The organism is Aeromonas sp. FDAARGOS 1406 (genome assembly GCF_019048565.1).
In the GTDB taxonomy this organism is placed as follows: domain Bacteria; phylum Pseudomonadota; class Gammaproteobacteria; order Enterobacterales; family Aeromonadaceae; genus Aeromonas; species Aeromonas caviae.
This window is the reverse complement of record NZ_CP077378.1, coordinates 1,538,752-1,651,005: the sequence shown is the minus strand read 5'-3', so window position 1 is coordinate 1,651,005 and position 112,254 is coordinate 1,538,752. Positions and strand designations below refer to the sequence as shown.

Genomic DNA, 112,254 nt, shown 5'->3' with positions numbered 1-112,254 from the left:
GCGCTCACGGGAGGTGATAGGGGCCCTGGCTCCCCAGCTGGACATGGCGGTGGAGGTGGCCCTGCTCGACGATCTGGAGATGGAATACGCTGCGGCGCCGATGCCCCTGGACGGTGCCCGGCGACTGCTCGAACAGCTGCCGCCGACGCACTGGGCGCTGGTGACCTCCGCAAGCCGGAGGGTGGCAGAGCACCGGCTGCTGCACGCCGGATTGCCGCTGCCCCGTCTCCTGGTGTGCGCCGGGGATGTGGTACGGGGCAAGCCGGATCCCGAGCCTTATTTGCTGGCTGCCAGCCGGTTGGGACTGGCTCCGGCCGATTGCCTGGTGTTCGAGGATGCGCCAGCGGGCATCGCCAGCGCCCTGCAGGCGGGTTGCCAGGTGGTGCAGATGGGGGGAACAAGGCGGTATGACGACAGGCTCAAGGGCTGGCTGCGGGACTGGCGCGGGATCGAGATCGAGGTGGCATCGGACGGGCTCCATCTTCATCTGCCCGCCCCGCAGCCGGCAGAGGCCGGATGATGACGACAAGAGCCACGCCATTCAGGTGCCGCAAGATTGCCCGACGCTGGGGGAAGCCTGCTCAGGCGAGTAGCGTTCCACCCGGTTGCGGCCATTGTGCTTGGCCAGATAGAGCGCCTGATCGGCGCGAGAGAGCAGCTCGTCCAGATTGAAGGGGCCCTCTCTCTGGGAGGCGATACCGATGCTGACCGTGATGCAGACGGCGGGCTCGGCTCCATTTTCTTCCCCTGGCTGCGCGACGATTTTTCGCAGCCGCTCGGCCACCGCCATGGCCTGCTCCTCGCTGAGGCCGGGCAAGATGGCCACGAATTCCTCTCCCCCCAGGCGACAGAAGAGGTCCCCGGTCGAAGCTGGTCGCGCACTCGGGCCGCGAAGCCGCTCAACTGGTTGTCCCCCTCTTCGTGACCGTGACGATCATTGATGCGTTTGAAATGATCGATGTCCAGCATGCAGATCGCCACAGGGTAGCGCTGCACCGTGAGGTGCTGGAGCAGTTCATTGGCGGCCGACCAGAAGCCGGCCCGGTTCAGCGCACCGGTCAGGTGATCGTGGTGGGCCAGGTGTTTCATCTCCCGCAGCAGGCTGTTGCGGGCCGCCATGATGCTGGCGGCGGTCAGGGGGGTGAGAGCGATCAGCATGACCCCTATCCGGACGGAGAACATCCAGTACTGGGTCTGGACATCGTGATTGATGACGAGGTGGCCGTTTGAGAGGGCGATCAGGATCAGGGTGCTGTAACCCAGGGTCAGCAGGCTGGTGGCGAAGACGGAGTAGGTGACGGCGCACCAGAGCAGTGCCGGTACCGGGAAGGCGATGGATCCCGGCCCCTCGATGAGCAGGGTGAGCAGCAGGGAGGCCACCAGGCTCAGCAGCGGCATCAATCCGGTCCAGGAGAACTCGGTGCGGTAGAGGAGGGTACGCCAGGGGGGCACGCTGTCATGGGGAGGCAGTGTCAGGAGCACCGGCAGTATGGTCATGTAGTTCACCAGCTCGCTGGCAAACCAGAAGCCCAGCCCGTAGAGCGGGGGGCCCAGAGACAGGATGGGATTGATGATGGCGCCGACCACGCCGGCGGCGAGGGAGGCGGCCAGGGTGTTTCGCAGCAGGAGCACGAGGGAGGTGGGGCGCCTGAGGAGCTTGTCGGCAGGCGCGAGCCGATGCATCAGCAGATACCCGACGCCGATGCCGGCCAGGTTGCCGCAGGTCAGCAGGATGGTTTTGAACAGGGGCTCGCCGGTGAAGAGGGCGGCGAGAAAAAAGCCCAGTATGCCGCCGGCCCAGCCCGCCGGGGTGGCCAGGCGTGGATAGCGCACCATGCAGCCGAGCAGGACCGCATTGGCAGGCCAGAAGGCCGCCAGCAGGTTGGGGGGGCGGGTGAAGATGCCGATTAGCGAGAACAGCAGTACCAGGGCGGCGACACACAACAGAGCGGACAAGGGCGTCAATGTGCATGAGGTACGTTGGCGTGCGATGTCCCCCATGGGGACCTCCTGACAAGAGAGGGTTTGCTCAGAGTATGGCTGGCACGTGACAAGGGTGAACGTGTGAGAGAAGAAAACGCCCCCTGGTGGAGGGGGCGTGAAGGCTTACTTGAAGACCCGGAAACGCACCTCGTCGTCGATGAAGGTCTTGTCGCCGGCAGGTTGCTCTATGCTGCCAAAAGGCATCTGGGCACGGAGCAGCCAGCTGGCGGGCAGGTCCCACTCCTTGCGCACCGCATCGTCGATGAGCGGGTTGTAGTGTTGCAGGGAGGCGCCGATGCCCTCCTGGGCCAGGGTGGTCCAGACCGCGAACTGGGCGATCCCGGTGGCATGTTCGGACCAGATGGGGAAGTTGTCGGCATAGAGAGCGAATTTCTGCTGAAGATCCTCGATGACGGCGGTGTCTTCGAAGAAGAGCACGGTGCCAGCCCCGGCGCGGAAGCTGTCGTTGATCTTGGCTTCACTCTGGGGATAGGCCTCCGGCGGCACTATCTTCTTGAGCTCCGCCTTGACGATGTCCCACAGCTTGTGGTGCTGCTCGCCGAACAGGATGACGGCGCGGGAACTCTGGGAGTTGAACGAAGAGGGGCTGTGCTTGACGGCATCCTTGATGAGGGCGGTCAGCTGGGCCTCGGAGTGGGTCACCCGGTTGCCCAGGGCATAGATGGTACGACGTGCTTTGATCTGTTCGATAAACGGACTGCTCATAACATCTCCTTGGTTGATGAATCATCACCGCCAGCGTTGCCGACAAAGGTCATCTGGCTCCGATTTCTCGAGTCATCGACTATAACACCTTGCGGGCAATAAACCGTCAACGACGAGTAATGACTGTTTCTACTTTTTATGGATATTCACATGACGGATGTGAATATGGCCGCGAGACACCTTGATATCTTTTTTATCATTAGCAGTGGATGTTAATGACTTCAATCAATATCTTTTGCAGATTTTTAATCTATAAAATTCATAAAATATGACATTTTATAGAGGGTGGCATGACGGCGGCGCTGATCAAGGAACGCTATTACATACTGACTCCGCTGTCGCTTCTCCTGGGAGGGCTGGTGCTGATCGCCACCCTGTTGCTGGCGGCAGCCAGCTACCTGAGCAGTATCGACAAGACGGTGGCGGGTTACGGTCACATGCTGGCTGCCCTCGACGCCACCCTGTTCCAGGACATGGCGCAGGACAACCGCCGCCAGCTTGGCGTGCTGGAGGCGTCCTTGGACAAGCAGGCCATCGCTGCCGGGGCATCGGCCATCAATCCCATCTGGCCCATTGCCCATCAGTTCAAGTACGACGCCCACTTCCTCTATTTCTACAATGCGCGCACCCATCGGCTCGACGGCTATCCCGACTGGCAGCAACCGGAGGGCTACCGGGCACAGGCGCGGCCCTGGTACCAGACCCTGTCCGGCGAGGGTGATGATCTCGTCTGGTTCGGTCCCTACCCGGAGTTCGATTCGGCCCGGCAGGTACTGACTCTCATCAAGCGGGTCAAGGATGATGAGGGGCAACTGCTTGGGCTGCTGATGGTGGACATGTCGTTCAGCGCCTTGCAGGGGGCGTTGCACCGGGCAGTGGGTGAGGATCCGGTGGCCCTCTACATCACCGAGCGCAAGGGCGGCAAGCTGGTGGTGGGGCACAATTTGTCGCTGTTGCCGCCCCGTCTCGAGCGGGAGACGCAGGCGGCTGGGCTGGACGGGTTCTGGGAAGGACGCCATCTGCAACACGCTCTGGAGGGGATGGAGTGGGATCTCAACGTCTATCTTCCCCCCTCCCATTTTCATGAAAACCTGCAAGACACCCTGCTGATGGTGGTGCTGCCCGCCCTGGCATTGCTCTGCATCTGGCTGTGCAGCCTGTGGTTTCTGGTGCGGATCTTTCGTCAGGAGCAGGCGCTGGTGCAGGGCTCGCTCAGCGGCCTCATCCGGGATGAGGCGAGAAAGGAGATCCAGCGGCGTCAGCGAACCTGGTTCGTGCACGGCAGCCTGGGAGAGATAGAACAGGTGCGAGACAGCCTGCTGCAAGGGCAGGATGCCCTGCTCCACGACCCTCTCACCGGCATCCTGAACCGGCGAGCCTTCGATCAGCAGCGGGCGGGGCTGGAGCAGGCGGGGAGGCCCTACTGGCTGGTGCTGTTCGATGTGGACAACTTCAAGCGCGTCAACGACAGCTGGGGACACGGTGTGGGGGATGCGGTGCTGTTTCGGGTAGCCACCATCATGGCGAGAATCCTGGGGGATGAGCAGGTCTACCGCATCGGGGGCGATGAATTTGCGGCCTTGCTGCCCTGGGAGCAGGCGGAGGTGGAATGTCGCCTGACCCACCTGCTCGGTCGGGTGAAGGCCCTGAAATGGCGGGAGTTCGCCGACGCCATCACCCTGAGCGCCGGCGGCGCGCGCTATCCGGATGATGCCCTGACGCTGCTCGAGCGGGCGGATGCCTGCCTGTACGAGAGCAAGCACCAGGGGCGGGATTGCTGGCATCTGGCGGCGTCGTCGCCCGTTGACGGGGAGGTTGTGACAGTATCTGTCTGACGGTGATCGCTGCAAAAAAGGACCTTTGGGCCTAGAAAAGGGTCATGACGGGGATGATTTCTCGTGTGACCTTTTTTTTTGATGTGGTTTCAGGTGGTTAGCCTGCTTTCTTGCATCGTGTCGCGAACCGGAGACAGGGAGGGCTGGCCGTGAGGTGCCCCTTGCGGCAGTGGCGCAGGTCAGGGGGCTTTGTATAGTGCAGGGAAAAATAATCAATCATCAGGTTTGACAGGAGTACCCCATGAAAATGAAACCGTTTGGCATGAGCGCACTGGCGCTGCTGGGGGCGTTGCTGTTGGGCACAGGACAGGTGCAGGCATCCGAGACCCTCAACACCATTCTCGGCGGCGGAGCCGGCGGGGTGGCGGGCACCATGATCGGCAAGGAGCTGGGTGGCGACACCGGCGCCCTGGTGGGGGCCGCCCTGGGGGGCGCGGCCGGTGGTGCGGCCACGGCCAATAGGGGCAACAAGAACGAAGCTGCGCTCGGCGGCGCCGTCGGTGCCCTGGGCGGGGCTGCCATCGGCAAGAGCGTCGGTGGCAGCACGGGCCAGCTGATCGGCGCCGGTATCGGTGGTGCCGGTGGCTCCGCCATCGGAGCCAGGACCGGGGATGGTCACGAGAGCCGCGGCGATCGCTATTACGATGACAGGCGCTATCACAAGCACCACAAGAAACACAAAAAGCACCGCAAGCACAGATGGCATGACGACTGATGCCGCGGCAAGCTGACCGACAAAAAGGGGCCCTTGGCCCCTTTTTTGATCCCGCTGCCGGCCCGTGAGGGGCGGCGAGCGGCCTCTTACACCAGCCGGTGCTGGCGCCTGCCAAGGGAGAAGGCGTTGATGTTGTCGATGAGCTGATCCGCGAGGCGCTGCATCGACTCTTCGCTGGCCCAGGCCACGTGGGGAGTCAGGATGAAATTGGGGTAACGCAGGGCCTGCATCAGGGGGTGATCCGGAGGCGGCGGCTCGACACTCGCCACATCGAAACCGGCGCCCCCCAGACGGCCGTTGCCGAGGGCTTCGAGCAGCGCCTGCTCGTCCACCAGGCCGCCACGGCCCACGTTGATGAGCAGGGCGCCCGGTTTCATCAGGGCCAGCTCCCGCTCCCCGATGAGATGGCGGGTGTAGGGGGTGAGCGGGCAGTGCAGGCTGATCACATCCGAACTTTGCAACAGGGCATCCAGGGGCAGTCTGTCGTCATCCCCCGGGGAGCCGACCTGGCTCTGGGCATAGTAGACCTCCATCCCGATGGCGCTGGCCCGCTGTCCCAGTGCCTGTCCCAGGGTTCCCTTGCCGATGATCCCGAGGCGCTTGCCATGCAGATCCGTGATGGGGTGGTCGAAGAAGCAGAACTGGCCGCTTTGTTGCCAGCGCCCCTCCAGCAGGGACTGGCGCCAGGCGAACAGGTTGCGCGACAGGGCGAGCATCAGGGCCATGGCGTGCTCGGGGACGGAAGGGCCCGAGTAGTTGCGGATATTGCACACGGCGACATTGGCGGCGCGGCACGCCTCCAGATCCAGGTTGTCGCTGCCGGTGGCGGCCAGAGCGATCAGGCGCAGTTCGGGCAGCTGGGCCAGTTCATCGGCCCCGATGCGCACCTTGTTGATGATGGCGATGCTGGCGCACTTGAGCCGCTCCACCACCTGATCCGGCGCCGTGGTCGGGTAGCTTTGCCAGTGATGGGGAAAATCGGGGCGGCGCAGATTGATGCCGGTGTCCAGGGTGTCGCTGTCGAGAAACACGATTTGCTGCATGAAGCCTCCTGCCATTGGTTCGGACATGATGCCAAACATGGAGGGCGGCTGACCAGCGCGGTGGCATCGGGTCAAGTCCGATGGGGAAGGCAAAAGGCGGGTGGCTGTGCCTCGGAGGGACTCAGATCCAGCCCAGGTGCGTCAGCCAGCCCTGGATGCGCCCCGGCGTCTCCTCCAGATCCATCAGGGCATAGGGGCGGTAGTTGAGCTTGTGGCTGCGGCGGCTCTCGCTTCTGCGGGCTTCGGCCGCCAGCAGGGGCCAGCGTCCTCCCTCCTCCTGATAGAGATCCAGGGTTGGGATGCTGCCCTGGGCTATCTGCTTGGCGAGGGTCTGGTTGCTCAGCTGGTTGGGGAAGAAGCCGTCGAGCAGCACCAGGGCATCGGGGGCGGGCAACTGTTCGCTGGCGATGAGGTTGGCGGCCCAGGCGGCGCTGGTACCCTGGGCCAGCAGCAGCTTGAAGCCCCCCTCCTGCAGCTTGGCATCCCCCAGCTTGCTGATGCGGGAGGCAAACTGCTTGCGAAAATCGTCGATGACCTGCTGTTTCTTCTCGGCGGCGGGGTCGAGCTCGGTCTGCTGCGGCGAGGGGAGCAGCAGCAGGGTATCGAAACCGAGGCGCCCCAGCTCCCGGGTCAGTTGCCACAGCTGGCCGCTGCGCTGCCAGTCGGGCAGCAGGATGACCAGACCCACGTAGTTGTCGCTGTCGTGCTTGGCAAACAGTACCTGTTGCTTGTCCACCCTGGTGCTGTCGGGTATTTCCTGCCAGTCGCTGCTCTGCCAGTAGTCGGGAGGAACCAGGGGGGCTGGATCCGGGGCGGCGCCTGACGGTGCCTGCCCGGCGCCGTGGGCGGCAAAAGCAAGCAGGGTCAGCAGCAGATAGGGGCGAAATGTCATGGGGGATCCTCCAGCACTCCCTCATAGCGGCCTCGCCGGGGGTTTCTTTAGGGCAAGGGGGCACATCGGCATCGGCGGTGGCGAAGAGGGTCTGACCGGCGGGCCGGACACGGGGCCGGGATTGTTCCAAATGGCAAAGCATTCCCGGTTTTGATTGTTCCATCCTGTGACCCATACATGGTTCAGTAAGGGCAGGCAGACAGGGGGCCGGGGCATGTCGCCACTGGCCGCAGGCGGAGAATTCTCCCCCCTGTCTCGTCAGAACGAGAGGTTCACCCTCACTTTCCATCGACAGGGAGCGTTATCGCCATGAGCACCTTGGTTCACTTGCCCATCCTCGACCTGAGGCAGCTGGATGCCTCGCCCGACGCTCGGGCCGATTTTCTGGCATCGTTGCGCGATGCCGCGAGAGAGACGGGATTTTTCTACCTGACCGGCCACGGCATCGATCCCGAGCTGCAACAGGAAGTGCAGCAGCTGTCGCGGGCCTTCTTTGCGCTGCCTCTGGCGGCCAAGCAGCAGGTCGCCATGATCCACTCTCCCCATTTTCGTGGCTACAACCGATCGGGGGCGGAGCTGACCCGGGGTCAACCCGACTGGCGAGAGCAGTTTGATATCGGTGCCGATCGCCCTGCCTTGCCGCGCGCGGCGGGCGACCCGCCCTGGTGGCGGTTGCAGGGGCCGAATCAGTGGCCGGAGGCGCTGCCGACACTGCAACCCGTGCTGACGCGCTGGCGTGGGCAGATGACCCGCATGTCCCGTACCCTGCTCGGGGCTTTTGCCGAGGCGCTCGCACTGTCGCCAGATGCCTTCGATGCCCTGCACGGAGAGCGTCCGAACGAACATATCAAGCTGATCCGCTATCCCGGTGAGCGGGGCGCCACCCAGGGGGTCGGTCCCCACAAGGATTCGGGCTTCCTGAGCTTCCTGCTGCAGGATGACCAGCCCGGCCTGCAGGTGGAGGTGGCGCCGGATCACTGGATCGACGCGCTCCCGCTCCCCGGCACCTTCGTGGTCAACATCGGTGAGCTGCTGGAGCTCGCCAGCAACGGCTACCTGCGTGCGACCGTGCACCGGGTGGTGCCGTCGGCGCCGGGGCAGGAGCGTCTCTCCATCGCCTTCTTCCTGGGGGCCCAGCTCGACGCTGTGGTGCCCGTCTATCCGCTGCCCGAGGCACTGGCCCGTGAAGCCAGGGGGCCTGCCACCGACCCGCACAATCCGCTGCTGCGGGAGGTGGGCTGGAACTACCTCAAGGGGCGGCTGCGTTCCCACCCTGACGTGGCATTGCGCCACCATGCCGATCTGTTGCCGGCGCCCCGGGCGCTGGCGGTCGGCGAAACCACCCATTGATTGCATGGCAAGGAGCACAAGATGAACAAGCACGGACTGTTTTCCCTGAGCGGCCTGGTATTGGCCCTCGGACTCTCTCTCTCCGCCCAGGCAGCCCAGGCGCTGCGGGTTGCCGCGGATCCACTGCCCCATGCGGATATCCTCGGCGAGGTGAAACGCCAGGACCCTTCGCTGGATCTGCAGGTGATCGAGCTCAGCGGCGGCATCAATGCCAATGCCCTGTTGGTGGCGGGTGATGTGGATGCCAACTACTTCCAGCACGTCCCTTACCTGCGGGATCAGGAGAAGGCGCTCGGCACCGAGCTGGTGGTGGCCGCGACCGTACACGTGGAGCCTCTTGGCATCTATTCGAAGAAGTTCAAGCACCTGAGGGAGGTACCGGAAAAGGCGGTGATCGCCCTGCCCAACAATGTCACCAACCTGAGCCGGGCCCTCTATCTGTTGCAGCACGAGGGGCTCATCACCCTCAAGGCCGGCCATGAAGATCCGGCGCGGGATCTGGCGACGGTGCACGACATCGCCACCAACCCCAAGGCGCTCAAGATCCTGGAGATCGAGGCGCCGCAGCTGCCGCGCTCCCTCGACGACGTGGATCTGGCGGTGATCAATGGCAACTATGCCCTGGAGGCGGGGCTGGAGCCTGCTCGCGATGCCCTGGGGCTGGAGAGCGCCCAGAACAATCCCTACGCCAACATCCTGGTGACCACCCCGGCGCTCAAGGATGATCCGCGGATCCGCCAGTTGGCGCGGGATCTGGAGTCCAGGGCGATCGCCGACTTCATTCGCAAGAGCTACAAGGGGTCGGTGATCCCGGTGGCCGGGCGGCAGTCATGATAGTGCTGGAGGGGCTCGGCAAGCAGTACCCGGGGCACGGGCAACCCGCTCTGGAGGGGGTGTCGCTCGAGATTCCGGATGGGGCCATCTACGGCATTCTCGGGCGCAGCGGCGCGGGCAAGAGCACGCTCATTCGTTGCCTCAATTTGCTGGAGCGGCCAAGCCGGGGCCGCATCCTGTTCGATGGCCGCGACATCACGGCCCTGGAGGGGGCGGCCTTGCGCCGCCACCGTCAGGGGACCGGCATGATTTTCCAGCACTTCAATCTGCTGCACGCCCGCAGCGTGGAGGAGAACGTGGCGGTCCCGCTGGAAATCGCCGGTGTGGCGCGCCGGGAGCGGGCTGCCCGGGTCAGCGAGCTGCTGGAACTGGTGGGGCTTGGCGAGTACCGTCGCGCCTTTCCCTCCCAGTTGTCGGGGGGGCAGAAGCAGCGAGTGGGCATCGCCCGCGCCCTGGCCGCCAATCCGCGCCACTTGCTCTGTGACGAGGCGACCAGTGCCCTGGATCTGGAGACCACGGAGTCGGTGCTGGCGCTGCTTGCCGACATCAACCGCCGCCTCGGGATCACCATAGTGCTCATCACCCACGAGCTGGAGGTGGTCAGGGCCATCTGCGATCACGCGGCATTGCTTGAACGGGGTCAGCTGGTGGAAAGCGGCGCTCTGGGCACCCTGCTGGCCAACCCCGACTCCCGTGTGCGGCAGGCCCTGTTGCCGGATCCCGAGATCCTGCGGCGTTTCATGGCGCGTCACGGAGTCACAGAGGAGGTGCGTTTATGCAGAGTCGCCTGAGTGTCGATGCCTTGCTCGAACTGATGTATCAGGGGTCGCTCGAAACGCTCTACATGGTGGGAGTGGCAGCCGTGTTCACCCTGTTGCTGGGGCTGCCGACCGGGGTGCTGCTGGTGGTGACCCGTCCCGGGGGCGTGCTGCCCTTGCCCCGTCTCAACATGGTGCTGGGGATCGGTATCAACATCGGGCGGTCGCTCCCCTTCGTGGTGCTCCTGATCGCCCTGATCCCCCTGACCCGGCTGGTGGTCGGCACCTCACTGGGCAGCACCGCCGCCATCGTCCCCATCACCCTGGGGGCCTTCCCCTTCTTTGCCCGGGTGGTGGAGAGCGCCCTCGATGAGGTGGACAAGGGGCGCGTCGAAGCCGTGCTCGCCATGGGGGGCAGCGGCTGGCACGTGGTCGTCAAGGCGCTGCTGCCCGAGGCCTTGCCGGCGCTGCTGGCCGGACTCACCCTGACGGTGGTGATGCTCATTGGCTTCTCCTCCATGGCAGGGGTGGTCGGTGGTGGCGGGCTCGGGGATCTGGCGATCCGCTACGGCTACCAGCGCTTTGATGACAAGGTGATGGCAGGGACCGTGGTCATGTTGCTGCTGCTGGTGCAACTGGTACAGGGGGTGGGGGACAGGCTGGTGCGGGCACTGGCCCATCGCCGCTAGGGGCACGGCTTCTCATCAGGCCGGCCGTGAGGTGCCAGCCAATAAAAAAGCGAGCCTTGGCTCGCTTTTTTTGCAATCACATCAAGGGGTCAACTTAGTTGACGCGACGCTTGAATTCACCGGTACGGGTGTCGATTTCGATCTTGTCACCGATCTCCACGAAGGCGGCAACGGCCAGCTCGTAGGAGGTGCCCTTCAGGCGGGCAGGCTTGGTCACTTTACCGGAGGTGTCGCCACGGGCGGCCGGCTCGGTGTACTCGACTTCACGCACGATGGTGGTCGGCAGTTCTACGGAGATGGCTTTCTCGTTGTAGAAAGTCACTTCGCAGAGGTCTTCCATGCCGTCTACCAGGTAGTTCAGGGCATCACCCAGGTTGTCTTTCTCGACGTCGTACTGGTTGTACTCGGTGTCCATGAAGACATACAGCGGGTCGGAGTAGTAGGAGTAGGTGCACTCTTTACGCTCCAGCTGAACGACTTCCAGCTTGTCGTCGGCCTTGAAGACGGTCTCGGTGGCGCTGCCGTTCAGCAGACCCTTCAGCTTCATCTTGACCACGGCGGAGTTACGGCCGGATTTGTTGAATTCAGCCTTCTGGACCACCATCGGCTCGGTGCCGATCATGACTACGTTACCAGCGCGGATTTCCTGTGCGGTTTTCATGTAAAAAATTCCTGTTCGTGAAACGGACGGATAAAAACTGCCAGATTATATACGGCTTTCTAAAAATTTCACCAACCTCGTGACGAGATCCCCGTCCGCCAGCAGCCTCTGTGGCCAGGAGCGCCCATGTTGCTGCCATTTGGCCGCGTATTGCGGCCATTGTGCCCAGAGTTCACCGGTGTGTTCCCCCCGGTTGAGGGCATGGTTGAAGCGACGCAGCCACTGACCGGCCGGCGCTGGCAAGGGGGAGAGGTAGTGGTCGAGAAAACCGTCCAGCTTGACCATGTGGGCATCCTCTTCCTGCTGGTAGATGTGCCAGAGGAAGGGGCGCCCCGCCCACTGGGCCCGCACGAAGGAGTCCTCCCCGCGCACCAGGTTGAGATCGCAGCTCCACAGCAGGCGATCGTAGCCCCTCTGATCGGTCATCGGCAGCAGCTTGATGGTGAGGTTGCCCGCCTGGAGCAGATCTCCGGCCCGGGCACCGGGAATGGCCTCTGCCAGCCCTGCGCCGATGAGCACGTCGTCGAGGGAGCGCCCCAGCGGCAGCAGCAGGGTGACGGGGGTGACGCTCTGGCGCCAGCCCTCGGCCAGGCTCCTGAGCGCCTCGCTCTCGTAGGTAAAGAGGCTGACCCGCAGCTCGTCTTCTCGTTGGGGTGGCAGGCCGAGGCTGGCCCAGTAGGCGGCCAGTCCCGCAACATCCTGTTGCCAGCGCTCGCGCTCGACGATGAGGCCTCGCTCGCACAAGAGGCCGCCCGTTTTCTGCGTGAAACCCGGGAAGAAGAAGTACTTGTCGAGGCGCTGGCTGCCGACCTGCTGGGGCGAGGCGAGGCCATGGCAATCCTCGACCCAGCTCTCGGCCGAGAGGTATTCGAGGTTGATCCAGCAGGGGGGCGTGGTCTGCTCGGCCATGCGTTCGATAAAGGGGGCGGGCAGCTCGCAGGCAAACGCCTCGATGACCACCCTGGCCGGGGTCATGTCGGCGGGGAGGCGCTCGTGCCAGTGCTGGACATAGATGCCATCGACCCACTGACCGTCCTGTGCGGGGTCGAGCGCCGGGCAGATGCGGGCGAAGCTAACCAGATCGTCCACCCAGAGCCGCACCTGCACCTCACTCTTCTGCGCCGGGAGCGCGCCTTCCTGTTTGAGCTGGCGGGCGAGTCGCCAGGTGACGCCGATGTCACCGAAGTTGTCGACGACGCAGCAGAAGATGTCCCAGTCGAAGGGGGGGAGAGGGCTTGTCATGGCGCGGGATCCCAGATGCAAAAAAACCGGTGCGCAGGGTAGCACACCGGTTGGTCGGCTTCTAACCGTCAGCGCGTGACGGGGTCTGTGGCAGGTTACTCCTTGCCGTAGACGTTGTTCTCCTGCTCGCGCACCCGGATGAAGGTGGTGCGTTTGGTGAGCTCTTTCAGCTGGCTGGCACCCACATAGGTGCAGGTGGAGCGAACCCCGCCCAGGATGTCGCGCACCGTGTTCTCCACCGGACCGCGGTAGGGCAGCAGCACGGTTTTGCCTTCGGAGGCGCGATACTCGGCGACACCGCCGGCGTGCTTGTCCATGGCGCTGGCCGAGCTCATGCCGTAGAACTTCATGAAGGGCTCGCCATCGACCTCGACGACTTCGCCGCCGCACTCTTCGTGAGCGGCCAGCATGCCCCCCAGCATCACGAAGTCGGCGCCGCCGCCAAATGCCTTGGCCACATCCCCCGGGCAGGTGCAGCCGCCGTCACCGACGATCTGGCCGCCCAGGCCGTGGGCCGCATCGGCACACTCGATGATGGCGGAGAGCTGCGGGTAGCCGACCCCGGTCTTGACCCGGGTGGTGCAGACCGAGCCCGGGCCTATGCCCACCTTGACGATGTCGGCGCCGGAGAGGATGAGCTCCTCCACCATCTCGCCGGTCACCACGTTGCCCGCCAGGATGACGTGGTTCGGGCAGGCCTCGCGGATCTTGCGCAAAAACTCGACGAAGTGCTGGGAGTAGCCGTTGGCCACGTCCACGCAGATGAAGCGCAGGGCGCTGGACATCGCGAGGATCTGGCGTGTCTTGGTGAAGTCCTCCTCCGAGGTGCCGGTAGAGACCATCACATGGCCCAGCAGGGCCGGGTCGGTCTCATTGACGAAGGTTTGCCACTGCGCAAGGCTGTAGTGCTTGTGCACCGCCGTCATCATCTCGAAGCTGGCCAGGGTACGCGCCATGGCGAAGCTGCCGACGGTATCCATGTTGGCGGCGATGACGGGCACGCCCTGCCATCGGGTCTGGGTGTGCTTGAAGGTGAACTGGCGGGTCAGGCTGACTTGGGAACGGCTCTTGAGAGTAGAGCGCTTGGGGCGAAACAGGACATCCTTGAAACCGAGCTTCAAGTCTTCTTCGATACGCATTGCGAATTCCTTATTGAGCCTTGTGTGAGAGCTCACTTTGCAGTGGCAACTTTTCGGCAGGCGCAAAAAAACCGGTGGTTTTCAGGCCCTCCGGTTTACAGCAGTGTAGGCAAAAATCCCGTCAGAACAAGACTGATAATTCACGCACCGCTGTGGTAGCCTTTGGCGTCACAACCTGAGGATGGCCGCCAGCGTCATCCAGCACCCTGTTCTCCCCTCGTTTTCCTGCTGCATTCCCCACTCACGCGCCGTGCCCGGCATGGATTGTCGCCTGTTGGCACCGCGTCCAGAGCCCGTTCCCCTGCGCGCCAGAATCCGGTTGACCCGGCAGTTGGCTGTGATACATCTGGGCGCAAGACTGACAAGGCGAGAGAGCAAGATGGGCAAGAGAATGGTGGCGGCGGCCATGATGTGGGCGCTGTGCGGCAGCGCGATGGCGGCCCAGACCAGCTATGGCTGGATCGAGAAGGGGGTGCTGATGCCCTACGGGGTGGCGGTCAAGATGAAGCTCGATACCGGTGCCCTCACTTCGTCGCTGGATGCCCGCGACCTGAAGCATTTCAAGAAGGATGGCAAGCCCTGGGTGCGCTTCAACCTGGTGCTGACCGATGCCAATACCGACAAGGTGGTGCGCCGGAGCGTGGAGCGACCGGTGGAGCGCAGCGTGACGGTGCGCGGGGCGGGCGGCATGGAGCAGCGCCCGACGGTGACCATGTCCGTCTGCGTCGGGGACCAGGTCTACAAGGAGTGGTTCACCCTGCGGGATCGCAGCAAGATGATCTACCCGGTGCTGCTGGGGCGCCGTCTGCTGGCGGAGCTGGGACCGGTGGATTCGAGCCGGACCTTCACGGTACAGCCCACCTGCGACTAGGGTGGTGGTGCCATGAAAAACGGGGGCGTGGCCCCCGTTTTTCATGGCGTGCGCAAAGGCTGACCCGTCATGCCTGGCGCGAGGCGGGCAGCAGCACGCTCACTTCGAGCCCCCCTTCAGGCCGATTGTGAATGTCGAGATCCGCCCCGTGAAGCTGGGCGATGCGCGAGACGATGGCCATGCCAAGGCCCACGCCATCCCCCTGCTGGGGATTGACCCGGAAGAAGCGCTCGCACAACCGGGAGAGGGTGGCGGTGGGGATGCCGGGGCCGTTGTCCCGCACATCCACCCGGATCCGGTTGCCCACCTGGCTCACCACCACGGCGACCTCGCCGCCCACCTGGGTGTAGCGCAGCGCATTGTCGATGAGGTTGCCGAACATCAGCTCCAGCAACATCGCCTGTCCCATTACCTGCACCTGTTCGGCGCCCTCCAGGGACAGCTGCTGATCCTTTTTCAGGGCGATGGGGGCCAGGGTCGCCAGGGTGCCCTGCAACAAGGGGAACAAGGGAAGGGCGGTGAGGGCCGGGCTCTGCTGGTTGTCGATGCGGGCCTGGGTCAGCAACTGGCGGATAAGCCGGTCGCTGCGATCGAGGGCCAAGAGCATCTTTCGCAGGGCCTGCTCCCGGCTCTGATCATCCTCGGCCGTCATGGCGTTCTCGCTGTGGATGCGCAGTACCGCGAGGGGCGTGCGCAGCTCGTGGGCGGCCTCGTTGGTGAACTGTTTCTCCCGATCCAGAGTGTCAGCGAGGGCGTGCATCAGCCGGTTGATCTCCCCCACCAGCGGCGTCAGCTCCTCGGCCTTGATGGCGAGATTGAGGGGGCTCAGGTTGGCGGGATGACGCTCGCCGATGGCTTGCGCCAGCTGGTGCAGCGGTGACAGCCCCCGGGTGATCAGCCACCACAGCAGACCGAGCAGGAAGGGCAGGGTGATGAAGAGGGGCAGCATGGTGAGGGTGGCCATCTTGCTGGCCAGCTCGCTGCGTTCGTCATCCCGCTCCGCCACGATGAGCCAGGTCTGTTCACCTTCGTTGTAGAGGGTAAAGGTGCGCCACTCGTGATGATCCTTGGTCTCGCTGTTGAAGCCCCGCTCCAGGGTGGTCAACGGTTGGGCCGGGGCATTGGGCGAGCGCAGCAGCACGGCGCCCTGCTCGCTCAGCAACTGGAAGTAGAGGTTGTGCTCGAATTCATGGCCATAGGGGGTGAACTCGTTGTCCTGGCCGAACTGGAAGAAGCCGCCCTTCTCGATGTGGGGCGTCTCGGGGACGGCCTGCACCCACTCCTGGTACACGGTGCCGTTGCGCGGCAGCTCGCCGCTCTGCTTGAGATAGCGGCTGAGCAACTGGTTGGTGATGCGGGCGGACTGGGCGAGACGGGCATCAAACAGCTCTTCCATTTCGTGGTTGGCCTGCAGGTAGCCGATAAGGCCGCTGATGGCGAGGCTGAGGCTGACCAGGGCCAGGATGCCGGAGAGCAGGAAACGGCGGATGGAACGGACACGGCTCATGGAGCGGAGGCTCCTCTTGCGCCCTGGACGTCGAGCTGGGGCACGATGTAACCGACACCGCGAATGTTGCGGATGAGCTCGGGGAAGAATTTCTTGCGCAGATGGTGAATGTGCACCTCCACCGCGTTGCTCTCTGCCCCCTCGTCCCAGCCGTAGAGGCTCTGTTGCAGTTGATCCCGGCTCAATACCCGGCCGCTCTGGGTGATGAGCTCCTGCAACAGCTTGTACTCATGGGGGGTGAGCTTGACCGGCTCGCCCCGATAGGTGACCTGTTGTGACGCGGGGAAGAGCTGCAGCTCCCCGTACTCCAGCACCGCCTGGGCCTGCCCCTTGCTGCGCCGCACCAGGGCGCGCAGCCGGGCGTTGAGCTCCTGCAGGGCGAAGGGTTTGACCATGTAGTCGTCGGAGCCTGCATCCAGCCCCAGTACCCGGTCGTCCAGGGCATCACGGGCGGTCAGGATGAGCACGGGCAGGGTCTGCCCTTCCCGGCGCAACTTGCGCAGCAGGCTGATGCCGTCGATGTCCGGCAGGTTGAGATCCAGGACAAGGGCGGCAAACTCCTCGCTCTTGAGCGCCGAGAGGGCCGGCATCCCCTGCTGGAGCCAGTCCACCGTGTAGCCGCTGCTGCGCAGGGCATCCACCATGCCGTCTCCCAGCATCACATCATCTTCCACCAACAGGATCCGCATTGTTCTCTCCCTCAAACGACACTGCCCACCAGTATGCAAGCTGGTGGGCAGAGTTGAAATAGCACACTGTGCTGCTTGTGTTTACAGCTTGGCGAGACGCTCGCGAATTTCCATTCTGCGGCCCTCGTCCGCCACCTCGCGGCCAGGGCGGGCCGGGGCGGCCAGGGCCTTGTCCAGATAGACCTTCGCCTGTGCCTTGTCACCCTGATTCAGCAGGAAGTCGCCGTAGAAGAAGTTGGGGTCGATGCCGGTGGGATTGATGGCCAGCGCCTGCTTGAGCAGCTTCTCCGCCTTCTCGTCGTCACCAAAGCCCACCGGCCAGCCCGGCACCTGGTAGTAGAGGGAGCCCAGGCTGGTGTAGGCCGAGCCTTCCAGCGCCTTGGGATCCTGCTTGATGGCGATCTCGAGCTTGGCCTTGGCCTCCTTCACCAGACCAAGGGCGCCGAGGCCGCCCTTGGCCCCCGCCCAGGTGCTCTTGACGATGGCGGACCAGATCAGCAGATCGGTGCGAAATGCCTCCTTGGCGCTCGCCTCATCGGCCTTGGCACTCAGGCTCTCCAGGCAGCTCTCCTTGGATTTTCCGGTCTGCTGGTACTGGCAGTGGGCCCACTCCTGCTGAATGGTGGGCAGGGCATCGGCGGCCTGGGCCAGACCGCTTGCCAGCAGGCCTCCCAGGGCGAGCAACAGGGGGCCGTGACCAAATCGGGGACGGAAAGTGGCGTGCTTCATCTCAATGTTCCTTCTCGTTTGTCGCACAGGCGGGATCGCTCCTGTGATCGGGGGCTGGGGAGGCGGTGCGGCGGGCGTGGCGCTCGATGATCGGGCGCTGCTTGGCCAGGGCCATGTCCACCAAGGCGGGCAGCAGGCCGTTGAGCCGCACAAAGAGCTTTTCCGGCCAGCCGAGCCAGCGGCGGCGCGTCTCGTTGCACAGGGCGATGACGGCCTCCTCGGCCACGTCCTGTGGGCTGTCGGTCCGGGTGCCGAGCTCGGCATTCATGGCATAGGCCGCCTCGGAATTGAGGTGGGTGCGGGTGGCGCGAGGGGCAAAGTGCAGCACCTTGATGCCGGTTCCCTCCAGCTCCCGCCCCAGGGACTCGCTGAAGCCGCGCATGGCGAACTTGCTGGCGCAATAGACGCTGTAGCCGGCAAAACCGATGGCCCCGAGGCTGGAGCCGATGTTCATGATGATGGCGGGCTTGCGCAGCCGGGGCAGCAGGGCCCGGGTTAGCTGGATGGGCGCCTCGACGTTGAGCAGCAACTGGCGTGTCACCTGCTCGCTGCTCTGATCTTCCAGCCAGGCGAACTGGTTGCAACCCGCACTGTTGATGAGCACGTCCAACCCCTCGTCCAGGGCCGGATGTTGCAGCAGCTGCGCCCGCTCATGGGGAGAGCCGAGATCGGCCGTCACCGTCTGGTGGCGATCCGGATGAGGCAGCTCCCGGCGCAGGCGCTCCAGGGCGCTGGCCCGACGACCGTGCAGCAGCAGATGGGCACCCTGGGCCGCCAGTTCATGGGCCAGGGCTTCACCAATGCCGCCACTGGCGCCAGTCAACAGTATGCGTTTGCCTTCAAGCTTCATTGGCATGATCCCGTGAGCTGATAGAGCATGTCGCCATAGAGGCGGTAGACCACCTTGGCGGCGTGAATGATGGCGGCCTGATCGGCAGCATCTTCCACCCGGTTCATCAGGGATTCGAAGAACTTGAGGTGCTCCTGGTCCAGGGCCCCGTGGGAGCTCAGGTAGCTCATGGCCTGGGGCGGCAGACCCAGACCGCTCTTGAGCTGGTCGGCGACGGTCAGGGCGATGGCGACGCTGGTGCCTTCCAGCACCTGCACCATGCCGAAGAACCCCATGGGGTTGCCGCGCTGGATCTGGTCGTAGAGGAAGGCCACCATCAACTCGATGGGCAGGCCCGGCTGGCCGTGGCGCACCGCCTCGGCATCACCGCCGCAGGCACGGATGTCGTTCAGGATCCACTCCTGATGGCCGTACTCCTCGTCGATGTACTCCCTGATGGCGCCACGCACCCATTCGTACTCCTGCCCCAGCTTGCCGCCGGTGGCCATCAGGAGCGGCACCGTGTGGCGCACGTGGTAGTAGGCCTGTGCCAGGAAGGCGAGGTAGGTGTCACGGCTGATGTCGCCGCGGCGGCAGGCCTCGATGATGGGGGCGTTGAACAGGCGTTCGCGCTCGCAGGCGGTGGCTTGTTGCAGGGTCTGGTAGAAGCTCATGAGGTCTCTCCTGTGAGGCATTGGCTGATCTGCCGGGAAAAATGGTGATAAATCTCGTTGCGACGGGGGCGCCCGTTGGCCGTCAGCAGGCCGGGGAGCTGATCCAGGGCGACCGGCAACCAGTGATGGATGCGGGCGTAATCGGGCAACTGCTGGTTGAGCCGGGCAATCTGCTCTGGCAATTGGGACTGGCTGCCCGGCAGCGGTTGGATAAGGGCCACGTTGGCGGGCTGACCGTCACCGAAGATGACGATGCGGGCGATGGCCGGGCAGAGCTGGGCCTGGGCTTCCACCCACTCCGGGGAGAAGTTGCGGCCAAAGGCGGTGATCTGCACGTTCTTCTTGCGCCCCGTGATATGGAGATAGCCCTCCTCGTCGATCCGACCCAGATCCCCTGTGGCGATCTGGCTGCCCGTCTCGCCCTCTTCCCCCAGGTAGCCCAGCATGGCGCTGCCGCTGACCATGACTTCGCCGTCTGCGGCGATCGTCACCTGGCAGTGGGGCAGGGGCAGGCCGACGCTGCCGGGACGATCCCCGTGGGGGCCGTTCAGGGCGACCACGGAGCCGCATTCTGAGAGACCGTATCCCTCGTAGACCGGCAGCCCCGCCGCACGGGCGTGAGCGATGAGTTCGGGGGCGACCTTGCCGCCGCCCACGGCGACGAAGCGCAGGGTGCCGAGCTGTGTTGCCAGGGCAGGGGTATTGAGGCACAGGGCCAGCAGCAGGCGCAGCAACTCGGGGACCAACACCAGGCTGTGGCTGGGCCAGCGCAGCAGTGCCTGGGCCAGGGCCGCAGGATCCAGCTTGCTGGAGCCCGAGAAGCCGAGTTCCCCCAGGGAGGGGATGCGGCTGCAGGCGCCGGTCAGCAGCGGTACATACAAGCCGGTCAGGTTCTCCAGCAAGGTGGTGAGGGGCAGCAGGGTCAGGTGTTTCTCAACCCGGGCAGGGGCCACCCGCAGGGCAAGGGACTCGCAGACCGAGGTCATCTGCTCCAGCGACAGGCAGACGCCCTTGGGTTGCCCCGTGGTGCCCGAGGTATAGGTGATCTTGGCGGTGCCTGCAGGCAACTCGGGGAGGCGTGCCGGGATGCGGCGCCACAGGGGCACGGCCTGCTCATCGGGCCTGCCTGCCATGAGCACGAGGGGTGAGGCGGCTTGCCACCCCTGGTGCTCCGGGCCGACCAGGGCGTCTGCTCCGCTGCTTTCCAGCAGCCACGTCTGCTGCGCCGGACTGAAGAAGTGGGGAACCGGGATGACCACGATGCCGGCCCAGGTGCAGGCGAGATCGATCAGCGCCCAGGGCAGGCCGTTGTCGAGTTGCAGGGCCAGGCGGCGGATGCCGGCCCCTTGCAGCACTCCTGCCAGTTGCTGGATCTGCTGCCACAGGCTCTGGTAATCCAGCTCACCCTGGCTGCCTAGCAGCGCAGGCTGGTGCGGGGTCTGGCTGGCATGGTGGGCGATGGTGTCGAACAGCGTCATTGCGCGCACCTCCTGTCGATGTCGGCATGGTTAAAAAGGCGGGGCATGGGCCCCAGCAGGTTGAGCAGCAGGCTGCTCTGTGCGAGTACCTCGCGCCCCTGGTTGATGTCGCCTGCCATCACCTTGGGCTGGCAGCGGTAGTATTCGCCCCAGGCGCTGGCATCCTCTCCCACCTGATGGGCCTGGGCGGGGGCCAGCTCCACCGGGTTGAGACGCAGGCGGGTAAAGCTGTTGCGCAGCTTGGCGGTGCCGGTGAACACCACGTAGTCCAGGGCGTTGTCACACAGCAGACGGCACAGCGCGGCAAACATCAGGCGGGCGTGACCCGGTTCGCTGCAGGCAAGATTGCCCACTTCGATGATGCGGTGGCGGGCCGGACGGACCCCGAGACGGGTCTCGATGGCGGCCTCGACAGGCTGCTCCAGATATTGCTCCAGATAGAGCGGTTGCTCGTGCTCGCCATGGCAGGCCTGGTTAAGGCCGCAGGCACCGACCAGCACGCCATCTGCCCGGTAGAGCCCGAGCTGGCAGGGCAGAAAATGGGGAATGCGGGCGTTGAACTCGAGGGTATAGGCGGCCTGGATATAGGTTTGCAGCGCCATGACCTGCTGCGGGGATTCGGCCAGGATCAGCCGGTAGGGGGCTTGGATCTCGATGGTCATGGTTGGCTCCTTCTCTTGCGATGGGATGAGAGTAAAAGGGCAAACTTAAGAAACCCTTAAGGCGCAAAAAAAGACGAAAAAAACTGGCGGGGGGTGAACGAGGGTCGATGGGGGCTCCAGACAAAACAGTTGCCAGCAGCGGGCGTGGCAGGCAATCTGCCCCGCTGTCGCCACCCGAGGAGCTGCCATGTCATCCCCTGTTCACTGTCCCCTGTGTCTCTCCCCTCGGCACCATGCCCTGCCGGTGGCGGGCAAGGGCTATTACCGCTGCCTGGCGTGCGAGCTGGTCTGGATGGACGAGGCGGACCACCTGGACGAGGGGGCCGAGAAGGCGGTCTATGACGGGCACGACAACCGGGTGGACGATCCCCGCTACCGGGCCTTTCTGATGCGTGCCTTTGGCGAGGTGCTGGCCCGGGTGTTGCCTCCTGCCAGCGGCCTCGATTTTGGCTGCGGCCCCGGGCCTGCCCTCATCGCCATGGGGCGGGAAGCGGGCTTCGAGATGGCGGGCTACGACAAGTTCTATGCCGACGACCCAGAGTGCCTGACAAGGCAATACGACTTCATCACCAGCACCGAGGTGATAGAGCACATCGCCACCCCCCGCGCCGTGCTGGACACGCTCTGGGGCTGCCTCAAGCCCGGCGGGGTGCTGGTGTTGCAGACCCAGCGGGTGCTGGGGGACGAGCGCTTCAAGACCTGGCGCTATCGCCACGATCCCACCCACATCGTCTTCTTCGCCGAGGCCTCGTTCCGTGCCCTGGCGGTCCGCTGGCAGGCAGAGGTCGAGTTTCCTCATGCGGATGTGGCGGTGTTCACCAAACCCTGAGCCGGGCGTTTTCATTTGGCCATGAGTTGGGCATGCTGGTGGCCTGATACCCAGGAACGGATGCCCCTATCTCCATGTCGATCCCCCACCTCTCATTGCAAGACGCTCGCCACCTGCAACTGGCGGCCCAGGGGCTGCTGACCCCGCGCCGCGCCAGAGCAACCCCCGCCGACCTGCTCGCCTGCATTCGCCGCATGGCGTTGCTGCAGATAGACACCATCTCCGTGGTGGCCCGCAGCCCCTATCTGGTGCTGTTCAGCCGTCTCGGCCACTACGATCCGCGCTGGCTGGAACAACTGCTGGCCGATGGTGACCTCTTCGAATACTGGGCTCATGAGGCCTGTTTCGTCCCCCGGGAAGATTACCGGCTGCTGCGCCATCGCATGCTGGATCCCGCCGCCATGGGCTGGAAGTTCTCCGCCCAGTGGCTCAAGACCCACGGCGGCGAGATAGCGCAGATAGTCGAGCGCATACGCCAGGATGGCCCGGTGCGGGCGGCAGACTTCGAGCGCAAGGGGGACAAGGGCAACGGCTGGTGGGACTGGAAGCCCGAAAAGCGCCATCTGGAGGTGCTGTTTACCGCAGGTCAGCTGATGGTGCGCGAACGGCGCAATTTCCAGCGGGTCTACGATCTCGCCGAGCGGGTCATGCCGGAGTGGAATGACGAGCGGGATCTGCCGAGTCCTGATCTCGCCCGGCGGGACATGGTGCGAGCCAGTTGCCGGGCGCTGGGGCTGGTCAAGACCGGCTGGGTGGCGGATTACTATCGCCTTAAACGGGGGAAATACGACGCCCTGCTCCACCAGCTGGCGGACGAGGGGGAGCTGTTGCCGGTTCGAGTGGAGGGGTGGCAGCACGGAGCCTTCGTTCACGCCTCCCTGGCCGATGAACTGGTCCGGGCCCAGGCGGGCTCCCTCAAGGCGAGCCACACCGCCGTGCTCTCGCCCTTTGACCCGCTGGTGTGGGATCGCAAGCGGGCCAGCGAGTTGTTTGGCTTTGACTATCGCATCGAGTGCTATACCCCGGCCCCCAAGCGCCAGTACGGTTATTTCGTGCTGCCGTTGCTGCATCGCGGCAAGCTGGTGGGCAGGATGGACGCCAAGGCCCATCGCAAGGAGGGGGTGTTTGAGGTCAAGAGCCTCTATCTGGAAGACGGGGTCAGGGTGACCCGGACCCTGGCCCAGGATCTGGGCAAGGCCATCCAGAAGCTGGCGGAGTGGCACCAGACCCCGCTGCTGCGTTATGGCAACGTTCCTGCTCCCTTGCTGGCCCTGTGGCAGGAGATATCGTCGCCTCTGTAGTCAAACTTACGGGGATTAATAAGCACTTGTTCAAGTGTTGGTACGCTAATTGGTTAGCGTACAACGACAAGCTCAAATCGTGAGAGATATTAGGATGGTGACAGGACAACGACTTAATACCGCACTTTGTGGGCTTTCAGCAGAGTTCGGTTACTACCCAGAGTTTTGTGATATTGAGACCGATAGATTCTCAATCAGAACACTTCCCGAACATGAACGCATTGTGGCGCTCGTATCAGGGGACCCGAATGTCCTCAAAGGTTGGATCTATCCGGGGGCGCAGCAATATAGAGAATTCATGAGCGGACATGTTCGTTCAATGCCTTATAACGTTCGTGTTTTTGGGCTTCCCAAAACCCATGTTCTGACGCTTCCAGAGCGCAGAAACAGAGAGGAACTCGATTTTGTTGTGTGGTGCTTATCCTTTTTCACCGGTATGAGACTAACTACAACAGAGGCTGGCTTTCTCGATGCAACCCCCATCCAGCCGGGAAAGCTCGTTGATTTTATCCTGAGTCGCAGCACTATCGCCGATGTCATCGAATTGGCGCTGGACTATCTGGAATCGGAGCGTGGTGATGCTCGTGCGCCTAAGCGGGTGACTGCTGTCATCCATGCCTTGTTTTTGGCGCAGTATCCACAGAATCTCTCTTTTGAGCGATTTCAGTACCTGTACATGGCACTGGATGCTTGTTTCAGGCTAGTTGAAGTCAAAGAAGCGAAAAAACTCCAGATTTCTCATGCTGGACGTGTTCAATGGATGTGTGAAAAATTTGGTATGCCACTACCTGATTGGGCTAAGAACAGCAAAACAGAGCCCTCATCGCTATCGGTCGCCCGTAATGACACTTTCCACGAAGCCATATTCTTTGATGGGCCGTTGGGATTTGCTAGTTACGACGGTAACCTGCGCTCAGCAGAACAGGAAAACACCCTACTGCAAATGGAAGCATTGGTTTGTCGGTTACTGGTGGCCATTCTTGGTAAGCCTGGCGTCGGTTATGTTAAGACCTCCGTTAATACCATAGAGATTCACGCACTGGAACTACGTGGATGAAGGCCAGAATTAAACCGCAAATAAAAAAACCGGGCACTGGGCCCGGTTTGTCATGCAGTCAGGATGTGCTTACTGGAGCACCAGCACCATCAGCAGGCCGACGGTGATGGCGGACACCAGGAAGGCGAAGCCATAGAACACATAGTGGTGCAGCTTGGTGGTGTGGATCCCCAGATCATGCAGGCCGTGGTAAATGCGGTGCATGCCGTGCCAGACGGGCAGGGCGATGATCACCAGCAGGATGCAGGCACCCCACCAGGAGCTGGCGAATGCCAGCACGCGCTCGTAGCTCATGGTCTCCACGTCCATGATGCCCATGGGCACCAGCAGACCTGTGATGAGGACAATGACCGGCAGCAGCATGGCAACCACCATGCCACCCGCACCAAACAGACCCCAGTAAATTGGCTCGTCAGAACGTCTCATATTTTTTCCTCAAATCATGATTGAGTGATCGTGGCCAACGTTTCTGAGTGAGAGCCCGGTACCAAACAGACACCAATAACCGGGTTCGTCAGAACGTCTTATGGTTTTCTCCTCAGGCCACGATGATCAGGACAAGCAGGGATACCGCCGCCAGCGCCACATACTGGGCGATGACGATCGGCTTCTCCGGCACCAGGTCTTCGCCACGGAAGATGCGCATGGCTTTCGGTGCCAGTGCGAACCAGGTCTTGGCGTGGAACAGGCAGGCTGCCAGGGCGATGACGTGGAACAGGATGGCAATGGGGCTTTGCAGGGATTCCAGCCAGCCGTTGAATGCCTCCTGACCCTGTACCAGGCGCAGCAGACCCCACATCAGCACGACGGCGTAGATGGAGACGAAGATGCTGGTGCCTTCGCGGATCATGTAACCGGTGTAGAAGGCATTCTTCAGCCACCAGTCTTTTTTCATCTCGCGCACGTAAGGCTTACGTTTGCTCTCAGTGTTGTTCATGGTCTCACTCCTGGTCTCAATCCGGCTTGAACATGGCGATCATGTAGTCCTTGGCGCTCTCGACCTTGCCAAGCTGGATGGCGGCGGCCGGATCCACGCCCTTCGGGCACACTTCGGAGCAGTAGCCCACGAAGGTACAGCCCCAGACGCCCTCGTCCTGGCTGATGATCTTCATCCGCTCCCTGGATGCGCTATCGCGGTTGTCGGCGTTGTAGCGATAGGCCAGCGCCAGTGCTGCCGGACCGGTGAACTTCTTGTTGATGCCATATTGCGGGCAGGCCGCGTAGCACAGACCGCAGTTGATGCACATGGAGAACTGGTGATACTTCGCCATGTCAGCCGGGGTCTGGGTGTACTCGCCATCGCACAGGCTGCGCGGCTCGGACGGGATGATGTAGGGCTTGATGCTCTCCAGCTTCTCGATGAAGTCAGACATGTCGACCACCAAATCGCGCTCGATGGGGAAGTTGTTGAGCGGCTCGATAGTCATCTTGCCCGGCAGGTAGTCGCGCAGGAAGGTCTTGCAACCGAGTTTCGGAATGCCGTTGACCATCATGCCGCAGGAGCCGCAGATCGCCATCCGGCAGGACCAGCGGAAGCTCAAGGTAGAGTCCAGATGATCCTTGATGTATTGCAGCGCATCCAGCAGGGACATCTCTTTGAGGTAGGGCACCTGGAAGGTCTGCATCCAGGGCTCGTTATCCTGCTCGGGACGGTAGCGCAGGATTTCAATTTCGATCATCTCAGCCATTCTTCTTAGCCTCGTCTTGTTTCTCACCCTCGGAACCGTACACGCGCTTGGCCGGTTGGGATTTAGTGATCTTCACATCGGAATAGTCGATGGTCGGGGCCCCTTCGTCGTTGTAGAAGGAGAGAGTGTGCTTGAGGAAGTTGACGTCATCGCGCTCCTCGTAACCGTCCAGACGCTGGTGGGAACCGCGGGACTCTTTGCGGTTGATGGCGGAGTGCGCCATGGCTTCCGCCACGTCCAGCATGTAGCCCAGCTCGATGGCGTACAGCAGGTCGGTGTTGAAGACCGAGGACTTGTCGTTGATCTTGATCTTCTTGTAACGGGCTTTCAGCTCGTTGATCTTGTCGATGGTGCCCTGCATCAGCTCTTCGGTACGGTAGATACCGACACCGGCTTCCATGGACATGCCCAGTTCGTTGCGGATATCCGCCGGGTTTTCGGTGCCGTCGATGTCCAGCAGGGAGAGGTGCTGCTTGATGAGCGCCTCGGCCTTGGCGACCAGCGCCTGGGTGTTGCCGTGTTGCTGGGTGGCGGCAAACTCGGCTGCCTGCTCACCGGCCACCTTGCCGAAGACCACGATCTCGGACAGGGAGTTGGAACCCAGACGGTTGGCGCCGTGCAGACCGACGGAGGCACATTCGCCAGCGGCATAGAGACCGGCCAGACGAGTGGCGCACTTGCCGTCGGTTTCGATGCCACCCATGGTGTAGTGGGCGGTCGGACGTACCGGAATCGGCTCTTTCACCGGATCCACACCCACGTAGGCCTTGGCCAGTTCGCAGATGAAGGGCAGACGCTCTTTCAGGTACTTCTCTCCAAGGTGGCGCAGGTCGAGGTGAACCACGTCGCCCATGGGGCCCTGGATCACGCGGCCTTTTTGCTGCTCCTGCCAGAAGGCCTGGGAGAGACGGTCGCGCGGACCCAGCTCCATGTGCTTGTTCTTCGGCTGGCCGACCGGGGTTTCTGGGCCCAGACCGTAATCTTGCAGGTAGCGATAGCCATCCTTGTTGAGCAGGATGCCACCCTCACCACGACAACCTTCGGTCATCAGGATGCCGGTGCCCGGCAGACCGGTCGGGTGATACTGGACGAACTCCATGTCCCGCAGTGGGACGCCGTGGCGGTAGGCCAGGGCCATGCCGTCACCGGTGACGATGCCGCCGTTGGTGTTGTAGCGATAGACACGACCTGCGCCGCCGGTGGCCAGCACCACGGACTTGGCCTGGATGAAGCGGGTGATGCCGTTCTGGATGTCAAAGGTGACGACACCCTGGACGCGGCCATCTTCCACGATGAGATCCAGACAGAAGTGCTCGTCGAAGCGCTTGATGGTCGGGTACTTGATGGAGGTCTGGAACAGGGTGTGCAGGATGTGGAAGCCGGACTTGTCGGCGGCGAACCAGGTGCGGGGGATCTTCATCCCGCCGAAACGGCGAACGTTGGCCTTGCCGTCCGGTTTGCGGCTCCAGGGGCAACCCCAGTGCTCCAGCTGGATCATCTCGTTGGTGGCGTTGTTGACGAAGTACTCGACCACGTCCTGCTCACACAACCAGTCACCACCGGAGACGGTGTCGTTGAAGTGGTTTTCCAGGGAGTCGTCATCACGAACGACGCCTGCGGCGCCACCTTCGGCGGCCACGGTGTGGCTGCGCATCGGATAGACCTTGGAAATCAGGGCGATTTCCAGCTCCGGGTGGGCTTCTGCAATGGCGATTGCGGCACGCAGGCCACCGCCACCGGCACCGATGATGGCAACATCGGTCTTGATAATATCCACATCTGCCTCCTTAGGGATAGATTTGCTGGGCACGATTTTGCTCTATGAAAAAAATTCAGGCTTGATGCAAGTCAAACTGCTTTGTTTTAGTGCTTGGCAACGGTGATTTTTATTACAACCACCCCATTCCTTGGATGAAAATGCCGTCATTATCGCCATCCATCAGTGATCTGGATCAGCCGTACTCGCTACTCTGGTGATTTTAACTCCAAGATTATACGTAGTTTTCTTTCAAAAAAATGAGAAATGCCTCTCTTTTTGGGTATTACCCATAAAGTTTTTAAGTTTTTTATCAAAACAGTTTAATGATAACTATTATCACGATGACATATCGAGGTTAGGCATCAAAAAAGTAATGCGAATATAGCCATGACAGACTGGGCCCGTCTCCCACACATGGGCAAAAGGAGATGTCGATCACAGGGTTGAGGGTCTCGAAAGGGGATTATAACCGTTGAAACAAAAAGGGTTTATAAAAAAGGGGCCTGAACGGCCCCTTTCTTCCCATGGTTGATCAGATGCGGAACATGCCGACCTGATTATTCAATTCACCTGAAATATTTTTAAGCTGGGCCGACAGATTGCGGGAGCTGTCCGCATCCACTGCCAGCTCGTCCGAGACATCCTTGACCGCCTGGATGTTGCGGCTCACCTCGTCGGTGACGGCACGCTGTTCCTCGGCGGCGCTGGAGATCTGGGTCGCCATGTCGGAGATCTGGTTGATGGAGGTGGTGATCTGCTCCAGTGCCTGGGTCGCATCGTTGGCATCTTCCACGCTGTTCTGGGCCAGCAGCTGACCCTCGTGCATGGTACTGACGGCGCCCTGGGTGTTGCGCTGCAGGGTCTCTATCATGCTGCGGATCTCGACGGTGGAGCTGTGGGTGCGCTGGGAAAGCACCCGCACCTCGTCGGCCACCACGGCAAAGCCGCGTCCCTGCTCGCCAGCCCGGGCGGCCTCGATGGCGGCGTTGAGCGCCAGCAGGTTGGTCTGCTCGGCGATGCCCTGGATGGTGGAGAGGATGGTGTTGATCTCCTGGGCGTTCTTCTCCAGTTCCTGAATGATGCCGGAGGCCTGCTTGACCTGGGTAGCGAGATCCGTGATGGAGCGCTGGTTGCGGGCAATCACCTGCTTGCCGTGCTCGCAACTGCTGGAGGAGCTGCGGGCCGCTTCCGCGGTCTGCTCGGCGTTGCTGGCCACTTCGACGGCGGTGGCGGACATCTCGTGCACTGCGGTCGCAATCTGGGAGATCTCGTTTTGCTGGCGGGCCAGCCCCTGGTTGGATTTCTCCGCCATGTCGTGGGAAGACCTGGCCTGCTGGTTGAGCTGGGTGGAGGAGTTGGAGATGTCCTGCACCATGACGTGGATGCGCTCGATGAAGGTGTTGACGTGCTTGGCGACGGTACCGACCTCGTCTTCACGCTCGATCTTGATGCGACGGGTGAGATCGCCGTTGCCGCGGGAGAGATCGGCAATCGCCTCGCCCAGGGTTTTCAGCGGCGCCAGGGAGCCGTTGATGGCGACATAGGAGAAGCCCGCCACGATGAGGATGGTCAGCAATCCCTGGATGAGGGCGGAGGTGACCATGCGGGAGACGGACTGGTAGGCGACCGCTTCGTCCACCACGATGCCGAAATACCAGTTGGTGTTGGGGATCTCGGTGAGGTCGAATACGCTTGCCTTGCCGCTGATATCCATCTCGGAGATGGTGTTGTCATGGGCCAGCTCGTTGACCTTGGCTGCCGTCAGCTCCGGGGAGATGGCGGTGGCGGGTTTGAGGGTCAGATCCTTGTCCGGGTGGGCGATGATGGTGCCGTTGCTGTCCACCAGAATGGCATAGGTGCCTTCCGAGTTCATGGCGAGCACGTCTTTCACCAGACCGTCGATGGAGACGTCACCGGCGATGACGCCGTCGGTGTTGCCACGACTGAAGGGCTCGGCGATGGTGATGATGAGCTGGCCGGTGGTGATGTCGGCATAAGGGGCCGTGATGGCGAGCTTGCCGGCGGCCATGGCGTCTTTGTACCAGGGGCGCTGGCGCGGATCATAGCCGGCCGGCAGATCGGTCGGCTTGCTCTGGATCATCCGGCCATCCTTGGTGCCCACATAGACGAGATCGAAGTTGCCCGCATTCATGGACTGGGCCAGGTGGCTGAGGGGCTCGTCTTCCTTGGCGAAGGCTTCCTTGGTGGCGGTGACGAGATTGATGCGGGCGTCGAGCCAGCGGGAGATCCCCTTGACGTTGGCGACCGAGCTGTCGTCGATGAAGCTCCAGATCAGCCGCTGGGTTTCACTGCGCAACTGGGAGGTGTTGTACCAGACCTGCAGGCCGGTGATGACCAGAATGATGGCCCCGATGGAGAGGACCAGCTTGTTCTTGATGGATAGGTTCATGTTTACATCCTTGTGAGCGTCAGTCAGAGATCCATGGTGTTTGTTATTGTTATGAGCCAACTCTGTATCGGCTGGCTATGGACTTTATGTATCCCGGTGCACCGCATTTTTTCAATTCTTTTCACCTCCTTGTGGCCTGCCAGGCCGCGCCGATACTCAGCTGAATCGATCTGGCCGGTTGGTGAAGATGCCATCGACACCCATGCTGGCGAGGGCGCTCCCATCACTCACTTCGTCGACCGTGTAGACCAGGATCTTGAGCCCCCGGCGATGGGCATCCGCCACCAGGGTCTCTTCGACGAAATCCACGTCGCAGTTCAGTGACCAGGCCCCCAGCGTCTCGGCGAAGGCGGCGCCGTCGAGGGGCAGGCTGGCCGTGAGGGCGCCGATCCTGATTTCCGGTCGCAGTCCCTTGAAGCGTAACAGCTCGGGATGATGAAAGGAGGAAACGATCCAGTGCGCCTGGGTAAAGCCAAGCTCGGCCTCGGCCCGCCTGGTCAGGGCGGCCACCGGCTCGGCGGTGTGGGCGCCCTTTAGCTCGATGTGCAGTTCGCAGCGCCCCGCCACCAGTGCCATCACCTGCCACAGGGTCGGGATCCGCTCCCCGTCCCCCGCATCCAGGCTCGCCAGGTACTCCCGGGATTGCCCGGTCAGCACACCCTGGCCGTTGGTGCAGCGCTCCAGCCGCCGGTCGTGGAAGACCCAGAGCTCTCCGTCGGCCCACTGCACGTCCAGCTCGATGGCTTTGGCACCCAGATCCAGCGCCAGGCTCATCGCCTTGAGGGTATTCTCCGGGGCCAGGCCGCTGGCACCGCGATGGGCAATGATCTGCATGATGGCTCCTGTTGTCGTCTTTGGGGGCTTCATCCCCGGCTCATCCGGATGTCGATCTGCTGATGTGGCAGATGCATGCCGACCTGGCCGAGTTTCTCCAGGATCAGGGAATGTACCTCGTGCGTAATGGGCATCCGGTGATCCATGTTGTTGACGTAGAGCCGGATCTCGTAGATGAGGGCCGAGTCGGTGAACTCGATGAGGAACACCTCCGGGGCGGGCGTATCCAGCACCAGGGTGGACTCGCGCACGCTCTGCTCCAGCAGTTGCTGTACCTGCTTGGGATTCTGGGTCAGGCCGATGCGAATGCGCAAGCGGACCCGGGTGATGGCATCGGACAGGGACCAGTTGATGAACTGCTCGGTGATGAAGGCCTTGTTGGGGACGATGATCTCCTTCCTGTCCCAGTCCACTATGGTGGTGGCGCGGGTCTTGATCTTGGTGACGGTGCCGGTGAGATCACGGATGGTGACGGTGTCACCCAGGCGGATCGGTTTTTCGAACAGGATGATGAGGCCGGAGACGAAGTTGGCGAAGATCTCCTGCAAGCCGAAGCCCAGCCCCACAGAGAGTGCTGCCACCAGCCACTGGGTCTTGGACCAGTCGATGCCGAGCATGGAGAAGCCGGTGAGGGCGCCAATCAGCAGCACCAGGTACTTGCTCACCGTGGTGAGGGCGAAGCCGGTGCCGGGGGAGAGGCTCAGGTGCTGGAGCAGGGTGAGCTCCATCAACCCTGGCAGGTTGCGGGCGGTGACCACCGTCAGGATAAACGCGAAGACGGTCAGCATCAGATCCTGCAGGGTGATGGCGGAGAGCTGCTCGATGCCGGCCACCTTGCTGCTCACCTGCCACACCTCGATGCTGCTGAGGAAGCTGAATGCCGAGTTGAGATCCGACCATTGCACCACCACCAGCATGGTGAAGCCCAGCATCAGCAGGGTGCGCACCAGGCCGAGGGACTGAGCGCTGATGGTATCCAGATCCAGCTCGGGCTCCTCCACCACATCGGGGATCTCGGAGCTGAGATCGTCCTCTTCCCGCTCCCGCTGCGCCAGGATCTCGGCCCGCTTCTGCTTGGCGCGATCGAAGGCGAGTCGGCGGCGCTGGATCAGCATCCAGCGGTGGGCCAGATAGTAGACGAGCAGGCAGCCGAGCCCCGCCAGAAGGCTCAGCTCCAGCTGGCGCAGCAGGGTGCGGGAGGTGTAGAAGTAGCCGAACAGGGCGCCCAGCACCGCCAGCAGCGGGGCCAGCATCAGGCTGTTCCAGATGAAGTGGTGCAGCAGATGGGGCTTGGTCATGTCTGCCTGACCCCAGGTGAGGGGCAGTTTTTCCCGGTTGAGGCGGGCAAAGAAGAGCAGCAGCCAGAGGGCCCCGATGATGAAGGCGAGGCGCCCCAGGGAGTCGTAGAAGGCGTGTTCCTGATAGCTGCTCGCCATGCCCTGTACGAAGAAGCTCGGGATCAGCACCAGCAGCAGGGTACGAAACTGTCCCCACACTCGCTGCACCCGCTCCTTCTGCCAGCGGAAGTGGAGGATGAGGATCCCCTTCTCCAGAGTGAGGTGGCGCGCCACCAGCAGGGCCAGCAGCAGGAACCAGATTTCACCCAGGCCCCGGGCCACCGCCACCGCGAAGGGATATTGCCAGGCGCCGTCCAGCAGGCCGTGCACCATGAGCACCATGGCGGGCAGCGGCAGGGCGGCGAGCACGGAGCGCACCAGCAACCGGCTGGTGAGGCTGAACTTGTCCTGGGTTACCTTGCCGATGCGCGGGGCAATGTACTGGCTGTATTGAATGAGGTGGTGGGCCAGTTTCAGCCAGCACCAGGCCAGCCCCAGCAGCCCGAGGCCAGCCAGGGTCAGGCTCAGGGGGTTGTTCTCGGCGATGGCCCTGGGCAGTTGCAGCCAGTTGGCCGGGTTGAAGGCAAGGCCGAGGGCGGCCGGGACGCCGAGCAGCACCGCCGGGCTCAGGGGGCGCACGTCCGGCATCCAGAACAGATGGCTGGCGCTGAGTTCGCGGATCTCGTCGATCTTGCTGTTCTGGCGGCTGTAGAGCAGCTTGAGGCGGGTCTGCTCCTGAATGAGGGTGTCGGAGGCATCGTTGAGCCGGGTCAGCAGTTGCCGCCTTGCCTTGAGCAGGTTGTCCAGCACGGCGCGCTGGGCCCTGTCCAGGGTGATGCCGTCTCCACTGAGCAGGCTGTTGCGCAGCTGGACCGGATCCTTCAGGGCATCCTGCTCGGTCTCGTACTGGTATTTGGCCATGCGCGCCTTGACGATGGCTGACTCCAGCCGCTCCAGCGGGAAGTAGGCGGGCAGATCGGCCAGCTTGCTGCGCAGGTTCTCGCCGTAGGCGTTGCTTATCTGCAACCACTCCAGCTGTTCGCGCACCGAATTGACCAGCTCGTTGAGCCCGGAGAGGGAGGTGTCCACCCCCCGTTGCTCGTCCTGCACCCGTTCAATCTGGTCCTCGAGGGCCCCCAGTTGCAGGGAGAGGGCCTGGTTTTGCTGCTGTTGCTCCTGCAAGAGGGGTAGGTCAGAGGTGAGCTGGCGGCGCAGGCGTTCGCTCTCGGCCAGGGCCTGCTCGGTCTTGTCCCGGCGCAGCTGGTTCTGCTGGGCAAGCAGACTGGTCTGCCACTCATCCTCGTCGGTGATGGCGAGGTTGAGCTCCTGCAGCTTGAGCTTGCCCAGATCGTTGCGCTGCTGGGCGGAGAGCTGCTCCAGCTCCAGCATCTGGATCCGGTCGGAGAGGCTCTGCTCCTTGAGTCGGGTGGCCAGTTGCTGGGCCTCCTGCAACCTGTCCGACTCGTTGCTGAAGCTCAGGCGATCGAGCAGGGAGCGGGTCTGGAGCAACTGCTTGCGCAACTCGTCGACCCGCAGGTGATACTCCTGGCCCGTGCTCTCAAGCTGGTTGAGGCTGTCGGTCACCGCCTGACGCTCCTTGCGCAGGTTGAGCTGGCGGTTGCTGCTCAGGCTGATGGCCTGGCGCAGGGCATCCTCCTTGAGGGAGGAGAGGGACGGGCGGGACTGGGGCTGATAGTTGTGCAGCCCCTCCTTGAGACGGGCGGACTCCTTGGGGTAGTCGATGAGGATCTGCTGGTAGGCCTTGCCCTGTTCCCGGTAGCGCTGGGCATCCCGGGCATATTGCAGGGCCTGCTGGTAGCTCTCCCGCAGTTGCTGGTTTTCCGGGGTATCCGTCTTGGGGATGCTTTGCAGCAGCTCCTCTACCTGAGTGATGGCATCATCAGCCTGGACAGCGGAGAAGGGGAACAGGCTGAGACAGAGCATCAGACAGAGCAGGCGTTGCAACATGGCGCACGTTTCCGTTCAGGAGAAGTCGCCCTAGCCTAAAGCAGGGGCCGGGGCGGGTAAAGCCCTCAAGATGAATGATCCACGGCACAAATAACGGGTGATCCGGGTCTTGTTTGGCTATTATTCTGGCCGTTCCCCTTCATTGAGCAATTTATGTCCTCCGTCGATCTGGGCACGGCCCCCCTTTCCCGCCTCTTCTTGCGTTACGTCACCCCCACGGTGGCCGCCATGCTGGTCACCGGCATCTATGTCACCATAGACGGCATCTTCGTCGGCCATATCCTGGGCCAGGACGGGCTGGCCGGCATGATGCTGGCGTACCCCATCTGCGCCGTGCTCTACGCGGTGGGGGCCCTGATCGGCATGGGATCCTCGTCGCTGGCCTCCTTCTATCTGGGCAAGGGGGAGCAGGCCAGGGCGCGCCACATCGTCGGCAATGCCCTGGTGATGGTGCTCATCGCCTCCGCGCTGCTTGCCTTCATTGGCATTCGTTACGGCGAGGCCATGCTTGTCTGGATGGGGGCGCAGGGGGTCATCTTCGACGCAGGCTTTGCCTATCTGCAGTGGTACGCCTGGCTCGGGGTGTTTGCGGTGCTCTCCATGGCCTTTACCGCCCTGCTGCGCAACGACGGGCGACCCGGCCTCACCACCTGGATCCTGGTGGGGGGCGGCGTGCTCAACGTGCTGCTCGACTACCTGCTGATGGCGGTGATCCCCTGGGGGCTGGCGGGGGCCGCCATCGCGACCATGCTCTCCCAGGCGGTCACAGGGGGCCTGTGCCTGTGGCACTTCTTCACCCCCCGCAGCCAGTTGCGCATTCGCTGGGATACCCTGGTGCCCGACTGGCGGCTGATGGGGGAGACATTGCGACTCGGGGTGTCGAGTTTTCTGATGTACCTCTACCTCTCGGTGGTGCTGGCGCTGCACAACAAGGCGCTGCTCTCGGTGGGCACTTCGCTGCACGTGGCCGCCTATGGTGTCATCAGCTACAGCGAGGCCTTCTTCTATCTCATCTTCGAGGGGATCGCCATGGGCATCCAGCCTATCGCCAGCTTCAATGCCGGGGCGGGCAACTGGGCACGGGTGCTGCGGGTGCGCAACCTGGCATTGGGAGTGACCATGGCGGTGGCACTGTGCGGGATGATCCCGCTGTATCTGTGGCCAGAGGCAGTGGTTTATCTGTTTGCGGGGGACAATGCTTCCCTGTTGCCGGTGGCGACCCTCGGTATCTGGCTCTACTTCTGGGGGCTGCCCATGGAAGGCTTGCTGCTGGTGGGGGCCACCTATTTCCAGGCCATCAACCGGGCCCGCATCGCTTCCCTGCTCACCGGCGGCAAGCTGGTGCTGATCGGCGGTTTCCTGTGGGGCTTCTCCTCCCTGTGGGGAGTGGCCGGTGTCTGGCTGGCGCTGCCCACTTGCAGCACTCTGCTGGCCCTGGTGATGTGGCGGGCGATGAGCAGGGAGGGGCGCCAGCACAGCGCTGCCTGAGATGTGGTCATGCGTCCATGAAAAAGGCAGCCAAGGCTGCCTTTTTCATTTTGAGTGCCCCTGCCTGTGGGCGGCAGGTTGCCGGCCTCAGGGCTTGAAGGCGCCGATAAAGATGGCGGGGTCGACGCGGGCGTCGTTGAGGCTGACGTTCCAGTGCATGTGGGGACCGGTGGCGCGGCCGGTGGCGCCGACCCGGCCGACGATGCCACCGCGGGGCAGGCTCTGGCCCAGCTTCACGTCCACCTTCGACATGTGACAGAACATGCTGATGAGGCCCTGGCCGTGGTCGACGAACACCGTATTGCCGTTGAAGAAGTAGTTGCCGATGAGGATGACCTTGCCAGCGGCTGGTGCCTTGATGGGAGTGCCAGCTCCGACCGCGAAGTCGAGGCCGGAGTGGGGGTTGCGCTCCTCGCCGTTGAAGAAGCGGCGCAGCCCGAAGGGACTGGAGAGCGGGCCCTGGACCGGCTTGTCAAACAGCAGGTTGCTCGGCTGAGCCGGACTGAAGGTCTGGTAGGCGCGGGTCTGTTCGGCAAGCTCCCGGTTGATGCGGGTCATGTCTTCGGCCAGCGGATTGACCTGGCGGCTGTTCTTGAGCTTGATGTGCTGCTCACGGTAGTGCTTGGTGCCGACCGTGAAACTCAAGGTGCGGCCATCGCTGGTGGTCACCTGATGGGGGCCGGGCGCGCTCTTGAGCGGGATGCCGACGATGGCAATCCACGTCTTCCCGTCTTCCTGTACGACCAGCACAGGCTTGTCCTGATAGCGCACTGCGGGCGCCTTGGCCCCGCTTCCCAGTGGTACCACGGCCACGCCCCCCGGCACCGGGTGGTTGAGCAGGCGGCTGATAAACCCCGGTTCGGCGTGAAGCGCAGGGCTGCCGAGCAGCAGGAGAAGAAAGAAGAGGCGGCGCATGATGGCTCCATCGGATCAGGGGGAAAGCAAGAGGGGGGAGATGATGCCACATTCTGGCAGTGCTGTCCGTCAACCGTGGCCGATAAACTCGTCGGCTGCGGCCCAGAAGGACGCAACGGACACGCCATTGCAGCGAGGTGAATGCTCTGGTTGCGGGTGCCCGCTTTCCCTTCGACCTTGCCAGCCTGATCAGGGGGCCGCTGCGCTACCGCTTCTCGGGGGGGCTCGCGAGCGACAACCGCTTCATCACCACCAGCCTGGCCGGTGTCGGGGTGGGCATGGTCGAGCAGGGGGCCCTGACCCCTATTCCATTCGATACCGCCATCGCGGTACCCTACTCGGCGGCGACCCAGGCCACCGACTGCAAGATGAGGCTCTACCCGACCCGGCTGCCGGGCCAGGTAGTACGCACCGGCCCCTACACCGGCACCATCATGGTCACGGTGAGCGTGCCCTGAGGAGACGCCGCTTCGCCCCTATTTTTCGACGAGGTCAATGATGAACAGTGACAGGGCCCTGCGCCACGAACCCAAACGCCATGGCATAGGACAGGGCTGGATCTGGATCCGCACCGGATTCGACATCTTCAACAAGGGGATGGGTGCCAGCGTGGCCATGATAGTGCTCTGGTTTGTGGTGGGCATCGTGCTGGATCAACTGCCGGCGGGGGGCTTGATCTCCCAGTTGCTCTACATGGTGTGGGGGGCTGGCTGGGTGGCGGTGGCGCGGCGAGGTCACCAAGGCGAGGCGCTGCAATTTGGCGACTTCTTTGCCGGTTTCCGCCATCGGTTGACCCCCTTGATGCTGGGGGGCCTGATGGTGCTCGGCCTCATCATGGGGATCCTGATGATCTGTGTGTTCCTGCTGCACCAGTGGGGACTTACCGGCCTGTTGTCCGCGGATCCGGGCTCCCTGGCGCTGACCCCGGATCAGGCACGGGGCTTCCTCGTCTGCGCCCTGGTGGGATTGGCACTGTTCGTTCCCGTGCTGATGGCCATCACCTTCGCCCCCGCCCTTATCCTCTTCCATCAGGTCGGGGTCTGGCAGGCAGCCATGCTCAGCTTCAAGGGATGTCTGCGCAACATGTGGCCCTTCCTCTGGTGGGGGCTGCTCGGGGCCGTGCTGATCTTCTTTGGCGCACTCCTGATGCTGGTGGGCCTGCTGGTGGTGCTGCCTGCCATCAACTACTCCATCTATGCCGCCTATCACGACATCTATCTGGAGGATCAGGAGGCCGAGGAGGGAGAGACCCCGGTCAAGGCATTCGGTTTCGAAGCCTGACCGGGCACAGGATGGAGCAAAGAGGGGCCGCGAGGCCCCTTTTTTGTGCGGCTCGCAGGGATCAGAGAGAGGGAGGGGCTTCCTGCCACAGGGGATCGTCCGCCATCCGCTCCACGAGAAAGTCGAGGAAGCTGCGCAGCAGGGGGGACATCTGTTTGCGGGTGCCATAAACGGCATAGACGCCGAGGCGCTTGGGCTGCCACGGGGTGAGCAGGGGGACCAGGGCGCCGCTTGCCAGATGGGGCTGAACCGAGTAGGCGGGTTGCAGGCTGATCCCCGCCCCGTCCAGGGTGGCGGCCAGCAGCAGGTTGGAGATGTTGGCGCTGAGGTTGCCGCTCACCGGGACGGATTCGGGACCATCGGGCCCCAGAAACTCCCACAGGCTCTTGCCGAAATAGGTGTAGGTGAGGCAGTTGTGCAGTGCCAGATCCTGCACCTGCTGCGGCGGAGCATGGCGGGCCAGGTAGGCTGGGCTGGCGCACACCACCGAGTGGCAGGTGCCGAGCCTGCGGGCCACCAGGTTGGGATCGAGGTCGTTGGTGATGCGCAGGGCGAGATCGATTCGCTCCTCCACCAGATTGACCGTCCGGTCCAGCAGCAGGATGTCGATCGCCGTGCCGGGGTAACGGGCCAGGTAGTCGTTCGCCGCCCCGACCAGCAGGGCTTCGGAGAGAGAGTAGCTGCAGGTGATGCGCAGTTGCCCCTTGGGGGCCTCGTCATGGCGGATGGCCAGGTGTTCCATCTCTTCCCCCAGGGCCAGCATGGCTCTGGCCCGGTTCAGCGCCTCTTCTCCCGGCCCGGTCAGGCTCAGCCGGCGGGTGGTGCGGTGCAGCAATCTGGCCCCCATCCAGCGTTCCAGCTCGGCCAGGTAGCGCGACACCATGGCGCGGGACATCTCCAGTTTCTCCCCGGCGCCGCTCAGGCTGCCCTGTTCCACCACGCAGACGAAGACCCGCAATGCGGTCAGCCTATCCATCTTGTGCCCCTATATGATCGATTTATGCAACAGTGATGCGCCTATTATGCGGTATTTGTATCGATGGTGATGCAATAAACTGCGCTCATTCCATTAATCCACACCGATGAGCGTTATCTGATGAACAACACACTGCGTACCCTGACCCTGACCCTGACCAGCCTCCTGATGACGGGCTCCGCCCTGGCGGCCCCCCTGACCGTGACCGTCTACAACCCCGGCGAGAAGGCGATCTTCCCCGTCTCCTCCTCACTGGTAACCGGTGACAAAGAGGCCATCCTGATCGATGCCTAGTTCGATGTGCAACATGGTCAGGCGCTGGTGGACATGATCAAGAAGAGCGGCAAGAAGCTGACCACTGTCTATATCAGTGCCGGTGACCCCGACTTCTACTTCGGTCTGGAACCCGTCATGGCTGCGTTCCCGGATGTCAAAGTGCTGGCCGACCAGCATGTGGTCGACCATATCAAGCAGACCAAGGATGCCAAGCTGAGCTACTGGGGCCCGATCCTGGGCAAGGATGCACCCAAGAGCCTGACCGTGCCGCAAGTGATGACGGCCAGCCACCTGACCCTGGATGGCGAGAAGATTGAAATCAAAGAGATGAACACCCCGAATGCCTACCTCTGGGCCCCTTCCATCAAGACGGCCTTTGGTGGTGTACCGGTCTACAGCGGCGTGCACGTCTGGATGGCGGACAGCCAGTCCAAGGCCGCTCGCAGCAACTGGGTCAAGGCGCTGAACAACCTGCTGGCCCTGAAACCCGAGCGTGTGGTGCCGGGTCACTTCCTGGGAACTGCGCCCAAGGGTACCGAAGCCGTGACCTTCACCCGTGACTACGTGCAGCGTTTTGAGCAGGAGCTGGCCAAGACCAAGCACTCCGGCCAGCTGATTGAAGCGCTGAAGAAGGCTTACCCCTCCCTGCCGGTCGACGATGGCCTGGCCATCGGTGCCAAGGTCAATACCGGCGAGATGAAGTGGTAACTCCCTGACGCCTACTTCCCTGTGTTTTTTACCGGGCCCGAGGGCCCGGTTTTTTATCCAGCCTTGAAGCGAGAATGATGATGAACGAAGCGCAAACAACCCTCCATTATGTCTATGACCCCCTCTGTGGCTGGTGCTATGGCGCCGCCCCCCTGCTGAAAGCCGCTGCCGAGATCCCGGGCCTTCGCATCGAACTGCATGGGGGTGGCCTCTGGATGGGCGCCAGGCGCCAGGCCATGGGACAGCCCCTGCGGGACTATGTGCGCCCCCATGACGAGCGCATCCACGCCCTCACCGGACAGCGCTTTGGTGAGCGCTACTTCAACGAGCTCCTGCTCAACGAGTCACTGCTCCTTGACTCCGAGCCGCCCATACGCGCAGTGCTGGCGGTGAGCGAGCTTGGCGGCGACGGCCTTGCCTTGTTGCACCGCATCCAGGAAACCCACTACCGGGATGGGGAATGGGTCGGTTCCCCGACACGGCTGGCGGCGCTCGCGCGGGAGCAGGGGCTGACACCGGAGGCATTCGCCCTGGCCTTTGGTCGGGTCGATCTTGTGGGCCATCTGGCCACAAGCCAGGCGTGGCTGCGCCGGCTCGGCGGGCAGGGGTTCCCGACCCTGGGATTGATGCAAGGGGAGCGCGTCGTTGCGCTGCCTGTCTCCTCCTATCTGGGAGAGCCATCGGCGTTCGCGGATCACATTGCCTCCCTGATGGGGTGAGTTTCTCGCCCATCGCCTGTGGCTTGTCAAAGGAGAGGGAGAGGGCAGACCCGTCTGCGCGCCTCCCTTGTCCCCCGCACCGTTCTTGTGCATGCTATCGGCCTCATTGAACGGCAGGATGCAGTACCTATGAACCTTCGCGATCTCGAATATCTGGTAGCGCTGGAAGAGGAGAAACACTTTCGCAAGGCGGCGGAGCGCTGCTTTGTCAGCCAGCCGACCCTGAGTGGGCAGTTGCGCAAGCTGGAAGATGAACTGGGGGTGATCCTCATCGAGCGCACTTCCCGCAAGGTGCTGTTCACGCCCGCCGGCGATGCCATGGCCCGTCAGGCGCGCAAGGTGCTCAAGGAGGCGCGAGAGCTCAAGAGCATAGGCCAGCACTTCGCCGAGCCCATGTCCGGCGAGATCCACATCGGTTTCATTCCCACCGTGGGCCCCTATCTGCTGCCCCACATCATCCAGGATCTGCGTGAACACTTCCCCAAGCTGGAGTTCTACCTCTACGAAGATCAGACCCAGGTGCTGCTCAAGCGGCTGGAGGAGGGGGAGCTGGATTGCCTCGTGCTGGCGGAGCTGGAAGGGATGGAGGGGTTTGGCGCCATCCCCCTCTATCAGGAGCCCATGTGGCTGGCCGTGCCCCAGCATCACCCGGAGGCGAGCGCCAAGGCGGTGCCCCTGCACAATCTCAAGGGCAAGAAATTGCTGATGCTGGCCGACGGTCACTGCCTGCGGGATCAGGCGATGGGTTTCTGTTTTGCCGCGGGCATCGGTGAGGATCAGCGCTTCAAGGGCACCAGTCTGGAGACCTTGCGCAACATGGTCGCCGCCGGCAGCGGCATGACGCTGGTACCCAGGCTCGCCGTGCCCGCCAACCCGGAGGAGGGGGGCGTCAGCTATCGCCCGGTGATCAACCCCGTGCCGGGGCGCACCATCTCCCTGCTCTATCGTCACTACTCGGTTCGTCGCCCCTGCTTCAATGAGCTGGCGGCCCGCATCTCGAGTCTGATGAAAGCCCTGCTGGGCTGACGCAGCCCGCTCGTCATCCCGAAACAAAAACCGGCGCCTGGGCGCTAATGCCGATCAGTTAAGGATCCATTGACCGATCCTCAGGCTGTGTAAGAATCCGAAACTCCTTGTTGGGTTTCGGATTTTTTTATGCGTATCGACCAAGCTCTCGACTTCATTCACGCCTGTCCTCCCGGAAAGTTTGAGTCCCTGTCTGACCTGCTGTCACCTGAACTGGTGCAGGCTTGCTTGGCCGAGACGGGCTCCGTCTCCTTGCGCCGACGGCGCATGCCCATGGAGCGGGTGCTATGGGCCATTATCGGGATGTCCTTGTTTCGTCATGTCCCTATGGCCCAGCTGGCCAACCAGCTCGATATCCTGTTACCCGGCGACCGGCCGTTTGTCGTCCCCAGCGCCTTCATCCAGGCGCGCCAAAAACTGGCTGACCAAGCCGTTCGACAGGTGTTCCAGCAGACCGCCACACTCTGGCATCAGCTGTGTCAGCACCCCACCTGGGCCGGCTTGCAGCTGCTGGCCGTGGACGGGGTGGTCTGGCGCACGCCCGATACTCCGGACAATGCCGGCGCCTTTGCCAAGTCGAAAACCGTCCAGGGGGAGACGCAATATCCCCAGGTCCGCATGTTGTGTCAGATGGAGCTGACCAGTCATCTGCTGACCCAGACAGTGATGGACTCCTGTGCGGTAAACGAGATGGTGTTGGCAGAGCAACTGATTGAAAAAACACCCGATAATAGCCTGACCCTGTTCGATAAGGGCTTCTACTCACTGGGGTTACTCCATGCCTGGCAACGCCAGGGCGTAGCGCGTCACTGGCTTATTCCGCTGAAAAAGGGGGCTCAATACGAGGTCATCCGCAAGCTGGGGCGGCAGGATGTGCTGGTACGCCTCAGAGCCAGTCCGCAGGCCAAGAAGAAGTGGAGCGAGTTGCCGGAGCAGTTCGAAGCCCGGCTGCTGACCCGGACGGTAAACGGCAAGGAGCGGCAGGTGCTGACCTCGCTCACCGACCCGCTGCGCTTCCCGGCCAGCGAGTTGATGGAGCTATACCAGAATCGCTGGGAAATCGAGCTGGGCTATCGGGAGATGAAACATAGCCTGCAACAGCACCGGCTGACGCTGCGCAGCAAGAAACCCGATGGAGTAAGGCAGGAGCTATGGGGCTTGGTATTGGCCTATAACCTACTGAGATATCAGATGGTTAGGATGGCGGCGAGCTTAAAGGGCTATACGGCCAGCCAGTTGAGCTTTCACATGGCATCGGTGTATCTGCTGCATGAACTCAGTTGCCTGCCGTTTGTGTCACCGGGCATGGTTCCAGGGCGTGTCGCTGAGTTGGACAAACAGGCAGAGCAGTTCAAGTTACCCGCCCGCCGAGAACGAAGTTACCCAAGGTGCATCAAAGCCAAACCACAGAAGTATGCGACGAGAAAACCTAGTAAAAACAATGCCAGTCAGGCTTAACTGACTGGCATTAGCGCCTGGGCGCCGGTTTTTGTTGTTTCCAGGGGGACCTAGAAGATGTCGTCGGTGGAGACGGGACCGTCTGTGGTCGCATCGTCACCGCCATACACCTGGTTGCCATCGGAGATCTGGCTCGCGTAGCGGGTGGGCTCTGTGCCCTCTTTGAAGAACTCCTCCGTGGTACTGCCATCGGCGCGATTGGTCAGCAGACCGGTTTCACGATCGATGCGGACCTGCATGATCCCTTCGGGGACCGGCATCTTGCGTTCGGGCACCTGGTGCAGAGCCGTCTTCATGAAGTCAATCCAGATGGGCTGGGCGGCGCCGCCGCCAAACTCGGCCCGGCCCAGACCGCGCTGGTGGTTGTCAAAACCGATCCAGGAGGTGGCCACCAGATTCGGGGTATAGCCGGAGAACCAGGCATCCCGGGATTCGTTGGTGGTCCCCGTCTTGCCCGAGATGTCGTGACGCTTGAGGTCACGGGCTGCCCGCCAGCCGGTACCACGCCAGCCATTGCCACCCCAGATGGCGGTGGTCAGGGTGTCGGTGATGAGGAAGGCGCTCTGGGCACTGATGGTCTGCGGTGCCATGTTGTTGGGCACGACAGGATCGATGGGGCACTGGGCCTTCCAGTCTGCCGTGGTATTGGCATAGGCATCCGCGCTGTCGAGACCGGCGGCGGCCAGCACGCCGCAGTCGCGGCAGGCGGCGGCCGGGTTGGCCTCGAACAGGGGGGTGCCGAAGCTATCGGTCACTTCGGTGATGAAGTAGGGGGTGACCTGGAAGCCGCCATTGGCCAGCACCGAGTAGCCGCGCACCACTTCCAGCGGGGTGAACTCCGCCGCACCCAGCGCCAGGGATTCGTTGGCGGAAATGTGATCACGGGCGAAGCCGAAGCGGGTCAGGCCGTCGATATAGGTATCCAGCCCGATGGCGCGCATCAGGCGGACCGACATCACGTTCTTGGACTTGGCAAGGCCGAGGCGCAATGTGGTCGGCCCTTCATAGATGGCGGGCGAGTTCTTGGGCTGCCACATGGGGCCCTTGGCAGGATCCCACTGGTTGATCGGTGCATCGTTGATGAGGGACGCCAGGGTATAGCCCTGCTCCAGCGCGGTGGCATAGAGGAAAGGCTTGATGTTGGAGCCGACCTGACGACGGGCCTGATCGACCCGGTTGAACTTGGAGAGCTCGAAGCTGAAGCCGCCGACCAGGGCCTCGATGGCGCCGTCTTGCGGGTTCATGGCCACCAGGGCGGCGTTGACGTCGGGGATCTGGGAGAGCAGCAACTCTTCCCCTTTCTCCCTGACCCAGATCTGGGCGCCGACTTTGAGTACATCCCGCGCCGATTTCGGGGCAAAGCCCTGGCGATCGTCGGTGATGAAGGCACGCGCCCACTTGATGCCATTCCAGCCCAGTTCGGCCTGTTTGCCATTCTTGAGCACCAGGGTGGCGCTCTTGTCGCCGAGCTGGGTGACCACGGCGGCCATCAGGGGCTGATAGGTCGGCTGCTTGGCCAGATGGGCCATGATCTGCTCGTAGTCCCAGGCCGTTTCACCGGCTTTCCACAGCAAGGCGGTCGGGCCACGGTAGCCGTGGCGGGTGTCGTAGTCGAAGACACCATCCAGCAGCGCCTGATGGGCGGCGCGTTGACGCTTGGCGGTGACGGTGGTGTAGACGTGCAGCCCCATGGTGTAGGCATCTTCACCAAACTGCTCCACCATCTTCTGGCGCACCATCTCGCTCAGATAGGGGGCGTTCAGCGTGGTCTCGGCACCATGAAAACGGGCCTTGACCGGCATCTTGGAGGCTTCGTCATACTGGGCCTGGGTGATTTTGCCGGTTTCCAGCATGCGACCCAGTACCACGTTGCGGCGGGCGAAGGCGCGCTCCGGGGAACGGATCGGGTTCAGCATGGAGGGTGCCTTGGGGAGACCCGCGATGATGGCGATCTCGTCCAGGGTCAGATCCTTGACCTCCTTGCCGAAGTAAACCTGGGCGGCCGCGCCGACCCCGAATGCCCGGTAGCCGAGGGGGATCTTGTTGAGATAGAGGGTGAGGATCTCGTCCTTGGAGAGGTTCTGCTCGATGCGCCAGGCGAGGAACACTTCCTTGATCTTGCGTACCAGGGTCTTCTCGTTGCTCAGGAAGAAGTTGCGGGCCACCTGCTGGGTAATGGTACTGGCGCCCTGGCGCGCCTGGCCGGAGACGGCCCAGACGGTGGCGGCACGGATGATGCCGATGGGATCTATGCCCGGGTGCTCATAGAAGCGGGCATCTTCGGTGGCGAGTACGGCATCGATCATGGACTGGGGAATTTCGTCCAGCCGCAGGGGGATGCGACGAATTTCGCCAAACTGGGAGATCAATTCCCCGTCCCGGCTGTAGACCTTCATGGGGGTAGCCAGTTTGACATCGCGCAGGGCGCTGACGTCCGGCAACTGGGGCTTGATGTAGAAGTAGATGCCGATGAGGCTGGCAACGCCCAGCACAGCACCCAGCATCATGACAATAAACAGGCGAACGAGCCATTTCAGCATGGAAGAACTACCAATCGTCTTAAAATTAGCCAACGGGCGCAGAGTATAGCCTTTTTACCCTCGCGGATTCGAGGTTTTCCTGTCCGCAAACAGGCGACCCCGAGAAGAGGCGGGAGGGTAGCACTCCAGGGCACAATTACCAAGGGGGCCGCAATCAAGGCCGAAAGGAGAGGGGCGTCAACTTTTGACACAAACTTTATGACATTGATAGATAGAGCATTATATTGAGTTAAGCCGTCACATCATGACGCGCTGTCCTACAATAAGTCCGAAAACCCAATAACGCATGGATGTGTATATGTTTGGGCTATTAAGTAAGGGATCCCTCGTCTCCATGGCGGGCATTGATTTTGGCAGTCAAACCATCAAGGCCGTCACCATCAGCGGACGTCCCGGCAAGGTGCACCTCGGTTCGGTTGCCGAGATCCCCATGCCAAGAGGAACGCTGGTCGACTATCAACTTCAGGACATTGAACGGGTCAGTCAGTCCCTCAAGTCGCTCAAGCGGCTCGTGCAGGGGGATTGCCAGAACGTGGCCACGGCCGTGACCGGTTCCAACGTCATCACCAAGATCATTCAGGTCGATACCAACATCAACGAGAGCGAGCTGGAGAACCAGGTTCACCTGGAGGCTGAGCAGCTCATCCCCTTTCCCCTCGATGAAGTGAGCCTGGATTTTGAAATCCTCGGCATGGCGGGCGAGAACGGGCGTCAGGAGGTCCTGCTCAGTGCCGCGCGGACCGAGAGCGTCAGTGGCCGGGTCAGTGCCCTGACGGAGGCAGGCATGACGACCATGGTGGTGGATGTGGGGGCCCATGCGCTCGGACGCGCCGTGCTGGCCTGCCTGCCCGACCTGCAAACCTCGGAGAAACCGGTTGGCATCGTCGACATCGGTGCCAGCGCCCTGACTTTCGCCGCTCTGCTACGGGGCCAGGTCATCTATTCCCGGTTGCAGAATTTTGGTGGTGATCAATACAGCCAGGCATTGGCCTCTTTTTACAGCATGAGTATGGAAGAAGCGGAACTGGCCAAGATCCAGGGCTCCCTGCCCGCGGATCATGAGGTGGATGTCCTGTTGCCTCACCTCAGCACCCTGGTGTTGCAGATACGGCGCAACGTGCAGCTGTTTTGCAGCTCTTCGGGGAACAAGGAGCTCTCCAGGCTGGTGCTGACCGGAGGGGGGAGCCTGCTGCCGGGGCTGGCCGGACAAATCGGCAGCGAGCTCAACTGCGAGGTGCTGCATCCCGATCCCTTTGCACTCTTTGGCAAGCCGCAGGGAGAGGGGGGGCTGACTCATGGGGCCAAGTACATGACGGCGCTCGGGCTGGCACTGAGGAGCTTCACACCATGTCAAATATAAACCTTCTGCCCTGGCGGCAGGCTCGGGCGCAGCGTCAGAAGAAACAATTCGGTATCCTGTTCGGTCTGTTCCTGGCGGGGACGGCAGCCATCGCCTTTGCCGTAGACTGGCTGGTGCAGCAGCAGATCGGTTACCAGCAGCAGCGCAATCAGCGGTTGCAGCAGGAGATGGCAACCCTGGACACCCAGCTTGGGGAGATCAGGCTTCTCAAGGAGCGGCGCAAGGAGTTGATTGACCGCATGCAACTCATCGAGCAGTTGCAGATGCGCCGCAACATCCCTGTGCGTCTGTTCAATCAGCTGCCGGTGCTGGTCCCCAACGGGGTGTATCTTGATAGCCTTGCTCTGCAAAACAACAAGATAGACGTGAAGGGAAAGACCGAAGCCTATGGCAGGGTTGCCAGCATGATGCGCCGAATCGACGGTTCCGGCTGGCTGACACAATCCCAGCTCAGCACCATTTTCACGGCCGAGGTGGCCCCCATCGCCCTGAGCCAGTTCTCCATGATGTTCCAGATTGCCACGGCGCTACCCAACGTGGCTAAGGGGCAAAAATGAACCTGCAACAACTCAACGACCTGGATCTCAATGACATTGCCCGCTGGCCGCCGATCGCCAAGGGCATCTTTGTCTTCTTCTGCTGTGCTCTGCTTGGCGGGGCACTCTATTACTACGTGATTGCCAATTCCCTGGTGGCCCTGGGTCGTGAAGCCGCAAAAGAGACTGAGCTCAAGGGACAATTCGAGAGCAAGGCCATGCTGGCCGCGAACCTGGAAGCATACAGAAAGCAGATGGTCCAGCTGGAACATCTGGTCGACACCCAGCTCAAGCAGCTGCCCAACACCCACGAAGTCGCCGGTTTGCTGGATGACATCAGCTTCATTGCCACCGACAACGGTTTGACATTGAACAGGATCAACTGGGAGCCAGAGGTGAAACACGAGTTCTCCACCGAGCTGCCCATGCGCATCGAGGTCGTGGGCACCTATCACGAACTTGGCAAGTTCACGGCGGACATGGCTGCCCTGCCCCGCATCGTGATCCTGGATTCTTTCCAGCTCAGCCAGGGGAAGGGGGGTGAGCTGATGGGTATGTCCATGCAGGCCAAGACCTACAAGTACAACGGCAAAACCGTGGAGAAAAAGCCATGAGCATGAGAGCGGGCGTACTTCTCTTGTCGGCGCTGCTGTTGACGGCCTGTGGGGGACAGGAGGACATGGATGAGTATGTCAAACAGACCAAGGCCAGAAAGCCGGTACCGATCGAACCTTTGCCGGAGATAAAGCCCTTCTCGCCCATGGTCTATCAACGCAGCGATCAGCGCAGTCCGTTCATTGCACCCCAGCCGGAAACCAGTTCCAGGCTGGACGCCAAGGCCAAGCCGGACTGTGCCCAGATAGTGGCCAATCGGGAAAAGGAGGTGCTGGAACGCTACTCGCTTGCCAGCCTGAGCATGAAAGGCTCCATCGGCAAGCAGGGGCAGTTGTGGGCATTGATCAAAACCCCGGACGGGCAAGCCGTGCGCGTCGGGCTCAATCAGCACATGGGGCTGGATCAGGGCAGGGTCATCAAGATAACGAACACGCATGTTGACTTGATGGAGACGGTACCGGATGGCAAAGGATGCTGGGTCACCCGAGAAACCCAGCTGGCCATGGCCAATCTCGACGCAAAACTATGATCAGGGATGAGCAGAGATGAGAACAACAATAAGAAGGATGACCGGTGTGGCGCTGCTGTGGCTGGGCGGATGCACTCAGGTGTGGGCAGTACCCGCGTTGCAGGAGGTCAAGGTGAATCCCCTGCTGGCCGATCAACTCCTGCTGGAGCTCAGCTTCAGCGAACCGGTCAGCGGTTTTACGGACAGGTTGACCTATGAACCCAATCAGCTTCTGCTGCACGTACCCGGGGCCATCGGTGCCCTGACGGTCAATCCCCTGCCCATCAAGCAGCAAGGGGTGAACAACCTCCTGGTGGAGGGGAAGGGGCAGGGGCTCGACATCAAGATCGCCCTCGATCAGCTCACCCCCTATCAGGTCCATCAGCAGGGCAATAAATTGCTGGTGGCGCTGGGAGACAAGGCAGGGCAGCCGGTCGCTTCCTCGGCGGCGCCTGTTGCAGCCAGCCAGTCTGCGCTCGTCAGAAGCCAGCCGGTGACTCAGTCTGCATTGATTGACACCCAGCGAGTTGCCCAGAACCAGTCCCAGTATCAGGCTCAGCCGGCTATGGCTTCTACGCCTACTGTGGCTCCTTCGCCCGTTGCCCCCGGCAAGCCGGTGTTGTCCGTGTCTCAGGCAAACATGGGGGGCGCCTACTTCAACTCGGTCAAGGGCGTGGATTTTCGCCGTGGCAAGGAGGGGCATGGGGAGTTCCTCGTGACGCTGGACAACAGTTCGGCGGCGGTGGATGTCAGCAGCCGTGGTCAGAAAGTGCTGGCCAAGTTCCACGGTACCCGGGTACCTGATGATCAGCTCAACCTCATCAATGTGCAGGACTTTGCTACCCCGGTCTCCCAGGTGGAGGTGTTCCGTCAGGGCAATGACACCCTGTTCGAGCTCTCGGTGAACGGCCAGTTTGACTACCGTTACGATCAGGCCGACAAGATGTTCATCATCGAGGTGAAAAAACGGGTGGCCACCACGGCGGCGAAGCAGTATCAAGGCAAACCCATCTCATTGAACTTCCAGGACATTCCTGTTCGTACCGTGTTGCAGATCATCGCCGATTTCAACAATCTGAACCTGGTGACCACGGACTCGGTTTCCGGCAACATCACGCTGCGTCTCGATGGCGTGCCCTGGGAGCAGGCGCTGGACATCATCCTCAAGGTCAGAGGGTTGGACAAACGGCTGGACAACAACATCCTGCTGGTGGCACCGGCGGACGAGATTGCCGCTCGCGAGAAACAGCAGATGGAGAGCCGCAACCAGGTAGCGGATCTCGCTCCCCTCTACACCGAGTATCTGCAGATCAACTATGCCAAGGCATCGGAAGTGGCGGCCCTGCTCTCCTCCGAGAGCACCAAGCTGCTCTCCCCCAGAGGGGCGGTCAGCGTGGATGAACGTACCAACGTGCTGGTGGTCAAGGACACGGCGGATGTCATCAGCAACGTCAAGCGGATGCTGGATATCCTCGATATCCCGGTGAAGCAGGTGGTGATCGAGGCGCGCATGGTGACCATTGATGATGGTTTCGATGAGGCACTGGGGGTGCGCTGGGGTGTGACCAAGACAGACGGTCATGGCAACGGCACCTCGGGCACCATAGAGGGTAATGATGGCGCCGGAAACAATGATGGCAGTTCCACCATCACTCGCCCCAACGTAGAAGACAGACTCAACGTCAACCTGCCGGTGACCAACGCGGCCGGCACCCTGGCATTCCAGGTTGCCCGTCTTGCCAATGGCACCCTGCTGGATCTTGAGCTCTCGGCTCTGGAAAAGGAGAGCAAGGCCGAGATCATCGCCAGTCCGCGTGTCACCACGGCCAACCAGAAGCCGGCCCTGATCGAGCAGGGGACCGAGATCCCCTATGTGGAGTCCTCTTCGAGCGGGGCGACCTCGGTCACCTTCAAGAAGGCGGTGCTGAGCCTCAAGGTCACACCGCAGATCACCCCGGACAACAGGGTGATCCTGGACTTGACCGTGACTCAGGATACCAAGGGTGAAACCGTGCCGACCGGGACCGGGGATGCGGTGTCCATCAACGCCCAGTCCATCACCACCCAGGTGTTGGTCAACAACGGTGAAACTCTGGTGCTTGGCGGCATCTATCAACAGACCATCAAGAGCGATGTCAGCAAGGTGCCGCTGCTGGGGGATATCCCCGGGTTGGGCTATCTGTTCAAGAAAACCACCAGTGAAAACAAGAAGCGTGAACTGCTGATCTTCGTGACCCCGAGGATAGTGACCGACGCCCTCTGAAAACTTTACTTGTGAGAGTAAAACACATATAACCTTACGCCCCGATGAGGCTGGGGCGTAAGGGCTGCGGTTGCCAGTCCTGGTTTCTACTGAGATAATCCCCCTCCTGATCCAACGCAAGATAAGGTTCATAGGTACCCCGGTCGAGTGTTTACCGGGGCCATACAGTTTGTAATTACTAACGAAAAGACATGGCTGAGAAACGCAATATTTTCCTGATAGGTCCCATGGGTGCGGGCAAGAGCACCATAGGTAGACATCTGGCAGAACAACTGCACATGGAGTTTTTCGACTCAGATCATGAGATTGAGCGCCGCAGTGGTGCCGATATCGGTTGGGTGTTCGATGTTGAAGGCGAAGAAGGCTTCCGGATCCGCGAAGAGAAGGTGATCGGTGAGCTCGCCGAACAGCAGGGGATCGTGCTGGCAACGGGTGGCGGTGCCATCAAGAGCCGTGAAACCCGCAACAAACTCTCCGCACGCGGCATCGTGGTCTACCTCGAAACCACCATTGAAAAGCAATTGGCGCGAACCCAGAGAGACAAGCGTCGTCCCTTGCTGCAAACCGAAGAGCCGCCCCGTGAAGTGCTTGAGCGTCTTGCGCAAGAGCGCAACGCCCTGTACGAAGAGGTTGCCGATTTTGTCATCCAGACGGATGACCAGAGTGCCAAAGTTGTCGCTAATCAAATCGTCAAGTTGATTGGTATGTAATTCATTAGAGGACGTCCATGGAAAGGTTGAAGGTCGAACTGGGTAAACGCAGCTACCCGATAGAGATAGCTGCCGGTCTGCTGCAACGCCCCGAGGTACTGGCGCAGACGATCAAGGGCAAGCGGGTCATGATAGTGACCAATACCGTGGTCGCGCCCCTGTATCTTGAACAGATCATTCAGTTGCTGTCCGGTTTTCAGGTGGAACACCTGATCCTGCCCGATGGCGAGGCCTACAAAACCCTGGCGACCTTCGAGCGGATCATGTCTGCTCTGCTGGAAACCAGCCATGGTCGTGATACCACTCTGATCGCTCTGGGGGGCGGTGTGATAGGTGATGTTGTCGGCTTTGCTGCGGCAAGCTACCAACGAGGCATTCCGTTTATTCAGGTGCCTACCACGCTGCTCTCCCAGGTTGACTCTTCCGTCGGCGGCAAGACCGCCGTCAACCATCCTCTCGGCAAGAACATGGTGGGTGCCTTCTATCAGCCCAAGCATGTGATCATCGATACCGACTGCCTCAAGACCCTGCCTGCCCGGGAATTTGCCGCCGGCATGGCCGAGGTGATCAAATACGGCATCATCTGGGATGCCGCCTTCTTCTCCTGGCTTGAAACCAACATGACTCGCCTGCAGCGCCTCGACGGTGATGCACTCTCCTATGCCATTCGCCGCTGCTGCGAGATCAAGGCCGATGTGGTCGGTCAGGACGAGACCGAGCACGGCGTGCGCGCCTTGCTGAACCTGGGACATACCTTCGGCCATGCCATCGAGGCGGAGAAGGGTTATGGCAACTGGCTGCACGGTGAAGCCGTGGCGGCGGGAACCATGCTGGCGGCCGAGACGGCCCTGGCCCGTGGCGACATGACGGTGCAAGAGGTGGCACGAGTCCGCGATCTGCTGTTGGCCGCCGATTTGCCGGTCAAGGCACCGTCCGATATGGATTTTGCCGCCTTCATTCGCCATATGCGCCGTGACAAGAAGGTGCTGGAAGGCAAGCTGAGGCTGGTGCTGCCGATCGGGATCGGACAGGCCCAGGTCGTGGCCGATGTGACAGACGAGCAATTGATGGCGGTGATCGAGTCTGGTCGTGACCACTAATAAATTGCTCAAGCTGCCTTCTCAGCGGCAGTTGGTTGACCGGCTGCTGCACCTGATCGAGTTCAACCACCCTTTTGTTTTTCTCTCCGGCAAGCCAGGCAGTGGCCGTGGCACACTGTGCGAGTCGCTGCTTGCCCAACTGCCCGATGCGGTGCGGGTGGCCAGCCTCATCGGCAGCCCGTCCATGAAGATGGCGGATGTGCGCCAGTTGCTGTTGCAGCAGGTGGTGGCACGTCCCCTGTTCAACGCGCAGGATGCCCTGGCGGACAGCTTCTTTCGCATGGTGGGTGACAAGCCTGCCAGACTGCTGCTCATCATCGAACGTGCCGATACCTTGCCTGCCGAGCTGGTGGGGGAGTTGTGGGCGCTCTGTCGTCACAACGATACCCTGGCATCTCCTCATAAACTGGCCATCCTGCTCTCGGGTGATGACGCCTGGTGTCGCAACCAGAAGGCGCTCCTCAAGGGACGAGCCATGCCAGCCCTCGAGCTGGAAGTCGCGCCACTGAGCGCTCCTGAGCAACGTATCTTCTTGTATGAGAAGGCCAAAGAGCTCAAGATCCCGACAGCCCTCTTGCCCAAGCCGAAAGTGGAAGAGATCCTGAATGGGGCGGGCGGACATCCGTCAGCCATCATGCAGTTACTGGAGGATACCATGACCGACAGAAGGCCCAAGAAACGTCAGGCCGAGTTGCCCGTCAAGAAGATAGCGATCGTGCTTGCCCTGTTGGCGGGCGGGTTGCTGGCCCTGAGCTATCTGCCCCTGTTCGACAGTGCAGGCCAGGACCCCGCCCAGGCACCGTCCCAGGGGACGGCGTTGCCCGATCCCGTCTCAAGCGATCCTGTGAACGTCGGTGCGGCGAGCGGGGCTTTGGGTACTCAGGCGAACAGTGGCGCCGCTGCCATCCCGTCAGGGAATCAGGTTGCCCGCGATTGGCAGTCCGATGCCAAGCCCTTGCCCAAGAAGGTCGAAAGCGAGACGGTCACCACGGAGTCAACCAACTATGAGGGGCGCCGGGTCGTCATCTCCGACGAAGTGGTCGAGAAATTGATGAACCAGCCGAACGTCAGCGGCGCCTTGCCCACGGCCGTGGTGGATGAGCTGGTGGGGAGCGGTTCCCGTGCGGTCCCGACCGGAACGACGGCCCAGGTCAAGAATCCGGCCCCGAGCAGTGTCCCGGCCCGGACAGAGGCTCAACCGGCCAGTGGCGCGCAGACAGCGCCGGTCGCGGCCCCAGCGGCCAAGGTGGCGTTGACGCCGGTGGCGACTCTCAACAAGAAGCCGAAGAATCACTACAGCATCCAGTTGATGGGGGCGAGCAACACCAAGGCGGTAGACAGCTTTGTGGCCGAGCATGGCTTGGCGGGCAAGGTGTGGGTCTACAAGACCCGTTTCCGTGGCAGTCCCTGGTATGTAGTGGTGCAGGGAGACTACGCCAGCAGTGCCCAGGCCAAGGCGGCCATTCGCAAGCTGTCACCTGCCTTGCTCAAGGGACAACCCTGGCCCAAGTCATTCGCCCAGATACAAAAAGAATTGAAGCAATAGCCAGCCACCCGAAGAAGGGGGTAGAATCACCCCCCTTTTTTGGGCATAGCCTTGTCAACACCGGACTTCCATGAAAAAAACACGCGCGTTTTTAAAATGGGCCGGGGGAAAATACTCCCTGGTCGAAGAGATCGCCGAGCGTTTGCCGGCCGGGCGTGTGTTGCTGGAGCCCTTCGTCGGGGCGGGATCCGTGTTTCTCAACACGGATTACGACGCCTATGTGCTCAACGACATCAATCCGGATCTCATTGGCCTCTACAACCACCTCAAGCAGCAGCCGGACAGCTTCATCAGCGAGGCCCGCAAGCTGTTCGTGGCCGAGCACAACCACAAGACCGCCTATTATCGGCTCCGTACCCAGTTCAACCAGACCGCGGCCGGTTTTGAACGGGCTCAGTTGTTCCTGTTTTTGAATCGCCATGGTTTCAACGGCTTGTGCCGTTACAACAAGAAGGGGGGGTTCAACGTTCCCTTCGGTTCCTACAAGAAACCCTACTTCCCGGAGAAAGAGCTGTGGGCCTTTGCCGAGAAGGCGCAGAAGGCGACGTTCATCTGCGAAAGCTATGCCGACGCCATGGCCCGTGCAGAGGAAGACTGGGTGATCTACTGCGATCCGCCCTATGCCCCCCTCTCCACCACGGCGAGTTTCACCACCTATTCGGCGGGCGGTTTCACCCTGGACGATCAGGCGCTGCTGGCCAGGCTGGCTCGCCACACCGCCGCCCATAAAGGGGTGCCCGTGCTCATCAGCAACCATGACATCGAGTTGACCCGCGAGCTCTATCGTGGCGCCCGGCTCGACGAAATCCTGGTCAAGCGTACCATCAGCCGCAACGGCGGTAGTCGCAACAAGGTGGCTGAGCTGCTGGCGCTCTATCCGCCCGGCATCGAGCCCGAACAGGGCTATTATCCCGGTGAGGCGGAGCTGGTTGCCGTCGGCTGAGTGAACAACGGTCCCTGAGGGGGCCGTTGTCATTTCTGATGCTGCCTCTGGCATTCCGTGAGCCGCGCCTGGCATCGTTTGCCGGCGATGGTGCTGGAGCGGCGTGTTCTGTAGATGCGGGTCGTTTTCATCGCCCTTTTGCGATAAAATTGCGCCGTTTTTTCTGCCACGCTGCCAATGGATGACGCTGATGAAAGACTTTCTGATTGCCCCCTCTATCCTCTCCGCCGACTTTGCCCGTCTGGGTGAGGATGTGGCCAAGGTGCTGGCCGCCGGGGCCGACGTGGTCCATTTCGATGTGATGGACAACCATTATGTCCCCAACCTGACCATCGGCCCCATGGTCTGTCAGGCGCTGCGCGATTACGGCATCGAAGCGCTCATCGACGTGCACCTGATGGTCAAGCCGGTGGATCGCATCGTGCCTGATTTTGCCAAGGCCGGTGCCAGCCTGATCACCTTCCACCCGGAAGCCTCCGATCACGTGGATCGCACCCTGGGCCTCATCAAGGAGCAGGGTTGCCAGGCCGGTCTGGTGCTGAACCCCGCGACCCCGCTCAGCTGCCTGGAGTACGTGATGGACAAGCTGGACGTGATCCTGCTGATGTCGGTCAACCCGGGCTTTGGCGGTCAGAGCTTCATCCCCGGCACCCTCGACAAGCTGCGCCAGGTGCGCCGCCTGATCGACGAGAGCGGCCGCGATATTCGCCTGGAAATCGATGGCGGCGTCAAGGTCGACAACATTCGCGAGATTGCCGAGGCGGGTGCCGACATGTTCGTGGCGGGCTCTGCCATCTTCGGCAAGCCGGATTACAAGGCGGTGATCGACCAGATGCGCGCGGAGCTTGCCCATGTCCGTCGCTGATCGCCCCTTTGACCTGGTGCTGTTCGATCTGGATGGCACCCTGATTGACAGCGCCCCGCAACTGGCGCTGGCGGTCAACCGTACCCTGGCGGAGCTGGGGTTGGCCGAGGCCGACGAGTCCGTGGTGCGTACCTGGGTCGGCAACGGCGCCGACAAGCTGATCCAGCGGGCTCTCGATTACCGCGACGCCCCGGAGCAGTTTGCCAAGGCCCGCCCCCTGTTCGACCGTCACTATCAGGCCTGTCTGCTGGAAGGCCTGGCCATGTATGACGGAGTGGCCCGGAGCCTGCGCCGTCTGCAGGGGCTGGGTTACCAGCAGGCCGTGGTGACCAACAAACCGAGTCACTTCGTGCAGCCCATTCTGGAGGCCCTCGGCATCAGCGACTGTTTCGCACTCTGGCTCGGGGGCAACTGCGTACCCGTCAAGAAGCCAAGCCCGGAGCCGCTGTTGCACGCCTGCCACGAGCTGGGTGTCAGCCCGTCCCGCACCCTGATGGTGGGGGATTCCGAAAATGACGTACTGGCCGCCCAGGCCGCCGGCATGAAGGTGGTGGGGCTCACCTATGGCTACAACTATGGCCGCCCTATCGCAGACTCGCGCCCCGACTGGGTTTGCGAGCAGTTTGCCGAACTCGACGCCCTGCTGGTCTGATCCAGACCGGGCTGGCGGATAACAAGGATTACTACTCTGATGACTAAACCAATCGTATTGAGCGGTGCCCAACCCTCGGGCCAGCTGACCATCGGCAACTACATGGGGGCCCTGCGTCAGTGGGTCAGCATGCAGGATGATTTCGACTGCCTCTATTGCATCGTCGATCTGCACGCCATCACCACTCGCCAGGATCCGGCCGCCTTGCGCAAGGCGTGCCTCGACGCAGCCGCCCTCTATCTGGCGGTGGGCATCGACCCGGCCAAGAGCACCGTCTTCATCCAGTCCCACGTGCCCCAGCACGCCGAGCTCGGCTGGATCCTGAACTGCTACACCCAGATGGGCGAGCTGTCGCGCATGACCCAGTTCAAGGACAAGTCCGCTCGTTTCGAGAACAACGTCAACGTCGGCCTGTTCGGTTATCCGGTGCTGATGGCGGCCGACATTCTGCTTTATCAGGCCAATCAGGTGCCGGTTGGCAATGACCAGAAGCAGCATCTGGAGCTGACCCGCGACATCTGCACCCGCTTCAACAACCTCTATGGCGAAGTCTTCACCCTGCCGGAACCCTTCATTCCGACCGAAGGGGCCCGGGTGATGAGCCTGCAGGACCCGACCAAGAAGATGTCCAAGTCCGACGACAACGAGGCCAACTTCATCGGCTTGCTGGAAGATCCCAAGCAGATCGTCAAGAAGATCAAGCGGGCGATGACCGACTCCGACGAGCCGGCCGTGGTGCGTTTCGATCCCGAAAACAAGCCGGGGGTCTCCAATCTGCTGACCCTGATGTCCGGTGTGACCGGCCGCTCCATCCCGGAGCTGGAGCAACACTTCGAAGGCAAGATGTACGGCCACCTCAAGAGTGAAACGGCCGATGCCGTGGTCGCCTTGCTGGAACCCATCCAGGCGCGCTTCCGCGAGCTGCGTCAGGATGAGGCCCATCTGCAGGCCATTTTGGCGGCTGGCGCACAAAAGGCGCGTGAAAGGGCTGAAAAAACCCTGATCAGCGTATATGATGTCGTCGGCTTCGTTCCTCGAGCCTGACATACTGGGAAGGTGTAGTAGAAGAGAGCTGGGTGGATGCCTGGCTTTCTTTGTTTTACACCTTCCGGTTTGTCGCAACCTCCCCCAATGTCAAACACGGGCTTTGCCCCAAGAGAAAGCATGTCTGTCGAATCACAAACCCTGAGTGAAGAGTTGGGTGACAAGGGTCACTGGCTGCGCAAGTTTCGCAAGGCCAAGAGCCTCAATACCTTGCAGTTGATGGTCTCCAACGCCATCGACAAGCACCACAAGACCCCGGCCATCGCGGCTGCCATCTATCTGGCCGAGTGCCAGCGGGAACGGGAACTGGAACAGGGCCGTTATCTGGACCGCTGAGGTCCGTTGCCAGCCCTTGCCAAGGTGACTCCTTCCCATCTGCCTGTCACGTCCTGTGCCCTTTTCCCGGTCGCCTCCCGTCTCTTTTACCTTGCCATCCTGACATGGAGTGGTTGATGCTGCCCGGTCGGGGACAGGCCCACCGCCGGGTGGGGTCGACAGGCCTGGATCGCCATTGAAGAGCGGACAGACTGCACAGCAGGTGAGGTGATCGCCGGTTTATTAACGCAAAGAGACATGCCAGAATGCGCGGCGTTTGTCTGCCCGCGCTCGCAACGGGTTGTCCGATCACCGTCTCTGTCTTATTCCCAGGGTGTTTGCATGCTGCTACTCATCGACAACTACGACTCCTTTACCTGGAACCTGGTGCAATACTTCGGCGCTCTGGGGCAAGAGGTGGTGGTCAGGCGCAACGATGAGCTGAGCCTGGAGGAGATAGCCCGGCTTGCACCCCGCCATCTGGTGATCTCTCCCGGCCCCTGCACGCCAAACGAGGCGGGCATCTCTTTGGCCGCCATCTCCCGTTTTGCCGGCGAGATCCCCATCCTCGGCGTCTGTCTCGGCCATCAGTCGCTGGCACAGGCCTTTGGTGCCCGGGTGGTGCGTGCCCGTCAGGTGATGCACGGCAAGACTTCTCTCATCCGTCACAAAGGGGAGGGGGTGTTCAAGGGGCTCAACAACCCGCTGCGGGTGACCCGCTATCATTCTCTGGTGGTGGAGGCGGCGTCGCTGCCCGACTGTTTTGAGGTCACCGCCTGGAGCGAACATGCCGACGGCAGCCAGGACGAGATCATGGGGCTGCGGCATAAAACACTGGCGCTGGAGGGAGTGCAGTTCCATCCGGAAAGCATCTTGAGCGAACAGGGGCACCAGTTGCTGGCCAACTTTTTGGCCGTTTCCTGAAAAAATTGCGATGTCTGTCTCAAAACCGTCATGAGGCAAAAAAAAATTTCCCTGAGACTTTATTCACCCTCCTCCCTGTCCAAATTATCTCTTGCCAACACCCCCTGAGCCGTTATGCAATGCGGTTGCCTAAAATCTCAAAGGCAATCGAACATTGTTCCTTATAGGCGGTTAAGTTACAGACTTTTTACTTTTTTTCTGTGATAATTCCGCCACGTTTACACGGATTTAACTTTTGGGCGGTGGATTATTCTGCCGCGAGATAGCAGGAGAGCAATATGTCAGAGTTGTTGGCAGTGACACGTGAAGTGTTTGATGAAGTGATGGTTCCCAACTATGCGCCGGCCAAAATCATCCCGGTGCGCGGCGAGGGGTCACGTGTCTGGGATCAGGAAGGCCGCGAGTATGTGGATTTCGCGGGCGGGATCGCGGTCAATGGCCTGGGCCATTGCCATCCCAAACTGGTCGAGGCCCTGAAATCCCAGGGTGAGAAGCTGTGGCACCTCTCCAACGTGATGACCAACGAGCCGGCCCTGCGCCTGGCCAAGAAACTGGTCGCCGCCACCTTCGCCGAGAAGGTCTATTTCTGCAACTCCGGTGCCGAAGCGAACGAAGCGGCCCTCAAGCTGGCCCGCCGCTACGCCATCGAGAAGTTCGGGGCCCACAAGACCCAGATCATCGCCTTCCACCAGGGCTTCCACGGCCGTACCTTCTTTACCGTCAGCGTCGGCGGCCAGGCTACCTACTCCGATGGCTTCGGTCCCAAGCCTGCCGACATCACCCACGTCGCCTACAACAACCTGGAGGAGCTGGCTGCCGTCATCTCCGACAACACCTGCGCCGTGGTGATGGAGCCGCTGCAGGGCGAGGGTGGCATCATCAGCCCCACCGACGAGTTTGCCAAGGGCGTGCGCGAGTTGTGCGACAAGCACAATGCCCTGCTGATCTATGACGAAGTGCAATCCGGTGTCGGTCGTACCGGCGAGCTGTTTGCCTATATGGGTCTGGGCATCACCCCGGACATCCTCACCAGCGCCAAGGCGCTGGGCGGCGGCTTCCCCATCGGGGCCATGCTGACCACCACCGAGATCGCCTCCCACCTGAAAGTGGGCACTCACGGCTCCACCTACGGCGGCAACCCGCTGGCGTGTGCCGTGGCCGAGGCGGTGATCGACGTGGTCAACACCCCGGCAGTGCTGAGCGGCATCAAGCAGCGCGAGCAGCTGTTCCGCGCAGGGCTGGAAGCCATCAACGCCAAGTACCACTGCTTCAGCGAAGTGCGCGGCAAGGGCCTGCTGCTGGGCGCCGTGCTCAACGATGACTTCAAGGGCCGCTCCCGCGACTTCCTGCTGGCCTCCATCGATCAGGGTCTGATGGCGCTGGTTGCCGGTACCAACGTGGTGCGTTTTGCTCCCTCCCTGGTGATCCCGGAAGCGGACATCAAGGAAGGGCTGGCCCGGTTCGAGAAAGCGGTCGCTCAGGTGGTCAACGCCTGATCCAAATTGAGGTGGGGAGCCCTCCCGGCAGGAGCCGGGACCCCACCTGTCGTCAATGAAAGGGAGTTGTCATTTATGTTGGTTATCCGTCCTATCGAGCAGCGCGACTTCGCCGGCCTCAAGACCTGTGCCATCGAATCCGGCACCGGCATGACATCCTTGCCGGTCAACGACGAGCTGCTGCAACGCAAGATCGATGCCTCGACCCAGACCTTCCTGGACAAGCCCGCCGGCAAGGGCGAGTGCCTCTATTTCTTCGTGGCCGAGGATCTGGAGACCGGGGAGATGGTCGGTACCTGCGCCATCGACGCGGCGGTCGGCCTGTCCCAGGCGTTCTACAACTATCACATCGGCAAGGTGGTGCACTCCTCCCCCAAGCTCGGCATCTACAATGTCGTGGAAACCCTCACCCTCTCCAACGACTACACCGGCAATTCCGAGCTCTGCACCCTGTTTCTGCGTGAATGCGCCCGCGAGGGGCTCAACGGCCGTCTGCTCTCCAAGCACCGTTTCCTGTTCATGGCCGAACACCCCGAGCTGTTTGACAGTACCGTCTTTGCCGAGATGCGTGGTGTCTCCGATGGCAACGGCCACAGCCCCTTCTACGAGTGGCTGCAAAAACATTTCTTCTCGATGGATTTTCCCACCGTCGACTATCTGACCGGCATCGGCAAGAAGCGCTTCATCGCCGAGCTGATGCCCAAGTACCCCATCTACGTCAATCTGCTGAGCAACGAGGCGCGCGCCGTCATCGGCAAGACCCACGAAAAGACCCGGCCTGCCCTCAAGATGCTGCAGGATGAGGGGTTCGTGAATCGCGGTTATGTCGACATCTTCGACGCCGGCCCCACCGTCGAATGCGAGGTGAAGAACATTCGCAGCGTGCGCCGCAGCCAGAAGCTGGCGGTGCTGGTGGGTGAGCCCATCGGTGGCCATACCTACCTCATCTGCAACACCAGGTTCGAGCAATACCGCGCCTGCTACGGCAACATCCGGGTCGATCTGGACAAGCACGAAGCCATCATTCCGCCCAAGATGGCGGCCGCCCTCAAGGTGGAAAATGGCGACATGGTGCGCGTCGTCGATCTGGATTGACCCGCCCCGCAGCACAGCATTGAGACAGGCTGCCGAGGCGGCCTGCGTACCCACAGGGAGTGAATTGATGATGTCTTTAGTCCAGTTTATCGATGGCCAGTGGCTGGCCGGTGAAGGCAAGCCGTTCGAATCCATCGACCCGGCCAAAAACGAGCTGATCTGGCGTGGTGAGGCGGCAAGCCAGTCCCAGGTGGATGCGGCCGTCAAGGCGGCCCGCACGGCCTTCTACCATTGGTCCGATCTGGCCCTTGAAGAGCGCCTTGCCATCGTGCGCCGCTATGCCGACCTGCTCGGCGAGCACAAGGAGGCGCTGGCCCTGACCATCGCCCGTGAAACCGGCAAGCCCCTGTGGGAGACCCGCACCGAAGTGGCGGCCATGCAGGGCAAGATTGCCATCTCCATCCGTGCCCATGACGAGCGCACCGGCACGGTGGAAAACCCCATGCCGGGCGCCAAGGCGTTCGTGCGCCACAAGCCCCATGGCGTCGTGGCCGTGTTCGGCCCCTACAACTTCCCGGGCCACCTGCCCAACGGCCACATTGTGCCGGCGCTCATCGCCGGCAATGCGGTCGTGTTCAAGCCTTCCGAGCTGACCCCCATGGTGGCTGAAGCCATGGTCAAGGTGTGGCAGGAGGCGGGGCTGCCCAAGGGGGTGCTCAACTTGGTGCAGGGGGAGGTCGACACCGGCAAGGCGCTGGCCGGCAACCCGGACATCGACGGCCTCTTCTTCACCGGTTCCTCCCGTACCGGCCACTTCCTGCATCAGCAGTTTGCCGGCCAGCCGGGCAAGATCCTGGCACTGGAGATGGGGGGCAACAACCCGCTGATCGTGAAAGATGTGAGCGACATCGACGGCGCCGTCCATGCCATCGTGCAGTCCGCCTTCATTACCTCCGGCCAGCGTTGCACCTGCTCGCGCCGTCTGTTTGTCGAGCGCGGCGAGCGGGGCGATGCCCTGGTCAAGCGCCTGGTGGAGGTGGTCGGCCAGATCAAGGTCGGCTTCTATGACGCCGCCGAGCAGCCGTTCATGGGCGCCATGATCAGCGAGAAGGCCGCACTCGGCATGGTCGAGGCGCAAGCCAACCTGCAGCGCCTCGGTGGCGAAAGCCTGCTTGCCCTCAAGCACCTGGAAGCGGGCACCGGCTTTGTCTCCCCGGGCATCATCGACGTGACCGCGGTCAGCGCGCTGCCGGATGAAGAGTACTTCGGCCCGCTGCTGCAGCTCATTCGCTACGACGACTTCGATGCGGCCATCGAGAAGGCGAACGCCACCAGTTTCGGTCTCTCGGCCGGCCTGCTCGGTGACAACGAAGCGGACTGGAACCACTTCTTCAAGCGCATCCGTGCCGGTATCGTCAACTGGAACAAGCCCATCACCGGCGCCTCCAGTGCCGCCCCCTTCGGCGGCATCGGTGCCTCCGGCAACCACAGAGCGAGCGCCTACTATGCCGCCGACTACTGTGCTTACCCGGTCGCCTCCGTCGAAGACAGCAAGGCTGCTATGCCGGATCAGCTGTCTCCCGGTCTGACCTTCTGATAACAAGAAAATAAAAGAGGGGCACTGAACAGGTGCCCCTGTCTGTACCCGCAATCAAAGGAAAGAGAGATGCAAAAGGATATCGACACCCTGTTTGGCCATCTGTGGGACAACTACATTCAGGTCACCCCCAGTGCTCACAAGGTTCATCAACTGCTGGGCGGCGGTGCCCCCATCATCAACGATCACGTGGCGTTTCGGACCTACAACCTGCCCAAGCTCGGTCTCGAGAAACTGGCGGCCCACTTCCGCGCCCTGGGGTATGAAGAGAAGGGCGAGTATGTATTCAAGGCCAAGAAGCTCTATGCCAAACACTTCGAGCATAAAGATCCTGATGCGCCCAAGGTGTTCATCAGCGAGCTGAAGGTGGAAGAGCTCTCCGAAGGTGCCCAGGCCATCATCCACAAGCTGGTGGATCAGGTACCCGATCACCTCACCGACACCCCGGCCTTCCTCTACGCCGGCGCGCCCTGGCAGGTCTCCCACACCGACTACCAGACCCTGCTGGCAGAGAGCGAGTATGCCGCCTGGATGGCCGCCTGGGGTTATCGTGCCAACCACTTCACCGTCAACATCAACCGCCTGAAGGACTTCGACACCATCCAGCAGGTGAATGCGGCGCTCAAGGCGGCAGGCTTCGTGCTCAACACCGTTGGCGGCGAGGTGAAGGGCGATCCCGAGGTGATGCTGGAGCAATCCTCCACCATGGCAGACAAGGCCGAGGTGCCCTTCAGCGACGGCGTGCGCACCATCCCGAGCTGCTTCTACGAGTTTGCCCTGCGCTACCCGCAGGCCGACGGCGTGCTCTACCCTGGCTTCGTCGAAGCGTCGGCCGACAAGATCTTCGAATCCACCAACGCCATGTAATGGCCGCCATGAAAACAACGCCCCGCCTGGGGCGTTTTTTTATGGATTTACGCCGACCAGACACCCTCTTTACCTCCCCTTGACCCTTCAGTTCGCGGCGATTCGCTAGCATGATGCCGCCCGCTGCCGTGGGCCATCGCCGCACCATGCCGGTGTATGCCACCCGTTTTGGAGTCATGCCATGAAGATTGTTCTGCCTTTGCTGTTTTCCCTCACTACTCTGACCGCCGCAGCGGGCGATCAGGGCAGCCGTACCCCGCCCAAGCCTCCGCGCGAGCTGTCGGCCGAGATGAAAGCGGCGTTTGAGAGCTGCAAGGAGCATGGCAAACCGGGGGAGTCGGAATTTGACAACTGCATGTCAGATCTGGGATTTGAGCGGCCGGACGGCCCGGCACCGGCAGGTGGGAAGCAGGGGGAGAATGAGGCCGAGTAAACTGGTGCGGGCCAGTCGGTTAGGATGGGCCCGCACCGCTCACACCCGTTGCAGTGCCCCTTCGGTGACCAGCAAGGTGGTCATGCCGGCGGCCTTGCCCGCCTGAATGCCTATCCGGGTGTCTTCAAACACCAGGCAGTTGGCCGGGTTGGCGCCGAGCTGCTCGGCCACTTTCAGGAAGGTGTCCGGGTGGGGCTTGTGATTGACCACATCATCGGCACTCACCAGCACGGAGATGAAGGCATCGAGCCCGGTCTGACGCAGGATGTGCGCCGCATGTTCCCGGGTTGAGCCGGTGCCTATGCCCATGGGGACCTTGCCGTGGTACTGCCTGACCAGCTCCCACATGGCGGGAAACACCCGGACGTCGTCGATCCGTGTCAGGTAGAGGGCCACCTTGCGCCGGGCAAAGGCTTCCACGTCGATGGTCATCCCATGCTGCTCTGCCAGCATGGTCACTATCTTGCGGGTGGGGATGCCGCCGTACTCGTTGAGCTGTGCCCGATCAAACGGCAGGCCGAACTCGGCACTGGTGATTTCCCAGGCATCCAGGTGCAGAGGCATGGAGTCCACCAGGGTGCCATCCATGTCGAAGATCAGGGCGTCGTACTCGTCGAATCGGGGCTGTTCACTCTGGTGATGATCGCAGGGGGATGACTGGGGCATGGGGGGCGTCCTCTTCGGCAAAGACTCACCCTAGCAGATCCGGCTCGCAGATGTCGCGACCTTCATCATGGTTGGCAGTGGTTTTGACCATCGGCTAATGATTTATGAGATAATAATGTGCCTTGCACCCCCTGTGCCGATATCTCACATGAGCGAGCCTGCCTATGTCCCCCAAAACCGTCTTCTCGAGCGTGGCCCTGGTGATCGCCCTGGGCTCACTGGAAAAGAGCATCGTCACCACGCCCTTGCCCATCATAGGGGTTGAGCTGAACGCCGGTGCCGCCCTCACCTGGGTCGTGACCGCCTATCTACTGGCGGCCACTGCGGCCCTGCCCATCTATGGCAAGTTGAGCGACATGTTCGGCCGGGTACGCATGCTCAACATCGGTATCGGCCTGTTTCTGGCGGGATCCGTGGCCTGCGCCCTGGCCCAGGATCTGCCAACCCTGCTGGCCGCCCGCGTGCTGCAAGGGTTGGGGGGCGGGGGGCTGATCGCGCTCGCCTTCACCGTCATCGCCGACTGTATTCCGCCACGGGAGGTGGGCAAGTATCAGGGGTATATCTCGGCGGTCTATGCGGTCTCCAGCATCGCAGGCCCGCTGCTCGGTGGCTATTTTACCGAGCAGCTCAGCTGGCGCTGGATCTTCTGGATCAATCTGCCTCTCGGTGCCATCGCCCTCTGGCTGGTGAACCGCAATCTGGGTCACCTCAATGTGCGCCGCCACAGCCGCTTCGACTGGAAGGGAGCGGCACTGCTCATCACGGTCACCACCCTCACCCTGTTGCTGCTCTCGCCGGAGGCGGCCTTGCCCGCCGTCTGGCTCGCGGCTGCGCTGGGGGCGGCCTTGTTGCTGCTGATCCTGGTGGAGCGGCGGGCCCACGACCCCATACTGCCGGCCCACCTGGTGCGCCTGCCGGGTTATCTGGTTAGCGTGCTGCTGGCGCTGGCTTCGCAGTTGCTGATGTTTGCCGTGCTGGTCTACCTGCCGTTGCAGATGCAGTGGCAAAAGGGGATGAGCGCCAGTGACAGTGGCGGGATCATGGTGATCTTCATGGTCTGCATCACGGCGGGGGCCTTCGTCGGCGGCAAGCTCATCGGTCGCACCGGTCACTACCGGCGTTTCGTGGTGACGGGCTTCGCCCTGGCGGCGCTGGCGCTGTGGCAAATTCACTTCGATCTCTTTGCCAATCTGGGGCTGGGGTTCGCCGGGCTTGGCCTCGGGCTGGTGCTGCCGGCCCTCTCTGTGGTGGTGCAAAATGCCCTGCCACGGGAGGATCGCGGCATCGGCATGTCCCTGTTCAACTTCGGCCGGGAGCTGGGCGGGGCGGTCGGTGTCGCCATCTGCGCTGTGTTGTTCCATGCCGCCCTGCCAGCAGGCAGCAGCCCCAATCTGGCCAGCCTGAGCCCGGCCGAACTGGCACCCGGTTTCAGCGCCACCTATATCGGCATGGCGCTGATCGCCACCGCCGCCCTGCTGGTCACCTTGCTGGCATTGAAGCGCCACGAGCTGGCCAGCAAGCACGACTGATGGTTGCTATCGGATACAAAGAGGGCTCCCCGCGGGGAGCCCTCTTCATGGGATCAGGCTGGTGCCTTTCCTTCCGTGTCGTGGCCTTGTGCCACTCAGCCCGCTCATCGGGCGTCGGGGCGGGAAGGTGACCTGACAGGCTCGGGTTGCTGGCGCTCGGCCTGGGCATCGAGTTCCTTGCCGAGGAAGTAGTTCAGGAAGGTGCGGATGACCGCGATGATGGCGAGGCGCACCAGCTCCTCCTTGCTCGGTGCCACTGTGGTGGCCAGGATGTCGGCGGCGAGCTGGAACTCCAGCGCCAGGATGAGCCAGCTGCCGAAGCAGAGGCGGATACGGGGAAAGCCGGGCTCGTGATCCCGCACTCTGGCCGCCAGCCAGAGGGTCTTGCCAAGGCCGATGACCACGCAGGCGATGGAGATGATCTCCAGCAACAACTGGAACAGCTCCACCCCGTGCATCATGCCCTCTTTCAGGCTCGCTATCTCGAACACTCGGGTTACCTCCCTGATTCAAAAGAGACACTTTTAACACGGCTTGGGGGCCGGTTCCAACTCAGAGTCTTCTGAGCATCATGGCTATCTGGTCGATGAGCTGACGAGCGGCAGGGCTGATGGCCGCCAGTTGGAAGTAGCCGTGGATGACGCCATGCTGCCGCTGGCAAGTGGCATCGACGCCAGCCTGCACCAGCTTGCCATACAGGGCTTCCCCTTCGTCGCGTAGCGGATCATATTCCGCCGTGACGATATGGGTCGGCGGCAATCCTGACAGGGCGGGATGGTGGAGCGGGCTGGCTTCGGGATGGCTGGGGGGCAGGCTGCCCAGGTAGGCGTGAAAACCGCTTGCGAGCATGTCCCGGGTGATGAGGTAGTCGTCACCGAGATCGCGGTAGCTTTGGCTCTCGCAGAGGGCATCCAGCATGGGATAGAGAAGCAGCAGGGCCTTGGGCAAGGGGGCGCTGGCAGCCTTGAGCCGCAAGGTGGTGACCAGGGCGAGATGACCCCCTGCGCTGTCGCCGGCAATGGCGAGACGTGCCGGATCTCCATGCCATTTCTCCACCTCTGCCATGATGGCCCGCGTGGCGGCCAGCGCATCGTCGTGAGCCGCAGGATAGGTGTGTTCCGGGGCGAGGCGGGTGTGTACGGCGAAGATCAGGGCACTGGCCCGGTTGCACAGCATCCGCATCTGGCGATCGTGGGTCTCGAAATCCCCGCTGACAAAACAGCCGCCGTGAAAATAGATCAGCACCGGATACGCGGGGTCCGGTTTGTCTGCGGGCCGATAGCAGCGGATGGCGTGGTGATCGGCCTGCCACTCTTCAATGGCGCCCACCTCTTCCCGCTCACCCCCCAACAGGGCAGAGGCAAGGTAGCCGTCACGGCGCGCCTGCCAGCTCAGCTGGCTTGCCTTGGGACGACCTGCGGCGATGAAGTCTGCCACCCTGGCTGCGATGGCCGGTTCGAGTTGTTTTTCCATAAGATACCAATGACTGTATATAAAAACAGTCATTGTGCGCTTTTGGCCCGTGAGCGCAACCGGCGTTAGCTGAGGCAGCTCACAAAATCAGGCTTCAATCAGCACGAATTCAATCACATAGAGGGGCGGCAGTGCGGGGTAGATATCGCGGATCACATCTTTAAGCTCGGGGAGGGTCATGTTCTCCTGACGGGCGTGCTCGTCGCTCAGCGCCTCGAAGGCGACCGCCTTGACCGAGATGACCTCAATGGTGCCAAAAGGCTGGTGTTCCGGGTTGGTGAACAGGGCCAGGCGCTGGCCGGGCTGCCAGTTTGCCTCGCTCTCGTCGCGGATGGTGATGGTCTTTCGGCCAGCCTGGATGTCGGCGACAAAGCGGCTGAAGAAGGTGAATGCCGGGTAGGCCGGGGTGTGCTGGGTCATGTCGTCTCCGAAGGGCAAGGGGTGAGAGGGCGGCTCAGGCCGCGGCGGGCCCATTTTAGGAGGGGCGGGGGGAGCGTGCAGCACTTTTTACCCCGACATGTGAAGGGCGACCGACTGCGTTCACGGCTCGGTAAAATGGCCGCAACTGAACCTGAATGTGAGATGATGCGGCCTCCTCTTTCTTGATATGTAACAAATCAGGGGGACGGGCTCTGTGGTCTGATGGCGTCCGGGGCCGGCCGTGGTTGACGTTGAACAAAAGGAGCAAGTGTGAATTACGAGTTGATCTGGGTGCTCAGCATGCTGGTGGGTGCCATTCTCCTGTTTATTACCAACAAGGTGCGCATGGACGTGGTCGCCTTGTTGATCATCATCCTGTTCGTGTTGAGCGGCACCCTGACCCTGCCGCAGGCGCTGGCAGGATTCAGCGATCCCAACGTCATTCTGATTGCCGCCCTGTTCGTGGTGGGGGAGGGGCTGGTGCGTACCGGCATCGCCTATCAGGTGGGAGATGCCCTGGTGAAGGTGGCCGGCAGCAGCGAAACCCGCATGCTGGTGCTGCTGATGGTGGCGGTGGCGACCCTGGGGGCCGTGATGAGTTCGACTGGGGTGGTGGCCATCTTCATCCCCGTGGTGCTGAGCGTGGCGAACCGGATGGGGATCCCGGCGGGCAGACTGATGATGCCGCTAGGCTTTGCCGGCCTTATCAGCGGCATGATGACGCTGGTGGCAACCCCTCCCAACATGGTGGTGAACAGTGAACTGATGCGGCACGACATCCAGGGGTTCGGCTTCTTCGGCTTCACTCCCATGGGGGTCATCATTCTGGGGATGGGGATCCTCTACATGCTGCTGATGCGCAACCGTCTGGTGCGTGAAGGAGAGGAGGGCAAGGGCAAGCAGATGGGACGCAGCACCATGCGGGATCTCATCCGTGACTACCGGCTGGCGGGGCGCGCACGCCGACTGGCGATCCGGCCCGATTCCCCCCTGATCGGCCAGACCCTGGACGAGCTGCAATTGCGTGCCCGCTTCGGGGCCAACGTCATCGGGATGGAGCGCTGGCGCAAGTTCAGGCGGGTGATGGTCAGTGTCACCGGGGTGACCGAGTTCCAGGCCAAGGACGTGCTGCTCATCGACATGTCGGATCCCGAGGTGGATGTGCGGGAGTTTTGCAGCGAGGCGCGGCTCGAGCCCATGATATTGCGCGGAGAGTATTTCTCCGACCAGGCGCGGGAGGTGGGCATGGCGGAGGTCTCCCTCATCCCCGGCTCCCGGCTGCTCGGCAAGAGCATCCGCGAGGTGACCTTCCGTTCCCGTTACGGTCTGAGCGTGGTGGGGATCCGCCGGGATGGAGAGGCGCTGACCGGCAAGCTGGTGGACGAGGCGCTGCAGATGGGGGATACCCTGCTGGTGGTGGGGAACTGGAGCCTCATTCGTCAGTTGCAGACCCATCATCGCGATTTTCTGCTGCTGGGCCTGCCTGCGGAAGTGGACGAGATGGCGCCGGCCCGCAGCCAGGCCATTCACGCCCTGATTGCCCTCGGGGTCATGATAGTGCTGATGGTGACGGATCCCGTGCCCAACGTGATTGCGGCGCTCATCGCCTGCCTGCTGATGGGCAAGTTCCGCTGCATCGATCTGGAGAGCGCCTACAAGTCCATCCACTGGCCGACCCTGATCCTCATCGTGGGCATGCTGCCCTTTGCCCTTGCATTGCAGCAGACCGGCGGGGTGGATCTCATCGTCGGCGCGCTCATCTCGGCAGTGGGGGAGATGGGCCCCAGGGTGATGCTGGCCAGCCTCTTCGCGCTCTGTGCCGTCATCGGGCTCTTCATCTCCAACACGGCGACGGCGGTGCTGATGGCGCCCATCGCGCTGGGTACGGCCCATCAGATGGGGGTGTCGCCTTATCCCTTTGCCATGACCATCGCCATCGCCGCCTCGGCAGCCTTCATGACGCCGGTCTCGTCGCCGGTCAACACCCTGGTGCTGGGCCCGGGCAACTACAAGTTCATGGATTTCGTGCGCATCGGCGTGCCCTTCACCTTGCTGGTGATGGTGGTGAGCGTCATCGCCATCCCCTGGTTCTTCCCGTTCTGACGACAGCAAACGATATGGCGGCCTGCGGGCCGCCTTTTTATTGCCCGCAGCGCTCTGCGAGATGAAAAGGGCGGCATCACGCCGGAGCAGGACATAGCGCCGTCGCAGAGGAGAGCACAAGGCTCAGCCGTTGAGACATGAGGTGGCGTTGCAGGCGTGCGATGGCGTGGAGAGGGGAAGAAGAGCGGCAAACGCCGGATACAAAAAAACCAGCCTGAGCTGGTCTGTTTGGTACTGCTTTCGATGGTGCGGAAGGAGAGACTCGAACTCTCACGCCTAGGGCGCCAGAACCTAAATCTGGTGCGTCTACCAATTTCGCCACTTCCGCAAGAATAATGGTGGCTATGACGGGATTCGAACCTGTGACCCCCGCATTATGAGTGCGATGCTCTAACCAACTGAGCTACATAGCCGTCTTGTGCACGACTTTCGTCGAATACAAGCAAAAATGGCTGGGGCACTAGGATTCGAACCTAGGTATGGCGAGATCAAAACCCGCTGCCTTACCGCTTGGCGATGCCCCAACAGTGTTCTTTGCAATCGGATGATTGAAGGAACGTTTTTCAAACATGGTGGCTATGACGGGATTCGAACCTGTGACCCCCGCATTATGAGTGCGATGCTCTAACCAACTGAGCTACATAGCCGTTTGTTGTCAACCACAAACGTGGAAGAGAACAGAAAAATGGCTGGGGTACTAGGATTCGAACCTAGGGATGGCGAGATCAAAACCCGCTGCCTTACCGCTTGGCGATACCCCAACAGCGATGCCCGACAGAGACTGTCAAACATCATTCAAAAATGGCTGGGGTACTAGGATTCGAACCTAGGGATGGCGAGATCAAAACCCGCTGCCTTACCGCTTGGCGATACCCCAACGACGATGCCTGACAGAGACTATCAAACATCATTCAAAAAATGGCTGGGGTACTAGGATTCGAACCTAGGGATGGCGAGATCAAAACCCGCTGCCTTACCGCTTGGCGATACCCCAACTAGAGATGGTGGCTATGACGGGATTCGAACCTGTGACCCCCGCATTATGAGTGCGATGCTCTAACCAACTGAGCTACATAGCCAACCGTGCTTCCAGTGAGTCGTTGCCTCGTCACTGTGCGGCCGGAATTATGCGTATCTGGCTCTGGGGCGTCAACCCTTTTTTTGTTTGAAAAAACGAATTTGGGTGCGTTTGGCGAGTTATTGGCCGCTGTCGTGCAAAAGCCCAACAATCTGGTTTTTTTTACGACATTCGCACCCAGATCGCGCCTCTGGCCAGATAAAAAAGAGGCCAGCAAATGCTGGCCTCTCATGGGGTTAGACGTTGAACAGGAAGTTCATGATATCGCCATCCTTGACGATGTAGTCTTTCCCTTCCGCGCGCATCTTGCCTGCTTCCTTGGCGCCTTGCTCACCCTTGTAGGTGATAAAGTCGTCGAAGGCGATGGTCTGGGCGCGAATAAAGCCTTTTTCGAAGTCGGTGTGGATCTTGCCAGCGGCCTGCGGGGCGGTGGCGCCTACCGGAATGGTCCAGGCGCGCACTTCTTTCACACCGGCGGTGAAGTAGGTCTGCAACTTGAGCAGCTCGTATCCGGAACGGATCACCCGGTTCAGGCCCGGCTCCTCGATGCCCAGATCCGCCATGAACTCGGCGCGGTCTTCGTCGTCCAGCTCGGCGATGTCCGCCTCGATGGCGCAGCAGACGACCACAACAACGGCGTTTTCGGCGGCGGCTATCTCACGGACCTGATCCAGGTAGGGGTTGTTCTCGAAGCCATCTTCCGCCACGTTGGCGATGTACATGGTGGGTTTGAGGGTCAGGAAGTTGAGGTGGCTGACGGCGTCCAGCTCATCCTTGTCCAGCTTCATGCCGCGGATCATCTGGCCGTTTTCCAGGGCAACCTTGATCTTCTCCAGCACTTCCACTTCCAGCTTGGCATCCTTGTCGCCGCCCTTGGCACGCTTGGACTGGCGATTGATGGCGCGCTCGCAGGCATCCAGGTCGGAGAGGGCCAGCTCGGTGTTGATCACCTCGATGTCGTCGGCCGGGGAGACCTTGCCCGCCACGTGGACGATGTTCTCGTCCTCGAAGCAGCGCACCACGTGACCGATGGCTTCGGTTTCACGGATGTTGGCGAGGAACTGGTTGCCAAGGCCTTCGCCCTTGGAGGCACCGGCCACCAGGCCGGCGATGTCCACGAATTCCATGGTGGTCGGCACGACACGCTGCGGATTGATGATGGCCGCCAGCTGGTCGAGGCGGGGATCCGGCATGGGGACCACACCCGTGTTCGGCTCAATGGTGCAGAACGGGAAGTTGGCGGCTTCGATGCCGGCCTTGGTCAGCGCATTGAACAGGGTGGATTTGCCTACATTGGGCAGGCCCACGATACCGCATTTAAAACCCATGGATTGTTACCTTGTTGGTGGATGCTTCAAGGGGCCGCGCGGGCGGCCCGTGTCGTGTTGCTTGACCCCGAGGCGAGGGATCTCGCCAGGGGCCGGTCATCTTGAACTGCCTGGCGATGCAGGCTGAAGGCCTAGACTTTCTCGGCCTTGAAACTGTGCAGGCGATTCATGGCCTTGGTCATGTCCTGCTTGAACAGGATGTCGGTGGCGCGCAGGGACTCGTCCAGCGCGGCCTCGATCAGACTCTGCTCACTGCTGGGCGCCTTGGTCAGCACGAAGCCGGCGACCAGCTCCTTGGCGCCCGGATGGCCGATGCCAAGGCGCAGCCGGAAGAAGTTATTGTTGTTGCCCATCCTGGCGATGATGTCCTTGAGGCCGTTATGGCCGCCGTGACCGCCCCCTTGCTTGAACTTGGCGATGCCGGGAGGCAGGTCCAGCTCGTCGTGGGCCACCAGGATCTCTTCCGGGGCGATCTGGTAGAAGCGCGCGAGCGCCGCCACGGCCTTGCCGGAGAGATTCATGTAGGTGTTCGGGATGAGCAGCCGCACATCCTGCCCGTCCACCAGGAAGCGGGCGGTGTGGCCGAAGAACTTGGGCTCTTCGCGCAGGCTGACATTGTGCCAGCGTGCCAGTTGCTCCACATACCAGGCGCCCGCATTGTGGCGGGTCTTGGCATATTCGGGGCCGGGATTACCCAGCCCGACAATCAGTTTGATTTGACTTGTCACGCTTGATGTCTTCACTCGCTACTTGCCATGGGCGGATGGCCCGGGGCAATGGGACGCAATATTCTAGCCGCCGAGTGGCGATCACTCAACCAAAGTGCGGCAAGGTCGGGGAAAAGCCGGACAGAAGGGCTCGGGTGGGGTGGCTCGTCCGAGGTTTTCGTCTCTTGCCGAGTGAAGGCTGGCGGTTGGCGCCAGGCACCCAAAAAACAAAAACCGCCATTCGGCGGTTTTTGTCACGACAGGGTCTATCAATGCTCGAACATGGCAGAGATGGACTCTTCGTTGCTGATGCGGCGAATCGCTTCGGCCAGCACGGAGGAGAGGGTCAGCTGCTTGACCTTGCCGACTGCCTTCATCTCCGGGGTGAGCGGGATGGAGTCGGTGATGATCAGCTCGTCGATGACCGAATTCTTGATGTTTTCAACGGCGGTGCCGGAGAAGACAGGGTGGGTCGCATAGGCGAACACGCGCTTGGCACCACGCTCTTTCAGCGCTTCGGCCGCTTTGCACAGGGTGCCGCCGGTGTCGATCATGTCGTCGACGATGACGCAGTCACGACCGGCTACGTCGCCGATCAGGTGCATGACTTGGGAGACGTTCGGACGGGGACGACGCTTGTCGATGATGGCGATGTCGGTGTCGTCCAGCAGCTTGGCGATGGCACGGGCACGGACTACGCCGCCGATGTCCGGTGACACGACCACGGGGGATTCGAGGTTCTTGGCCTTCATGTCTTCCAGCAGCACCGGGCTGCCGAACACGTTGTCGACGGGGACGTCGAAGAAGCCCTGGATCTGCTCGGCATGCAGGTCAACGGTCAGCACACGGTCCACACCCACGCTGGAGAGGAAGTCTGCGACGACCTTGGCGGTGATGGGCACACGGGCGGAGCGGACGCGGCGGTCCTGACGGGCATAACCAAAGTAGGGGATAACGGCAGTGATACGGCCAGCTGAAGCACGACGCAGTGCATCCACCATGACGATCAATTCCATCAAATTGTCGTTGGTCGGGGCACAGGTGGATTGAATGATGAAGATATCGCCACCGCGTACATTCTCGTTGATCTGTACGCTGATCTCGCCGTCGCTAAAGCGACCTACGGCAGCATTGCCGAGTTTGATAAACAGGCGATCTGCGATCTTCTGGGCTAGTTCCGGCGTTGCGTTACCAGCAAACAGCTTCATGTCAGGCACGGTTTGAAACCTCGGGGTTGCATCCAGTATGTGGGGAGTCTGATTTTAGACCCGTATCGTTTGGGGGCAAACGATTTAGCAAGATGACGGACAAGGTCTCTGGGCGATGTCGAGGATGGCATCTCATCACCCGCAGGGTGGGTGGACGGGAATCCACCTTGAGCGCCATCGCGTCAGATTGGCCCAAGACACATCGACGAGGTCAACACCTCCCGATGCGGCCTCAACAAGGAGAGAGTTGGCTGGGGTACTAGGATTCGAACCTAGGAATGGCGAGATCAAAACCCGCTGCCTTACCGCTTGGCGATACCCCAATCACTCACTTGTTGCAAAGTGACGAAGAGTGGTGATATGTTCTCGCCCTTGGCGACAAACCCATCCCAGCCTTCCGGCACTCTTGCCAACACCTTCCGAGCAGCCATTTCGTCTTCAAATCGAGCAAAGACGCAGGCGCCAGTGCCCGTCATTCTTGACGGCGCGTATTCTAGCAACCAGCCGAGCGCATTGGCAACCTCGGGGTGGCGCTTTTTCACCAGCAGCTCGCAATCGTTTTTCCACTCTCCTGCCAGCAGATTGTCCAGGGTCATCTTGGGGGTGTTGCGGGGCAGGTCGGGATCCTGGAACACGGCGGCGGTGGCCACATGGCAATCCGGCTTGAGTACCAGGTACCAGGCATCCGGCACCTCGATCTGTTGCAACCGCTCCCCCACGCCTTCGGCGAAGGCGGCCTTGCCCCGCACGAACACCGGCACGTCGGCGCCCAGCTGCACGCCGAGCTCGGCCAGCTCGTCTTCACTCAAGCCGGCTTGCCAGAGGTGGTTCAAGGCCACGAGGGTGGTGGCCGCGTCCGACGAGCCGCCCCCGATGCCACCGCCCATGGGCAGTACCTTCTCCAGCCGGATATGGGCTCCCTGCGGACTGGCCAACCGGCTCTGCAACAGTCGCGCAGCCCGGATGATGAGGTTCTGTTCATCGGGCACGCCGGGAATGGCCGGGCTCAAGGTGAGCTGGTCGCTGCCGGGGATCGGCTCGAATTCGAGCCAGTCGCCGTGGTTGAGGAAGATGAAGAGGGTCTGCAGTTCGTGGTAGCCATCGGGGCGGCGGCCGTTGACGTGCAGGAAGAGGTTGAGCTTGGCCGGGGCGGGCCAGCGGATCGGCGTCTGGTCGTGCATCATGGTGCCAGGGTCCACTCGTTGATCTGCAGCTTGAGACGGCTCTCCTGCCCGGTCATGGTGAGCAGGTGGGGCAGGCGATAGCCGTCCTGATCCCGATAGTCCCCGTAGACGATCTGCCACTGGCCGTCGCGCACGCTGGCGAGGCTGGCATCGGGGTTGAGCTCGAATTCGGCCTGCCCCGGCAATCCCTTGATCCACTCAGGCAGCCCGGCCACCGGAATGTGCCAGCCGGTGAGCTGATAGACCAGGAGCTCGGCATCCTGGCTCTGGTGCTGTTTTCCGTCGTTGTCGAGCAGAGTCACCTCGCCGCCGGTGCGGGAGAGTTCCAGAATATGGGTGCCGATGAGGCTGGTGAGGTTGAGGCGATAGTCGTCGCCGTTTTGCTGCCAGTTGAGGCGGGCGCTGCCCTTCTGGCGGGCGGTGATGATGGCCATCTTGCCCGACAACTGCCAGTGTGTGAGGCGTTCGAGGCGGGCGCGCTCCTGCTGCCAGTTGACCTGATCCCGCTGGGGTTGGGTGGTGGTACAGCCCGCCAGCACCAGCAGGCAGGCGAGGGAGAAGATACGCAACAACAAGGTGGAGCTCCGCAGATGAGGTTTGCGACAGTATAAGGGGCGGCCGTATTGCTTTTAAAGACTTACCCTTTCTCGTACAATTGTCGGCCTCTACACCCTGTGCATGAAACGATCATCACCCACCCATGAGTCTGCTTGCCCTCGGAATCAACCACAACACCGCCAGTGTCGCCTTGCGGGAGCGGGTCGCCTTTGGCCCGGACCGCATCGATCGCGCCCTGCGTGAGCTGGTGGAGCAGCCTGGCGTCAGCGAGGCGGTGATCGTCTCCACCTGCAACCGCACCGAGCTCTATTGCAGCCTGGAGCAGGGGCAGGGGGAGCAGGTGCTGAACTGGTTGCAGCGGTTCCACGCGCTGGAGGCGAGCGAGGTGCTCTCAGCCATCTACCGGCACCAGGACGAGGAAGCGGTGCGGCACCTGATGCGGGTGGCCTGCGGCCTCGACTCCCTGGTGCTGGGGGAGCCGCAGATCCTGGGGCAGATCAAGCAATCCTACGCCCACGCCCAGCAGGCGGATGCGGTGAAAGGATCCCTGGAGCGCTTGTTCCAGAAATCCTTCTCGGTGGCCAAACGGGTGCGCACCGACACCGAGATCGGCGCCAGCGCGGTGTCGGTGGCCTTTGCCGCCGTGAGCCTGGCCCGCCGTATCTTCTCCGATCTCTCCCAGACCAAGGTGCTGCTGGTGGGCGCCGGCGAAACCATCGAACTGGTGGCCCGCCACCTGCGCGAGCAGAGTGTGACCCGGATGATGGTGGCGAACCGGACCCTGCAACGGGCCCAGTTGCTGGCAGAGGAGTTCGGTGCCCAGGTCATGACCCTGGAGGAGATCCCGGACTATCTGCACGAGGCGGACATCGTCATCAGCTCCACGGCAAGCCCCCTGCCCATCATCGGCAAGGGCATGGTGGAGCGGGCGCTCAAGGCGCGTCGCTTCAAGCCCATGTTCCTGGTGGATATCGCCGTGCCCCGCGACATCGAAGCTGAGGTGGACGAGCTCTCCGATGCCTATCTCTACACGGTGGACGATCTGCAGGGCATCATCGAGCAGAACCTGGAGACCCGCAAGCGGGCGGCCGCCGAGGCGGAACTCATCGTGCAGGAAGAGCGCGACGAGTTCATGGGCTGGTATCGCAGCCAGCACTCGGTGGATCTCATTCGCGATTATCGCCATCAGTCACAGCAGGTCGCCGACGAAGAGTTGCAGCGGGCCCTGCTGGCCCTGCAACAGGGTGAGAATGCCGAGCAGGCGCTCAAGGCCATGGCCCATCGCCTCACCAACAAGCTGATCCACGCACCGACCCAGGCCCTGCGCCAGGCCGCCGCCCAGGGGGACAGCCACAAGCTGGCCCAACTGCGTCAGGTGCTGGGATTGTCACAAGAATCATAGTGTTGGGACGGCCCTTTGCCGTCCCGTCCTCCATCGAGAATCCAAGAGTCATGAACCCCTCATTGATCAGAAAGCTGGAAGGCCTCATCGAGCGCCATGAAGAAGTACAGGCCCTGCTCGGGGAGCCCGGGGTCGCCTCGGATCAGGACAGATACCGCGCCCTGACCCGGGAATACGCCCAGCTGGAAGATATCGTTCACGCCTTCCAGCGTTTCCGCCAGGCCGAAGAGAACCTCGACACCACCCGGCTGATGCTGGAGGAAGAGGATGCCGAGCTGCGGGAGATGGCGCAGGAGGAACTGCCGCTCGCCAAGGCGACCTTCGAGGAGCAGGAGCAGGCGCTTCAGGTGATGCTGTTGCCGCGCGACCCCAAGGATGACAACAACTGCTATCTGGAGATCCGCGCCGGTGCCGGTGGCGACGAGGCGGCCATTTTCGCGGGGGATCTGTTCCGCATGTACTCCCGCTACGCCGAGCGTCAGGGGTGGCGTGTCTCCATCGTCAGCTGCAATGACGGCGAACACGGCGGCTACAAGGAGGTGATCGCCAAGGTGGACGGCGAGCACGTCTACGGCCGCCTCAAGTTCGAGTCCGGCGGCCACCGGGTGCAGCGAGTCCCCGAGACCGAATCCCAGGGCCGGGTGCACACGTCCGCCTGTACCGTGGCCGTGCTGCCGGAAGTGCCGGAAGCCGAGCAGGTGGAGATCAACCCCTCCGAGCTGAAGATCGACACCTTCCGCGCCTCCGGTGCCGGCGGCCAGCACGTCAACAAGACCGACTCCGCCATCCGCATCACCCACCTGCCCACCGGGCTGGTGGTGGAGTGCCAGGACGAGCGCTCCCAGCACAAGAACCGCGCCAAGGCGATGTCGGTGCTCTCCGCTCGCCTGCAGGCGGCCGAGGACGAACGCCACCGCGCCGCCGAGCAGAGTACCCGCCGCAACCTGGTGGGCTCCGGGGATCGCTCCGAGCGCATCCGCACCTACAACTATCCCCAGGGGCGTCTCTCCGAGCACCGGATCAACCTCACCCTCTATCGTCTGGGCGACATCCTGGAAGGGGATCTGGACTGCGTGATCACCCCCCTGGTGCAGGAGTATCAGGCGGATCAGCTCGCCTCCCTGGCCGAGAGCAACTGATGCAGATCCAGCAGGCCCGCGCCCATATCATGGCGACCCTGGCCTCCGGGGAATCCCCCCGTGCCGACGCCGATGCCCTGCTCTGTCATCTGCTGGATTGTCGGCGCAGCTATCTGATGACCTGGCCGGAGCACGAGCTCGATGCCGCCCAGCAGGCGACCCTGGCGGGCTGGCTTGCCCGTCGCCTCAATGGTGAGCCCATTGCCCACCTCATCGGTGAGCGGGAGTTCTGGTCGCTGCCGCTGAAAGTGAGCCCGGCCACCCTGATCCCGCGCCCCGATACCGAGGTGCTGGTGGAACAGGCGCTGGCCCGCCTGCCGGGCGGCCCCTGCGCCCTGCTGGATCTGGGCACAGGCACCGGTGCCATCGCCCTTGCGCTCAAGTCTGAGCGACCGGATGCCGATGTATGGGCGGTGGACAGGATGCCGGCCGCGGCCGCGCTGGCCCGCACCAACAGCGCCGCCCTGGGGTTGCCCATCGAGGTGCGCGACGGCAGCTGGTTTGCGCCGCTCTCGGATGCACCGCGCTTTGCGATGATCGTCTCCAACCCGCCTTACATCGACGGGACGGACCCCCATCTTCACGAGGGGGACGTGCGCTTCGAGCCGCGCTCCGCCCTGGTGGCGGAGGAGCAGGGGCTGGCGGATATCCGCCTCATCGTCACCCAGGCGCCCGCCCATCTGGTGCCAGGTGGCTGGCTGTTGCTGGAACACGGCTGGGATCAGGGGGAGGCGGTGCGTCAACTCCTGCTGCAACAAGGCTACGTCCAGGTGGAAACCGTGCGCGATTACGGCGATAACGAGCGGGTGACCCTGGGGCGCCTGGCTCAGTGATATGACGGGCGGGCCCGGTCTGCCCCTGTTCAAGGAAATCTTATGTATGTTGTTCTCAAGCATCTGCACCTCACCCTGATTGCCGGGGCCGTGCTGATGTTTATCCTGCGCTTTTACTGGTTGCAGACCGGCTCCGCGCTGGCAGGGGGCGCCCGCACCCTCAAGATCAGCGGCTGGCTCAACGGCCTGGTGGTGCTCTCCGGTGTGCTGCTCTGCATGGTGCTGGGTCTCAACCCCCTCAACAACGCCATTCCCTGGCTGGCCGAGAAGCTGACGTCCATCCTGGTGGTGGCGTTTCTGGCCATGATGGCGCTGCGTCTGGCCCGCAGCAACGGCATCCGCTGGTTTGCCTTCCTGGGCGCACTGGGGTGGATCTTCTTTATCGCCAAGCTTGCGGTGCAAAAGCAGGCCAGCCTGTTCGGCTAGGAAGGATGACGATGATACGTGTGGATGAGTGGACCGACTTCGAAGCTCACGATCTGGCCGAGCTGGCGCTGTCGGTGAGCGACGAGATCCGGGGCCATGGCGGCACGGGAGAGGCCGAGCTTGCCCTCCTCGATGCCTGGCTGGACGAAACGATTGCCGAGGGAGACTGCGACGAGGTGCGCCGTCAGCTGTTGCAGGGTTTCTACCAGACCCTGGGCTTTCGTGGCGACTGGCAGGATTACTTCTCGTCCGCCAACTGCGATCTGGACCAGGTGCTGGCAAGGCGCAAGGGGATCCCGGTCAGTCTCGGCATCCTCCTCATCCAGCTGGGTCGCAAGATAGGGCTGGATGTGGAGGGGATCTGCTTCCCCGGCCATTTCCTCCTGAGTTTTGCCGGTCTGGACGGGGAGGTCTATGTGGACCCCTTCAACGGTGATGAACTGAGCCGGCACCGCATCGAACTGCTGCTGCGCGGTGCCCTCGGCAACCTGGCGAGTCTGAGCGATGATCATCTGCAGCCATCGGGGCAGTGGGAGATCATCGAGCGCTTGCTCAATGTCAGCAAGGGCGCCCTGCTGCGCGAGGAGCGCATGACGGAGGCGTTGCGCTGCAGCGAGCTGCTGCTGCGCATGAAGCCCGGCGATCCGCTGGAGACGCGGGATCGGGGCTTCATCTATGAGCAACTCGATTGCCCGCGCTTTGCCGCCGACGATTTCGAATACTTTATTGAACAATGCCCTGATGATCCCGTGGCCGATGTGCTGAAAACCCAGCTGGCCACCCTGGACCTCAGTCCCAAACCCCTCCATTAAGGATCCCTGAGATGGAACAGAAGAATATCAAGGTCAACCAGATCGACGTCGCCAACGACAAACCTTTCGTGCTGTTCGGCGGCATGAACGTGCTGGAATCCCGCGACATGGCGATGGCGGTGTGCGAGAAGTACGTGGAAGTGACCAGCAAGCTCGGCATCCCGTTCGTGTTCAAGGCGAGCTGGGACAAGGCCAACCGCTCCTCCATCCACTCCTATCGCGGTCCGGGTCTGGAAGAGGGGATGAAGATCTTCCAGGAGCTGAAAGCGACCTTCGGCATGCCGGTGATCTCCGATCTGCATGAGCCCCATCAGGCCAAACCGGTCGCCGAGGTGGTCGACGTCATCCAGCTGCCCGCCTTCCTGGCGCGCCAGACCGATCTGGTGGAGGCCATGGCCCGCACCGGCAACGTCATCAATATCAAGAAGCCGCAATTCCTGAGCCCAAGCCAGATGAAGAACATCACCGACAAGTTCGAGGAGTGTGGCAACGATCGCCTGATCCTCTGCGAGCGCGGTGCCAACTTCGGCTATGACAACCTGGTGGTGGACATGCTGGGTCTGGGCGTCATGAAGAAGAGCACCGGCGGCTATCCGGTCATCTTTGACGTCACCCACTCCCTGCAGTGCCGTGATCCCCTGGGGGCGGCCTCCGGCGGTCGCCGCGAGCAGGTGACCGAGCTGGCTCGTGCCGGCATGGCGGTGGGCCTGGCCGGTCTCTTTATCGAATCCCACCCGGATCCGAAAATTGCCCGCTGCGACGGCCCGAGCGCCCTGCCGCTGGAGAAGCTGGAAGGCTTCCTCAAGCAGATGAAGGCCATCGACGATCTCGTCAAGGGCTTCGAGCCCCTCGATACCTCCGCCTGATCGCGATTTTTACTATCAAAAATGCCCCGCCATGCGGGGCATTTTTATTTCCGTCATTTTCATTTGGTGCTCTTCGGCGTCCATTGCGACCATGTTTCCGTGGTGTTAATGATGTTAAATATGTTGTGTGATTGATGTCTCTTATTTGCTTCTTATGACATGCAAAAGTAGCGACCGTCAGGATGGCAAAAAGGTATGAAGCGGGTGAGATAACCCTATTTCTCGCCGCAGACTGCTGCATGCGTTATTTGCTGTCAGTGGAGTCACACTTATTAACAGGACGTTGAGCATGCACAAGAAAATTGTCAGTAGCCTTTATTTTCAGGTGATATTGGCAATCACCATCGGAATATGTCTGGGACATGTCTATCCGAGTCTGGGCGCAGATATGAAACCCCTTGGTGATGGCTTCGTTAAATTAATCAAGATGATCATCGCCCCCGTCATTTTTTGTACCGTGGTCACCGGCATTGCCGGCATGGAAAGCATGAAGGCGGTGGGCAAAACCGGTGCCATTGCGCTGATCTATTTTGAAGTGGTGAGCACCCTGGCCCTGATCATCGGTCTGTGCGTGGTCAACGTGCTGCAACCCGGGGCCGGTATGAATGTGGATCCCTCCTCACTCGACGCCAGCGCCATCTCCGTCTATGCGGATCAGGCCCAGTCCCAGGGGATAATTCCCTTCCTGCTGGATGTGATACCGGCCAGCGTCATCGGTGCCTTTGCCGGCGGCAATATACTCCAGGTGTTGCTGTTTGCCGTCCTGTTCGGATTTTCCCTGCATCATATCGGGGAGAAGGGAAAACCCATCTTCAATATCATCGATGGTTTCTCCCAGGTTATTTTCGGCATCATCAACATGATCATGAAACTGGCGCCGATCGGGGCATTTGGCGCCATGGCATTCACCATAGGGAAATACGGTATTGGTTCTTTGGTGCAGCTGGGGCAATTAATTGCTAGCTTCTATCTGACCTGCCTGCTGTTTATTTTCCTGGTGCTCGGCAGTATCGCCAAAGCCAATGGCTTCAGCATTGTGCGCTTTATTGCCTATATCCGGGAAGAGCTGTTGATCGTGCTCGGAACATCCTCGTCGGAATCCGTATTGCCGCGCATGCTGGTGAAAATGGAGGCGCTGGGCTGCAAGAAATCGGTGGTGGGTCTGGTGATCCCGACCGGTTACTCCTTCAACCTGGACGGCACCTCCATCTATCTGACCATGGCAGCCGTCTTCATCGCCCAGGCAACCAACACCCCGCTGGACCTGTTCCATCAGCTCACCCTGCTGGTGGTGCTGCTTATCTCCTCCAAGGGTGCGGCCGGAGTCACGGGGAGTGGCTTCATCGTGCTGGCAGCCACCATCTCGGCGGTAGGGCATCTGCCGCTGGCCGGGCTGGCGCTGATCCTCGGGATTGATCGCTTCATGTCGGAGGCGCGCGCCCTGACCAACCTCATCGGCAACGGGGTGGCGACCCTGGTGGTGGCCCGTTACTGCGATCAGCTCGACGAGGCCACCATGCAGGACGCCCTGGCGAAACCCGTGGTGGCAAGGCCGGTGGACCTGCGAAGCTGACCCAGGTTCTGGCGGCGATCATCACCCATGAAAAAACGGCCCGAGGGGCCGTTTTTTTATCTCTTTACGCAGGGCGCCTTACAGGCTCTGGGTGAAGGTGCGGGTGACCACGTCACGCTGCTGCTCCGGGGTCAGGGCGTTGAAACGCACGGCGTAACCGGAGACGCGGATGGTGAGCTGCGGGTATTTTTCCGGGTTGGCGATGGCGTCTTCCAGGGTTTCGCGGCGCAGTACGTTGACGTTCAGGTGCTGACCCCCTTCGACCACAGGCTCTTGCTGAACCGGCAGTTCACGGTATTCGAATTGACCCAGGTCGGAGAGGCTGACTTCCTGATCGGCGGCAAAGCTGTCGCCCTTGGCGCAGATGCAGCGAGCCTGTTGTTTCTCTTCGTCCAGCAGCCAGAAAGAGTTCAGCAGAGCGGCGTTGGCGGACTGGGTGATTTGGATGCCCTTGATCATGGTATGACTCCTCATAGGAAAGCGGATTCAACGGTAAGCACATTACCCTGATGTTTTTAAACCACCTCTTGGAAGGAATGATTTAACGGGGCCTTGCCTTACACCTTTACTTCGTTGGGGCCATATATACCACGACGGTAATATTACGAAAATTGATCCAAATCAATAAAACCCCATTTTGCGCGCATTGAAAGGGATTAAATCATTGAGTTGAATCAAAAACAGATCATTTTTCTGTTTTTGTAAGATATATGAATTATGCATTTTTTATTATTCATATCTAGTAATTTAACCACACCTTTAGGGTTTATTGCTGGCGTCAGCGAAAACCGGCCTGCCCAGAGGCCTGTCCGAAGGACGCCCTGTTATTCCTGTGTCGACGCAGCCTCGGTCATGGCCCGTGAACGCCGCCGCCACTTCCCAGGCTGGCAAGGCTGAGCCTGACCTCCATGCGGTTGCGTCTTGGGGGCGAGGACCCTATCCTGAGCCCCTTGCTCTATTGACCGAGGAGATAGCGGTGCCAAGCTGGACAGAAGGCGGGGAGTGGGGAGAGGGAGAGGCTGGCATGCCAGCCAGGATGGAAGGAGTGGATTCGCAACGAGAGGAGACGGGTGTGCTGACCTGGAAAGATGTGATTGGTTCGGAGAAAGAGCAGGCGTATTTCATGGACACCCTGGCCACCGTCAGGGCCGAGCGGGAGGCGGGCAAGGTGATCTATCCCCCGGCGACCGAGGTATTCAATGCCTTCAAACTGACCGAGCTGGATGACGTCAAGGTGGTGATCCTGGGGCAGGATCCCTATCACGGACCGGACCAGGCGCACGGCCTCTGCTTCTCCGTCTTGCCCGGAGTGCGCACGCCGCCGTCCCTCGTCAACATCTACAAGGAGATGCAGCGGGATCTGCCGGGTTTTGTCACACCCAATCACGGCTTCCTGGAATCCTGGGCCAGACAGGGAGTGCTGCTGCTCAATACGGTGTTGACGGTACAGGCTGGCATGGCGCACTCTCACGCCCACCTGGGGTGGGAGACTTTTACCGATCGAGTCATCGAGCGGATCAATGCCCATTGCCAGGGCGTCGTCTTCCTGCTGTGGGGCGCTCATGCCCAGAAGAAAGGGCGCTTCATCGACCGGTCGCGCCATCATGTGCTGAGCGCCCCCCATCCCAGCCCGCTCTCTGCCCATCGCGGTTTCATCGGTTGCGGCCACTTCTCCGAGGCCAATCGCCTGTTGGTCCAGCAAGGACGCAGTCCCATCGACTGGCTCTCGGTCTGCGCCGATCCGGCGGCCTGACGCCGTAAATGCACAGGGGAAATGGTCTCCCCTGTGCCCTCTGTGGTGAGAGGCTGGTGCAGCCGCTGTCTGCATCCGACTTGATTGAGTGCAAAGTTCAGGCAATAAATGACCGTATACTCGAGACAGACGTTTTCTCATTTCAGTGCAAGGAGTGCCCATGTTATCCAGTCTGCATAAGGACCACCTCAACATCACCCGGTTGCTGACGCTGCTCAAGCAAAAGCTGGCGGCCATTCGCAATGAGCAGCCGGTGAGCTACTTCCTGCTGCGGGATGTGGTGGATTATCTGCGCGAGGTATCCGACAAGTACCACCACCCGAAGGAAGACATGATTTATGACTACTACCTGAAATACAGGGTGGTGGAGGGGGAAGTGGCCAACCGGCTGCACGAGGAGCACGCCCGTCTGCTGGATGCAGGGACCGAGCTCAAGGAGATGGTGGAGATGATCCTGATGGATGCGGTCATCCCGCTGGATCAGTTCGTGGCCCGTCTGGAGCAGTTCATCGAGCAGCAGGAGGCGCACATGAACTATGAGGAAGGGGTCATCTTCCCCCATCTGCGCGACTCCCTGACCGAGGATGACTGGCGTCATCTCGAACAGCTCTGGCAGAACCGGGCCATCAATGATCCCCTGTTCGGGGCGGAGGTAAGCCAGCACTTCCAGGCGCTGGCCAAACAGCTTTCGCTGCCTGCAGCCTGAAAGGAGGTTCACCCATAAAAACAGCGCCCCGGTCAATCCGGGGCGCTGTTTTTATGGCTCCACTCGCTGGAGTGAAACATGGGCGACGTGGGCGTATCAGAGCTCCAGGTCGTCCGATCCTTCATAGGCGATGTCGATGGCCTGCAGCTCCTTTTGCAGGCGGTGCTTGTCTTTAAGCGCCTCAATCTCACGCCATTTGCGTTTTTTTCCCGTTGTCCCGCGGCTACGTGAACCCAGCTCAACGACCTCGTCAAAATCGAAGTTGAACATGTCCATGGCTCCCTCCTTGGTTTTATGGTTTTCACCATCCGTATAACACGACGCCTTTGAAAATAAAACGTTTTTATGACGAAGTTGTGACAACCGGAAACAGGCACAAAAAAACCGGGCTGCCCTTTCGGGAGCCCGGTTTTTGCGGTGCCACTTCGCTCTGTGAGAGCCGTGTGGCGAGCGGCTTTACAGATGGCTTGCCAGCATGGTTTCCAGCTTGCCCTGGTCGATGGCGAACAGGCGGATGCCTTCCCCCAGCTTCTCGACGGCCATGGCGTCCTGGTTCAGCTCCCAGCGGAACTCGGCTTCGGTCATCGGGGCCGGTTTGGCTGTGCGCTCGCCGGTGTAGTCCAGCTTGCGCACCACGGTGCCTTCGGTCTTGCTCAGCTCTTCCAGCAAAGCGGGGCCAATGGTCAGGCGGTCGCAGCCGGCCAGTTCCAGGATTTCGCCGGTGTTGCGGAAGCTCGCGCCCATGACCACGGTCGGGTAGTCGTGCTGCTTGTAGTAGTTGTAGATGGCGGTGACGGAGACCACGCCCGGATCTTCACTGGCGGTGTAGTCACGGCCGTTCTTGGCCTTGTACCAGTCGAGGATGCGGCCCACGAAGGGGGAGATGAGGAAGGCACCGGCTTCGGCACAGGCACGAGCCTGGGTGAAGGAGAACAGCAGGGTCAGGTTGCACTGGATACCCTCTTTCTCCAGCACCTCGGCGGCACGGATCCCTTCCCAGGTGGAGGCCAGCTTGATCAGGATGCGATCATTGCTGATGCCGGCTTCGTTGTAGAGGCGGATCAGCTTGCGGGCCTTGGCGATGCTGGCGTCGGTGTCGAAGGAGAGGCGGGCGTCCACTTCGGTGGAGATGCGGCCCGGGACGATTTTCAGCACTTCGAGGCCGATGTTGACCGCCAGCTTGTCGCCTGCGTCGATGATTTGCTGTGCCTTGTCCTGGCTCTGGGATTTGGCCCAGGCAATGGCGTCCTGGATCAGGGCTGCGTACTCGGGGATCTCGGAGGCCTTGAGTACCAGAGAGGGGTTGGTGGTGGCATCGATGGGCTGGTAGCGCTTGATGGCTTCGATGTCGCCGGTATCGGCAACCACTGTGGTCAGGGCTTTCAGCTGGGTCAATTTATCGGCCATGGCAAATATCATCTCTTTATGAGGGAGCAATCCCAGGGTGGTGGGCATGAGACGGCAGTTCTGAAATTAAATTACAAGATCCCGGCGGCTCAGGCTCAGAAAGGGGCGATGGGCAGGCCCCATCGTCATTGCCTGCCTAATTAATACGGATGTGGCGCATCCTGCAATAGGGGGGCTTGTATGCGAATCAGCCAGGTGGTGAAAGCGGTACCGGCTGTCGAGTGAAAGTGTTTGATAAAAAACGAGTTTTATTAATGGTGTGGCGGCTGGCTCCGACATGGAAAAGCGCAATTATTTTGGTGGATTCATGAATTTGTGCGGGAGGTCACATAAATAGTTCTGTCAGCTACTTGAAATTTAATTACGTGTAAAACGTTTTGCGTTACAACCCCTTGCCGATGAGGCATGAGAGGCAAACGCTTGTCTCCCTGATGTCGTTTCACTCAGCGGTTTTTACCCCCATGGGATGAGTTGTAAAATGGTTCTCTATTGGCTCTAATTTGTGAGGGGCTGGGTTGCACATCAATTTTTGTTGATTTATTGCGTGCTAAATGAAGCTTTTTTGCATCAAATTGCTCGTTTTTTGTCTCCCCAGTGAGCCCTGTCACTATTCTGAATTCCCTCGCTATGCTAGATTCCGCCCCTTCGGCGCAATGCTGGTTCGGAAATTGACAGAGAGCGGTCAGCGCAGACTGGCCATGGATGTGATAACAACGAGAGAATTATGGACACCTTGATTGCAATGATTAACGACCTGATGTGGGGAGCCGTGCTCATTTACCTGCTGATCGGGGTCGGTATCTTCTTTACCTTCCGCCTGGGCTTTATCCAGATCCGCCACTTCGGCCACATGTTCTCGGTCCTGCGCAACAGTCGCAAATCCGACAGCGCCGGCATCTCCTCCTTCCAGGCTCTGTGTACCAGCCTGGCGGCTCGTGTCGGGACGGGCAATCTGGCCGGTGTGGCCGTCGCCATCTATCTGGGTGGCCCTGGCGCCGTCTTCTGGATGTGGCTGATCGCCTTCATCGGCATGGCCACCGCCTTCGTGGAGAGCACCCTGGCCCAGCTCTACAAGGTCAAGGATGAGGATGGCAACTACCGGGGCGGCCCCGCCTACTACATGGAGCGCGGCCTTGGCATGCGCTGGATGGGAGTGGTCTTCTCCCTCTGCCTGCTGCTGGCCTTCGGTCTGGTGTTCAACGCGGTGCAGGCCAACTCCATCAGCCTGGCCATGAACGTCGCCTTCGGCATCCCTGACTGGGTGAGCGGTCTGGCCCTGGTGGTGCTCTCCGGTCTCATCATCTTCGGCGGCATTCGTGGCATCGCCCGCTTTGCCGAGCTGGTGGTGCCCTTCATGGCACTGGCCTACATCCTGATGGCGCTGTTCGTGGTGTTCATGAACATCAGCGAGCTGCCGAGTATCTTCGCTCTCATCATCAAGTCTGCGTTCGGCATCGAGCAGGCAGGTTCCGGCGCCATGGGCTATGCCATCTCCCAGGCCATGATCAACGGCATCAAGCGCGGCCTCTTCTCCAACGAGGCGGGCATGGGCTCTGCCCCCAATGCTGCCGCCACCGCCACCCCCTATCCGCCGCACCCGGCCTCCCAGGGTTATGTGCAGATGCTGGGGGTCTTCCTCGATACCATCGTCATCTGTACCTGTACTGCCGCCATCATCCTGATGTCCGGCCAGTTCGAGCCGGGCTCCGGTGTGACCGGTGTCGAGCTGACCCAGCGCGCGCTCTCCTCCCAGGTGGGCGGCGGTGGCAACATCTTCATCGCAGCGGCCATCTTCTTCTTCGCCTTCACCTCCATCGTGGCGAACTACTCCTATGCGGAGACCAACCTGGTGTTCCTCGAGCACAACCACAAGGGTGGCCTGATGCTGTTCCGGATGTTCGTGCTGGGCATGGTGATGTTCGGATCCGTGGGCGAACTGCCGACCGTGTGGGCTCTGGCGGATGTCTCCATGGGGCTGATGGCCATCGTCAACCTGGTGGCCATCCTGCTGCTCTCCGGCGTCGCCATCAAGCTGGCCAAGGACTACAACGACCAGCTCAAGGTGGGCCGCGTGCCGACCTTCGATGCCAACAAATACCCCGAGCTGCGCAGCCAGCTGGAAGAGGGGATCTGGGACAACCCGGGCAAGAAATAAGCCTGCGTTGCAAGGTGATTGAAGGGGAGCCATGGCTCCCCTTTTTCATGGGTAAAAAGAGGGGGCGGCTTCACACTGACTTCACAGAGCCTCATCGGCAGCACACCTCGCGGGACTATGCTGGGTTCATCACTCGCCGCCATGGCGATACCTTGCTAACGACAGTCAGGAGACATGCAATGCAACAACGACAATCCATCCTGTGGGGCGCTCTGGCCACCCTGATGTGGGCCGGTCTGGCTCATGCCGGTGACAAGGCGGCGACCGATCCCCTGCGCCCCGTGGTGGATGCCAGCATCCAGCCGCTGCTCAAGGAGCACAGGATCCCGGGCATGGCGGTGGCCGTGCTCAAGGATGGCAAGGCCCACTATTTCAACTACGGTGTGGCCGATCGGGAGCGCGCGGTCGGTGTCAGCGAGCAGACCCTGTTCGAGATAGGCTCCGTGAGCAAGCCCCTGACCGCGACCCTAGGAGCCTATGCGGTGGTCAAGGGAGCGATGCAACTGGATGACAAGGCGAGCCGGCACGCCCCCTGGCTCAAGGGATCCGCCTTTGACAGCATCACCATGGGGGAGCTGGCTACCTACAGCGCGGGCGGCTTGCCGCTGCAATTCCCCGAGGAGGTGGATTCGCTCGAGAAGATGCAGGCCTACTACCGCCAGTGGACCCCAGCCTACTCGCCGGGTTCCCATCGCCAGTACTCTAACCCCAGCATAGGGCTGTTCGGCCACCTGGCGGCGAGCAGCCTGAAGCAGCCGTTTGCCCAGTTGATGGAGCAGACGATCCTGCCGGGGCTTGGCCTGCACCACACCTATGTCAATGTGCCGAAGCAGGCCATGGCGAGTTATGCCTATGGCTATTCGAAAGAGGACAAGCCCATCAGGGTCAGCCCCGGCATGCTGGCGGACGAGGCCTACGGCATCAAGACCAGCTCGGCGGATCTGCTGCGCTTTGTGAAGGCCAACATCAGCGGGGTTGATGACAAGGCGTTGCAGCAGGCCATCTCCCTGACCCACAAAGGGCACTACTCGGTAGGCGGGATGACCCAGGGACTGGGCTGGGAGCGTTACGCCTATCCCGTCAGCGAGCAGACGCTGCTGGCGGGCAACTCCCCGGCGATGATTTACAATGCCAACCCGGCGGCGCCCGCGCCCGCTGCAACAGGGCACCCTGTGCTCTTCAACAAGACCGGCTCGACCAACGGCTTCGGGGCCTATGTGGCCTTCGTGCCGGCCAAAGGGATCGGCGTCGTCATGCTGGCCAATCGCAACTACCCCAACGAGGCGCGCATCAAGGCGGCCCACGCCATCTTGACGCAACTGGCCAGGTAATGGAGCGCCTTCGCTGAGCCTTGAGGGCACGCCGCATCGCCGCGTGCCCGTTACCTCGGACCTGACCCCTCAAGGGCGACCTGGCAGGGGGCGGGTCGATGAGCATGCCAATCCGGGCCTCTCCTGCGTGAGATGTCCGGATTGGCATCCACCGAGTGCCATCTCGTCACTAGGCCCCGGCAGGCCGCCCGCTCTATAGTGCCTGGCATCTTCCTCTGCTTTTGCAGGATTGAGTTGTCAATCTCGCTGACAGCGCACCTGTGATGGTGAAACCTGCTGATATGGAGCCTTCATGGGTATGTTTCTGCTGTGTACTTTTCTGATGATCATCCTCTATCCCCTCGGGATCGATCTCTATCTGGTGGCCGTCCCCCGCATTGCGCAAACCCTGCAGGGGAGCGAGGCGCAGATCCACACCGCTTTTTCCATCTATCTGCTGGGCATGGCGGCTACCGTGCTGCCGGGGGGCATGCTGGCGGATCGCCATGGCAGGCGCCCCGTGGTGCTGGGGGGCGCCCTCATCTTCGTGGTCGCTTCCCTGGTGGCGGCGGAGGCGACCGGCATCGCCCAGTTTTATCTGGGGCGTTTCTGGCAAGGGGTGGGCGCTGGAGCGCTCTACATCATGACCTTCACCGTGCTGCGGGATGTGCTGAGCCAGGCGCGCCTCGCGATGGCTCTCTCCCTCATCAACGGCGTGATCTGCGTCATTCCGGTGCTGGCTCCCGTACTCGGTTATCTCATCCTGTCGCACTTCGAGTGGCGCGGCATCTTCGTGGGCATGGCGCTAGTGGCCGCCATCAGTGCCCTGATCAACCTGCGACTGCTCAAGGAGACCCGCCCCGCCCGCCAGCCTGCGGGGGCATCGCCGCTGGTCCTGCTGGGCACGGCCCCCTTCATGCAGCGCGCCTTGCTGACCAGCGCCAGCGTGACCGCCATCCTGGTCTATGTGGGCGTCTCGCCCCTCGTCCTGATGACCACGTTCGGCCTGTCTCCCGAGCAGTACACCCGGCTTATGATGGCGATGGCCGGGGTGAGCATGTCCGCTTCCTTCCTGACCCCCTTGCTGCTGCGCTGGCTCGGCAAGGCAAGGGTGCTGGCGCTCTCCCACCTCGCCTACCTGCTGGCCTTGCTCGCCCTGTTGTGCAGCAGCGGGCCCGAAGGTGGCCTGTCCTGGCTGCTGGCGGGGTGTGCCCTGGTCTGTATCGGGTTTTCCTGCGGGTTCGGGGTGGCGATGGGGGAGGCGCTGGATGTGTGCGGGGATCAGGTGGCATCGGCCAGTGCCCTGCTCTGCATCATGCAGATAGGGTTGTCCGGGCTCTTCATCTGGGGGATGGGCCATCTGGGGATGCCTGCGCCCTGGATGCTGATCCTGGCACTCCTGCTGGCGCTGCTCGGTTACCTGGTGGTCAAGGTACTGCTACCATGGCGTGCGGTACGGCGAGTCCGGGCTCGGGGATAGGAGAGAAGAGATGCGCAATCTGGGTGAACTCGATTTGAACCTGCTGGTGGTCTTCAGGCACCTGATGCAGGAGCGCAGCGTGGCGGGGGCGGCCAAGAAGCTGTGTGTCACCCCGTCGGCGGTGAGCAAGGCGCTTGGCAAGCTGCGGGACTGGTTCGGGGATCCCCTCTTCGTGCGCGTGCGCCAGGGCTTGCAGCCGACCAATCTCTCCCTGACCCTGGCGGAGGAGCTCAAGACCTGGTTCCAGCTCACCGAGAGCATCAGCACCCTCAACAGCGAGGCGATCCCCGAGGGGGCCCGCTTCAGTCTGGTGATGGAGTCCCCCTTCGGCATCAGCTTCCTGAGCGAGCTGCCCACGACCATCTACCAGAAGTACCCCCACTCCGTGGTCAGGATGCTGGGCTGGGATCACCACTCTCTCAACGACATCGTCAACGGGGAGGCGGATCTCGGCTTCTGTGCCAGGGAGACCCACGGCCGCTCCCATGCCAGGGTCAACCGGCTGCCCTATTACATCGATCATGAGGTGCTGTTCTGCGATCGTCCCGTGGTGTTCCTGCGCAAGGATCACCCCTTGCTCGGGCTGACGTGGTCGCTGACCCGCTTTCTGGCCTGCCCCCAGGTGAGCGTGGTGTGGGAGGCCAGCGACAGCTGGGCACTGGACGATCTGCTGGAGGACGAAGGCCACAGGCGGCAGGTGCCCATCATGGTGGCGAGCTTCGAGCAGGCGCTGCATATCGCCGCCCAAAAGAGCCACGAGCTGATCGCCGTGGTGCCTTCATACTTGCGCGGACTATGCCGCCAGACATCACCCCGACCTCATCCCCATGCCGTTGCCGCTGGAAGAGTCTCTCTATGCCCAGCTGGAGATCGCCTTCATCCTGCTGTGGCACAAGCGCCACAATCAGGATGCCAAGGTGATGTGGTTGCGGGGGGAGATCCGGCGGCTCTATGGCCTGGCCGCGGCGGGGATGACGCGTTTTGCCTAGGGCGGGCCCATGGGGAGCGGGGCGGTGAAAGAGAAGCAAGGGGGAGGAGGCTCCCCGGTTTAGTCGTACTGCTCTTCCATCCAGGCTTCGACGATGAGCTGGGCGGAGACGCCGTCCACGCTCCCCTTGTCCAGCGCCTTGTAGCCGCCACGTTCAAACAGGCGGGCGCGGGCATCCGTGGTGGTGAGCCGCTCGTCCTTGAACTCCACCGGCTTGCCGAAGCGACCGTGCAGGCGATTGCCGAACTTGCGAGCTCGCACCGTGATCTCCTGGTCCGTGCCATCCATGTTGAGCGGCAGACCGACGATCAGCAGATCCGGTTGCCACTCCTTGATCAGCTTCTCTATCTCGTCCCAGTTGGGGATGCCGTCGTTGGCCTTGAGGGAGCGAAGGGGGCGGGCGCTGCCCGTGAGCTCCTGGCCGATGGCGACACCGATGCTCTTGGTGCCGTAGTCAAAGCCCATGATGCTGCGTGATGACATGGGGTCTCCTCGAAATGGATGGATAAATGAAGGGGGAAGACCCCTCCCTGCCTCCCCCTGCTCATGGGGGAGGGCCGGGTGTCAGCTATGGCCCACCTGGCTGGAGAGGTGCAGGGGGTTGACCCCAATGCTCGCGGCGGCTTGCTGCCAGCGCAGGTGGATGGGGGTATCGAAGACCAGCTTGGGATTGGGGGGGATCACCAGCCAGGCGCCATCCACCAGCTCCTGCTCGAGCTGGCCTGCACTCCAGCCGGCGTAACCGAGCGCCACCAGCCAGTGGTCCGGCGCCTCGTCGGTGCCCAGGGTCTCCAGGATGTCCTTGGAGGTGGTGACCATCATCTCGTCGCTCACCTGCAGGGTGGAATTGAAGCCCGGGCGGAAGCTGTGCAACACGAAGCCGCGATCCCCGTGCACCGGCCCCCCCTGCAACACCGGCTGTTTCATCTCGGCGGTGGCGGGGGGATTGAGGTTGAGCTTGGTCAGCATGGCGTCCAGGGCCATGTCGACCGGAATGTTGACCACCAGTCCCATGGCGCCTTCGCTGCTGTGTTCGCACAGATAGACCAGGGAGCGCTGGAAATAGGCGTCCGTGAGGCTCGGCATGGCGAGCAGAAAGTGATTTTGCAGTGTTTGCATGGAGCGTATGTATCTCTAAGCGTGCAAAGGTATTTGGGGTGATTATGGCAGTTGATGGCGGCGGGCAAAACCGCTTTTTGCCGGCAGGAGGGCGGCAGTCAAAGGGGCCCTCACGGCCCCTTGTGTGTGTGTCCTCGCCGCGGCAACGGGTCGCTGGGCAAGGGGTCAGCGGCCCAGTCGGCGCTCGATGGCGTCCATCAGCATGCCGGTGATGGAGACGTCGAAGGCCGCCTCAATCTCGCGGATGCAGGTCGGGCTGGTGACGTTAATCTCGGTCAGGCGATCGCCGATGATGTCGAGGCCGACGAAGATGAGCCCCTTCTCTTTCAGCGTCGGGCCCACCGCGCGGGCGATGGCCCAGTCCGCTTCACTCAAGGGGCGTGCCTCGCCACGGCCACCGGCCGCCAGATTGCCACGGGTCTCCCCTTGCGCCGGGATGCGGGCCAGGCAGTAGGGTACCGGCTCGCCGTCCACCACCAGCACTCGCTTGTCGCCATCCTTGATGGCAGGCAGATAGGTCTGCGCCATGCAGTACTGGCTGCCATGTTCAGTCAGCGTCTCGATAATCACGCCGACGTTGGCGTCATCCTCCTTCATGCGGAAGATGGAGGCGCCGCCCATGCCGTCCAGCGGCTTGAGGATGACGTCCTTGTGCTTGGCGTGGAAAGCCCGCAGCTTGTCTGCTCTGCGAGTGACGAGCGTGGTCGGGGTGTGCTCGGCAAACCAGGCGGTGTAGAGCTTCTCGTTGGCGTCGCGCAGGCTCTGGGGCTTGTTGACGATGAGGCAACCCTCATCCTCGGCCCGCTCCAGCATGTAGGTGGCGTAGATGAACTCGGTGTCGAAGGGGGGATCCTTGCGCATCAGGATCACGTCCAGGCTGGAGAGCGGCTGATCCACCACCTCACCGAGGCTATACCAGTCGGCATAGTCATATTTGACGGTGAGCGGACGCATGGTGCCGAAGGCGCGACCGGCCTCCATGTAGAGATCCTTCATCTCCAGATAGAACAGCTCGTAGCCGCGCTTTTGCGCCTCTTCGAGCATGGCGAAGCTGGAGTCCTTCTTGATGTTGATGGCCGAGATGGGGTCCATCACGATGCCGAGTTTAATGGTCATCCGAGTTTCCTTCCTAATGGCTCGATGGGATGTGATGACCCCCTCCCTGCCTCCCCCTTCACAAGGGGGAGGGGCCTGTTGCTCCCTCCCCTGCGAAGGGGAGGGCCGGGGTGGGGTCGGCTGTCAGGCCAGATCGCCAAAGCGGCACTGAAGCGCAGTAATCGCCGTCAGGGCGGCGGTTTCGGTACGCAGCACCCGCGGCCCCAGCAGCATCTCCTTGAAATCTTCCTGCACGGTACGGGCGATCTCGTCGCTGGACAAGCCCCCTTCCGGGCCGATCAGCAGGCGCACGCCGTGCTCGGGGATGGGCAGGGTGTTGATGCTGTAAGGGGCGCGCGGGTGCAGGTTGAGCTTGAGCTCCTGAGTCTCTTCCGCCAGCCAGGCGTCCAGCTCCATCGGCATGCGCACCTCGGGCACGGTATTGCGGCCGCACTGCTCGCAGGCGCTGATCACCACTTTTTGCCACTGTTCGCGCTTTTTCTCCAACCGATCGGCGGGCAGCTTGACGCCGCAGCGCTCGGAGAAGAGCGGGGTGATGCAGGTGACGCCGAGCTCCACGGATTTCTGGATGGTGAAGTCCATCTTGTCGCCGCGGCTGATCACCTGACCCAGGTGGATGGCAAGGGGGGACTCCACCGAGCGGGTCTCGCAACTGTCGATGGTCACTTCCACCGACTTCTTGCCGACGTTGGCGATGGTGGCGGGGTACTGGTGGCCGTCGCCGTTGAACAGCTCGAGCTGCTGGCCCGGCTGCATGCGTAGCACGCGGCCGATGTGATTGGCACCGTCTTCTGACAGGGCGAGGGTCTGGCCAACCTGCAGGCTGGCCGGTTCATAGATACGTGGAATGCGCATGGCTGATAGTCAGTCTCTTGCTTGGAAACCCTTCAATACCCTACTGCACGGCGGCGAGCAAGGCTCGCGAGACAGAGAGTGAAGGGATTCAGGAGGAGGGGGACGCTCCCCCTCCCTGGTCAAATGGTGTTATTGGCACTGCTTTTCAATGAAGGGATTGGTATTGCCCTGCAGCTTGCCGATACGGCGGTTGCGCTCGCACTCCCAGCGATCAGCCGGATACTGCCTGTCCCAGGCTTCGTAAAGCTTGCGCTGCTGTGCCGCCAGACGCAGTCCGTACTGCTGGCTCATGTAGAGGTAGGCGCGGGCGATCTGGCCACGCACCGGCCCCTTGGGCGGCTGCACCTGGCGCTCCTTGAAGTCCACCAGCATCTGGCACTTGCCGTACTGGTTGGGTTTGCCGTTCCAGTCGCTGAAGCGGAAGTTGGCCCGATCGCCGTTCACCTCGCCGATGGCAGGGAAGAGGTTGTGCATGTCTCCCTCCATCCTGTTGAACTCGTCGCTCTTGCCGCAATTCTTGCGACCCCCGTCCTGCCAGCACTGGAGCTGGTGGCTGAACTCCCAGGCGGGCACCACGTGCTCCCATTCGATACGGGAGGCCCGCTCGGCCTGCTTGCGCGGCAGGTAGCCGCAGCTCTCCCAGTCGGGGGCCATCTTCTTGCCGCTGAACTTGATGTTGCAGCCGCAGTAGAAGGTGACGGGGTGGCTCTGGTAGAGCTTGTTCAGATCCTGCTTCGCGGCGCGAAAGGTCTGGATGTTGTCGGCATGAGCCGGGGCGCTGACCAGCAGGGCCAGGCAGAGGGAGAGCAGAGGGCGAAACATGAATATCCTTGGCAATGAGACAGTTGAATGAAGTAAGCGCGCACCCTATCACAGGAGCGCGACACGGGGTGACTCAATCCGCCGTCGTGTCGCGCTGCCACACCAGGGGCTGGCGACAGCGGCGGCAGTGATAGCGGGCCTCGCCGCGCATCACCTTGTTGTGGCGGCGCACGGAGAGGGGATGCTGCTGGCAGGCGCAGGCATACACGAAGGTACGCTGGGCCAGCACCCCCAGATCGAAGCTGTGGGTGGTGCTGGGTTCGAGGCCGAACAGCTCCCGCATCACCGACTGCCACTGGCGGCCATGGGGCAGTACTCGGCTCTTGCCGCGCCCCTCTCCCCAGAGCGCATAGACCAGCAGGTGCGCCACCTCGTGGGGCACCACTTCCCTGAGAAACGCCTGCTGATTGGCCTGATAGAGCGCCGGATTGAAACGCAGCTCCCAGGTTTGCAGCCGCGCAGACCCTGCCGCCCGGCCCCGCATGTTGCAGTGGACTTGCGGGCGGGGGAAGGTGCGGCCAAGACGCGTTTCGGCCTGCACAAAGCAGGCATCGACGCGTGCGAGCAGCGTCTCGATGAGGGCGGGGTCAAGCCGGGTGGCAGTGGCAGGCATGGGATCCTCGGGACAGGACACAAAAGCAAAAGGGGAGCCAGGCTCCCCTTCTATCACAACCTCGAGCCTTACAGGCCAGCGGCAGCGCGCAGCAGCTCGGCCTTGTCGGTCTTCTCCCAGGGGAACTCGTCGCGGCCGAAGTGGCCGTAAGCGGCGGTTGCCTGGTAGATCGGGCGCTTCAGATCCAGCATCTCGATGAGACCATAGGGGCGCAGCTCGAAGAACTCGCGCACCAGCTTGACCAGCAGGGCTTCGGCCACCTTGCCGGTGCCGAAAGTTTCGACGCTGATGGAGGTGGGCTCAGCCACGCCGATGGCGTAGGAGACCTGCACTTCACAGCGATCCGCGAGGCCTGCGGCCACGATGTTCTTGGCCACGTAGCGGGCGGCGTAGGCGGCGGAGCGGTCCACCTTGGACGGATCCTTGCCGGAGAAGGCGCCACCACCGTGACGGGCCATGCCGCCGTAGGTGTCAACGATGATCTTGCGACCGGTCAGACCGCAGTCACCCATGGGGCCGCCGATGACGAAACGGCCGGTCGGGTTGATGAAGTACTTGGTGTCCTTGTTGATCCACTCGGCCGGCAGCACCGGCTTGATGATCTCTTCGCGCACCGCTTCCACCAGATCGCTGTGGCTGATGGAGTCGCAATGCTGGGTGGAGAGCACCACGGCATCGACACCCAGGATCTTGCCTGCGTCGTCGTAGGCGAAGGTCAGCTGGCTCTTGGCGTCCGGACGCAGCCACGGCAGGGTGCCGTTCTTGCGCACTTCTGCCTGACGCTTCACCAGCAGGTGGGAGTAGGTGATGGGCGCGGGCATCAGCACGTCGGTTTCGTTGGTGGCGTAGCCGAACATCAGGCCCTGGTCACCGGCACCTTGCTCCAGCGGGTCGGTACGGTCGACGCCCTGGTTGATGTCCGGAGACTGTTTGCCGATGGCGTTCAGCACGGCGCAAGAGTCGGCGTCGAAGCCCATGTCGGAGTGGGTGTAACCAATCTCGCGCACGGTGTCGCGCACGATCTGTTCGATGTCGACCCAGGCAGAGGTGGTCACTTCGCCGGCTACCATCACCATGCCGGTCTTGACCAGGGTTTCGCAGGCGACGCGCGCCTTGGTGTCCTGCTGCAGGATGGCGTCCAGCACCGCATCGGAGATCTGGTCGGCGATTTTATCGGGATGGCCTTCGGAGACCGACTCGGAAGTAAACAGCTTTGCCATGTTTGGTTCTCGATTCGTAAGGGTTATCGCCTTGGCCATAACCGGATAATGACAGGATGACTGTAGAGGTATCTACATCTGGACGTCTATTTTAAATAGGTCATCCGGTGATTGCCAGCACTATTTGGGGGTGGAGCCGCCCGGGGCGGGATGGGGAAGGGATCCACCTCCATGGAGGTAAGGCAGGGGGCGGATTGAATCGTTTTCCCCGCCCAGAAAAGCGATTGTGCTCCCAAAGCCACTTTATTCGCCCAGATAATATTTGCACGCCGCGCCCCCTGCTGGGACAATAACGCGCCTTAATCTTGGCCATCAAATGAAGCAATCGCAGGAGATACAGATGCCTTCTCGTAAAGAGCTTGCCAATGCCATTCGTGCATTGAGTATGGATGCCGTTCAAAAAGCCAACTCCGGTCACCCGGGCGCCCCCATGGGAATGGCGGATATCGCTGAAGTGCTGTGGCGCAGCCACCTCAAACACAACCCGAACAACCCCAAGTGGGCCGACCGCGACCGTTTCATTCTCTCCAACGGCCACGGCTCCATGCTGCTGTACTCCCTGCTGCACCTCTCCGGTTATGACCTCTCCATCGACGATCTGAAAAACTTCCGCCAACTGCACTCTCGCACCCCGGGTCACCCGGAGTACGGTTATGCGCCGGGCGTTGAAACCACCACCGGTCCTCTGGGTCAGGGCATCACCAACGCCGTGGGCATGGCGATTGCCGAGAAGGCCATGGCCGAGCAGTTCAACCAGCCGGGTCACGACATCGTCGACCACTACACCTACGCCTTCATGGGCGACGGCTGCCTGATGGAAGGTATCTCCCACGAAGCCTGCTCCCTGGCCGGCACCCTGGGTCTGGGCAAGCTGATCGCGTTCTGGGATGACAACGGCATCTCCATCGACGGTCACGTAGAAGGCTGGTTCACCGACGACACTCCCAAGCGCTTCGAAGCCTACGGCTGGCACGTCATCCCGGCCGTTGACGGTCACAACCCGGAAGCCATCAACGCTGCCATCGAAGCCGCCAAGGCCGAGACCGGCAAGCCGACCCTGATCTGCTGCCGCACCATCATCGGCTACGGTTCCCCGAACAAGTCCGGCTCCCACGACTGCCACGGCGCGCCGCTGGGCAACGACGAGATCGCCGCCGCCCGTGCCTTCCTGAAGTGGGACCACGCGCCGTTCGTCATCCCGTCCGACATCGCCGCCGAGTGGAACGGTCAGGAGAAGGGCGCCAAGCTCGAATCCGACTGGGCTGCCAAGTTCGCCGCCTATGAAGCCGCTCACCCGGCCCTGGCTGCCGAATTCAAGCGCCGTACCACTGGCGATCTGCCGGCCAACTGGGCTGCTGAATCCGCCAAGATCATCGAAACCCTGCAGGCCAACCCGGCCAAGATCGCGACTCGCAAGGCCTCCCAGAACTCCCTGGAAGCCTTCGGCAAGCTGCTGCCGGAATTCATGGGCGGCTCCGCGGATCTCGCGCCGTCCAACCTGACCATGTGGTCCGGCTCCAAGTCCCTGACTCCCGAGAGCGCCGCAGGCAACTACATCCACTACGGCGTGCGCGAGTTCGGCATGTCCGCCATCATGAACGGCATCGCCCTGCACGGTGGTTTCATCCCCTACGGCGCCACCTTCCTGATGTTCATGGAGTACGCCCGCAACGCCCTGCGCATGGCCGCCCTGATGAAGCAGCGCGCCATCTTCGTCTACACCCACGACTCCATCGGTCTGGGTGAAGATGGCCCGACTCACCAGCCGGTGGAGCAGATCGCCTCCCTGCGTCTGACCCCGAACATGAGCACCTGGCGCCCGTGTGATCAGGTAGAGTCCGCCATCGCCTGGAAACACGCCATCGAGCGTACCGACGGCCCGACCTCCCTGATCTTCTCCCGTCAGAACCTGGCCCAGATGGACCGCACCGCCCAGCAACTGGCCGATGCCGCCAAGGGTGGTTATGTGCTGAAGGATTGCGCCGGTACCCCGGAGCTGATCCTGATCGCCACCGGTTCCGAAGTGGAGCTGGCTGTGGCTGCCTATGAGCAGCTGACTGCCAAGGGTCGTGCCGTGCGCGTGGTCTCCATCCCGTCTACCGACGTGTTCGATGCCCAGTCCGCCGAGTACAAGGAGTCTGTCCTGCCAGCCGCCGTCACCAAGCGCGTGGCCATCGAAGCGGGCATCGCCGACTACTGGTACAAGTACGTGGGCTTTGGCGGCAAGATCATCGGCATGCGCACCTTCGGTGAGTCCGCCCCGGCCGAGCTGCTGTTCAAGGAATTCGGCTTTACCGTGGAAAACGTGGTTGCGACCGCAGAGTCCCTGTAATCGCTGAACATTGGGCCACTCTGGCCCAATAGCCAGAAAATAAAAACGCCCTCCATCGCAAGATGGGGGGCGTTTTTTATTGGGAAAAAAATAATAAATTAAAAATATATTTAAATATCTGAGAGTTGATAGTACTTTCTCTAGATGATTGATTTTCATTGTTTAAATAAAGGCTCAGTTATGGTTACAAGAGGCTGGTTTATTATAGTTGTTGTATTGGTGCTTTTATTTTCCCCTGTTGTTTTATATGTAAGTAAATTTGGCGGAGATTTGTCACAAGACCACTCTCGATGGGCTGAATTTGGCTCGGCAATTGGAGGTATCTATGCACCAATACTCGGATTTATTACGTTAGTAGTTTTGATTCGTCAGCTTTATTTACAGAAACAGATGAATGACCAGTATTATTTGCAGCAAGCACGAGAAGATATAGAGTTTTATGCATCGCAATTATCTAATGTTCTTGATGGATCACTGGTCGCTAATGTGCCATTGAGGGCTGTACTTCACGAAAAGTTTATGTTTTGTAGCCCTGAAAATCTATGTTCAATGGACATGAAAAATATTGCCATTGATATTCATAGGGTAATGCCACAGGCACTTGATATATGGGCGGCCATATACCCTGTGCTAATAGGGCTATCTGCGGTGGATGACTCATTATTTAAAATGACACTGGTTTCTTCAAAGCAAAAATTAATTGCATTACTAAGCTTTGAAATATGTGTTGCTTTAGATAATTTACATTTTTGTCGTACTGATGGGAAAAACGGTTTTACATATATTTTTAACCAAAAATTGCAGTAGCCCGTAGGTTCGATTAGCGCAGCGTAATCGGACGTTCGCGTTCTTTAAGACGATGCCATAAAAATAATGCCCCCTCCTGTTACCAAAAAAGAGACCGACATATCGCCGGTCTCTTTTTTATTTCAACAAACCTTACACCTGCGGCGGGGTACTTTCCGCATTGGACATCACCGCATCCATCTGCACCAGTGCGCCGGCGGGCAGTTCGCTTACCCCGAATACGGTGCGGGCAGGCAGATAGCCCGGGAAGTATTGGGTGTAGATGGTATCCACCTCCGCCAGATCCGCAATGTTGGCAAGCTGGATATTGACCTTGACGATATCGTCCATCATGTGGCCGATGCTCTCCACAATGGTCTTGATATGGCCGAGGCACTGGGCGGTCTGCTCACGGACGCAACCGGTCAGCACTTTGCCGGTGGTCATGTCGAGCGGCAACTGGCCGGCGATATGGTTGTAGTGGGAGAAGGCGACGCTCTGGGTATGGAGCGGACTTCGTGGCGCTTTGTCGGTATTGCGGGCACGGATCACCAGGTTGTGCCTGTCTTCCACCAACTGGGGCGGGGTGCCGTCACCGTGGGAGATGACCGCATCCATCTGCACCCGGGCACCCAGCGGCAGGGCAGAGGCCGCGATCACGCTGCGGGCCGGCAGATAGGCGACGGCACGGGCAATGGCCGAATCGGGGAAGAAGGTGGTGTAGACCTCGTTGACGGCGTCCAGATCGGCGAGGTGGGTCAGATAGACAGTCACCTTGACGATGTCGTCAAAGGGCACGTCGATGCTCTCCAGCACGGTTTTGATATTGCGCAGGCACTGGGCTGCCTGCTCGCGAATGCCACCGTCAACCAGGGCGCCGGAGGCGGGGTCGAGGGGCAGCTGGGCACCGATATTGTTGTAATGGGAGAAGGCGACGCTCTGGCTGGAGAGCGGATCCTGCGGGGCGTGGTCGCTGTTTCGGGAGATCTTGAGCAGCGGGCAGGGAGCCTGGGGGAAGGTGCCTTCCCCGTTGGAGAGCAGGGCGTCCATCTGCACCCTGGCGCCGAGCGGCAGACCGGCGACGGCGAGCACTGTGCGGGTCGGCAGCGAGTGGGGGAAGAATGCCCGATAGACGGCGTTGACGGCATCGAGGTCGGCTATGTCCGCAAGGAACAGGGTCACCTTCACCATGTCCTCCATGCCGTGGCCAATGCTCTGGACGATGGCCTGGATATTGGTGAGACACTGTCTGGCCTGCGCCTGGATACCCCCTGCGACCAGCGCGCCCGTTTTCGGATCGACCGGGAGCTGGGCGGCAATATTGTTGTAGTGGGAGAAGGCCACGCTCTGGGTATAGGGCCCCAGATCCTGAGGCGCATTGGGGGTATTTCTGGCTGACTTGATGATGGTACCACTCATGGCGATACTCCTTTTTCGTTTTTGATGTAGGGTCCGGGCCGCATTGTTCTTCCCTGGCCGAATACGGCACGCTGATGACTCGTGATATTGCGGCAACAGTTGCCCGTTCCCGCCGCAGGGCGACGGAGAAAAGGAGAACGATCATCACAGTGTCGAGCCCTGTTTCGATGCAGACAGCGCGTGCAACAGACAAGGGAGAGAAGTTGGCCTGGTGATTCAGACGGGAGAATTCTAGGGGGCGGTTATCCGGGGATGCAAACCGGGATCCTGTTTCTATGAAGTGGCTCAACAGAGTGAAATATATTCATTTTGCGATTCAATTCATGACGGGTATGGCAAATAAAGGTGATGATGATCCCGCTTTACCATGAAAGTGGAACCAGATAGCGCCATATTGTCGCGCATCAGGGTTACAGCCTGTGAATCCTCCGTTAATACTTTTGGCGACATTGCAGCTTATTCTCCCGGTTTTGCATAGCTATCTATTTATCGCTCTCTCGACGCCCTGTTCAGCGCCGCCAAAATATGCTGCGGTGAGCACACTGAAATAACATTCACCCTCTTTGCATGGCCACAGGTCATGACATAAATACGGGAGAAAGAGAGGGCGCTTTTTAGCCCCTGCAGCGGAGGCTGACATGGGCGGGTCACCGCGCCGCCTATGCCATATCTTTTCAGCGGCGCGAACGCAGCCCGCCAACAAGGCTCATACGCAAGGGGAGGGGGCCTTCCCCTTGCCTGGCCCGACTTGCCGCCCCCCGATGCATATCACTCCTGTCATGACCTTTCCTGTGAGGGGGCCCCGGAGTCCGCCCTGCTTTGCCGCCCTGGCGTATCCCGCACTCCTTGCTATGCAGCCGGCTCATCTTCCCCGCACACCCTTATTTGTGCTCTTTATCATCAACTGCCGTTATTGCGACCTGGGTCGGGGTTTGGGTGGATTATTAACTGTATGATTAATAATGAAATCAGGGACCCTGCCGACGAGCAGCACGGATCGGCACTCATCTGCCTGGGAGTGGCACATGCGATCGCATCGCGATCCCCGTCATCTGACTTCGGAGGTTTTATGCTTGGATTCATTCTGGGTGACATGTACAGCCGCACCAGCGGGTTTCGGCCACCCCCCCGCCTAGGCAAGCACTTCCCCCTCGCCCCCGACTATCAACTGCGTGGTCGCACCGGCGCCGCCATCCTGACCATGGAGACCCTGCTCGATACCCCCTATCCCCAGAAGAAGTTCAGAGCCCTGATCTATGGCGCCTTTATCGAGCGCCAGCGTCGCCTCTTTGCCGAGCAGGTGGTCATCGGCCGGATGGAGGAGGGCCAGGACCTGGCGATCGCCATCGATCTCGCCTTTATCAGCACGGCGGTGCCCATCGGTCTGCTCGCCATCTCGGAGGAGATCGCGCTGCTGACCACCCCCCGTCCCACCCAGACCCATCCCCATCAGGCGGCCTTGAGCCAGGCGCTCGACTGTACCGCCATGCTGATGTTCTATGCCAAGGTCATTCGCCAGCGCAATGCAGTGCTTGAGCACATCGGCCACCAGTTCGGCTACAGACCGCAGGCCGGGTTGGTGGCCAGGGTGGGCCACGGCGGGGAAGATGACTATGCCGCCTTCATGGTCAATGTGATGACCTGCATCGCCCATTCGGGCTCCTTCAAGGAGGCGCTGGAGAATGGCGTCAGGATGGGCATGCACGAGCCCGCCTTCTTCTGTATCGTCGGCGCCCTGGCCTCGACCCTGTGGGGAGTCCCCAAACCCTGGGCCCATGAGATCTCTCGATTCATCCAGCGCCAGCATCCCCACTATCTCCAGATCCTGCTGCGGGGCGAAGCCAGGGTGGGCCGCAGACAGATCAACCTGGAGCCTCCCAAACCGCCGCTCTGTGCACCGATCAAGCGCCAGGTAAACCGCTTCCTGAAGTGGGCCTTCTAGGGCCATGGGAGTGCTCTCGAGGTGTGGGCCCATGGCGCTATCCCATCGGCCCGCCCCTCCTGAGGGTCATCACGGGACGGTTATCTCACTGACCCCTGATCCCCCGGCTACCTTGCCCATGAGAGGATGGCCAGAAAAGCCAACGGCTGCACGGGGGACAAGGGGTGGATAGAAGGTGATCCACCTCGCCTTTTGATGTGAACGTCTTTTGATGTTTGGCGCCATACGATACCATGCGCAGCGTGTGTTCCTGTTGGGGGAGGTGCCGCCCATCGCCCCGTGGCTGGCTGCTGGTCCGTCATGATCACGGGATGCACAATCTGGGGCCGCCACGGCAACCCCTTATCGCCATAGTCAACAGGACGGAGTATCAGGATGGCCATTGCCATTGAACAGTCGGACAACACACTGAGGGTGAACAAGGATCGCTACGATCTGGGCCGCATCGTCGGCGTGCAGGTAAAAGCACTCGGCTGGATGGATCGGCTCAAGAAGAGCTTGTTGCTGGGAGTGGTCACCTCCAGTGTGCTCTTTTACTTCACCCCTTCCTACGAGCAGGCGGGCAACTGGCTCATCGTGCTCTTCCTGCCCCTGGTGGGTTTTCTGTCTGGCGCCCTGATGGGGCTGCTCTCCAGCACGAAATATGAGTTTTGCATCGAATTTTCCCACGCCGACGAGACGGGCGTGCAGTGGATCACCGCCGCCAGGAGTCGGCATGTCGCCGATTATGAGACCTTCAAGGCGCAGGCGGCCAGGTTGAAAGAGCGGCTCGGGTAGGGAGCACAGAGTGACGGGTCTGCGTCATCTGGCGCCAGGCATAACAACAAGCCCGAACAGGTGCACCTGTTCGGGCTTGTTTCATTAGGCGGATGGCGCTCGGGGAGCGGCTCAGGCGGGATAGAGGGCGCCCAGTACCGCCGGGCGGCTAGCGCCGGTCACCGCAGGCAGGTTGCCCGGTTTTCGCTGGATAAAGCGTTGTGCCAGCCAGGCAAAGGCGGCCCCTTCCACCCAGTCCGGTGCAAGGCCGAGCTGGGCGGTACTGGTCAGATGCCAGTCGGGCAGCAGGGCTGCCAGCTCCGCCAGCAGCGGGGCGTTGTGGGCGCCGCCGCCGCAGACAAACAGCTCGGGCCGGGTTGGCGCATCACGGTGGGCGGGCAACTGGCGGGCGATGCTGTGGCAGGTGAGGGATTGCAGGGTACGCTGCACATCAGCGGGGGCGTATGCGCAGCCGTCCAGCTCGCCGTCGAGCCAGTCGAGGGTGAACATCTCACGCCCCGTGCTCTTGGGGGCGGGGGCGGCGAAGTAGGGGTGAGCCAGCAACTGCTCCAGCAGCGCAGGGATAGGCTTGCCGCTGGCGGCCCACTGGCCACCGGCATCATAGCTGCTACCGTGGGGCTGGTGGCGGCGATACCAGCCGTCGAGCAGGGTGTTGGCGGGGCCGGTATCGAAGCCATATACCTCTGAACCAGCCCCCCCGTCGGTCTGGCCGGGCAGCACCGAGATATTGGCAATGCCGCCGAGGTTCAGCACCACCCGAAGGGCGCCGGGGCGGGCAAAGAGCGCCTGATGGAAGGCGGGCACCAGGGGGGCCCCCTGACCGCCGAGGGCCATGTCCATGGTGCGAAAATCGGCCACCACGTCGATGCCGGTCAGGGCCGCCAGCAAGGCCGCGTTGCCGATCTGCAGGGTAAAGCCGAGCTGGGGGCGGTGGCGTATGGTCTGGCCGTGACTGCCGATGGCGCGAATCTCCTGGGGAGTCAGCGCCGCCTTGGCGAGCAGGGCCTGGGTGGCGGCGGCAAATTCGCGGGCCACCAGGTTGTCGGCGACCCCCATGCGGTCGATTTCGTTCTCCCCCGGGGTGCAAAGCTCATGCAGGGTGCGAGCCGTATCGACAGGCCAGGGATGGCAGAGGGCCGCCTCGACCCGCAGTGCATCCCCCTCGATCTGCACCAGCACGGCGTCGATACCGTCCATGCTGGTACCGGACATCAAGCCTATATAGCGTTCAGTCATGACAACCCCTTTCAATGATGCGGGGGAACCGTCCGATGCCGTGTTCCGCCTTGGTCGACAGCGCTCAGCTGTCGTCGCCGTTGCCCTTGTTTCTGGCCAGTTGCAGCTCGGGGCTGTCCAGCTTGGCCAGTTGGGGCATGGCCTGGGCCTTGAAGCTGGCCAGCGCCCGCCCGCTGAGAGACTCCGCCTGGGGCAGGTTGAGGGTGCGCGGGTTCTTGTGCACGCCGCCCACCACGAATTCATAGTGCAGGTGCGGGCCTGTGACCCGGCCGGTGCCGCCGAGCAGGCCGATGGTCTGCCCCTGCTTCACTCGCTGCCCCTTGTTGACGGTGCGCTTGGAGAGGTGCAGGTACTTGGTCACGTAGTTGCCCGCGTGCTTGATGAAGACGTAGTTGCCGTTGAACTGGTTATAGCCGGCGGCCACCACGCTGCCGCCGCCCGCCGCCATGATGGGGGTCCCCACCGGCGCCACGTAGTCGATGCCGTTGTGGGGGCGCACCTTGCCGGTGACCGGGTGAAGGCGGCGCGGATTGAAGTTGGAGCTGATGTATTTGAAGTTGACCGGTGCGCGCAGGAAGCTCTTGCGCATCGCCTTGCCGTCCGGGGTGTAGTAGTTGCCATCCGTGTTCAGCACGGCACGGTAGATGGCCCCCTGGTTGACGAACTCGGCGGCCAGGATGTCGCCGGAGGCAACCCGCTCGTCATCCTGGTATTTGTCCTGGTAGACCACCCGGAAGCTGTCCCCCGGTTGCAGGTCCTGGGCAAAGTCGATGTCCCAGCCGAAGATGGCGGCGAGATCCATGATCTGGTCTTCCGTCATGCCCGCTTCGACGGCGGCGCCCCAGAAGCTGGAGCGGATCTCCCCCTGGGCCACCTGTTCGCGGGTGTCGAGCTCGATCTTCACCGGCCTGGCCACGAAGCCGTCATCCCGGCGGTTCACCTTGAGCGCCTGCTCCAGGCTGTGGGGGTAATAGAGGCTGTGCAGCTCGCCGCCCTTGGTGAGCTTGAAGGTGAGCTCCTGACCGGGTTTGAGCAGGCGCAGGGTATCCGTGCCCTCAAGCTGGTCGATGAGGTGCAGATCCGTGGTGCTGAGGCCCAGGCGCTGGAAGATGACCCCCATGTTGTCGCCGCTTCGCACCTTCACCTGTCTGGTGACGTAGCGCGGTTTGGGCGGGGTGACGGGCTCGGCCCGTGCCAGCTGGGCCTCCTCGTCGACCTGCTGCTCGACGGCCAGTTCGTTGTCGTTGTCATCGACCCGGGTGGCGACTGCCTGTTCGCTCGGCCAGGCCGCCAGCATCATCACCATGATGCTCAGGATCAGCACCATCTTGCGGTGCCAGTGAGGGAGAGAGTTGAAGGCGTGCCAAAGGACCATGAGAAGCAGACAAAGTTGAACCCGGAAGAAGGTCGGAGTTTACCGCCTTTCCAATTGGCCCGCCATTCCAGTAATATGTCTGGCCCTGTGGAATCGTGATTGGAGAGTCAAAAAATGTCCCAGCTCGAGGTGGCGCTAGCCGAGATCAAGCGCGGAGCGGAAGAAATTCTGGTTGAAGAAGAACTGATCGCCAAGTTGAAGGAAGGGCGCCCCCTGCGCATCAAGCTGGGGATGGACCCGACCGCGCCGGACATCCACCTGGGTCATACCGTGATCCTCAACAAGCTGAAGACCTTTCAGGATCTGGGCCATGAAGTGATCCTGCTGATCGGTGACTTCACCGCCATGGTGGGTGACCCCTCCGGCAAGAACGCCACCCGTCCGCCGCTCTCCGAAGAGGCCATCAAGCACAACGCCCTCACCTATGCCGAGCAGGCGTTCAAGATCCTCGACCCGGCCAAGACCCGCATCGAGTACAACTCCACCTGGCTGAGTGAGCTGGGCGCGACCGGCATGATCAAGCTGGCGGCCAAGCAGACCGTGGCCCGCATGATGGAGCGCGACGACTTCAAGAAGCGCTACAGCAACGGCCAGTCCATCGCCATTCACGAATTCCTCTATCCGCTGCTGCAAGGCTATGACTCGGTCGCGCTCAAGGCGGACGTCGAGCTCGGCGGTACCGATCAGAAGTTCAACCTGCTGATGGGCCGCGAGCTGCAAAAAGATGCGGGCATGGCGACCCAGTGCGTGTTGATGATGCCGCTGCTGGTCGGCCTGGACGGCGTCAAGAAGATGTCCAAGTCCGCTGCCAACTACATCGGCGTACACGACGCCCCGGGGGAGATGTTCGGCAAGATCATGTCCATCACCGACGATCTGATGTGGAACTACTACGAGCTGCTCTCTTTCCGTCCGCTGGCTGAAATCGAAGAGTTCAAGGCAGGTATCGCTGCCGGCACCCTCAACCCGCGCGACGTGAAGATCTGGCTGGCCAAGGAGATCATCGCCCGTTATCACGATGAAGCGGCGGCCGAAGCGGCCCACGAAGACTTCACCCAGCGCTTCTCCAAGAACGCCATTCCGGACGACATGCCGGAAGTCGAGCTGGCACTGGAAGGGGAAGGGCTGGCCATCGCCAACCTGCTCAAAGACGCCGATCTGGTGGCCACCACCTCCGAAGCGCTGCGCATGATCAAGCAGGGCGCGGTCAAGGTTGATGGCGAGAAGCTGGACGATGGCAAGGCCCTCATCGGTGCCGGTACCGCCGTCTACCAGGTCGGCAAGCGCAAGTTTGCCCGGGTGACCGTGAAGTAAGTCGCCATCTGCGGCGCTGCCATAAGAAAGGCCTCCCTTGCGGAGGCCTTTTTGTTGGGTCATTGACCGGGTCGGTTGGGATCAACCCTCGGTTTTCAGGAAGTTGCGATAGAGCATGTAGAGGTGGGCCGAGCTCCAGCTGAAGTTGCTGGCCCCCTGCATGGCGCCGGTCTCCGGGTTGTAGTTCTCGCGGATGGGGCCGCTGCCCGCCAGCCCCTCGGCATTGCTAAACAGCTTGTTGACGAGCTGTTGGGCATCGCTGCGATAGCCGTAGTTCTCCAGCCCCTTCACCCCGAAGTAGAACTGATCCAGCCAGACCCGACCGCGCCAGTAGATGTCGGGGTCATAGGCCGGGTTGGTCAGTGCCGCCGTGCCGAGCGGCACCCTGGTGTTGAACTCCTGGGCATTGAGCATCACCTCGCGCACCCGCGCCGCCTTCTCCTTGTCCGCCACCTCGGCCCAGAGCGGGCTCCACCCTTCCGGGCCACGGCCGCGGGCGGTCAACAGCTTGCCGACGCAGCCGTTGGCGTCGGGCAGATCCCCCTGGGCTATCTGGCGGTCGTAATAGAAGCCGGAGGCCTCATCGAACAGGCAGCTGTTGATGTAATCGGCCAGCTGGGTCGCCCCTTCGCGATAGCGGCTCGCCTCGTCCGGCTTGCCGAGCAGCTCGGCCATGTCGGCCAGGATGCGCTTCTCCTTGGCGAGGAAGGCGTTGAGCTCCACCGACTCCTGATCGATGGAGAAGCCGGTGAGGTTGCCGTCGTCCTCATGGTTTTCAAAGAAGAAGACGTTCCAGTCCTGGCGCGCCCTGGCCATGTCGCCGCCATAGGTCTTGTCGGCATAGCGCTTGAGCTGATCCGGCTCGATAAAGCCGAAGCGGGCGGCGTTGTCCATGCCGGACTCCCAGCCGGCCCCGTGCTGGGCGCCGATATCCATGTCGGCGTAGCCGCCAACGCTCAATACCTGCTGATAGAGCGCCATGCCGGCGCAGCCATACCAGCCATCTCCCTCATTGGTACAGCTCGACAGATCCAGCCCGACCGGTGCCCCCGTCGGGTACTGCACCTTGAAGGTGATGTTGCCGAACTCGTCGTTGTGCTCGACGTGGCGGGTGGCGCCATATTCGATGATGCCGTTGCGGTTGTTGTCCCGCGCCCGATACCACCAGTCGTGATAGGCCTGGATCTTCGGGTACATCTCGGCGATGAAGGCCTTGTCCTGGGTGGCGCTGTAGATCTCCCAGATGGCCCAGGCGGAGAGGGGCGGCTTGGTGTCGCGCTCGTTCCAGTTGCCGCCGTCGCCACCGCGATCGGCGAGCTTGTTGTAGAAGACGGCGTCGATCACCATGCCGGCATCCTGCGGCCGAACCGGGTCATCGGCCTGGATCTGGTAGTCATACATGGCGCGCACGTTGTTCTTGGCTACCTCGGGGTTGAAGTGGGCCATTGCGTAAGCGTGCTTCCAGCTGTCCCAGGCCCAGACCCCGTCGAACCAGCGGGCGGTGTTGGAGGGGGTCACCCCGTCGTGCAGGATGGCGCC

Annotated in this window: 102 protein-coding genes, 9 tRNA genes and 2 pseudogenes (2 of these 113 cut by a window edge); 57 read left to right on the top strand and 56 right to left on the bottom strand. The window is 61.7% G+C overall.

Annotation, left to right across the window (positions count from 1 at the left end; genetic code table 11):
• A protein-coding gene (locus tag I6L36_RS07705; protein WP_109111899.1) for an HAD-IA family hydrolase crosses the window boundary here: on the top strand, window positions 1–520 show its 3' portion. Its footprint begins 152 nt before the window's first position; the window shows 520 of its 672 coding nt (coding positions 153–672); its start codon lies beyond the left edge, outside the window; the stop codon is at window positions 518–520.
• Here the strand turns inward: I6L36_RS07705 and I6L36_RS22255 are convergent.
• Complete coding sequence (locus I6L36_RS22255; protein WP_367142329.1) at window positions 484–2,001, bottom strand: diguanylate cyclase; 1,518 nt, start codon at window positions 1,999–2,001, stop codon at window positions 484–486. The genes I6L36_RS07705 and I6L36_RS22255 overlap by 37 nt on opposite strands.
• Before the next feature lie 105 nt (window positions 2,002–2,106).
• Window positions 2,107–2,709 (bottom strand): nitroreductase family protein, encoded by a 603-nt coding sequence (locus I6L36_RS07695; protein WP_109111898.1) that lies wholly within the window; start codon window positions 2,707–2,709, stop codon window positions 2,107–2,109.
• A 290-nt stretch (window positions 2,710–2,999) separates the two neighbouring features.
• On the opposite strand from I6L36_RS07695, the gene I6L36_RS07690 reads away from it, so the two are divergent.
• Window positions 3,000–4,544, top strand: a complete 1,545-nt coding sequence (locus tag I6L36_RS07690; RefSeq protein WP_109111897.1) for a sensor domain-containing diguanylate cyclase — start codon at window positions 3,000–3,002, stop codon at window positions 4,542–4,544.
• A gap of 241 nt (window positions 4,545–4,785) precedes the next feature.
• Complete coding sequence (locus tag I6L36_RS07685; RefSeq protein ID WP_039041096.1) at window positions 4,786–5,259, top strand: YMGG-like glycine zipper-containing protein; 474 nt, start codon at window positions 4,786–4,788, stop codon at window positions 5,257–5,259.
• 86 nt (window positions 5,260–5,345) lie between these two features.
• On the opposite strand, the gene I6L36_RS07680 is transcribed toward I6L36_RS07685, so the two are convergent.
• Both I6L36_RS07680 and I6L36_RS07675 read right to left on the bottom strand, forming a co-directional pair.
• Entirely contained in the window at window positions 5,346–6,302 is a 957-nt protein-coding gene (locus I6L36_RS07680) for a D-2-hydroxyacid dehydrogenase (protein ID WP_039041095.1), read from the bottom strand.
• A 121-nt stretch (window positions 6,303–6,423) separates the two neighbouring features.
• The gene (locus I6L36_RS07675) at window positions 6,424–7,194 is read right to left on the bottom strand and encodes a DUF3530 family protein (protein WP_109111961.1); all 771 of its coding nucleotides are present in this window, start codon (window positions 7,192–7,194) and stop codon (window positions 6,424–6,426) included.
• A gap of 309 nt (window positions 7,195–7,503) precedes the next feature.
• Here I6L36_RS07675 and I6L36_RS07670 point away from each other — a divergent pair, with 309 nt between their 5' ends.
• Genes I6L36_RS07670 through I6L36_RS07655 form a run of 4 tightly spaced genes read left to right on the top strand, consistent with a single transcriptional unit; the run spans window position 7,504 to window position 10,825 of the window.
• Window positions 7,504–8,544, top strand: coding sequence for an isopenicillin N synthase family oxygenase (locus I6L36_RS07670; RefSeq protein ID WP_109111960.1), 1,041 nt, complete (start codon window positions 7,504–7,506; stop codon window positions 8,542–8,544).
• Window positions 8,545–8,565: 21 nt separating this feature from the next.
• Entirely contained in the window at window positions 8,566–9,378 is an 813-nt protein-coding gene (locus I6L36_RS07665; protein WP_010673785.1) for a MetQ/NlpA family ABC transporter substrate-binding protein, read from the top strand.
• Complete coding sequence (locus I6L36_RS07660) at window positions 9,375–10,169, top strand: methionine ABC transporter ATP-binding protein (RefSeq protein WP_109111959.1); 795 nt, start codon at window positions 9,375–9,377, stop codon at window positions 10,167–10,169. Before I6L36_RS07665 ends, I6L36_RS07660 begins: the two co-directional genes overlap by 4 nt.
• Window positions 10,154–10,825, top strand: coding sequence for a methionine ABC transporter permease (locus I6L36_RS07655; RefSeq protein ID WP_010673787.1), 672 nt, complete (start codon window positions 10,154–10,156; stop codon window positions 10,823–10,825). Before I6L36_RS07660 ends, I6L36_RS07655 begins: the two co-directional genes overlap by 16 nt.
• Before the next feature lie 94 nt (window positions 10,826–10,919).
• On the opposite strand, the gene efp is transcribed toward I6L36_RS07655, so the two are convergent.
• The 3 genes from efp to I6L36_RS07640 all read right to left on the bottom strand — a co-directional run bounded on the left by efp (window position 10,920) and on the right by I6L36_RS07640 (window position 13,867).
• Window positions 10,920–11,486 carry an elongation factor P gene (gene efp / locus I6L36_RS07650; protein WP_010673788.1) on the bottom strand — a complete coding sequence of 189 codons (567 nt, stop codon included), beginning with the start codon at window positions 11,484–11,486 and terminating at the stop codon, window positions 10,920–10,922.
• Between the two features lie 45 nt (window positions 11,487–11,531).
• Window positions 11,532–12,728: an elongation factor P maturation arginine rhamnosyltransferase EarP gene (gene earP / locus I6L36_RS07645; protein ID WP_109111958.1), complete on the bottom strand. Its 1,197-nt coding sequence runs from the start codon at window positions 12,726–12,728 to the stop codon at window positions 11,532–11,534.
• A gap of 95 nt (window positions 12,729–12,823) precedes the next feature.
• A complete protein-coding gene (locus tag I6L36_RS07640; RefSeq protein ID WP_049636557.1) occupies window positions 12,824–13,867 on the bottom strand; it encodes a GMP reductase in 1,044 nt (347 codons plus the stop codon).
• Between the two features lie 391 nt (window positions 13,868–14,258).
• Between I6L36_RS07640 and I6L36_RS07635 the strand changes: the two genes are divergently transcribed.
• A complete protein-coding gene (locus I6L36_RS07635) occupies window positions 14,259–14,738 on the top strand; it encodes an ATP-dependent zinc protease (protein WP_041201491.1) in 480 nt (159 codons plus the stop codon).
• A gap of 67 nt (window positions 14,739–14,805) precedes the next feature.
• On the opposite strand, the gene I6L36_RS07630 is transcribed toward I6L36_RS07635, so the two are convergent.
• The 7 genes from I6L36_RS07630 to I6L36_RS07600 form a co-directional block, all read right to left on the bottom strand.
• A complete protein-coding gene (locus I6L36_RS07630; RefSeq protein WP_216987099.1) occupies window positions 14,806–16,245 on the bottom strand; it encodes an ATP-binding protein in 1,440 nt (479 codons plus the stop codon).
• Window positions 16,242–16,934: a response regulator gene (locus I6L36_RS07625; protein WP_041215642.1), complete on the bottom strand. Its 693-nt coding sequence runs from the start codon at window positions 16,932–16,934 to the stop codon at window positions 16,242–16,244. The genes I6L36_RS07630 and I6L36_RS07625 overlap by 4 nt, the downstream gene beginning before the upstream one ends.
• Before the next feature lie 81 nt (window positions 16,935–17,015).
• Complete coding sequence (locus I6L36_RS07620; RefSeq protein ID WP_109111957.1) at window positions 17,016–17,663, bottom strand: tetratricopeptide repeat protein; 648 nt, start codon at window positions 17,661–17,663, stop codon at window positions 17,016–17,018.
• A gap of 1 nt (window position 17,664) precedes the next feature.
• The gene (locus I6L36_RS07615; RefSeq protein ID WP_039039562.1) at window positions 17,665–18,513 is read right to left on the bottom strand and encodes an SDR family oxidoreductase; all 849 of its coding nucleotides are present in this window, start codon (window positions 18,511–18,513) and stop codon (window positions 17,665–17,667) included.
• Entirely contained in the window at window positions 18,510–19,166 is a 657-nt protein-coding gene (locus tag I6L36_RS07610) for a TenA family transcriptional regulator (protein WP_039039563.1), read from the bottom strand. Before I6L36_RS07610 ends, I6L36_RS07615 begins: the two co-directional genes overlap by 4 nt.
• A complete protein-coding gene (locus I6L36_RS07605; protein ID WP_109111956.1) occupies window positions 19,163–20,644 on the bottom strand; it encodes an AMP-dependent synthetase/ligase in 1,482 nt (493 codons plus the stop codon). The genes I6L36_RS07610 and I6L36_RS07605 overlap by 4 nt, the downstream gene beginning before the upstream one ends.
• On the bottom strand, window positions 20,641–21,306 hold the full coding sequence (locus I6L36_RS07600) for a thermostable hemolysin (RefSeq protein WP_109111955.1): 666 nt from the start codon (window positions 21,304–21,306) through the stop codon (window positions 20,641–20,643). Before I6L36_RS07600 ends, I6L36_RS07605 begins: the two co-directional genes overlap by 4 nt.
• Before the next feature lie 187 nt (window positions 21,307–21,493).
• Between I6L36_RS07600 and I6L36_RS07595 the strand changes: the two genes are divergently transcribed.
• From I6L36_RS07595 to I6L36_RS07585, 3 genes are all read left to right on the top strand, one after another.
• On the top strand, window positions 21,494–22,135 hold the full coding sequence (locus tag I6L36_RS07595) for a class I SAM-dependent methyltransferase (RefSeq protein WP_103243584.1): 642 nt from the start codon (window positions 21,494–21,496) through the stop codon (window positions 22,133–22,135).
• Between the two features lie 74 nt (window positions 22,136–22,209).
• Window positions 22,210–23,436: a winged helix-turn-helix domain-containing protein gene (locus tag I6L36_RS07590; RefSeq protein WP_109111954.1), complete on the top strand. Its 1,227-nt coding sequence runs from the start codon at window positions 22,210–22,212 to the stop codon at window positions 23,434–23,436.
• Between the two features lie 94 nt (window positions 23,437–23,530).
• Window positions 23,531–24,493: a hypothetical protein gene (locus I6L36_RS07585; protein ID WP_109111953.1), complete on the top strand. Its 963-nt coding sequence runs from the start codon at window positions 23,531–23,533 to the stop codon at window positions 24,491–24,493.
• A gap of 69 nt (window positions 24,494–24,562) precedes the next feature.
• Here the strand turns inward: I6L36_RS07585 and frdD are convergent, their stop codons facing one another.
• The 7 genes from frdD to mscM form a co-directional block, all read right to left on the bottom strand.
• Window positions 24,563–24,919 (bottom strand): fumarate reductase subunit FrdD, encoded by a 357-nt coding sequence (gene frdD / locus I6L36_RS07580; protein ID WP_010673803.1) that lies wholly within the window; start codon window positions 24,917–24,919, stop codon window positions 24,563–24,565.
• A gap of 112 nt (window positions 24,920–25,031) precedes the next feature.
• Window positions 25,032–25,430 carry a hypothetical protein gene (locus I6L36_RS07575; RefSeq protein WP_010673804.1) on the bottom strand — a complete coding sequence of 133 codons (399 nt, stop codon included), beginning with the start codon at window positions 25,428–25,430 and terminating at the stop codon, window positions 25,032–25,034.
• A 16-nt stretch (window positions 25,431–25,446) separates the two neighbouring features.
• Window positions 25,447–26,181 carry a succinate dehydrogenase/fumarate reductase iron-sulfur subunit gene (locus I6L36_RS07570; RefSeq protein WP_042065016.1) on the bottom strand — a complete coding sequence of 245 codons (735 nt, stop codon included), beginning with the start codon at window positions 26,179–26,181 and terminating at the stop codon, window positions 25,447–25,449.
• Entirely contained in the window at window positions 26,174–27,958 is a 1,785-nt protein-coding gene (gene frdA / locus I6L36_RS07565) for a fumarate reductase (quinol) flavoprotein subunit (RefSeq protein WP_069652131.1), read from the bottom strand. The genes I6L36_RS07570 and frdA overlap by 8 nt, the downstream gene beginning before the upstream one ends.
• A 514-nt stretch (window positions 27,959–28,472) precedes the next feature.
• A complete protein-coding gene (locus tag I6L36_RS07560) occupies window positions 28,473–30,350 on the bottom strand; it encodes a methyl-accepting chemotaxis protein (RefSeq protein ID WP_010673807.1) in 1,878 nt (625 codons plus the stop codon).
• Between the two features lie 156 nt (window positions 30,351–30,506).
• Entirely contained in the window at window positions 30,507–31,184 is a 678-nt protein-coding gene (locus I6L36_RS07555; RefSeq protein WP_109111952.1) for a glycerophosphodiester phosphodiesterase, read from the bottom strand.
• 29 nt (window positions 31,185–31,213) lie between these two features.
• A complete protein-coding gene (mscM, locus tag I6L36_RS07550; protein ID WP_109111951.1) occupies window positions 31,214–34,489 on the bottom strand; it encodes a miniconductance mechanosensitive channel MscM in 3,276 nt (1,091 codons plus the stop codon).
• 153 nt (window positions 34,490–34,642) lie between these two features.
• Here mscM and I6L36_RS07545 point away from each other — a divergent pair, with 153 nt between their 5' ends.
• Window positions 34,643–35,977, top strand: coding sequence for an MATE family efflux transporter (locus tag I6L36_RS07545; protein ID WP_109111950.1), 1,335 nt, complete (start codon window positions 34,643–34,645; stop codon window positions 35,975–35,977).
• A gap of 87 nt (window positions 35,978–36,064) precedes the next feature.
• Here I6L36_RS07545 and I6L36_RS07540 read toward each other — a convergent pair whose 3' ends face one another.
• Window positions 36,065–36,892, bottom strand: a complete 828-nt coding sequence (locus tag I6L36_RS07540) for a M23 family metallopeptidase (RefSeq protein ID WP_039039573.1) — start codon at window positions 36,890–36,892, stop codon at window positions 36,065–36,067.
• A 137-nt stretch (window positions 36,893–37,029) separates the two neighbouring features.
• Between I6L36_RS07540 and I6L36_RS07535 the strand changes: the two genes are divergently transcribed.
• A complete protein-coding gene (locus tag I6L36_RS07535) occupies window positions 37,030–37,350 on the top strand; it encodes a hypothetical protein (RefSeq protein ID WP_201921782.1) in 321 nt (106 codons plus the stop codon).
• A 40-nt stretch (window positions 37,351–37,390) separates the two neighbouring features.
• The gene (locus tag I6L36_RS07530; RefSeq protein WP_109111962.1) at window positions 37,391–38,173 is read left to right on the top strand and encodes a BPSS1780 family membrane protein; all 783 of its coding nucleotides are present in this window, start codon (window positions 37,391–37,393) and stop codon (window positions 38,171–38,173) included.
• A gap of 61 nt (window positions 38,174–38,234) precedes the next feature.
• Here the strand turns inward: I6L36_RS07530 and I6L36_RS07525 are convergent, their stop codons facing one another.
• Entirely contained in the window at window positions 38,235–39,149 is a 915-nt protein-coding gene (locus tag I6L36_RS07525) for a LysR family transcriptional regulator (RefSeq protein WP_109111949.1), read from the bottom strand.
• 120 nt (window positions 39,150–39,269) lie between these two features.
• Here I6L36_RS07525 and I6L36_RS07520 point away from each other — a divergent pair.
• The 4 genes and pseudogenes from I6L36_RS07520 (at window position 39,270) to I6L36_RS07505 (ending at window position 43,336) form a co-directional block, all read left to right on the top strand.
• Window positions 39,270–40,133, top strand: a pseudogene (locus I6L36_RS07520) (Vmh family MBL fold metallo-hydrolase).
• 74 nt (window positions 40,134–40,207) lie between these two features.
• The gene (locus I6L36_RS07515; RefSeq protein ID WP_103259702.1) at window positions 40,208–40,852 is read left to right on the top strand and encodes a DsbA family protein; all 645 of its coding nucleotides are present in this window, start codon (window positions 40,208–40,210) and stop codon (window positions 40,850–40,852) included.
• Window positions 40,853–40,981: 129 nt separating this feature from the next.
• Window positions 40,982–41,878 (top strand): DNA-binding transcriptional regulator OxyR, encoded by an 897-nt coding sequence (gene oxyR, locus I6L36_RS07510; protein ID WP_010673817.1) that lies wholly within the window; start codon window positions 40,982–40,984, stop codon window positions 41,876–41,878.
• Between the two features lie 129 nt (window positions 41,879–42,007).
• On the top strand, window positions 42,008–43,336 hold the full coding sequence (locus I6L36_RS07505) for an IS4 family transposase (RefSeq protein ID WP_010676218.1): 1,329 nt from the start codon (window positions 42,008–42,010) through the stop codon (window positions 43,334–43,336).
• A 50-nt stretch (window positions 43,337–43,386) separates the two neighbouring features.
• Here I6L36_RS07505 and I6L36_RS07500 read toward each other — a convergent pair whose 3' ends face one another.
• Window positions 43,387–45,876 (bottom strand): penicillin-binding protein 1A, encoded by a 2,490-nt coding sequence (locus I6L36_RS07500; RefSeq protein WP_039039577.1) that lies wholly within the window; start codon window positions 45,874–45,876, stop codon window positions 43,387–43,389.
• Between the two features lie 298 nt (window positions 45,877–46,174).
• On the opposite strand from I6L36_RS07500, the gene tapM reads away from it, so the two are divergent.
• The 19 genes from tapM (at window position 46,175) to I6L36_RS07405 (ending at window position 64,685) form a co-directional block, all read left to right on the top strand.
• Entirely contained in the window at window positions 46,175–47,236 is a 1,062-nt protein-coding gene (tapM, locus tag I6L36_RS07495; protein WP_162540503.1) for a PilM family type IVa pilus assembly protein TapM, read from the top strand.
• Complete coding sequence (tapN, locus tag I6L36_RS07490; protein ID WP_109111865.1) at window positions 47,224–47,793, top strand: PilN family type IV pilus biogenesis protein TapN; 570 nt, start codon at window positions 47,224–47,226, stop codon at window positions 47,791–47,793. Before tapM ends, tapN begins: the two co-directional genes overlap by 13 nt.
• A complete protein-coding gene (tapO, locus tag I6L36_RS07485; protein WP_109111866.1) occupies window positions 47,790–48,386 on the top strand; it encodes a PilO family type IV pilus biogenesis protein TapO in 597 nt (198 codons plus the stop codon). Before tapN ends, tapO begins: the two co-directional genes overlap by 4 nt.
• 2 nt (window positions 48,387–48,388) lie before the next feature.
• On the top strand, window positions 48,389–48,916 hold the full coding sequence (locus I6L36_RS07480) for a pilus assembly protein PilP (RefSeq protein WP_039039609.1): 528 nt from the start codon (window positions 48,389–48,391) through the stop codon (window positions 48,914–48,916).
• A gap of 16 nt (window positions 48,917–48,932) precedes the next feature.
• On the top strand, window positions 48,933–51,158 hold the full coding sequence (locus I6L36_RS07475; RefSeq protein ID WP_109111867.1) for a type IV pilus secretin PilQ: 2,226 nt from the start codon (window positions 48,933–48,935) through the stop codon (window positions 51,156–51,158).
• 191 nt (window positions 51,159–51,349) lie between these two features.
• Window positions 51,350–51,868 carry a shikimate kinase AroK gene (gene aroK / locus I6L36_RS07470; RefSeq protein ID WP_010673824.1) on the top strand — a complete coding sequence of 173 codons (519 nt, stop codon included), beginning with the start codon at window positions 51,350–51,352 and terminating at the stop codon, window positions 51,866–51,868.
• A 17-nt stretch (window positions 51,869–51,885) separates the two neighbouring features.
• Window positions 51,886–52,968, top strand: a complete 1,083-nt coding sequence (gene aroB / locus I6L36_RS07465; RefSeq protein WP_216987098.1) for a 3-dehydroquinate synthase — start codon at window positions 51,886–51,888, stop codon at window positions 52,966–52,968.
• Complete coding sequence (locus tag I6L36_RS07460) at window positions 52,958–54,514, top strand: SPOR domain-containing protein (protein ID WP_109111868.1); 1,557 nt, start codon at window positions 52,958–52,960, stop codon at window positions 54,512–54,514. The genes aroB and I6L36_RS07460 overlap by 11 nt, the downstream gene beginning before the upstream one ends.
• Before the next feature lie 70 nt (window positions 54,515–54,584).
• Window positions 54,585–55,457, top strand: coding sequence for a Dam family site-specific DNA-(adenine-N6)-methyltransferase (locus I6L36_RS07455; protein ID WP_053288713.1), 873 nt, complete (start codon window positions 54,585–54,587; stop codon window positions 55,455–55,457).
• A 190-nt stretch (window positions 55,458–55,647) separates the two neighbouring features.
• Window positions 55,648–56,322 (top strand): ribulose-phosphate 3-epimerase, encoded by a 675-nt coding sequence (gene rpe / locus I6L36_RS07450; protein ID WP_041212569.1) that lies wholly within the window; start codon window positions 55,648–55,650, stop codon window positions 56,320–56,322.
• Window positions 56,309–56,974 carry a phosphoglycolate phosphatase gene (locus I6L36_RS07445; RefSeq protein ID WP_010673829.1) on the top strand — a complete coding sequence of 222 codons (666 nt, stop codon included), beginning with the start codon at window positions 56,309–56,311 and terminating at the stop codon, window positions 56,972–56,974. Before rpe ends, I6L36_RS07445 begins: the two co-directional genes overlap by 14 nt.
• Before the next feature lie 39 nt (window positions 56,975–57,013).
• A complete protein-coding gene (gene trpS / locus I6L36_RS07440) occupies window positions 57,014–58,018 on the top strand; it encodes a tryptophan--tRNA ligase (protein ID WP_010673830.1) in 1,005 nt (334 codons plus the stop codon).
• A 120-nt stretch (window positions 58,019–58,138) separates the two neighbouring features.
• Window positions 58,139–58,354, top strand: a complete 216-nt coding sequence (locus I6L36_RS07435) for a hypothetical protein (protein ID WP_010673831.1) — start codon at window positions 58,139–58,141, stop codon at window positions 58,352–58,354.
• 321 nt (window positions 58,355–58,675) lie between these two features.
• Window positions 58,676–59,257: an aminodeoxychorismate synthase component II gene (locus I6L36_RS07430; protein ID WP_041215622.1), complete on the top strand. Its 582-nt coding sequence runs from the start codon at window positions 58,676–58,678 to the stop codon at window positions 59,255–59,257.
• Window positions 59,258–59,535: 278 nt separating this feature from the next.
• Window positions 59,536–60,753, top strand: a complete 1,218-nt coding sequence (locus tag I6L36_RS07425; RefSeq protein WP_109111869.1) for an aspartate aminotransferase family protein — start codon at window positions 59,536–59,538, stop codon at window positions 60,751–60,753.
• 75 nt (window positions 60,754–60,828) lie between these two features.
• A complete protein-coding gene (gene astA, locus I6L36_RS07420) occupies window positions 60,829–61,848 on the top strand; it encodes an arginine N-succinyltransferase (RefSeq protein WP_039039587.1) in 1,020 nt (339 codons plus the stop codon).
• A 67-nt stretch (window positions 61,849–61,915) separates the two neighbouring features.
• Window positions 61,916–63,385: a succinylglutamate-semialdehyde dehydrogenase gene (gene astD / locus I6L36_RS07415; protein ID WP_109111870.1), complete on the top strand. Its 1,470-nt coding sequence runs from the start codon at window positions 61,916–61,918 to the stop codon at window positions 63,383–63,385.
• Between the two features lie 69 nt (window positions 63,386–63,454).
• The gene (locus I6L36_RS07410) at window positions 63,455–64,252 is read left to right on the top strand and encodes a DUF1338 domain-containing protein (RefSeq protein WP_039039589.1); all 798 of its coding nucleotides are present in this window, start codon (window positions 63,455–63,457) and stop codon (window positions 64,250–64,252) included.
• 181 nt (window positions 64,253–64,433) lie between these two features.
• Window positions 64,434–64,685: a hypothetical protein gene (locus I6L36_RS07405; protein ID WP_048207156.1), complete on the top strand. Its 252-nt coding sequence runs from the start codon at window positions 64,434–64,436 to the stop codon at window positions 64,683–64,685.
• Window positions 64,686–64,724: 39 nt separating this feature from the next.
• Here I6L36_RS07405 and I6L36_RS07400 read toward each other — a convergent pair whose 3' ends face one another.
• Window positions 64,725–65,351: an HAD family phosphatase gene (locus I6L36_RS07400; RefSeq protein WP_109111872.1), complete on the bottom strand. Its 627-nt coding sequence runs from the start codon at window positions 65,349–65,351 to the stop codon at window positions 64,725–64,727.
• A 164-nt stretch (window positions 65,352–65,515) separates the two neighbouring features.
• Between I6L36_RS07400 and I6L36_RS07395 the strand changes: the two genes are divergently transcribed.
• Window positions 65,516–66,880 (top strand): MDR family MFS transporter, encoded by a 1,365-nt coding sequence (locus I6L36_RS07395; RefSeq protein WP_109111873.1) that lies wholly within the window; start codon window positions 65,516–65,518, stop codon window positions 66,878–66,880.
• A 104-nt stretch (window positions 66,881–66,984) separates the two neighbouring features.
• On the opposite strand, the gene I6L36_RS07390 is transcribed toward I6L36_RS07395, so the two are convergent.
• The 3 genes from I6L36_RS07390 to yqfB all read right to left on the bottom strand — a co-directional run bounded on the left by I6L36_RS07390 (window position 66,985) and on the right by yqfB (window position 68,773).
• Entirely contained in the window at window positions 66,985–67,371 is a 387-nt protein-coding gene (locus tag I6L36_RS07390; protein ID WP_010673839.1) for a DUF1622 domain-containing protein, read from the bottom strand.
• Window positions 67,372–67,432: 61 nt separating this feature from the next.
• On the bottom strand, window positions 67,433–68,353 hold the full coding sequence (locus tag I6L36_RS07385) for an alpha/beta hydrolase (protein ID WP_109111874.1): 921 nt from the start codon (window positions 68,351–68,353) through the stop codon (window positions 67,433–67,435).
• Between the two features lie 87 nt (window positions 68,354–68,440).
• Window positions 68,441–68,773 carry a N(4)-acetylcytidine aminohydrolase gene (gene yqfB, locus I6L36_RS07380; protein ID WP_041215617.1) on the bottom strand — a complete coding sequence of 111 codons (333 nt, stop codon included), beginning with the start codon at window positions 68,771–68,773 and terminating at the stop codon, window positions 68,441–68,443.
• Window positions 68,774–69,043: 270 nt separating this feature from the next.
• Here yqfB and I6L36_RS07375 point away from each other — a divergent pair, with 270 nt between their 5' ends.
• A complete protein-coding gene (locus I6L36_RS07375; protein ID WP_109111875.1) occupies window positions 69,044–70,876 on the top strand; it encodes an SLC13 family permease in 1,833 nt (610 codons plus the stop codon).
• Window positions 70,877–71,120: 244 nt separating this feature from the next.
• Here the strand turns inward: I6L36_RS07375 and I6L36_RS07370 are convergent.
• From I6L36_RS07370 to lolB, 14 genes are all read right to left on the bottom strand, one after another.
• Window positions 71,121–71,204: transfer RNA gene (locus I6L36_RS07370), tRNA-Leu, on the bottom strand.
• Between the two features lie 8 nt (window positions 71,205–71,212).
• Window positions 71,213–71,289, bottom strand: a tRNA-Met gene (locus I6L36_RS07365).
• Between the two features lie 36 nt (window positions 71,290–71,325).
• Window positions 71,326–71,400, bottom strand: a tRNA-Gln gene (locus I6L36_RS07360).
• Between the two features lie 46 nt (window positions 71,401–71,446).
• Window positions 71,447–71,523 (bottom strand) — tRNA-Met (locus I6L36_RS07355).
• Window positions 71,524–71,562: 39 nt separating this feature from the next.
• A tRNA-Gln gene (locus I6L36_RS07350) sits at window positions 71,563–71,637 on the bottom strand.
• A 41-nt stretch (window positions 71,638–71,678) separates the two neighbouring features.
• Window positions 71,679–71,753: transfer RNA gene (locus I6L36_RS07345), tRNA-Gln, on the bottom strand.
• A 42-nt stretch (window positions 71,754–71,795) separates the two neighbouring features.
• Window positions 71,796–71,870: transfer RNA gene (locus I6L36_RS07340), tRNA-Gln, on the bottom strand.
• An 8-nt stretch (window positions 71,871–71,878) separates the two neighbouring features.
• Window positions 71,879–71,955, bottom strand: a tRNA-Met gene (locus I6L36_RS07335).
• 235 nt (window positions 71,956–72,190) lie between these two features.
• Complete coding sequence (gene ychF / locus I6L36_RS07330; RefSeq protein ID WP_010673843.1) at window positions 72,191–73,282, bottom strand: redox-regulated ATPase YchF; 1,092 nt, start codon at window positions 73,280–73,282, stop codon at window positions 72,191–72,193.
• Between the two features lie 131 nt (window positions 73,283–73,413).
• On the bottom strand, window positions 73,414–74,010 hold the full coding sequence (gene pth / locus I6L36_RS07325) for an aminoacyl-tRNA hydrolase (RefSeq protein WP_041215615.1): 597 nt from the start codon (window positions 74,008–74,010) through the stop codon (window positions 73,414–73,416).
• A 248-nt stretch (window positions 74,011–74,258) separates the two neighbouring features.
• Window positions 74,259–75,206: a ribose-phosphate pyrophosphokinase gene (locus tag I6L36_RS07320; RefSeq protein WP_010673845.1), complete on the bottom strand. Its 948-nt coding sequence runs from the start codon at window positions 75,204–75,206 to the stop codon at window positions 74,259–74,261.
• 239 nt (window positions 75,207–75,445) lie between these two features.
• Window positions 75,446–75,520, bottom strand: a tRNA-Gln gene (locus tag I6L36_RS07315).
• The gene (gene ispE / locus I6L36_RS07310; protein WP_052814546.1) at window positions 75,500–76,378 is read right to left on the bottom strand and encodes a 4-(cytidine 5'-diphospho)-2-C-methyl-D-erythritol kinase; all 879 of its coding nucleotides are present in this window, start codon (window positions 76,376–76,378) and stop codon (window positions 75,500–75,502) included. The genes I6L36_RS07315 and ispE overlap by 21 nt, the downstream gene beginning before the upstream one ends.
• Window positions 76,378–76,956: a lipoprotein insertase outer membrane protein LolB gene (lolB, locus tag I6L36_RS07305; RefSeq protein ID WP_039039599.1), complete on the bottom strand. Its 579-nt coding sequence runs from the start codon at window positions 76,954–76,956 to the stop codon at window positions 76,378–76,380. Before lolB ends, ispE begins: the two co-directional genes overlap by 1 nt.
• A 125-nt stretch (window positions 76,957–77,081) precedes the next feature.
• Here lolB and hemA point away from each other — a divergent pair, with 125 nt between their 5' ends.
• From hemA to I6L36_RS07270, 7 genes are all read left to right on the top strand, one after another.
• Window positions 77,082–78,341, top strand: a complete 1,260-nt coding sequence (gene hemA / locus I6L36_RS07300) for a glutamyl-tRNA reductase (protein ID WP_041212583.1) — start codon at window positions 77,082–77,084, stop codon at window positions 78,339–78,341.
• A 50-nt stretch (window positions 78,342–78,391) separates the two neighbouring features.
• Complete coding sequence (prfA, locus tag I6L36_RS07295; protein WP_039039601.1) at window positions 78,392–79,480, top strand: peptide chain release factor 1; 1,089 nt, start codon at window positions 78,392–78,394, stop codon at window positions 79,478–79,480.
• Complete coding sequence (gene prmC, locus I6L36_RS07290) at window positions 79,480–80,313, top strand: peptide chain release factor N(5)-glutamine methyltransferase (RefSeq protein ID WP_039039602.1); 834 nt, start codon at window positions 79,480–79,482, stop codon at window positions 80,311–80,313. Before prfA ends, prmC begins: the two co-directional genes overlap by 1 nt.
• A 42-nt stretch (window positions 80,314–80,355) precedes the next feature.
• Complete coding sequence (locus I6L36_RS07285) at window positions 80,356–80,739, top strand: SirB2 family protein (protein WP_039039603.1); 384 nt, start codon at window positions 80,356–80,358, stop codon at window positions 80,737–80,739.
• A gap of 11 nt (window positions 80,740–80,750) precedes the next feature.
• Window positions 80,751–81,551, top strand: a complete 801-nt coding sequence (locus tag I6L36_RS07280) for a SirB1 family protein (RefSeq protein WP_042015581.1) — start codon at window positions 80,751–80,753, stop codon at window positions 81,549–81,551.
• 11 nt (window positions 81,552–81,562) lie between these two features.
• On the top strand, window positions 81,563–82,417 hold the full coding sequence (kdsA, locus tag I6L36_RS07275) for a 3-deoxy-8-phosphooctulonate synthase (protein WP_039039605.1): 855 nt from the start codon (window positions 81,563–81,565) through the stop codon (window positions 82,415–82,417).
• 289 nt (window positions 82,418–82,706) lie between these two features.
• The gene (locus I6L36_RS07270; protein WP_041212586.1) at window positions 82,707–83,990 is read left to right on the top strand and encodes a dicarboxylate/amino acid:cation symporter; all 1,284 of its coding nucleotides are present in this window, start codon (window positions 82,707–82,709) and stop codon (window positions 83,988–83,990) included.
• A gap of 78 nt (window positions 83,991–84,068) precedes the next feature.
• On the opposite strand, the gene grcA is transcribed toward I6L36_RS07270, so the two are convergent.
• On the bottom strand, window positions 84,069–84,449 hold the full coding sequence (gene grcA / locus I6L36_RS07265; protein WP_010673855.1) for an autonomous glycyl radical cofactor GrcA: 381 nt from the start codon (window positions 84,447–84,449) through the stop codon (window positions 84,069–84,071).
• 613 nt (window positions 84,450–85,062) lie between these two features.
• Between grcA and ung the strand changes: the two genes are divergently transcribed.
• Both ung and I6L36_RS07255 read left to right on the top strand, forming a co-directional pair.
• Window positions 85,063–85,743, top strand: coding sequence for a uracil-DNA glycosylase (gene ung / locus I6L36_RS07260; RefSeq protein WP_010673856.1), 681 nt, complete (start codon window positions 85,063–85,065; stop codon window positions 85,741–85,743).
• A gap of 160 nt (window positions 85,744–85,903) precedes the next feature.
• Window positions 85,904–86,449, top strand: coding sequence for a hemerythrin domain-containing protein (locus I6L36_RS07255; RefSeq protein WP_041212588.1), 546 nt, complete (start codon window positions 85,904–85,906; stop codon window positions 86,447–86,449).
• 96 nt (window positions 86,450–86,545) lie between these two features.
• Here I6L36_RS07255 and I6L36_RS07250 read toward each other — a convergent pair whose 3' ends face one another.
• Window positions 86,546–86,725 carry a DUF3545 family protein gene (locus I6L36_RS07250; RefSeq protein ID WP_010673858.1) on the bottom strand — a complete coding sequence of 60 codons (180 nt, stop codon included), beginning with the start codon at window positions 86,723–86,725 and terminating at the stop codon, window positions 86,546–86,548.
• 180 nt (window positions 86,726–86,905) lie between these two features.
• Window positions 86,906–87,856: a transaldolase gene (gene tal / locus I6L36_RS07245; RefSeq protein ID WP_162540505.1), complete on the bottom strand. Its 951-nt coding sequence runs from the start codon at window positions 87,854–87,856 to the stop codon at window positions 86,906–86,908.
• Between the two features lie 724 nt (window positions 87,857–88,580).
• Between tal and I6L36_RS07240 the strand changes: the two genes are divergently transcribed.
• The 4 genes and pseudogenes from I6L36_RS07240 to yidZ all read left to right on the top strand — a co-directional run bounded on the left by I6L36_RS07240 (window position 88,581) and on the right by yidZ (window position 93,790).
• A complete protein-coding gene (locus I6L36_RS07240) occupies window positions 88,581–90,011 on the top strand; it encodes a sodium:alanine symporter family protein (RefSeq protein ID WP_042880806.1) in 1,431 nt (476 codons plus the stop codon).
• A 179-nt stretch (window positions 90,012–90,190) separates the two neighbouring features.
• Window positions 90,191–91,342 (top strand): CMY-1/MOX family class C beta-lactamase, encoded by a 1,152-nt coding sequence (blaMOX, locus tag I6L36_RS07235; protein WP_109111878.1) that lies wholly within the window; start codon window positions 90,191–90,193, stop codon window positions 91,340–91,342.
• 292 nt (window positions 91,343–91,634) lie between these two features.
• Window positions 91,635–92,801: an MdtL family multidrug efflux MFS transporter gene (locus I6L36_RS07230; protein ID WP_109111879.1), complete on the top strand. Its 1,167-nt coding sequence runs from the start codon at window positions 91,635–91,637 to the stop codon at window positions 92,799–92,801.
• A 10-nt stretch (window positions 92,802–92,811) separates the two neighbouring features.
• A pseudogene (gene yidZ / locus I6L36_RS07225) lies at window positions 92,812–93,790 on the top strand (HTH-type transcriptional regulator YidZ).
• Between the two features lie 59 nt (window positions 93,791–93,849).
• Here yidZ and ruvX read toward each other — a convergent pair.
• The 7 genes from ruvX to metK all read right to left on the bottom strand — a co-directional run bounded on the left by ruvX (window position 93,850) and on the right by metK (window position 99,534).
• Window positions 93,850–94,272: a Holliday junction resolvase RuvX gene (gene ruvX / locus I6L36_RS07220; protein ID WP_010673863.1), complete on the bottom strand. Its 423-nt coding sequence runs from the start codon at window positions 94,270–94,272 to the stop codon at window positions 93,850–93,852.
• An 81-nt stretch (window positions 94,273–94,353) separates the two neighbouring features.
• Window positions 94,354–94,908: a YqgE/AlgH family protein gene (locus tag I6L36_RS07215; protein WP_103261728.1), complete on the bottom strand. Its 555-nt coding sequence runs from the start codon at window positions 94,906–94,908 to the stop codon at window positions 94,354–94,356.
• A gap of 165 nt (window positions 94,909–95,073) precedes the next feature.
• Complete coding sequence (gene gshB / locus I6L36_RS07210) at window positions 95,074–96,024, bottom strand: glutathione synthase (RefSeq protein ID WP_109113215.1); 951 nt, start codon at window positions 96,022–96,024, stop codon at window positions 95,074–95,076.
• Between the two features lie 123 nt (window positions 96,025–96,147).
• Window positions 96,148–96,879, bottom strand: coding sequence for a 16S rRNA (uracil(1498)-N(3))-methyltransferase (rsmE, locus tag I6L36_RS07205; protein WP_104455513.1), 732 nt, complete (start codon window positions 96,877–96,879; stop codon window positions 96,148–96,150).
• Between the two features lie 129 nt (window positions 96,880–97,008).
• Window positions 97,009–97,701, bottom strand: coding sequence for an endonuclease (locus I6L36_RS07200; RefSeq protein WP_162540637.1), 693 nt, complete (start codon window positions 97,699–97,701; stop codon window positions 97,009–97,011).
• A gap of 73 nt (window positions 97,702–97,774) precedes the next feature.
• Window positions 97,775–98,314 (bottom strand): SprT family zinc-dependent metalloprotease, encoded by a 540-nt coding sequence (locus tag I6L36_RS07195; protein ID WP_109112953.1) that lies wholly within the window; start codon window positions 98,312–98,314, stop codon window positions 97,775–97,777.
• Window positions 98,315–98,382: 68 nt separating this feature from the next.
• Entirely contained in the window at window positions 98,383–99,534 is a 1,152-nt protein-coding gene (metK, locus tag I6L36_RS07190; RefSeq protein ID WP_010673869.1) for a methionine adenosyltransferase, read from the bottom strand.
• A 340-nt stretch (window positions 99,535–99,874) separates the two neighbouring features.
• Here metK and tkt point away from each other — a divergent pair, with 340 nt between their 5' ends.
• Entirely contained in the window at window positions 99,875–101,866 is a 1,992-nt protein-coding gene (tkt, locus tag I6L36_RS07185) for a transketolase (protein ID WP_109112954.1), read from the top strand.
• Between the two features lie 144 nt (window positions 101,867–102,010).
• Window positions 102,011–102,673 carry a hypothetical protein gene (locus I6L36_RS07180; protein WP_216987097.1) on the top strand — a complete coding sequence of 221 codons (663 nt, stop codon included), beginning with the start codon at window positions 102,011–102,013 and terminating at the stop codon, window positions 102,671–102,673.
• Between the two features lie 132 nt (window positions 102,674–102,805).
• Here I6L36_RS07180 and I6L36_RS07175 read toward each other — a convergent pair whose 3' ends face one another.
• The gene (locus tag I6L36_RS07175) at window positions 102,806–104,071 is read right to left on the bottom strand and encodes a RidA family protein (RefSeq protein WP_109112955.1); all 1,266 of its coding nucleotides are present in this window, start codon (window positions 104,069–104,071) and stop codon (window positions 102,806–102,808) included.
• A 1,069-nt stretch (window positions 104,072–105,140) separates the two neighbouring features.
• On the opposite strand from I6L36_RS07175, the gene I6L36_RS07170 reads away from it, so the two are divergent.
• Window positions 105,141–106,013 (top strand): hypothetical protein, encoded by an 873-nt coding sequence (locus I6L36_RS07170; protein ID WP_216987096.1) that lies wholly within the window; start codon window positions 105,141–105,143, stop codon window positions 106,011–106,013.
• A gap of 375 nt (window positions 106,014–106,388) precedes the next feature.
• The gene (locus tag I6L36_RS07165; RefSeq protein ID WP_223302527.1) at window positions 106,389–106,790 is read left to right on the top strand and encodes a hypothetical protein; all 402 of its coding nucleotides are present in this window, start codon (window positions 106,389–106,391) and stop codon (window positions 106,788–106,790) included.
• A gap of 111 nt (window positions 106,791–106,901) precedes the next feature.
• On the opposite strand, the gene I6L36_RS07160 is transcribed toward I6L36_RS07165, so the two are convergent.
• Together I6L36_RS07160 and I6L36_RS07155 are read right to left on the bottom strand one after the other, a co-directional pair.
• Window positions 106,902–108,026, bottom strand: coding sequence for an anhydro-N-acetylmuramic acid kinase (locus I6L36_RS07160; RefSeq protein ID WP_109112822.1), 1,125 nt, complete (start codon window positions 108,024–108,026; stop codon window positions 106,902–106,904).
• A gap of 64 nt (window positions 108,027–108,090) precedes the next feature.
• The gene (locus I6L36_RS07155; protein ID WP_041212599.1) at window positions 108,091–109,401 is read right to left on the bottom strand and encodes a peptidoglycan DD-metalloendopeptidase family protein; all 1,311 of its coding nucleotides are present in this window, start codon (window positions 109,399–109,401) and stop codon (window positions 108,091–108,093) included.
• 114 nt (window positions 109,402–109,515) lie between these two features.
• On the opposite strand from I6L36_RS07155, the gene tyrS reads away from it, so the two are divergent.
• Window positions 109,516–110,715 (top strand): tyrosine--tRNA ligase, encoded by a 1,200-nt coding sequence (gene tyrS / locus I6L36_RS07150; RefSeq protein WP_039040151.1) that lies wholly within the window; start codon window positions 109,516–109,518, stop codon window positions 110,713–110,715.
• An 81-nt stretch (window positions 110,716–110,796) separates the two neighbouring features.
• On the opposite strand, the gene ygjK is transcribed toward tyrS, so the two are convergent.
• Window positions 110,797–112,254, bottom strand: partial view of an alpha-glucosidase gene (gene ygjK / locus I6L36_RS07145; RefSeq protein WP_109112821.1) — the 3' portion only. Its footprint extends 1,023 nt past the window's final position; only the last 1,458 of its 2,481 coding nucleotides appear in the window; its start codon lies beyond the right edge, outside the window — the gene reads right to left on this strand; it ends in the stop codon at window positions 110,797–110,799.

Excerpts from the sequence above, each read along its gene's own strand:
- I6L36_RS07680 (WP_039041095.1), bottom strand. The coding sequence starts at position 6,302 with ATGCAGCAAATCGTGTTTCTCGACAGCGACACCCTGGACACCGGCATC.
- I6L36_RS07610 (WP_039039563.1), bottom strand. The coding sequence starts at position 19,166 with ATGAGCTTCTACCAGACCCTGCAACAAGCCACCGCCTGCGAGCGCGAA.
- I6L36_RS07695 (WP_109111898.1), bottom strand. The coding sequence starts at position 2,709 with ATGAGCAGTCCGTTTATCGAACAGATCAAAGCACGTCGTACCATCTAT.
- I6L36_RS07435 (WP_010673831.1), top strand. The coding sequence starts at position 58,139 with ATGTCTGTCGAATCACAAACCCTGAGTGAAGAGTTGGGTGACAAGGGT.
- rpe (WP_041212569.1), top strand. The coding sequence starts at position 55,648 with ATGAAAGACTTTCTGATTGCCCCCTCTATCCTCTCCGCCGACTTTGCC.
- oxyR (WP_010673817.1), top strand. The coding sequence starts at position 40,982 with ATGAACCTTCGCGATCTCGAATATCTGGTAGCGCTGGAAGAGGAGAAA.
- I6L36_RS07670 (WP_109111960.1), top strand. The coding sequence starts at position 7,504 with ATGAGCACCTTGGTTCACTTGCCCATCCTCGACCTGAGGCAGCTGGAT.
- I6L36_RS07445 (WP_010673829.1), top strand. The coding sequence starts at position 56,309 with ATGTCCGTCGCTGATCGCCCCTTTGACCTGGTGCTGTTCGATCTGGAT.
- I6L36_RS07285 (WP_039039603.1), top strand. The coding sequence starts at position 80,356 with ATGTATGTTGTTCTCAAGCATCTGCACCTCACCCTGATTGCCGGGGCC.
- I6L36_RS07600 (WP_109111955.1), bottom strand. The coding sequence starts at position 21,306 with ATGACCATCGAGATCCAAGCCCCCTACCGGCTGATCCTGGCCGAATCC.
- I6L36_RS07405 (WP_048207156.1), top strand. The coding sequence starts at position 64,434 with ATGAAGATTGTTCTGCCTTTGCTGTTTTCCCTCACTACTCTGACCGCC.
- I6L36_RS07605 (WP_109111956.1), bottom strand. The coding sequence starts at position 20,644 with ATGACGCTGTTCGACACCATCGCCCACCATGCCAGCCAGACCCCGCAC.
- tapN (WP_109111865.1), top strand. The coding sequence starts at position 47,224 with ATGTCAAATATAAACCTTCTGCCCTGGCGGCAGGCTCGGGCGCAGCGT.
- tapM (WP_162540503.1), top strand. The coding sequence starts at position 46,175 with ATGTTTGGGCTATTAAGTAAGGGATCCCTCGTCTCCATGGCGGGCATT.
- I6L36_RS07430 (WP_041215622.1), top strand. The coding sequence starts at position 58,676 with ATGCTGCTACTCATCGACAACTACGACTCCTTTACCTGGAACCTGGTG.
- I6L36_RS07160 (WP_109112822.1), bottom strand. The coding sequence starts at position 108,026 with ATGACTGAACGCTATATAGGCTTGATGTCCGGTACCAGCATGGACGGT.
- gshB (WP_109113215.1), bottom strand. The coding sequence starts at position 96,024 with ATGACCATTAAACTCGGCATCGTGATGGACCCCATCTCGGCCATCAAC.
- I6L36_RS07625 (WP_041215642.1), bottom strand. The coding sequence starts at position 16,934 with ATGCGGATCCTGTTGGTGGAAGATGATGTGATGCTGGGAGACGGCATG.
- I6L36_RS07585 (WP_109111953.1), top strand. The coding sequence starts at position 23,531 with ATGGTGACAGGACAACGACTTAATACCGCACTTTGTGGGCTTTCAGCA.
- I6L36_RS07655 (WP_010673787.1), top strand. The coding sequence starts at position 10,154 with ATGCAGAGTCGCCTGAGTGTCGATGCCTTGCTCGAACTGATGTATCAG.
- I6L36_RS07570 (WP_042065016.1), bottom strand. The coding sequence starts at position 26,181 with ATGGCTGAGATGATCGAAATTGAAATCCTGCGCTACCGTCCCGAGCAG.
- I6L36_RS07615 (WP_039039562.1), bottom strand. The coding sequence starts at position 18,513 with ATGAAGCTTGAAGGCAAACGCATACTGTTGACTGGCGCCAGTGGCGGC.
- frdD (WP_010673803.1), bottom strand. The coding sequence starts at position 24,919 with ATGAGACGTTCTGACGAGCCAATTTACTGGGGTCTGTTTGGTGCGGGT.
- I6L36_RS07175 (WP_109112955.1), bottom strand. The coding sequence starts at position 104,071 with ATGAGTGGTACCATCATCAAGTCAGCCAGAAATACCCCCAATGCGCCT.
- I6L36_RS07665 (WP_010673785.1), top strand. The coding sequence starts at position 8,566 with ATGAACAAGCACGGACTGTTTTCCCTGAGCGGCCTGGTATTGGCCCTC.
- prmC (WP_039039602.1), top strand. The coding sequence starts at position 79,480 with ATGCAGATCCAGCAGGCCCGCGCCCATATCATGGCGACCCTGGCCTCC.
- I6L36_RS07630 (WP_216987099.1), bottom strand. The coding sequence starts at position 16,245 with ATGAGCCGTGTCCGTTCCATCCGCCGTTTCCTGCTCTCCGGCATCCTG.
- I6L36_RS07660 (WP_109111959.1), top strand. The coding sequence starts at position 9,375 with ATGATAGTGCTGGAGGGGCTCGGCAAGCAGTACCCGGGGCACGGGCAA.
- rsmE (WP_104455513.1), bottom strand. The coding sequence starts at position 96,879 with ATGCGCATTCCACGTATCTATGAACCGGCCAGCCTGCAGGTTGGCCAG.
- mscM (WP_109111951.1), bottom strand. The coding sequence starts at position 34,489 with ATGTTGCAACGCCTGCTCTGTCTGATGCTCTGTCTCAGCCTGTTCCCC.
- tal (WP_162540505.1), bottom strand. The coding sequence starts at position 87,856 with ATGGCCGATAAATTGACCCAGCTGAAAGCCCTGACCACAGTGGTTGCC.
- earP (WP_109111958.1), bottom strand. The coding sequence starts at position 12,728 with ATGACAAGCCCTCTCCCCCCCTTCGACTGGGACATCTTCTGCTGCGTC.
- I6L36_RS07545 (WP_109111950.1), top strand. The coding sequence starts at position 34,643 with ATGTCCTCCGTCGATCTGGGCACGGCCCCCCTTTCCCGCCTCTTCTTG.
- tapO (WP_109111866.1), top strand. The coding sequence starts at position 47,790 with ATGAACCTGCAACAACTCAACGACCTGGATCTCAATGACATTGCCCGC.
- I6L36_RS07155 (WP_041212599.1), bottom strand. The coding sequence starts at position 109,401 with ATGGTCCTTTGGCACGCCTTCAACTCTCTCCCTCACTGGCACCGCAAG.
- blaMOX (WP_109111878.1), top strand. The coding sequence starts at position 90,191 with ATGCAACAACGACAATCCATCCTGTGGGGCGCTCTGGCCACCCTGATG.
- yqfB (WP_041215617.1), bottom strand. The coding sequence starts at position 68,773 with ATGACCCAGCACACCCCGGCCTACCCGGCATTCACCTTCTTCAGCCGC.
- I6L36_RS07200 (WP_162540637.1), bottom strand. The coding sequence starts at position 97,701 with ATGTTTCGCCCTCTGCTCTCCCTCTGCCTGGCCCTGCTGGTCAGCGCC.
- I6L36_RS07500 (WP_039039577.1), bottom strand. The coding sequence starts at position 45,876 with ATGCTGAAATGGCTCGTTCGCCTGTTTATTGTCATGATGCTGGGTGCT.
- I6L36_RS07270 (WP_041212586.1), top strand. The coding sequence starts at position 82,707 with ATGCACAAGAAAATTGTCAGTAGCCTTTATTTTCAGGTGATATTGGCA.
- I6L36_RS07240 (WP_042880806.1), top strand. The coding sequence starts at position 88,581 with ATGGACACCTTGATTGCAATGATTAACGACCTGATGTGGGGAGCCGTG.
- grcA (WP_010673855.1), bottom strand. The coding sequence starts at position 84,449 with ATGATCAAGGGCATCCAAATCACCCAGTCCGCCAACGCCGCTCTGCTG.
- aroB (WP_216987098.1), top strand. The coding sequence starts at position 51,886 with ATGGAAAGGTTGAAGGTCGAACTGGGTAAACGCAGCTACCCGATAGAG.
- I6L36_RS07280 (WP_042015581.1), top strand. The coding sequence starts at position 80,751 with ATGATACGTGTGGATGAGTGGACCGACTTCGAAGCTCACGATCTGGCC.
- astD (WP_109111870.1), top strand. The coding sequence starts at position 61,916 with ATGATGTCTTTAGTCCAGTTTATCGATGGCCAGTGGCTGGCCGGTGAA.
- I6L36_RS07475 (WP_109111867.1), top strand. The coding sequence starts at position 48,933 with ATGAGAACAACAATAAGAAGGATGACCGGTGTGGCGCTGCTGTGGCTG.
- ispE (WP_052814546.1), bottom strand. The coding sequence starts at position 76,378 with ATGCACGACCAGACGCCGATCCGCTGGCCCGCCCCGGCCAAGCTCAAC.
- I6L36_RS07530 (WP_109111962.1), top strand. The coding sequence starts at position 37,391 with ATGAACAGTGACAGGGCCCTGCGCCACGAACCCAAACGCCATGGCATA.
- I6L36_RS07215 (WP_103261728.1), bottom strand. The coding sequence starts at position 94,908 with ATGCAAACACTGCAAAATCACTTTCTGCTCGCCATGCCGAGCCTCACG.
- I6L36_RS07555 (WP_109111952.1), bottom strand. The coding sequence starts at position 31,184 with ATGCAGATCATTGCCCATCGCGGTGCCAGCGGCCTGGCCCCGGAGAAT.
- I6L36_RS07410 (WP_039039589.1), top strand. The coding sequence starts at position 63,455 with ATGCAAAAGGATATCGACACCCTGTTTGGCCATCTGTGGGACAACTAC.
- I6L36_RS07255 (WP_041212588.1), top strand. The coding sequence starts at position 85,904 with ATGTTATCCAGTCTGCATAAGGACCACCTCAACATCACCCGGTTGCTG.
- tyrS (WP_039040151.1), top strand. The coding sequence starts at position 109,516 with ATGTCCCAGCTCGAGGTGGCGCTAGCCGAGATCAAGCGCGGAGCGGAA.
- I6L36_RS07620 (WP_109111957.1), bottom strand. The coding sequence starts at position 17,663 with ATGAAGCACGCCACTTTCCGTCCCCGATTTGGTCACGGCCCCCTGTTG.
- I6L36_RS07540 (WP_039039573.1), bottom strand. The coding sequence starts at position 36,892 with ATGCGCCGCCTCTTCTTTCTTCTCCTGCTGCTCGGCAGCCCTGCGCTT.
- I6L36_RS07230 (WP_109111879.1), top strand. The coding sequence starts at position 91,635 with ATGGGTATGTTTCTGCTGTGTACTTTTCTGATGATCATCCTCTATCCC.
- kdsA (WP_039039605.1), top strand. The coding sequence starts at position 81,563 with ATGGAACAGAAGAATATCAAGGTCAACCAGATCGACGTCGCCAACGAC.
- I6L36_RS07560 (WP_010673807.1), bottom strand. The coding sequence starts at position 30,350 with ATGAACCTATCCATCAAGAACAAGCTGGTCCTCTCCATCGGGGCCATC.
- I6L36_RS07395 (WP_109111873.1), top strand. The coding sequence starts at position 65,516 with ATGTCCCCCAAAACCGTCTTCTCGAGCGTGGCCCTGGTGATCGCCCTG.
- I6L36_RS07480 (WP_039039609.1), top strand. The coding sequence starts at position 48,389 with ATGAGAGCGGGCGTACTTCTCTTGTCGGCGCTGCTGTTGACGGCCTGT.
- I6L36_RS22255 (WP_367142329.1), bottom strand. The coding sequence starts at position 2,001 with ATGGGGGACATCGCACGCCAACGTACCTCATGCACATTGACGCCCTTG.
- I6L36_RS07505 (WP_010676218.1), top strand. The coding sequence starts at position 42,008 with ATGCGTATCGACCAAGCTCTCGACTTCATTCACGCCTGTCCTCCCGGA.
- I6L36_RS07165 (WP_223302527.1), top strand. The coding sequence starts at position 106,389 with ATGGCCATTGCCATTGAACAGTCGGACAACACACTGAGGGTGAACAAG.
- I6L36_RS07385 (WP_109111874.1), bottom strand. The coding sequence starts at position 68,353 with ATGGAAAAACAACTCGAACCGGCCATCGCAGCCAGGGTGGCAGACTTC.
- tkt (WP_109112954.1), top strand. The coding sequence starts at position 99,875 with ATGCCTTCTCGTAAAGAGCTTGCCAATGCCATTCGTGCATTGAGTATG.
- I6L36_RS07590 (WP_109111954.1), top strand. The coding sequence starts at position 22,210 with ATGTCGATCCCCCACCTCTCATTGCAAGACGCTCGCCACCTGCAACTG.
- I6L36_RS07250 (WP_010673858.1), bottom strand. The coding sequence starts at position 86,725 with ATGGACATGTTCAACTTCGATTTTGACGAGGTCGTTGAGCTGGGTTCA.
- I6L36_RS07675 (WP_109111961.1), bottom strand. The coding sequence starts at position 7,194 with ATGACATTTCGCCCCTATCTGCTGCTGACCCTGCTTGCTTTTGCCGCC.
- I6L36_RS07195 (WP_109112953.1), bottom strand. The coding sequence starts at position 98,314 with ATGCCTGCCACTGCCACCCGGCTTGACCCCGCCCTCATCGAGACGCTG.
- I6L36_RS07425 (WP_109111869.1), top strand. The coding sequence starts at position 59,536 with ATGTCAGAGTTGTTGGCAGTGACACGTGAAGTGTTTGATGAAGTGATG.
- I6L36_RS07400 (WP_109111872.1), bottom strand. The coding sequence starts at position 65,351 with ATGCCCCAGTCATCCCCCTGCGATCATCACCAGAGTGAACAGCCCCGA.
- I6L36_RS07635 (WP_041201491.1), top strand. The coding sequence starts at position 14,259 with ATGGTGGCGGCGGCCATGATGTGGGCGCTGTGCGGCAGCGCGATGGCG.
- I6L36_RS07515 (WP_103259702.1), top strand. The coding sequence starts at position 40,208 with ATGATGATGAACGAAGCGCAAACAACCCTCCATTATGTCTATGACCCC.
- I6L36_RS07685 (WP_039041096.1), top strand. The coding sequence starts at position 4,786 with ATGAAAATGAAACCGTTTGGCATGAGCGCACTGGCGCTGCTGGGGGCG.
- ruvX (WP_010673863.1), bottom strand. The coding sequence starts at position 94,272 with ATGTCATCACGCAGCATCATGGGCTTTGACTACGGCACCAAGAGCATC.
- ychF (WP_010673843.1), bottom strand. The coding sequence starts at position 73,282 with ATGGGTTTTAAATGCGGTATCGTGGGCCTGCCCAATGTAGGCAAATCC.
- I6L36_RS07640 (WP_049636557.1), bottom strand. The coding sequence starts at position 13,867 with ATGCGTATCGAAGAAGACTTGAAGCTCGGTTTCAAGGATGTCCTGTTT.
- astA (WP_039039587.1), top strand. The coding sequence starts at position 60,829 with ATGTTGGTTATCCGTCCTATCGAGCAGCGCGACTTCGCCGGCCTCAAG.
- I6L36_RS07455 (WP_053288713.1), top strand. The coding sequence starts at position 54,585 with ATGAAAAAAACACGCGCGTTTTTAAAATGGGCCGGGGGAAAATACTCC.
- I6L36_RS07170 (WP_216987096.1), top strand. The coding sequence starts at position 105,141 with ATGCTTGGATTCATTCTGGGTGACATGTACAGCCGCACCAGCGGGTTT.
- trpS (WP_010673830.1), top strand. The coding sequence starts at position 57,014 with ATGACTAAACCAATCGTATTGAGCGGTGCCCAACCCTCGGGCCAGCTG.
- aroK (WP_010673824.1), top strand. The coding sequence starts at position 51,350 with ATGGCTGAGAAACGCAATATTTTCCTGATAGGTCCCATGGGTGCGGGC.
- I6L36_RS07180 (WP_216987097.1), top strand. The coding sequence starts at position 102,011 with ATGATTGATTTTCATTGTTTAAATAAAGGCTCAGTTATGGTTACAAGA.
- hemA (WP_041212583.1), top strand. The coding sequence starts at position 77,082 with ATGAGTCTGCTTGCCCTCGGAATCAACCACAACACCGCCAGTGTCGCC.
- I6L36_RS07690 (WP_109111897.1), top strand. The coding sequence starts at position 3,000 with ATGACGGCGGCGCTGATCAAGGAACGCTATTACATACTGACTCCGCTG.
- I6L36_RS07525 (WP_109111949.1), bottom strand. The coding sequence starts at position 39,149 with ATGGATAGGCTGACCGCATTGCGGGTCTTCGTCTGCGTGGTGGAACAG.
- prfA (WP_039039601.1), top strand. The coding sequence starts at position 78,392 with ATGAACCCCTCATTGATCAGAAAGCTGGAAGGCCTCATCGAGCGCCAT.
- I6L36_RS07575 (WP_010673804.1), bottom strand. The coding sequence starts at position 25,430 with ATGAACAACACTGAGAGCAAACGTAAGCCTTACGTGCGCGAGATGAAA.
- I6L36_RS07595 (WP_103243584.1), top strand. The coding sequence starts at position 21,494 with ATGTCATCCCCTGTTCACTGTCCCCTGTGTCTCTCCCCTCGGCACCAT.
- efp (WP_010673788.1), bottom strand. The coding sequence starts at position 11,486 with ATGAAAACCGCACAGGAAATCCGCGCTGGTAACGTAGTCATGATCGGC.
- metK (WP_010673869.1), bottom strand. The coding sequence starts at position 99,534 with ATGGCAAAGCTGTTTACTTCCGAGTCGGTCTCCGAAGGCCATCCCGAT.